Source organism: Mixta mediterraneensis, assembly GCF_014946725.1.
GTDB classification, from domain to species: Bacteria; Pseudomonadota; Gammaproteobacteria; order Enterobacterales; family Enterobacteriaceae; genus Pantoea; species Pantoea mediterraneensis.
Window position 1 is genome coordinate 574,595 of sequence record NZ_JACFXY010000001.1, and the last position, 115,343, is coordinate 689,937.

The 115,343-nt window shown below is 52.5% G+C and carries 98 protein-coding genes, 1 tRNA gene, 2 rRNA genes and 4 pseudogenes (2 of these 105 running past the window's edge); 48 read left to right on the forward strand and 57 right to left on the reverse strand.

Annotation, left to right across the window (positions count from 1 at the left end; genetic code table 11):
• The 4 genes from H2P46_RS02925 to gmhB all read right to left on the reverse strand — a co-directional run.
• Positions 1–2,307, reverse strand: a 23S ribosomal RNA gene (locus H2P46_RS02925) (it extends 596 nt beyond the left edge of the window).
• A gap of 220 nt (positions 2,308–2,527) precedes the next feature.
• A tRNA-Glu gene (locus H2P46_RS02930) sits at positions 2,528–2,602 on the reverse strand.
• A gap of 90 nt (positions 2,603–2,692) precedes the next feature.
• Positions 2,693–4,234, reverse strand: a 16S ribosomal RNA gene (locus H2P46_RS02935).
• The 16S and 23S rRNA genes sit together here with 1 tRNA gene alongside, the layout of an rRNA operon.
• Positions 4,235–4,653: 419 nt before the next feature.
• Positions 4,654–5,214 carry a D-glycero-beta-D-manno-heptose 1,7-bisphosphate 7-phosphatase gene (gene gmhB / locus H2P46_RS02940; RefSeq protein ID WP_193403710.1) on the reverse strand — a complete coding sequence of 187 codons (561 nt, stop codon included), beginning with the start codon at positions 5,212–5,214 and terminating at the stop codon, positions 4,654–4,656.
• A 188-nt stretch (positions 5,215–5,402) separates the two neighbouring features.
• Here gmhB and metN point away from each other — a divergent pair, with 188 nt between their 5' ends.
• From metN to H2P46_RS02955, 3 genes are read left to right on the forward strand one after another with little or no spacing between them, the layout of a single operon-like run.
• Positions 5,403–6,434, forward strand: a complete 1,032-nt coding sequence (gene metN, locus H2P46_RS02945) for a methionine ABC transporter ATP-binding protein MetN (RefSeq protein ID WP_193403711.1) — start codon at positions 5,403–5,405, stop codon at positions 6,432–6,434.
• Entirely contained in the window at positions 6,427–7,080 is a 654-nt protein-coding gene (locus tag H2P46_RS02950; RefSeq protein ID WP_193403712.1) for a methionine ABC transporter permease MetI, read from the forward strand. Before metN ends, H2P46_RS02950 begins: the two co-directional genes overlap by 8 nt.
• A 25-nt stretch (positions 7,081–7,105) precedes the next feature.
• On the forward strand, positions 7,106–7,921 hold the full coding sequence (locus tag H2P46_RS02955) for a MetQ/NlpA family lipoprotein (RefSeq protein WP_193403713.1): 816 nt from the start codon (positions 7,106–7,108) through the stop codon (positions 7,919–7,921).
• A 77-nt stretch (positions 7,922–7,998) separates the two neighbouring features.
• Here H2P46_RS02955 and H2P46_RS02960 read toward each other — a convergent pair.
• Positions 7,999–8,804: pseudogene (locus H2P46_RS02960) on the reverse strand (IS5 family transposase).
• A 113-nt stretch (positions 8,805–8,917) separates the two neighbouring features.
• Here H2P46_RS02960 and rcsF point away from each other — a divergent pair.
• From rcsF to proS, 3 genes are all read left to right on the forward strand, one after another.
• Entirely contained in the window at positions 8,918–9,316 is a 399-nt protein-coding gene (gene rcsF, locus H2P46_RS02965; RefSeq protein ID WP_193403714.1) for an Rcs stress response system protein RcsF, read from the forward strand.
• Positions 9,313–10,017 (forward strand): tRNA (N6-threonylcarbamoyladenosine(37)-N6)-methyltransferase TrmO, encoded by a 705-nt coding sequence (gene tsaA, locus H2P46_RS02970; protein WP_193403715.1) that lies wholly within the window; start codon positions 9,313–9,315, stop codon positions 10,015–10,017. Before rcsF ends, tsaA begins: the two co-directional genes overlap by 4 nt.
• Positions 10,018–10,106: 89 nt before the next feature.
• Complete coding sequence (proS, locus tag H2P46_RS02975; RefSeq protein WP_193403716.1) at positions 10,107–11,825, forward strand: proline--tRNA ligase; 1,719 nt, start codon at positions 10,107–10,109, stop codon at positions 11,823–11,825.
• A 59-nt stretch (positions 11,826–11,884) separates the two neighbouring features.
• Here the strand turns inward: proS and arfB are convergent, their stop codons facing one another.
• Complete coding sequence (arfB, locus tag H2P46_RS02980) at positions 11,885–12,295, reverse strand: alternative ribosome rescue aminoacyl-tRNA hydrolase ArfB (protein WP_193403717.1); 411 nt, start codon at positions 12,293–12,295, stop codon at positions 11,885–11,887.
• Between the two features lie 217 nt (positions 12,296–12,512).
• Between arfB and H2P46_RS02985 the strand changes: the two genes are divergently transcribed.
• Both H2P46_RS02985 and rof read left to right on the forward strand, forming a co-directional pair.
• Positions 12,513–12,722: a YaeP family protein gene (locus H2P46_RS02985; RefSeq protein ID WP_193403718.1), complete on the forward strand. Its 210-nt coding sequence runs from the start codon at positions 12,513–12,515 to the stop codon at positions 12,720–12,722.
• A complete protein-coding gene (gene rof, locus H2P46_RS02990) occupies positions 12,700–12,960 on the forward strand; it encodes a Rho-binding antiterminator (protein WP_193403719.1) in 261 nt (86 codons plus the stop codon). The genes H2P46_RS02985 and rof overlap by 23 nt, the downstream gene beginning before the upstream one ends.
• Positions 12,961–12,998: 38 nt before the next feature.
• Here rof and H2P46_RS02995 read toward each other — a convergent pair whose 3' ends face one another.
• The 21 genes from H2P46_RS02995 to rpsB all read right to left on the reverse strand — a co-directional run bounded on the left by H2P46_RS02995 (position 12,999) and on the right by rpsB (position 36,987).
• Positions 12,999–13,307, reverse strand: coding sequence for a c-type cytochrome (locus tag H2P46_RS02995; protein WP_193403720.1), 309 nt, complete (start codon positions 13,305–13,307; stop codon positions 12,999–13,001).
• A complete protein-coding gene (gene tilS / locus H2P46_RS03000) occupies positions 13,307–14,623 on the reverse strand; it encodes a tRNA lysidine(34) synthetase TilS (protein WP_193403721.1) in 1,317 nt (438 codons plus the stop codon). The genes H2P46_RS02995 and tilS overlap by 1 nt, the downstream gene beginning before the upstream one ends.
• Before the next feature lie 53 nt (positions 14,624–14,676).
• The gene (locus H2P46_RS03005; protein ID WP_193403722.1) at positions 14,677–15,066 is read right to left on the reverse strand and encodes a VOC family protein; all 390 of its coding nucleotides are present in this window, start codon (positions 15,064–15,066) and stop codon (positions 14,677–14,679) included.
• A gap of 75 nt (positions 15,067–15,141) precedes the next feature.
• Entirely contained in the window at positions 15,142–17,286 is a 2,145-nt protein-coding gene (locus H2P46_RS03010; protein WP_193403723.1) for a lysine decarboxylase LdcC, read from the reverse strand.
• Positions 17,287–17,408: 122 nt separating this feature from the next.
• Positions 17,409–18,365, reverse strand: coding sequence for an acetyl-CoA carboxylase carboxyl transferase subunit alpha (gene accA, locus H2P46_RS03015; protein ID WP_193403724.1), 957 nt, complete (start codon positions 18,363–18,365; stop codon positions 17,409–17,411).
• A gap of 12 nt (positions 18,366–18,377) precedes the next feature.
• The gene (gene dnaE, locus H2P46_RS03020) at positions 18,378–21,860 is read right to left on the reverse strand and encodes a DNA polymerase III subunit alpha (RefSeq protein WP_193403725.1); all 3,483 of its coding nucleotides are present in this window, start codon (positions 21,858–21,860) and stop codon (positions 18,378–18,380) included.
• Positions 21,861–21,890: 30 nt separating this feature from the next.
• The gene (rnhB, locus tag H2P46_RS03025) at positions 21,891–22,517 is read right to left on the reverse strand and encodes a ribonuclease HII (protein ID WP_193403726.1); all 627 of its coding nucleotides are present in this window, start codon (positions 22,515–22,517) and stop codon (positions 21,891–21,893) included.
• A complete protein-coding gene (lpxB, locus tag H2P46_RS03030) occupies positions 22,510–23,658 on the reverse strand; it encodes a lipid-A-disaccharide synthase (RefSeq protein WP_193403727.1) in 1,149 nt (382 codons plus the stop codon). Before lpxB ends, rnhB begins: the two co-directional genes overlap by 8 nt.
• A gap of 3 nt (positions 23,659–23,661) precedes the next feature.
• Positions 23,662–24,450: an acyl-ACP--UDP-N-acetylglucosamine O-acyltransferase gene (lpxA, locus tag H2P46_RS03035; RefSeq protein WP_193403728.1), complete on the reverse strand. Its 789-nt coding sequence runs from the start codon at positions 24,448–24,450 to the stop codon at positions 23,662–23,664.
• 3 nt (positions 24,451–24,453) lie between these two features.
• Positions 24,454–24,909, reverse strand: a complete 456-nt coding sequence (gene fabZ / locus H2P46_RS03040) for a 3-hydroxyacyl-ACP dehydratase FabZ (RefSeq protein WP_013507953.1) — start codon at positions 24,907–24,909, stop codon at positions 24,454–24,456.
• Between the two features lie 147 nt (positions 24,910–25,056).
• On the reverse strand, positions 25,057–26,082 hold the full coding sequence (gene lpxD / locus H2P46_RS03045) for a UDP-3-O-(3-hydroxymyristoyl)glucosamine N-acyltransferase (protein WP_193403729.1): 1,026 nt from the start codon (positions 26,080–26,082) through the stop codon (positions 25,057–25,059).
• Positions 26,083–26,085: 3 nt separating this feature from the next.
• A complete protein-coding gene (skp, locus tag H2P46_RS03050; protein WP_193403730.1) occupies positions 26,086–26,583 on the reverse strand; it encodes a molecular chaperone Skp in 498 nt (165 codons plus the stop codon).
• A 117-nt stretch (positions 26,584–26,700) separates the two neighbouring features.
• On the reverse strand, positions 26,701–29,112 hold the full coding sequence (bamA, locus tag H2P46_RS03055; RefSeq protein WP_193403731.1) for an outer membrane protein assembly factor BamA: 2,412 nt from the start codon (positions 29,110–29,112) through the stop codon (positions 26,701–26,703).
• A 51-nt stretch (positions 29,113–29,163) separates the two neighbouring features.
• Positions 29,164–30,513 carry a sigma E protease regulator RseP gene (gene rseP, locus H2P46_RS03060; RefSeq protein ID WP_193403732.1) on the reverse strand — a complete coding sequence of 450 codons (1,350 nt, stop codon included), beginning with the start codon at positions 30,511–30,513 and terminating at the stop codon, positions 29,164–29,166.
• 12 nt (positions 30,514–30,525) lie between these two features.
• Positions 30,526–31,383, reverse strand: a complete 858-nt coding sequence (cdsA, locus tag H2P46_RS03065; protein WP_193403733.1) for a phosphatidate cytidylyltransferase — start codon at positions 31,381–31,383, stop codon at positions 30,526–30,528.
• An 18-nt stretch (positions 31,384–31,401) separates the two neighbouring features.
• A complete protein-coding gene (gene ispU, locus H2P46_RS03070; protein ID WP_193403734.1) occupies positions 31,402–32,154 on the reverse strand; it encodes a (2E,6E)-farnesyl-diphosphate-specific ditrans,polycis-undecaprenyl-diphosphate synthase in 753 nt (250 codons plus the stop codon).
• 171 nt (positions 32,155–32,325) lie between these two features.
• On the reverse strand, positions 32,326–33,528 hold the full coding sequence (gene ispC, locus H2P46_RS03075) for a 1-deoxy-D-xylulose-5-phosphate reductoisomerase (RefSeq protein WP_193403735.1): 1,203 nt from the start codon (positions 33,526–33,528) through the stop codon (positions 32,326–32,328).
• A gap of 116 nt (positions 33,529–33,644) precedes the next feature.
• The gene (frr, locus tag H2P46_RS03080) at positions 33,645–34,202 is read right to left on the reverse strand and encodes a ribosome recycling factor (RefSeq protein ID WP_193403736.1); all 558 of its coding nucleotides are present in this window, start codon (positions 34,200–34,202) and stop codon (positions 33,645–33,647) included.
• Between the two features lie 143 nt (positions 34,203–34,345).
• Positions 34,346–35,071, reverse strand: coding sequence for a UMP kinase (gene pyrH / locus H2P46_RS03085; protein WP_193403737.1), 726 nt, complete (start codon positions 35,069–35,071; stop codon positions 34,346–34,348).
• A gap of 158 nt (positions 35,072–35,229) precedes the next feature.
• Entirely contained in the window at positions 35,230–36,081 is an 852-nt protein-coding gene (gene tsf / locus H2P46_RS03090) for a translation elongation factor Ts (protein WP_193403738.1), read from the reverse strand.
• A gap of 180 nt (positions 36,082–36,261) precedes the next feature.
• A complete protein-coding gene (gene rpsB, locus H2P46_RS03095) occupies positions 36,262–36,987 on the reverse strand; it encodes a 30S ribosomal protein S2 (RefSeq protein WP_193403739.1) in 726 nt (241 codons plus the stop codon).
• A 315-nt stretch (positions 36,988–37,302) separates the two neighbouring features.
• On the opposite strand from rpsB, the gene map reads away from it, so the two are divergent.
• The 4 genes from map to H2P46_RS03115 all read left to right on the forward strand — a co-directional run bounded on the left by map (position 37,303) and on the right by H2P46_RS03115 (position 42,336).
• Positions 37,303–38,097 carry a type I methionyl aminopeptidase gene (gene map / locus H2P46_RS03100; protein ID WP_193403740.1) on the forward strand — a complete coding sequence of 265 codons (795 nt, stop codon included), beginning with the start codon at positions 37,303–37,305 and terminating at the stop codon, positions 38,095–38,097.
• A 64-nt stretch (positions 38,098–38,161) separates the two neighbouring features.
• Positions 38,162–40,816: a bifunctional uridylyltransferase/uridylyl-removing protein GlnD gene (glnD, locus tag H2P46_RS03105; RefSeq protein WP_193403741.1), complete on the forward strand. Its 2,655-nt coding sequence runs from the start codon at positions 38,162–38,164 to the stop codon at positions 40,814–40,816.
• Positions 40,817–40,898: 82 nt separating this feature from the next.
• Positions 40,899–41,723, forward strand: a complete 825-nt coding sequence (dapD, locus tag H2P46_RS03110) for a 2,3,4,5-tetrahydropyridine-2,6-dicarboxylate N-succinyltransferase (protein ID WP_193403742.1) — start codon at positions 40,899–40,901, stop codon at positions 41,721–41,723.
• A 220-nt stretch (positions 41,724–41,943) separates the two neighbouring features.
• Positions 41,944–42,336, forward strand: coding sequence for a DUF3461 family protein (locus H2P46_RS03115; RefSeq protein ID WP_193403743.1), 393 nt, complete (start codon positions 41,944–41,946; stop codon positions 42,334–42,336).
• Between the two features lie 57 nt (positions 42,337–42,393).
• Here H2P46_RS03115 and H2P46_RS03120 read toward each other — a convergent pair whose 3' ends face one another.
• The 3 genes from H2P46_RS03120 to dgt all read right to left on the reverse strand — a co-directional run bounded on the left by H2P46_RS03120 (position 42,394) and on the right by dgt (position 46,795).
• A complete protein-coding gene (locus tag H2P46_RS03120; RefSeq protein WP_193403744.1) occupies positions 42,394–43,551 on the reverse strand; it encodes a CdaR family transcriptional regulator in 1,158 nt (385 codons plus the stop codon).
• Positions 43,552–43,736: 185 nt separating this feature from the next.
• Complete coding sequence (gene degP / locus H2P46_RS03125; RefSeq protein WP_193403745.1) at positions 43,737–45,170, reverse strand: serine endoprotease DegP; 1,434 nt, start codon at positions 45,168–45,170, stop codon at positions 43,737–43,739.
• A 134-nt stretch (positions 45,171–45,304) separates the two neighbouring features.
• Positions 45,305–46,795: a dGTPase gene (gene dgt, locus H2P46_RS03130; RefSeq protein ID WP_193403746.1), complete on the reverse strand. Its 1,491-nt coding sequence runs from the start codon at positions 46,793–46,795 to the stop codon at positions 45,305–45,307.
• Between the two features lie 96 nt (positions 46,796–46,891).
• Here dgt and mtnN point away from each other — a divergent pair, with 96 nt between their 5' ends.
• The 3 genes from mtnN to H2P46_RS03145 all read left to right on the forward strand — a co-directional run bounded on the left by mtnN (position 46,892) and on the right by H2P46_RS03145 (position 48,749).
• The gene (gene mtnN / locus H2P46_RS03135; protein ID WP_193403747.1) at positions 46,892–47,590 is read left to right on the forward strand and encodes a 5'-methylthioadenosine/S-adenosylhomocysteine nucleosidase; all 699 of its coding nucleotides are present in this window, start codon (positions 46,892–46,894) and stop codon (positions 47,588–47,590) included.
• A complete protein-coding gene (gene btuF / locus H2P46_RS03140) occupies positions 47,583–48,380 on the forward strand; it encodes a vitamin B12 ABC transporter substrate-binding protein BtuF (RefSeq protein WP_193403748.1) in 798 nt (265 codons plus the stop codon). The genes mtnN and btuF overlap by 8 nt, the downstream gene beginning before the upstream one ends.
• Positions 48,381–48,497: 117 nt before the next feature.
• Positions 48,498–48,749 carry a hypothetical protein gene (locus H2P46_RS03145; RefSeq protein ID WP_193403749.1) on the forward strand — a complete coding sequence of 84 codons (252 nt, stop codon included), beginning with the start codon at positions 48,498–48,500 and terminating at the stop codon, positions 48,747–48,749.
• 29 nt (positions 48,750–48,778) lie between these two features.
• On the opposite strand, the gene erpA is transcribed toward H2P46_RS03145, so the two are convergent.
• Positions 48,779–49,126, reverse strand: coding sequence for an iron-sulfur cluster insertion protein ErpA (erpA, locus tag H2P46_RS03150; RefSeq protein ID WP_193403750.1), 348 nt, complete (start codon positions 49,124–49,126; stop codon positions 48,779–48,781).
• Between the two features lie 204 nt (positions 49,127–49,330).
• Here erpA and hemL point away from each other — a divergent pair, with 204 nt between their 5' ends.
• Entirely contained in the window at positions 49,331–50,611 is a 1,281-nt protein-coding gene (gene hemL / locus H2P46_RS03155) for a glutamate-1-semialdehyde 2,1-aminomutase (protein WP_193403751.1), read from the forward strand.
• A gap of 45 nt (positions 50,612–50,656) precedes the next feature.
• Here the strand turns inward: hemL and fhuB are convergent, their stop codons facing one another.
• From fhuB to hrpB, 6 genes are all read right to left on the reverse strand, one after another.
• Entirely contained in the window at positions 50,657–52,636 is a 1,980-nt protein-coding gene (fhuB, locus tag H2P46_RS03160; protein WP_193403752.1) for a Fe(3+)-hydroxamate ABC transporter permease FhuB, read from the reverse strand.
• A complete protein-coding gene (fhuD, locus tag H2P46_RS03165) occupies positions 52,636–53,514 on the reverse strand; it encodes a Fe(3+)-hydroxamate ABC transporter substrate-binding protein FhuD (protein WP_193403939.1) in 879 nt (292 codons plus the stop codon). The genes fhuB and fhuD overlap by 1 nt, the downstream gene beginning before the upstream one ends.
• 10 nt (positions 53,515–53,524) lie before the next feature.
• Positions 53,525–54,319 (reverse strand): Fe3+-hydroxamate ABC transporter ATP-binding protein FhuC, encoded by a 795-nt coding sequence (gene fhuC, locus H2P46_RS03170; RefSeq protein WP_193403753.1) that lies wholly within the window; start codon positions 54,317–54,319, stop codon positions 53,525–53,527.
• 40 nt (positions 54,320–54,359) lie between these two features.
• Positions 54,360–56,567 carry a ferrichrome porin FhuA gene (gene fhuA, locus H2P46_RS03175; protein ID WP_193403754.1) on the reverse strand — a complete coding sequence of 736 codons (2,208 nt, stop codon included), beginning with the start codon at positions 56,565–56,567 and terminating at the stop codon, positions 54,360–54,362.
• A 201-nt stretch (positions 56,568–56,768) separates the two neighbouring features.
• On the reverse strand, positions 56,769–59,276 hold the full coding sequence (gene mrcB / locus H2P46_RS03180) for a bifunctional glycosyl transferase/transpeptidase (protein WP_193403755.1): 2,508 nt from the start codon (positions 59,274–59,276) through the stop codon (positions 56,769–56,771).
• 98 nt (positions 59,277–59,374) lie between these two features.
• Entirely contained in the window at positions 59,375–61,858 is a 2,484-nt protein-coding gene (gene hrpB, locus H2P46_RS03185; protein WP_193403940.1) for an ATP-dependent helicase HrpB, read from the reverse strand.
• Between the two features lie 36 nt (positions 61,859–61,894).
• On the opposite strand from hrpB, the gene thpR reads away from it, so the two are divergent.
• The 9 genes from thpR to panD all read left to right on the forward strand — a co-directional run bounded on the left by thpR (position 61,895) and on the right by panD (position 68,959).
• Entirely contained in the window at positions 61,895–62,422 is a 528-nt protein-coding gene (gene thpR / locus H2P46_RS03190) for an RNA 2',3'-cyclic phosphodiesterase (RefSeq protein WP_193403756.1), read from the forward strand.
• Positions 62,423–62,433: 11 nt separating this feature from the next.
• Positions 62,434–63,138 carry a DNA/RNA nuclease SfsA gene (sfsA, locus tag H2P46_RS03195; protein WP_193403757.1) on the forward strand — a complete coding sequence of 235 codons (705 nt, stop codon included), beginning with the start codon at positions 62,434–62,436 and terminating at the stop codon, positions 63,136–63,138.
• Positions 63,139–63,384: 246 nt separating this feature from the next.
• Complete coding sequence (gene dksA, locus H2P46_RS03200) at positions 63,385–63,840, forward strand: RNA polymerase-binding protein DksA (protein ID WP_031375735.1); 456 nt, start codon at positions 63,385–63,387, stop codon at positions 63,838–63,840.
• A gap of 73 nt (positions 63,841–63,913) precedes the next feature.
• Complete coding sequence (gene gluQRS, locus H2P46_RS03205) at positions 63,914–64,843, forward strand: tRNA glutamyl-Q(34) synthetase GluQRS (RefSeq protein WP_193403758.1); 930 nt, start codon at positions 63,914–63,916, stop codon at positions 64,841–64,843.
• 39 nt (positions 64,844–64,882) lie between these two features.
• Complete coding sequence (pcnB, locus tag H2P46_RS03210) at positions 64,883–66,301, forward strand: polynucleotide adenylyltransferase PcnB (RefSeq protein WP_289776556.1); 1,419 nt, start codon at positions 64,883–64,885, stop codon at positions 66,299–66,301.
• The gene (gene folK / locus H2P46_RS03215; RefSeq protein WP_193403760.1) at positions 66,298–66,783 is read left to right on the forward strand and encodes a 2-amino-4-hydroxy-6-hydroxymethyldihydropteridine diphosphokinase; all 486 of its coding nucleotides are present in this window, start codon (positions 66,298–66,300) and stop codon (positions 66,781–66,783) included. Before pcnB ends, folK begins: the two co-directional genes overlap by 4 nt.
• A gap of 85 nt (positions 66,784–66,868) precedes the next feature.
• A complete protein-coding gene (panB, locus tag H2P46_RS03220) occupies positions 66,869–67,663 on the forward strand; it encodes a 3-methyl-2-oxobutanoate hydroxymethyltransferase (RefSeq protein ID WP_193403761.1) in 795 nt (264 codons plus the stop codon).
• 15 nt (positions 67,664–67,678) lie between these two features.
• The gene (panC, locus tag H2P46_RS03225) at positions 67,679–68,539 is read left to right on the forward strand and encodes a pantoate--beta-alanine ligase (protein WP_193403762.1); all 861 of its coding nucleotides are present in this window, start codon (positions 67,679–67,681) and stop codon (positions 68,537–68,539) included.
• A 39-nt stretch (positions 68,540–68,578) separates the two neighbouring features.
• Positions 68,579–68,959, forward strand: a complete 381-nt coding sequence (panD, locus tag H2P46_RS03230; RefSeq protein WP_193403763.1) for an aspartate 1-decarboxylase — start codon at positions 68,579–68,581, stop codon at positions 68,957–68,959.
• Between the two features lie 54 nt (positions 68,960–69,013).
• Here panD and H2P46_RS03235 read toward each other — a convergent pair whose 3' ends face one another.
• On the reverse strand, positions 69,014–70,027 hold the full coding sequence (locus tag H2P46_RS03235) for an acyltransferase family protein (RefSeq protein ID WP_193403764.1): 1,014 nt from the start codon (positions 70,025–70,027) through the stop codon (positions 69,014–69,016).
• Positions 70,028–70,178: 151 nt separating this feature from the next.
• Positions 70,179–70,466 (reverse strand): annotated as a pseudogene (locus H2P46_RS03240) (IS1-like element IS1X2 family transposase); the annotation flags it as partial.
• Between the two features lie 86 nt (positions 70,467–70,552).
• On the opposite strand from H2P46_RS03240, the gene istA reads away from it, so the two are divergent.
• Positions 70,553–71,581 (forward strand): IS21 family transposase, encoded by a 1,029-nt coding sequence (istA, locus tag H2P46_RS03245; RefSeq protein WP_193403243.1) that lies wholly within the window; start codon positions 70,553–70,555, stop codon positions 71,579–71,581.
• The gene (gene istB / locus H2P46_RS03250) at positions 71,578–72,366 is read left to right on the forward strand and encodes an IS21-like element helper ATPase IstB (protein ID WP_193403211.1); all 789 of its coding nucleotides are present in this window, start codon (positions 71,578–71,580) and stop codon (positions 72,364–72,366) included. The genes istA and istB overlap by 4 nt, the downstream gene beginning before the upstream one ends.
• A gap of 37 nt (positions 72,367–72,403) precedes the next feature.
• Here istB and H2P46_RS03255 read toward each other — a convergent pair.
• The 3 genes and pseudogenes from H2P46_RS03255 to H2P46_RS03265 form a co-directional block, all read right to left on the reverse strand.
• A pseudogene (locus H2P46_RS03255) lies at positions 72,404–72,843 on the reverse strand (IS1 family transposase); the annotation flags it as partial.
• A 340-nt stretch (positions 72,844–73,183) separates the two neighbouring features.
• Complete coding sequence (locus H2P46_RS03260) at positions 73,184–73,954, reverse strand: ABC transporter permease (RefSeq protein ID WP_193403765.1); 771 nt, start codon at positions 73,952–73,954, stop codon at positions 73,184–73,186.
• Positions 73,951–74,877 carry an ABC transporter ATP-binding protein gene (locus H2P46_RS03265; RefSeq protein WP_193403766.1) on the reverse strand — a complete coding sequence of 309 codons (927 nt, stop codon included), beginning with the start codon at positions 74,875–74,877 and terminating at the stop codon, positions 73,951–73,953. The genes H2P46_RS03260 and H2P46_RS03265 overlap by 4 nt, the downstream gene beginning before the upstream one ends.
• A gap of 108 nt (positions 74,878–74,985) precedes the next feature.
• On the opposite strand from H2P46_RS03265, the gene can reads away from it, so the two are divergent.
• The gene (gene can / locus H2P46_RS03270; protein WP_193403767.1) at positions 74,986–75,648 is read left to right on the forward strand and encodes a carbonate dehydratase; all 663 of its coding nucleotides are present in this window, start codon (positions 74,986–74,988) and stop codon (positions 75,646–75,648) included.
• 58 nt (positions 75,649–75,706) lie between these two features.
• On the opposite strand, the gene hpt is transcribed toward can, so the two are convergent.
• Positions 75,707–76,243 (reverse strand): hypoxanthine phosphoribosyltransferase, encoded by a 537-nt coding sequence (gene hpt / locus H2P46_RS03275; RefSeq protein ID WP_193403768.1) that lies wholly within the window; start codon positions 76,241–76,243, stop codon positions 75,707–75,709.
• A gap of 165 nt (positions 76,244–76,408) precedes the next feature.
• On the opposite strand from hpt, the gene H2P46_RS03280 reads away from it, so the two are divergent.
• Positions 76,409–77,692, forward strand: coding sequence for a cystathionine gamma-synthase family protein (locus H2P46_RS03280; protein ID WP_193403769.1), 1,284 nt, complete (start codon positions 76,409–76,411; stop codon positions 77,690–77,692).
• 2 nt (positions 77,693–77,694) lie between these two features.
• On the opposite strand, the gene cueO is transcribed toward H2P46_RS03280, so the two are convergent.
• On the reverse strand, positions 77,695–79,290 hold the full coding sequence (gene cueO, locus H2P46_RS03285) for a multicopper oxidase CueO (RefSeq protein WP_193403770.1): 1,596 nt from the start codon (positions 79,288–79,290) through the stop codon (positions 77,695–77,697).
• Between the two features lie 179 nt (positions 79,291–79,469).
• Here cueO and H2P46_RS03290 point away from each other — a divergent pair, with 179 nt between their 5' ends.
• The 3 genes from H2P46_RS03290 (at position 79,470) to speD (ending at position 81,621) form a co-directional block, all read left to right on the forward strand.
• Positions 79,470–79,817 (forward strand): YacC family pilotin-like protein, encoded by a 348-nt coding sequence (locus H2P46_RS03290; RefSeq protein WP_193403771.1) that lies wholly within the window; start codon positions 79,470–79,472, stop codon positions 79,815–79,817.
• A 110-nt stretch (positions 79,818–79,927) separates the two neighbouring features.
• Complete coding sequence (gene speE, locus H2P46_RS03295) at positions 79,928–80,797, forward strand: polyamine aminopropyltransferase (protein WP_193403772.1); 870 nt, start codon at positions 79,928–79,930, stop codon at positions 80,795–80,797.
• Between the two features lie 14 nt (positions 80,798–80,811).
• The gene (gene speD, locus H2P46_RS03300) at positions 80,812–81,621 is read left to right on the forward strand and encodes an adenosylmethionine decarboxylase (protein WP_193403773.1); all 810 of its coding nucleotides are present in this window, start codon (positions 80,812–80,814) and stop codon (positions 81,619–81,621) included.
• A gap of 60 nt (positions 81,622–81,681) precedes the next feature.
• On the opposite strand, the gene H2P46_RS03305 is transcribed toward speD, so the two are convergent.
• Genes H2P46_RS03305 through dtnK form a run of 3 tightly spaced genes read right to left on the reverse strand, consistent with a single transcriptional unit; the run spans position 81,682 to position 84,676 of the window.
• Positions 81,682–82,443, reverse strand: a complete 762-nt coding sequence (locus H2P46_RS03305; RefSeq protein WP_193403774.1) for a DeoR/GlpR family DNA-binding transcription regulator — start codon at positions 82,441–82,443, stop codon at positions 81,682–81,684.
• A gap of 6 nt (positions 82,444–82,449) precedes the next feature.
• The gene (locus H2P46_RS03310) at positions 82,450–83,430 is read right to left on the reverse strand and encodes a D-threonate 4-phosphate dehydrogenase (RefSeq protein ID WP_193403775.1); all 981 of its coding nucleotides are present in this window, start codon (positions 83,428–83,430) and stop codon (positions 82,450–82,452) included.
• Positions 83,423–84,676, reverse strand: coding sequence for a D-threonate kinase (gene dtnK, locus H2P46_RS03315; RefSeq protein WP_193403776.1), 1,254 nt, complete (start codon positions 84,674–84,676; stop codon positions 83,423–83,425). Before dtnK ends, H2P46_RS03310 begins: the two co-directional genes overlap by 8 nt.
• Positions 84,677–84,865: 189 nt before the next feature.
• Between dtnK and H2P46_RS03320 the strand changes: the two genes are divergently transcribed.
• The 5 genes from H2P46_RS03320 to H2P46_RS03340 all read left to right on the forward strand — a co-directional run bounded on the left by H2P46_RS03320 (position 84,866) and on the right by H2P46_RS03340 (position 90,420).
• Positions 84,866–86,029, forward strand: a complete 1,164-nt coding sequence (locus tag H2P46_RS03320) for an iron-containing alcohol dehydrogenase (protein ID WP_193403777.1) — start codon at positions 84,866–84,868, stop codon at positions 86,027–86,029.
• Complete coding sequence (locus H2P46_RS03325) at positions 86,026–86,910, forward strand: dihydrodipicolinate synthase family protein (protein ID WP_193403778.1); 885 nt, start codon at positions 86,026–86,028, stop codon at positions 86,908–86,910. Before H2P46_RS03320 ends, H2P46_RS03325 begins: the two co-directional genes overlap by 4 nt.
• A 216-nt stretch (positions 86,911–87,126) precedes the next feature.
• Complete coding sequence (locus H2P46_RS03330) at positions 87,127–88,542, forward strand: sodium:solute symporter family protein (protein ID WP_193403941.1); 1,416 nt, start codon at positions 87,127–87,129, stop codon at positions 88,540–88,542.
• Between the two features lies 1 nt (position 88,543).
• Positions 88,544–89,740, forward strand: a complete 1,197-nt coding sequence (locus tag H2P46_RS03335) for a sialidase family protein (protein WP_193403779.1) — start codon at positions 88,544–88,546, stop codon at positions 89,738–89,740.
• Positions 89,740–90,420, forward strand: coding sequence for an SDR family NAD(P)-dependent oxidoreductase (locus H2P46_RS03340; protein ID WP_193403942.1), 681 nt, complete (start codon positions 89,740–89,742; stop codon positions 90,418–90,420). Before H2P46_RS03335 ends, H2P46_RS03340 begins: the two co-directional genes overlap by 1 nt.
• Before the next feature lie 22 nt (positions 90,421–90,442).
• On the opposite strand, the gene yacL is transcribed toward H2P46_RS03340, so the two are convergent.
• The 6 genes from yacL to pdhR form a co-directional block, all read right to left on the reverse strand.
• Positions 90,443–90,817, reverse strand: a complete 375-nt coding sequence (yacL, locus tag H2P46_RS03345; protein ID WP_193403780.1) for a protein YacL — start codon at positions 90,815–90,817, stop codon at positions 90,443–90,445.
• Between the two features lie 192 nt (positions 90,818–91,009).
• On the reverse strand, positions 91,010–93,607 hold the full coding sequence (acnB, locus tag H2P46_RS03350) for a bifunctional aconitate hydratase 2/2-methylisocitrate dehydratase (RefSeq protein WP_193403781.1): 2,598 nt from the start codon (positions 93,605–93,607) through the stop codon (positions 91,010–91,012).
• Between the two features lie 650 nt (positions 93,608–94,257).
• Positions 94,258–95,682: a dihydrolipoyl dehydrogenase gene (lpdA, locus tag H2P46_RS03355; RefSeq protein ID WP_193403943.1), complete on the reverse strand. Its 1,425-nt coding sequence runs from the start codon at positions 95,680–95,682 to the stop codon at positions 94,258–94,260.
• 303 nt (positions 95,683–95,985) lie between these two features.
• Entirely contained in the window at positions 95,986–97,866 is a 1,881-nt protein-coding gene (gene aceF / locus H2P46_RS03360; protein WP_193403782.1) for a pyruvate dehydrogenase complex dihydrolipoyllysine-residue acetyltransferase, read from the reverse strand.
• A gap of 14 nt (positions 97,867–97,880) precedes the next feature.
• Positions 97,881–100,547: a pyruvate dehydrogenase (acetyl-transferring), homodimeric type gene (aceE, locus tag H2P46_RS03365; RefSeq protein ID WP_193403783.1), complete on the reverse strand. Its 2,667-nt coding sequence runs from the start codon at positions 100,545–100,547 to the stop codon at positions 97,881–97,883.
• A gap of 102 nt (positions 100,548–100,649) precedes the next feature.
• Complete coding sequence (gene pdhR / locus H2P46_RS03370) at positions 100,650–101,414, reverse strand: pyruvate dehydrogenase complex transcriptional repressor PdhR (protein ID WP_193403784.1); 765 nt, start codon at positions 101,412–101,414, stop codon at positions 100,650–100,652.
• 517 nt (positions 101,415–101,931) lie between these two features.
• Here pdhR and aroP point away from each other — a divergent pair.
• The 3 genes from aroP (at position 101,932) to H2P46_RS03385 (ending at position 105,081) form a co-directional block, all read left to right on the forward strand.
• Positions 101,932–103,287, forward strand: a complete 1,356-nt coding sequence (aroP, locus tag H2P46_RS03375) for an aromatic amino acid transporter AroP (protein WP_193403785.1) — start codon at positions 101,932–101,934, stop codon at positions 103,285–103,287.
• Positions 103,288–103,697: 410 nt separating this feature from the next.
• Positions 103,698–104,777 carry a DNA adenine methylase gene (locus H2P46_RS03380; protein WP_193403786.1) on the forward strand — a complete coding sequence of 360 codons (1,080 nt, stop codon included), beginning with the start codon at positions 103,698–103,700 and terminating at the stop codon, positions 104,775–104,777.
• A 1-nt stretch (position 104,778) separates the two neighbouring features.
• Entirely contained in the window at positions 104,779–105,081 is a 303-nt protein-coding gene (locus H2P46_RS03385) for a type II restriction endonuclease (RefSeq protein ID WP_193403787.1), read from the forward strand.
• Positions 105,082–105,084: 3 nt separating this feature from the next.
• Here H2P46_RS03385 and H2P46_RS03390 read toward each other — a convergent pair.
• A pseudogene (locus H2P46_RS03390) lies at positions 105,085–105,890 on the reverse strand (IS5 family transposase).
• Here H2P46_RS03390 and H2P46_RS03395 point away from each other — a divergent pair.
• Positions 105,822–106,613: a type II restriction endonuclease gene (locus H2P46_RS03395; protein ID WP_275092412.1), complete on the forward strand. Its 792-nt coding sequence runs from the start codon at positions 105,822–105,824 to the stop codon at positions 106,611–106,613. The pseudogene H2P46_RS03390 and the gene H2P46_RS03395 overlap by 69 nt on opposite strands.
• 278 nt (positions 106,614–106,891) lie before the next feature.
• Here the strand turns inward: H2P46_RS03395 and ampE are convergent, their stop codons facing one another.
• Together ampE and ampD are read right to left on the reverse strand one after the other, a co-directional pair.
• Positions 106,892–107,746: a beta-lactamase regulator AmpE gene (gene ampE / locus H2P46_RS03400; protein ID WP_193403789.1), complete on the reverse strand. Its 855-nt coding sequence runs from the start codon at positions 107,744–107,746 to the stop codon at positions 106,892–106,894.
• A gap of 24 nt (positions 107,747–107,770) precedes the next feature.
• Positions 107,771–108,313: a 1,6-anhydro-N-acetylmuramyl-L-alanine amidase AmpD gene (gene ampD / locus H2P46_RS03405; RefSeq protein WP_193403790.1), complete on the reverse strand. Its 543-nt coding sequence runs from the start codon at positions 108,311–108,313 to the stop codon at positions 107,771–107,773.
• 198 nt (positions 108,314–108,511) lie between these two features.
• Here ampD and nadC point away from each other — a divergent pair, with 198 nt between their 5' ends.
• The 4 genes from nadC (at position 108,512) to hofC (ending at position 112,606) form a co-directional block, all read left to right on the forward strand.
• Positions 108,512–109,408, forward strand: coding sequence for a carboxylating nicotinate-nucleotide diphosphorylase (gene nadC, locus H2P46_RS03410; protein WP_193403791.1), 897 nt, complete (start codon positions 108,512–108,514; stop codon positions 109,406–109,408).
• A gap of 178 nt (positions 109,409–109,586) precedes the next feature.
• Positions 109,587–110,042, forward strand: coding sequence for a prepilin peptidase-dependent pilin (gene ppdD / locus H2P46_RS03415; protein WP_193403792.1), 456 nt, complete (start codon positions 109,587–109,589; stop codon positions 110,040–110,042).
• Positions 110,029–111,414, forward strand: coding sequence for a type II secretion system protein GspE (gene gspE / locus H2P46_RS03420; RefSeq protein WP_193403793.1), 1,386 nt, complete (start codon positions 110,029–110,031; stop codon positions 111,412–111,414). Before ppdD ends, gspE begins: the two co-directional genes overlap by 14 nt.
• Complete coding sequence (gene hofC, locus H2P46_RS03425; protein WP_193403794.1) at positions 111,407–112,606, forward strand: protein transport protein HofC; 1,200 nt, start codon at positions 111,407–111,409, stop codon at positions 112,604–112,606. Before gspE ends, hofC begins: the two co-directional genes overlap by 8 nt.
• 31 nt (positions 112,607–112,637) lie before the next feature.
• On the opposite strand, the gene H2P46_RS03430 is transcribed toward hofC, so the two are convergent.
• Positions 112,638–113,678, reverse strand: a complete 1,041-nt coding sequence (locus H2P46_RS03430; RefSeq protein ID WP_193403795.1) for a GMP reductase — start codon at positions 113,676–113,678, stop codon at positions 112,638–112,640.
• A gap of 234 nt (positions 113,679–113,912) precedes the next feature.
• Between H2P46_RS03430 and coaE the strand changes: the two genes are divergently transcribed.
• The 3 genes in view from coaE to yacG are tightly spaced (at most 8 nt apart) and all read left to right on the forward strand, a layout consistent with a single transcriptional unit that may run on beyond the window.
• A complete protein-coding gene (gene coaE, locus H2P46_RS03435) occupies positions 113,913–114,521 on the forward strand; it encodes a dephospho-CoA kinase (RefSeq protein WP_193403796.1) in 609 nt (202 codons plus the stop codon).
• 4 nt (positions 114,522–114,525) lie between these two features.
• Complete coding sequence (zapD, locus tag H2P46_RS03440) at positions 114,526–115,269, forward strand: cell division protein ZapD (protein WP_193403797.1); 744 nt, start codon at positions 114,526–114,528, stop codon at positions 115,267–115,269.
• Positions 115,270–115,277: 8 nt separating this feature from the next.
• Positions 115,278–115,343: the 5' portion of a DNA gyrase inhibitor YacG gene (gene yacG, locus H2P46_RS03445; RefSeq protein ID WP_193403944.1), read on the forward strand. The gene runs 132 nt beyond the window's last position; only the first 66 of its 198 coding nucleotides appear in the window; its start codon is at positions 115,278–115,280; the stop codon falls past the right edge of the window.

Sequence of the window (115,343 nt, forward strand, 5' to 3'; positions counted from 1 at the left end):
CCGACCGTGATTAGCTGACCTTCGTGCTCCTCCGTTACGCTTTAGGAGGAGACCGCCCCAGTCAAACTACCCACCAGACACTGTCCGCAGCCCGGATCACGGGCCTACGTTAGAACATCAAACATTAAAGGGTGGTATTTCAAGGATGGCTCCACGCAGACTGGCGTCCACGCTTCAAAGCCTCCCACCTATCCTACACATCAAGGCTCAAGGTTCAGTGTCAAGCTGTAGTAAAGGTTCACGGGGTCTTTCCGTCTTGCCGCGGGTACACTGCATCTTCACAGCGAGTTCAATTTCACTGAGTCCCGGGTGGAGACAGCCTGGCCATCATTACGCCATTCGTGCAGGTCGGAACTTACCCGACAAGGAATTTCGCTACCTTAGGACCGTTATAGTTACGGCCGCCGTTTACCGGGGCTTCAATCAGGAGCTTCTCTTGCGATAACCCCATCAGTTAACCTTCCGGCACCGGGCAGGCGTCACACCGTATACGTCCACTTTCGTGTTTGCACAGTGCTGTGTTTTTAATAAACAGTTGCAGCCAGCTGGTATCTTCGACTGGCTTCAGCTCCGGGAGCATGTCCCTTCACCTACGCGCCAGCGTGCCTTCTCCCGAAGTTACGGCACCATTTTGCCTAGTTCCTTCACCCGGGTTCTCTCAAGCGCCTGGGTATTCTCTACCTGACCACCTGTGTCGGTTTGGGGTACGATTTCGTGTTACCTGGAGCTTAGAGGCTTTTCCTGGAAGCAGGGCATCTGTCACTTCAGCACCGTAGTGCCTCGTCATCACGCCTCAGCGTAGAGTGTGCCGGATTTGCCTGGCACACACGCCTACACGCTTAAACCGGGACAACCGTCGCCCGGCTGACACAGCCTTCTCCGTCCCCCCTTCGCAGTAACACCAAGTACAGGAATATTAACCTGTTTCCCATCGACTACGCCTTTCGGCCTCGCCTTAGGGGTCGACTCACCCTGCTCCGATTAACGTTGAACAGGAACCCTTGGTCTTCCGGCGAGCGGGCTTTTCACCCGCTTTATCGTTACTTATGTCAGCATTCGCACTTCTGATACCTCCAGCAGACCTCACAGTCCGCCTTCGACGGCTTACAGAACGCTCCCCTACCCAGCGGCGCTTACGCGCCGCTGCCGCAGCTTCGGTGCATGGTTTAGCCCCGTTACATCTTCCGCGCAGGCCGACTCGACCAGTGAGCTATTACGCTTTCTTTAAATGATGGCTGCTTCTAAGCCAACATCCTGGCTGTCTGGGCCTTCCCACATCGTTTCCCACTTAACCATGACTTTGGGACCTTAGCTGGCGGTCTGGGTTGTTTCCCTCTTCACGACGGACGTTAGCACCCGCCGTGTGTCTCCCGTGATAACATTCTCCGGTATTCGTAGTTTGCATCGGGTTGGTAAGCCGGGATGGCCCCCTAGCCGAAACAGTGCTCTACCCCCGGAGATGAATTCACGAGGCGCTACCTAAATAGCTTTCGGGGAGAACCAGCTATCTCCCGGTTTGATTGGCCTTTCACCCCCAGCCACAGGTCATCCGCTAATTTTTCAACATTAGTCGGTTCGGTCCTCCAGTTAGTGTTACCCAACCTTCAACCTGCCCATGGCTAGATCACCGGGTTTCGGGTCTATACCCTGCAACTTGTCGCCCGGTTAAGACTCGGTTTCCCTGCGGCTCCCCTATACGGTTAACCTTGCTACAGAATATAAGTCGCTGACCCATTATACAAAAGGTACGCAGTCACACCACGAAGGTGCTCCCACTGCTTGTACGTACACGGTTTCAGGTTCTGTTTCACTCCCCTCGCCGGGGTTCTTTTCGCCTTTCCCTCACGGTACTGGTTCACTATCGGTCAGTCAGGAGTATTTAGCCTTGGAGGATGGTCCCCCCGTCTTCAGACAGGATATCACGTGTCCCGCCTTACTCATCGAGCTCACAGCCTGTGTGTCTTCGTGTACGGGACTGTCACCCTGTACCGTGCGCCTTTCCAGACGCTTCCACTGACACACACGCTGATTCAGACTCTGGGCTCCTCCCCGTTCGCTCGCCGCTACTGGGGGAATCTCGGTTGATTTCTTTTCCTCGGGGTACTTAGATGTTTCAGTTCCCCCGGTTCGCCTCGTAACACTATGTATTCATGTTACGATGATGCACAGAGTGCACCGGGTTTCCCCATTCGGACATCGCCGGCTGTAGCGGTTCATATCACCTTACCGGCGCTTTACGCAGATTAGCACGTCCTTCATCGCCTCTGACTGCCAGGGCATCCACCGTGTACGCTTGGTCGCTTAACCTTACAACCCACAGGCGTTTTACGCATGCAGACTGCAAAGCTGAGACCCGGACACACCGTTAATTTCACTCTTATTACGGAGAATGAACACGGCGTGTCGTTTCAATTTTCAGCTTGTTCCGGATTGTTAAAGAGCAAATATCTCAAACACGGCGCCGCTGTTTACCCGCGAAACCGGTTTTGAGATACTGGGGAGACACCTTTCACCTGTCACCAAGCAGTGGCGTCCCCTAGGGGATTCGAACCCCTGTTGCCGCCGTGAAAGGGCGGAGTCCTAACCGCTAGACGAAGGGGACACGAATGTGTCACGACTTCGCAGCCGTCCTGCTTCTTTACGTTTTCATCAGACAATCTGTGTGAGCACTTCGCAGGAAGGTATCTTCAGGTAAGGAGGTGATCCAACCGCAGGTTCCCCTACGGTTACCTTGTTACGACTTCACCCCAGTCATGAATCACAAAGTGGTAAGCGCCCTCCCGGAGGTTAAGCTACCTACTTCTTTTGCAACCCACTCCCATGGTGTGACGGGCGGTGTGTACAAGGCCCGGGAACGTATTCACCGTGGCATTCTGATCCACGATTACTAGCGATTCCGACTTCACGGAGTCGGGTTGCAGACTCCGATCCGGACTACGACGCACTTTATGAGGTCCGCTTGCTCTCGCGAGGTCGCTTCTCTTTGTATGCGCCATTGTAGCACGTGCGTAGCCCTGGTCGTAAGGGCCATGATGACTTGACGTCATCCCCACCTTCCTCCGGTTTATCACCGGCAGTCTCCTTTGAGTTCCCGGCCGAACCGCTGGCAACAAAGGATAAGGGTTGCGCTCGTTGCGGGACTTAACCCAACATTTCACAACACGAGCTGACGACAGCCATGCAGCACCTGTCTCACGGCTCCCGAAGGCACTCAGGCATCTCTGCCAGATTCCGTGGATGTCAAGACCAGGTAAGGTTCTTCGCGTTGCATCGAATTAAACCACATGCTCCACCGCTTGTGCGGGCCCCCGTCAATTCATTTGAGTTTTAACCTTGCGGCCGTACTCCCCAGGCGGTCGACTTAACGCGTTAGCTCCGGAAGCCACGCCTCAAGGGCACAGCCTCCAAGTCGACATCGTTTACGGCGTGGACTACCAGGGTATCTAATCCTGTTTGCTCCCCACGCTTTCGCACCTGAGCGTCAGTCTTCGTCCAGGGGGCCGCCTTCGCCACCGGTATTCCTCCAGATCTCTACGCATTTCACCGCTACACCTGGAATTCTACCCCCCTCTACGAGACTCAAGCCTGCCAGTTTCAAATGCAGTTCCCGGGTTGAGCCCGGGGATTTCACATCTGACTTAACAGACCGCCTGCGTGCGCTTTACGCCCAGTAATTCCGATTAACGCTTGCACCCTCCGTATTACCGCGGCTGCTGGCACGGAGTTAGCCGGTGCTTCTTCTGCGGGTAACGTCAATGACGAGGCGTATTAAACCTCATCCCTTCCTCCCCGCTGAAAGTACTTTACAACCCGAAGGCCTTCTTCATACACGCGGCATGGCTGCATCAGGCTTGCGCCCATTGTGCAATATTCCCCACTGCTGCCTCCCGTAGGAGTCTGGACCGTGTCTCAGTTCCAGTGTGGCTGGTCATCCTCTCAGACCAGCTAGGGATCGTCGCCTAGGTGAGCCTTTACCTCACCTACCAGCTAATCCCGTCTGGGCACATCCGATGGTGTGAGGCCCGGAGGTCCCCCACTTTGGTCCGAAGACATTATGCGGTATTAGCCACCGTTTCCAGTGGTTATCCCCCTCCATCGGGCAGTTTCCCAGACATTACTCACCCGTCCGCCACTCGTCGGCAAAGAAGCAAGCTTCTTCCCGTTACCGTCCGACTTGCATGTGTTAGGCCTGCCGCCAGCGTTCAATCTGAGCCATGATCAAACTCTTCAATTAAAATTCTGATTTGCTGACACCGTTCATTAAAGAACGGCGCAGCGATGCTCTGTGAATTTAACGTCGTAATGAATTACGTGTTCACTCAGCAGAGACTTGATATTTTTTACGTCCGGAGACGCTGATATCAATCCTGCGAGTGCCCACACAGATTGTCTGATAAATTGTTAAAGAGCAGTGCGTACAGCGGCTTAACCGGCTGTCGCGAGGTGGCGTATATTACGCTTTCCTCCTGCAGAGTCAACCTCTTTCTGAGAAGTTTTTCTCCGGCGGCTCAGTCTCCCGAACCTGCCAGCACGTCATACCGTAAGCCGGTGTGCCGTGTCAGTGGAGGCGCATTATAGGGAACGTTTCGGCGAGCGCAAGTGTAAAATCAAACTTTTTTGTTATCCGCCTGATTTTTGCACAAAAGCCGCGTTTTATCCCTTTTTAATGCGTGCCGGAAGGTCAGAAAGGCTATTAATTACCCAATCTGCTGCGGCTTCGCCTTCTGCGGTAACGGGTTTACCTGTGCGAACCAGTATTTTCGTGCCCACACCAGCCGCCTGCGCTGCCATCATATCTTCGATTTTGTCACCCACCATATAGGAAGAATGCATATCGATATTCAGTTCTGCTTGTGCCGATAACAGCATGCCCGGCTGTGGCTTACGGCAATCGCACTGCTGACGATATGCTTCAACTGTACCTTCTGGATGATGCGGACAGAAATAGATACCATCCAGATCCACATCCCGATCTGCAAGCGACCAGTCCATCCATTCGGTGAGTTGCATAAACTGATCTTCAGTAAAGATGCCGCGTGCAATGCCGGACTGATTTGTCACGACCACAAGGGCAAAGCCCATCTTTTTCAGTTCTTGCAGCGCCTCGATAGTGCCATCAATAAACTGGAAACTGTCGATTTCATGGACGTAGCCGTGATCAACATTTAAGGTGCCATCGCGATCAAGAAAAATGGCTGGAACTTTATTCGCCACGTAGAAACTCCTGCTATAAAAATTGCCGTTCAGTATCGCATGATTGCAATAAAAGGGAGAACGCCAGTTTGAATGACTTTGATTGATTTAGACGTCTGGATGCCTTAACATCCATCGAGCTTTCTTATGGCCAGGCTATATAAAGCATCCCACACCACGGACAACGTAATACGATAATAAATAACGTAATGATAAAACTCGAAAATATTACCAAAGTGTTCCAGCAAGGCACACGCGCTATTCAGGCGTTATCTGACGTCAGCTTACATGTGCCCGCGGGTCAGGTATATGGCGTTATCGGTGCTTCCGGTGCCGGTAAAAGTACCTTGATTCGTTGCGTAAATCTGCTGGAGCGCCCGACTTCGGGCCGCGTACTGGTTGACGGTGCTGATTTAACAGCGTTGAACGAACGTCAACTCACGCAGGCACGTCGCCAGATTGGCATGATCTTCCAGCATTTTAATCTGTTGAACTCACGCACTGTCGCTGGCAATGTGTCGCTTCCCCTTGAGCTAGGCAATTTGTCACGTGAGCAAATTAAAAAGCGCGTGAGTGAATTGCTGGAATTAGTCGGATTGTCTGACAAACACGACGCCTGGCCGGCCAACCTTTCGGGCGGGCAAAAGCAGCGTGTTGCCATTGCTCGTGCGCTAGCCAGCAGCCCCAAGGTCCTGCTGTGTGACGAAGCCACCAGTGCGCTCGATCCCGCCACAACCCGCTCTATTCTTGAACTGTTGAAAGATATTAATCGTCGTCTCGGCCTGACCATCTTGCTCATTACGCATGAAATGGATGTCGTAAAACGCATTTGCGATCAGGTCGCCGTCATCAGTAATGGCGAGCTGATCGAGAAAGACAGTGTGAGTGAAGTGTTTTCACATCCGAAAACGCCATTAGCACAGCAGTTTATTCAGTCCACGCTGCATCTGGACATTCCCGACGATTACCAGCAACGCATGTCGTCAGACGCAAAAGCCGACAGCGTGCCACTGTTACGTCTGGAATTTACGGGTAAATCAGTCGATGCACCGCTTTTGTCAGAAGCAGCACGCCGTTTCAACGTGAATAACAACATTATTAGTGCGCAGATGGATTACGCCGGTGGCGTTAAGTTCGGCATTATGCTGGCTGAAATGCACGGTACAGGAAGCGACACCAAAGCAGCTATCGCCTGGCTGCAAGAGAACCATGTAAAAGTAGAGGTATTAGGTTATGTCTGACGCGATGTTATGGTTGCTGGCGCGTGGCGTATGGGAAACGCTAATGATGACCTTTGTCTCCGGCTTTTTTGGTTTTGTTATCGGCTTGCCGGTTGGCGTATTACTCTATGTCACGCGTCCGGGTCAAATTCTTGAAAACCGTGGCTTATATCGCGTACTTTCAGCGGTAGTGAATATCTTTCGCTCTATCCCCTTCATTATTTTGCTGGTGTGGATGATTCCTTTCACCCGCGTAATTGTCGGCACTTCCATTGGTTTACAAGCTGCCATCGTGCCATTAACCGTAGCTGCCGCGCCTTTTATTGCCCGCATGGTTGAAAACGCCTTACTGGAATTGCCAACCGGGTTGATCGAAGCGTCACGTGCAATGGGCGCAACGCCAGTGCAGATCGTGCGCAAAGTGCTGCTGCCTGAAGCACTGCCAGGTTTGGTGAACGCCGCTACAATTACACTGATTACGCTGGTCGGCTATTCCGCCATGGGCGGCGCAGTTGGCGCAGGCGGATTGGGGCAGATTGGTTATCAGTACGGTTATATCGGATACAACGCTACCGTGATGAATACGGTATTAGTGTTACTGGTGGTTCTGGTGTATTTAATTCAGTTCTGTGGCGACCGCATCGTGCGTGCTGTGTCCCATAAATAAGCAATATCAATATTGAGGAAGGGATATGTCTTTCAAGTTTAAAAACATTGCCGCTGTGGGTGCATTGATTGGCGCGATTGCGCTGGCTGGATGCGATCAGAAAGAAAAAGATCCAAACCATATTAAAGTCGGTGTGATTGTCGGCGTTGAGCAGCAGGTTGCGGAAGTGGCGCAGAAAGTTGCCAAAGAGAAATACGGCCTTGAGGTTGAGCTGGTCACATTTAATGATTATGTGCTTCCTAACGAAGCGCTGAGCAAAGGTGACATTGATGCCAACGCATTCCAGCATAAGCCTTATCTGGATCAGCAGATTAAAGATCGCGGCTACAAACTGGTGCCGGTTGGTAATACCTTCGTTTACCCTATCGCAGGCTACTCGAAAAAAATCAAATCACTGGATGAGCTGCAGGATGGCGCACAGATCGCGATTCCTAATGATCCAACCAATCTGGGTCGCTCCTTACTGCTGCTGCAGCAGGTGGGCCTGATCAAATTAAAAGAAGATGTTGGCTTGCTGCCGACTTCGCTGGATATTACTGAAAACCCAAAACATCTGAAAATTGTTGAGCTGGAAGCGCCACAGCTACCACGTTCACTGGACGATGCACAGATTGCGCTGGCGGTGATCAACACCACTTACGCCAGCCAGATTGGCCTGTCGCCTGCGAAAGACGGTATCTTTGTAGAAGATAAAAACTCTCCTTACGTAAACCTTATCGTGGCACGTGAAGACAACAAAGATACAGAAAACGTGAAGAAATTTGTTCAGGCTTACCAGTCTGACGAAGTAAATGACGCCGCTAACAAAATTTTCAGTGGTGGCGTAGTAAAAGGCTGGTAATTCCGCCTCGTCTATTCTTTCAGGGCGGCGCTATGCCGCCCTTTCTTTTGCTTCGCGCCCGACTTGTTATTTAGAACCTATCCCAAAAGGATTTTATTCCAGACAATGATGCTGCAAGCAAAATGCAGCATCGCCTCGTAGTTTTCGACTTTCTTCTCCCATCGCGTCAGTATGCGGCGAAAGCGATTCATCCAGCTATGCGTTCTTTCCACAACCCAACGATGAGCCCTGAACTCGCTGTTTTTAATTGCCTCAGACTCCTCTTTCCCCGACTGGATATGAGGTTCATAACGACGAGCTTTCAAACAAATTTCCACCCATTCAGCCTCATAGCCTTTGTCCATACACAGATGCAGCCTGCGACCCGGCCTGCCGGTCTGTAGCGCGTCCAGCGTATCTTCAACCAGTTTTATGTCGTGGGTATTTGCCCCTGCGACAGCCAGCGAGAGCGGAAGCCCGTTCCCGTCGGTCATCAGGCTCCGCTTTACTCCCTGCTTCCCCCTGTCAGTCGGGTTGCGACCTGTTTTTTTGAGCCTGCAAGGGGCGATTTTGTCATGCAGCCATCCATCGACAACCATGACCAGTCAATGGCATCCCGCTTCTCGCAGGCAAGCAGCCCGTTTTGCCAGAAGCGTTCAAATACTCCAGCATCCCGCCATTCCTGAAAGCGGCGGTGGGCTGAGCTGGATGAGCAAATATCCGTGGCATTCAGGGCATTCCATTGGCAACCGGTTCTGAGCACAAAGAAAATGGCGTTCATTGCGGCACGATTATCAACACGTCTACGATGCGTGCCCAGCGGATGGTGGGTTTTATGTTCCGGGAGAAGTGGAGCCATTTTCTCCCAGAGTTCATCGCTGATCTGCCACTTGTTGCCCGCCATACTTCGCCCTCAAAAATTGCCATTATTTACGATCTGACAATTCCTTTTGGGATAGGTTCTTATTCTGGTCCTTGTTTCAATAACGCCACTTTTTACAACATGAGGATGTTGCTATGCGTTTTTTACCGCTCTGCTTGTTGGCATTGATGCTGACTGGGTGTGTTCGGGAATATCATCCTATAAGCAGTGCACCTTCTCGTTCGCAGCAATCCAGCGAGCCGACACATAAAGCCACTCCGCGACCAGCGCCGGTCAAAGTGTATACCGACGCTACCGATTTGGTCAGCAAACCGTTCCGCGATCTGGGTGAAGTATCAGGCGAAGATTGCCAGACCAGCACACAGGATTCACCACCGAATATCGCGACTGCACGCAAGCGTCTGCAAATAAAAACATCGCAGATGAAAGCCAATGCCGTTTTGCTACATAAGTGTGAAATCGTCAGCAGCACGCCAGGCTGTTATCGTCAGGCAGTTTGCCAGGGCTCTGCGTTGAAAGTCAGCAATCAATGAGCGAATTCGCCTTTGCGCAAATTGGTGTAATCCGTTCACCGTGGAAAGAGAAGTTTGCCGTGCCGCGCCAGCCGGGGCTGGTACAGGATGGGGGCGGTGAGCTACATCTGTTGGCACCCTATAATCAGCCTGAAGCAGTACGCGGCCTGGAAGAGTTCAGTCATCTTTGGCTGCTGTTTGTTTTTCATCAAACGATGGAAGGCGGATGGCGGCCTACGGTGCGGCCGCCGCGTCTCGGCGGCAATACGCGCATAGGCGTGTTCGCCACACGTTCCCCCTTTCGTCCGAATCCGATTGGTATGTCACTGGTTGAATTAAAGAGAATTACTTCCAAAAAACAATCGGTTATCCTGGAACTTGGTAGCCTTGATTTAGTCGATGGCACACCGATAGTTGATATAAAACCGTATCTGCCTTTTGCTGAAGCCTTACCCGAGGCGCATGCGGGTTTTGCGCAGTCAGCGCCAAAAGCGAATATGCCCGTGCGCTTTTCACCGCTGGCGCAACAGCAACTTCAGCAACAGGTTCGTTATCCCCACCTTGAGCGATTTATTCGCGAAGTGTTGGCACAAGATCCGCGACCAGCCTATCGCAAAGATGAGGCGCTGGATCGGGTATACGCTGCCTGGCTGCTGGATTTCAATGTGCGCTGGCGCATCGATGAAGCTGGCACAGAAGTGGTTGCTATCGACCTGCGTTAAAACCCGCTTTTGAGCCAGTGATCTCGCTGGTACACTAGCCGCCAGTAAAATTCTGTCTGTGGTTTTCCGATCAACTGGAATCATAATCAATGCGTACTACTCAATATCTGCTCTCTACTCAGAAAGAAACGCCTTCTGACGCCGAAGTGATCAGCCACCAGCTGATGCTGCGCGCCGGGATGATCCGTAAACTGGCTTCTGGCCTGTACACCTGGTTACCGACCGGGGTGCGCGTACTGAAAAAAGTCGAAAAAATCGTGCGCGAAGAGATGAACAACGCGGGCGCAATTGAGATTTCCATGCCGGTCGTCCAGCCTGCCGATTTGTGGCAGGAGAGCGGTCGCTGGGAGCAGTATGGCCCGGAACTGCTGCGTATTGCCGATCGTCATGAACGCCCGTTCGTGCTGGGTCCAACGCATGAGGAGGTGGTGACGGACTTAATTCGTAACGAGCTCAGCTCGTACAAGCAGCTGCCACTTAACCTGTTTCAGATTCAGACTAAATTTCGCGACGAAGTGCGCCCACGTTTTGGCGTAATGCGTTCACGCGAATTCATCATGAAAGATGCTTACTCCTTCCACGTTTCTCAGGAATCGTTGCAGGAGACCTACGATGCGATGTACCGCGCGTACAGTCAGATTTTCAGCCGCATGGGACTCGATTTCCGTGCGGTGCAGGCTGATACCGGCTCGATCGGCGGTAGCGCATCGCATGAATTCCAGGTACTGGCGCAGAGCGGCGAAGACGATGTTATCTTCTCCACCGAATCCGATTACGCTGCGAATATTGAGCTGGCAGAGGCCGTCGCGCCAGCAGGCGAACGCGCGCAGCCGACGCAGGAACTAAGCCTGATCGACACGCCCAACGCTAAAACTATTGCGGCGCTGGTTGAACAGTTTCAGTTACCCATTGAAAAGACCGTAAAAACGCTGCTGGTTAAAGGCCGTGAAGAAAGTGGCCATACGCTAATTGCGCTGCTGGTGCGTGGCGATCACGTGCTAAACGAAATCAAAGCCGAAAAATCTGAACTCGTCGCTTCACCTCTGACATTCGCCACTGAGGATGAAATCCGTGCGGCTATGGGAGCCGGCCCAGGTTCGCTCGGCCCGGTTGGGCTGACCATGCCGATCATTGCTGATCGCGCCGTTGTGAAAATGAGCGATTTCTGTGCGGGTGCCAATGTTGATGGCAAACATTACACCGGCATTAACTGGGAGCGCGATCTGCCCTTACCCATCGTTGCGGACATTCGCAACGTTGTTGAAGGCGATTTGAGCCCAGACGGCAAAGGCACGTTGCAGATCAAGCGCGGCATCGAAGTAGGCCATATTTTCCAGCTGGGCACCAAATACTCTGAAGCGATGAAAGCTGCCGTTCAGGGCGAAGATGGACGCAATCAGGTATTGTCGATGGGCTGCTACGGCATCGGCGTTACGCGCGTGGTCGCAGCCGCGATTGAGCAGAACCATGACGAACGTGGCATCATCTGGCCTGCTGCCCTGGCCCCGTTCGAAGTGGCAATTTTGCCCATGAACATGCAGAAATCATTCCGCGTGAAGGAAGTGGCAGAGGCGCTGTATAACACACTACGCGCCCAGGGCGTCGATGTGATCCTTGACGACCGGAAAGAGCGTCCGGGTGTGATGTTTGCCGATATGGAGCTGATTGGCGTACCGCATACCATTGTTATCGGCGACCGCAATCTCGACAATCAAGAGATTGAGTACAAAGCACGCCGCGACAGCGAAAAGCAGATGATTAAGCAGAACGACATCGTCGATTTCCTGCTGAAAGCACTGAATAAGTAACACGCTCAATCTGAACTGCACCCCAAAAGTTGAAGACCAACGGATTAAGGCGCAGTTTTTTATTGCACTTTTCCCCGCAACGCTTTGGTATTTCCGCGCCGCGTTTTGCTTTCCAGACGCCGGACTTTAGACGCACGCGTAGGCCGCGTCGCACGTCGCGCTTTCTCGACCGTGGTGAGTTCACCAATCAAATTAACTAACCGCTGCAATGCCGCTTCACGATTCATCTCCTGGCTGCGATATTCCTGCGCTTTAATCACAATAACGCCTTCAGCAGTAATCAAGTGATGATTAGCCGCCAGCAGCCGTTCTTTATAAAATGGCGGTAAGGACGAGGCCACAATATTGAAACGAAGATGGATTGCCGTGCTGGCCTTATTAACATGTTGTCCCCCTGCACCTTGTGCACGAATTGCCGTTAGCTCTATTTCGCTATCGGGAAGTTCAACATTACGTGACAGCATAATCATCTGTCACCTCGCAGAGAAAACTGGCCGTTTAAATGTTTTAACTTATTCATTGAGTTAACCTTTTGTGCGAGTATTTATCCCGTGCTAAGCAGCGGAATCTGTCACTTTAGCAGTGAATGGCGGGCCGATCCTGCTTTAGCCCGGCTGATTTCCTGGAAATGCCTGTGTTATAGTCGCTCATCAACCAGAGTATTTACGCTCTGCTGAGGAGGGGCTTGTGCAAAAATATTGTGAATTAATTCGCCAAAAATATGCCGGGATAGGCAGCGGGGATTTAGGATATATTCCCGATGCAATTGGCTGTGTATTAAAGGCGCTTGATGATATTGCCGCGAATCCTGCGCTAAACTCTTCTGTCAGGGAACAAGCGGCTTATGCCGCTGCAAACTTATTGGTGAGCGACTATGTTGATGAACGAAGCTTATAAACCCATCAATTGCGATGACTACGATAATCTGGAACTCGCCTGCCAAAAGAGCTGGATGCTGTCGCTGGAACTGAAAGATGGCGAACAGCTCAAGGCAAAAGCCAAAGATATGGTGTCGCGTAAAAATGTAGAGTACCTGGAAATTGATCTTTCAGGTGAGACGCGTGAGTTACGTCTCGATCATATCGCCAGGTTCAGCCACCCAGAACTGGGCACGGTTGTCGTTAGTGAAGAGTAACGCAATCCGCAGAGGCGGGATATTTCCCGCCTCCTTCGTTATGGTTTCAACGAATTATAATACGCGGCAATATCCGCCATATCCGTTTCACTTAACCCCGCCACAAATGCCTTCATGACTTCCGCTTGTCCACCGCTGCGTTCGCCCTTTTTGTACGCCTGTAAAGCATGATTAAGATAAGCCGCATTTTGACCGGCAAGGTTCGGGTACAGCGGCACCGCCGCTTTTCCTTCTGCGCCATGGCACGCTACACAACTTGCCGCCTTTTGCGCGCCAGCGTTGACATCGCCTTCGGCCAAAGCCGGTAGCGCCGTCGTCATTAATAAGGCGACGATCCAGTTTTTCATTATTGCTCTCCAGCTTTTTCGTTTTTGCGCCAGATCACCTGCCAGCCGGGCATATCTGTAGCCGCACCGTTTCGGGTAATAAACAGACCGGGTGCGCAAACAAGCGTCTGATTATAAAAAATTAACGGGGTACGTTCGCGCTGCCATGGCGGAATGTGCAGCTCTTGCCAAATTTTTTTCATTTCGCGACCGCCCGCGCGTCCAACCAGATGGACGTAGCCTTGCGCCTGAAAGCGCACACTGACCTGTTCGTCTGCTTGCGGCTGCCGTAACGCATCGGGGGATGGGCTGGCTTGCAGCGTGCCTAAATCTTGTGGCAGCCTCAGCGGCTGACTGAAATCGGGCCAGTTTAGTGCGCAATCACGTAACGAATTTTGCTTCGGTAGCCAGTAAAGTCGCTGACGAAAACGGCGCACTTCAAAGCGCCCCAGTTGCAGGCGCGGCTGCGCATCTTCCCGGCTTAACATGACTTCCTGACGAATACGACTTAACGCGTCACGTGAAGGCATCATTCCCCCCTGCCCGGCAATCCAGCGACGCAGCAACGCATTGACGCGAGCATCGTTTAAGGCAAGCAGAGCAGTGAAGTGCAGGCTGCCATCGGGTTGCACCAGCGTTTGTAACTGCTCAGCCAATAGCTCATCCAGCAACTGTTCCTGTTCTCCACATAAGGTCGCGCTGCGAGCGGTGGCCTCGGCAAAATGTGGCCAGCGCGTTAGCAACTCTGGCAATAAATGCTGACGCAGGAAATTACGGTCATAGCGTAGATTCTGATTGCTTTCATCTTCGATCCAGACAAGTTGATGCGTCTGTGCATAGCCTTCCAGCGCCTGACGGGAAATAGCCAGCAGCGGACGCAGCAAGCGATGCGTGCCCAGCCACATTTCAGCAGGCATTGCCGCTAAGCCTGCGGGACCACTGCCGCGTTTTAGCGCCAGCAAAAACGTTTCGCATTGATCGTCAAGGTGCTGTGCGGTTAACAGCGTTTCGCCAGACTGTAACTCGGCGCTTAACGCCTGATAACGCGCCTGGCGCGCTGCGGCTTCAACGCCCTGCTTACGACTGTCCACGCTGACATGCAACACATCACAACGCAATTGCCACTGTTCGCATATCGTCACACAGTGCGCTGCCCAACTGTCGGCATTTGGGCTTAACCCATGATGGACGTGTAAGGCACGCAGGCGTGACTGGGGATGACGCTGCTGCCATACCCATAACTGATGCAGCAGTACGGTTGAATCAAGGCCGCCACTGAACGCCACCACCAACGCGGCTTCGGTGTGCAGCAGTTTATCAAGATGAGGCAAAGACATGACGCAATCCATAGTTTCGGGCCGCCGGTTGCGGCCCATTGAAGTGCGCCATTTTACGCCTGATACAGCTCCAGCGGCAAACCATCTGGATCGGCAAAGAAAGTGCATTGCTTACCGGTCAGCTCATCAATGCGAATCGGTTCACAAATCACCCCTTTTTCAGCCAGCGCCTGCACAGCAGCCGCAACATCCGCCACGCTAAAGGCCAGATGACGTAAGCCGCAGGCTTCAGGACGGCTGACACGCGTCGGGGGCGTCGGGAAAGAAAACAGTTCAATAGTGTATTGTCCATTTAACCCCAGATCGCCTTTCCACGAATCGCGCGCTTCCCGATAATATTCACCTAACAAGCTGAATCCGAGCACATCGCAGTAGAAAGCTTTACTGCGCTGATAATCGGACGCAATGATTGCAATGTGATGGATCTGGATTAACTGCAACATATCGTCTCCTTAAGCCCGGTTAATCCGTTACTTTACGGGTGTGGTAGCGCGCTGACAACGCATAATTTGCTGAAATTATTCGCTTTTCAGCACCCGTACATGGTACTCACCTTCTTCCGTCAAGGTCGCGCCATGAATATCGGTTTCGAAGCCGGGATAATGACGACCAATACTGCACAGCATTAACAGGAAATCGAGCACCGCACGACTTTGTTCCGTGATCATTTCTCCTGGCATTACCAGCGGCACGCCCGGCGGATAAGGCAAAATCATATTGGCGGAAACGCGCCCGACCAGCTGGCTAATGTCCACGGTTTCGATATTCCCTTTTACCTGCTGCTGAAATGCCTGATGCGGCGTCATTTTCATCTCTGGCAAAACGTCGAAAGCTTTCAGCATCAGGCGCGGCAGATCGTGATGACGAATCATCTGATGGATTCCCTGAGCCAGCGTCTGTATGCGCATATTGCGGTAAAAGTCGGGATCTTCAGCGTAAAGATCCGGTAGCATATTTTTTACCCGCAAATTGAGGTCATAGGCGCGTTTAAATTCAGTCAAACCGCGCAGCACACTCATCGCCTTGGTTTTATCAATGCCGATACTGAACAGAAACAGCAAATTGTACGGGCCGGTTTTCTCCACCACAATGCCGCGTTCATCCAGAAATTTCGCCACCAGCGCGGCAGGAATTCCCTCTTCCGCCATCACACCCAGTTCGCTCATGCCCGGCGTCAGGATAGTAACTTTAATGGGATCGAGATACATATGGTCACGGTCAGCCTGCGTAAAGCCGTGCCAGTTCTCTTCACCCGGCTGGATTGGCCAACACTGTGCTTCATCAACATGTTCTGGCAGCCAGATGTCAAAGAACCAGCTGTCAGATTCTTCGCGTAAGCGCTGAATCTCACGGCGGAAATGTAGCGCGCGTTCGACCGAGCGATTAATCAGACGTTTGCCTGGATTACCACGTAGCATCGCTGCCGCCGTTTCGATCGAGGAAACAATGGCGTAGTTGGGCGAGGTGGTGGTATGCATCATGTAGGCTTCGTTAAACGTCTGCTCATCATAGTCACCCTTGATATGAATCATCGATGCCTGAGAAAACGCCGCCAGCAGCTTGTGGGTGGACTGCGTTTCATAAACCACTTTGCCCGGAATACGCTCGCCGCTCATACCACTTTTGCCGTCGTAAATCGGATGAAAATTGGTATAGGGCACCCATGCCGAATCAAAATGAATCGATGGCACATCAAGCGTTTGTTTGATGTATTGCGTGTTATACAACAAGCCATCATAAGTGGAATTAGTGATCACTGCATGTATCGGCCAGCTGGCACGTGGCGTAGCCGCAACCTTCTGTTCAATACTCGGGCGGGTAAATTCGCGTTTAGGGATACCGCCAAGAATGCCCAGCGCATTACGCGTAGGCTTCAGCCAAATCGGTATGAGATCGCTCATCATCAACAGATGCGTCAAAGATTTATGACAATTGCGATCGATCAACACTGTACTGCCCGCAGACGCGGCGTACATCCCGACAATTTTGTTTGAAGTGGAGGTACCGTTGGTCACCAGGTAGCTCTGTTCAGCGCCTAAAGTGCGCGCCACATACTCTTCTGCTTCCAGATGCGGACCCGTGTAATCCAGTAACGAACCCAGCTCGGTGACCGAAATCGAAATGTCTGATTTCAGCGTATTCGCGCCAAAAAAATCGTAAAACAGACAACCGACGGGACTTTTCTGAAACGCAGTACCTGCCATATGACCTGGCGTACAGAAAGTATATTTCCCCTCTTTCGCGTACGTAAACAGCGCTTTGGTTAGCGGCGGCGTGATGTGATCTAAATAGTCGTCAGTATACTGGCGAATATGCAGTGCAATATCATCGGCCGCGTTGAGCGCATATTCAAAAAAATGCAGCGGCATACGCATTTCATTAATGCTGACGTCCATTTGCGAATGGGTGTTGATGAAGGCATAGAGGGGTAGGTACTCGTTAAGCTGATTGATTTCACCACACAATGCCAGGCTGTTATGTGCGTCCCAGTCAAAAATGACGCCGCTAATGCGTGGATTGTGTTCAATGAGCTTGAGCAAATCGACGACATTTTTCGGATAAATGAGCTGGAAGCCTTGCTGGCTTAACGCCGCGTCCAGTTCGCGCAAGGGCTCGTCTTTGTAGAACACACCATGCCCGCCCATAATCGCCAAAATATTCAATGCGCACCTCCTCGGTTGTTGTGGCATGGGGTAAGCATAGCGAATTGTTGCTACACGCTGCAGTCAGAATGCAGGCATAAAAAAAGCGGACCGAAGTCCGCTTTCGCTTTTACCGGTTACTATCAGGCGTAGCCGTAGCTCATCAGGCGCTGATAGCGACGATCCAGCAGCTCTTCAGTGGTCAGGCCGTCAAGTTCAGCCAGGTCTGCCAGCAACTGTTGTTTCAGTGAAATGGCCATATCTACCGGACGACGATGCGCGCCCCCCAAAGGTTCCGGGATCACAGAGTCAATCAGTTTCAGCTCTTTCAGACGATCGGCGGTGATGCCCATCGCTTCGGCCGCCAGCGGGGCTTTATCTGCGCTTTTCCACAAAATAGATGCACAACCTTCCGGCGAAATCACTGAATAAGTGCTGTATTGCAGCATGTTCACTTTGTCACCTACGCCAATCGCTAACGCGCCACCTGAACCGCCTTCACCAATGACGGTACAAATTACAGGTACTTTCAGGCCCGACATTTCACGCAGATTGCGCGCAATCGCTTCAGATTGACCTCGCTCTTCCGCACCGACGCCTGGATAAGCACCAGGCGTATCGATAAAGGTGATGATCGGCATTTTGAATCGCTCGGCCATTTCCATCAGACGCAGCGCTTTACGGTAGCCTTCAGGCGCTGGCATACCAAAATTGCGGCGAATTTTTTCTCTGGTTTCCCGGCCTTTCTGGTGGCCAATGATCATCACCGGGCGTCCATCCAGACGTGCAATGCCGCCAACGATCGCTTTGTCGTCGGCATAAGCGCGGTCCCCTGCCAGCTCATCGAAATCGTCAAACGCGTTTCGCACGTAGTCAAAGGTATAAGGGCGCAAAGGATGGCGCGCCAGCTGAGCGATCTGCCATGCGCCTAAGTCGGCGAAGATTTTACGGGTCAGTTCTACGCTTTTTTCGCGCAGACGCTGCACTTCTTCATCCAGATTTACGTGTTTATCATCCTGACGGCCAATCGAAGTAAGCGAATCAATCTTCGCTTCCAGTTCTGCGATTGGCTGTTCAAAATCCAGGTAATTAAGACTCATAATGTTCCTGTTTTAGTCAAACTCCAGTTCCACCTGCTCCGATCCAATCAACGACCGCAGATCGTTAAGTAAACGATCGCTGGGCGAAATACGCCACGCTGCACCAAAGCGCAGCTTCGCGCGTGCTTCGGCACTCTGGTAATAGAGATGCACCGGGATCGTCCCTGAGCGATAAGGCTCCAGAGACTGGCGGAGTCGGTTTAATAGCTGGTCATCAATTTGCCTGTCCGTCAGCGAGATAGCAAGTCCACGCGCGTATTTTTCGCGCGCTTCGTCAATGTCCATGACTTCGCGAGCGGTCATTTTAAGGCCACCGCTAAAGTCATCAAAGCTGACCTGTCCGCTGACGATCAGGATACGGTCCTTCTCCAGCAACTGCTGGTATTTATCTAACGCATCGGTAAATAACATGACTTCCAGGCGACCAGAACGATCGTCCAGCGTACAAATACCAATTCGGTTGCCGCGCTTGGTTACCATCACGCGCGCCGCAATAACCAGGCCGGCTGCAACGGTGATTTTACCACGTTCGGTCGGGTGCATATCTTTCAGGCGCACACCACCAACGTAACGCTCAATTTCTTTCAGATACTGGTTGATGGGATGGCCGGTAAGGTATAACCCCAGCGTCTCGCGTTCACCATCCAACTGAACCTGCTCAGGCCACGGCGTGACGCTGGCATAAGATTTCTCTATCTGCTCTGGCTCTTCCGCCAACACCCCAAACATATCTGCCTGACCCGTAGCTTCGGCTTTTGCATGTTGGTCGGCCGCTTTCAACGCATCACTGAGCGAACTCATCAGCGCAGCGCGGTGCGGCCCAAGGCGATCGAACGCGCCGGACATGATCAGCTTTTCCATCACACGACGGTTTATTTTTTTCGTATCGGTACGTGCGCAGAGGTCGAAAAGCTCACGGAAATAGCCGTCTTCATTACGCGCCTCAAGGATCGCTTCGATCGGGCCTTCGCCAACACCTTTGATCGCGCCGATACCATAAACAATCTCACCTTCGGAATTGACGTGGAACTGATAAAACCCGGAATTAATGTCCGGTGGCAATACTTTCAGGCCCATGCGCCAGCACTCATCGACCAGCCCCACGACTTTCTCGGTGTTATCCATATCGGCAGTCATCACCGCCGCCATGAATTCGGCTGGATAATGCGCTTTCAGCCACAGCGTTTGATATGACACCAACGCGTAAGCGGCCGAGTGCGATTTGTTAAAACCGTAACCCGCAAATTTTTCCACCAGGTCGAAGATTTTCATCGACAGTTCGCCATCGACGCCCATGCTTTCAGCGCCGTCTTTGAATACTGATCGCTGCTTAGCCATTTCCTCTGGTTTCTTTTTACCCATCGCACGGCGCAACATATCCGCACCGCCCAGGGTATAGCCAGAAAGCACCTGTGCGATCTGCATAACCTGTTCCTGATACAGGATGATGCCGTAAGTGGGTTCCAGTACCGGCTTCAGGGTTTCGTGCTGCCACTGAATATCCGGGTACGAAATAGCTTCCCGCCCGTGTTTACGGTCAATGAAGTTATCTACCATGCCTGATTGCAACGGGCCTGGACGGAACAGCGCCACCAGGGCGATCATGTCTTCAAAACAGTCAGGTTTTAGCCGTTTAATCAGGTCTTTCATACCGCGCGATTCAAGCTGGAAAACCGCAGTGGTTTCCGCGCGCTGCAGCATGTCGAAACTTTTTTTATCTTCAAGCGGAATCGCAGCAATATCGACAGGCGGTTCGCCCTGCTTTTCGCGTCGGGCGTTAATCATTTCCAGCGCCCAGTTAATGATAGTAAGCGTGCGCAGACCGAGGAAGTCAAACTTCACCAGCCCGGCATATTCCACGTCATTTTTATCAAACTGAGTAACCGGAAACTGGCCATTCTCGTCGCAATAAAGCGGTGCGAAATCGGTAATTTTGGTCGGCGCAATCACCACCCCACCCGCATGCTTACCGGCATTTCGCGTAACGCCTTCCAGCTTACGCGCCATATCGATAAGGGCTTTGACCTCTTCGTCAGCCTCATAAATTTCCGGCAGTTGCGGCTCTGCGACAAAAGCCTTCTCCAGCGTCATGCCGGGATCGGGCGGGATCAATTTAGAGATACGATCGACGAAACCGTATGGATGCCCCAATACGCGGCCCACATCGCGGATAACCGCTTTTGCCGCCATCGTACCAAAGGTGATGATCTGCGATACCGCTTCACGCCCATACATATCGGCAACGTGCTCAATGACCTGATCGCGTTTCTCCATACAGAAATCGACGTCAAAGTCCGGCATTGATACACGTTCTGGATTCAGAAAACGTTCAAACAGCAGGTCAAATTCGAGCGGATCAAGATCGGTGATTTTTAATGCATACGCCACCAGCGAACCCGCACCCGATCCGCGTCCAGGTCCAACAGGTACGCCGTTATCCTTCGACCACTGGATAAATTCCATCACGATCAGGAAGTAGCCGGGAAAGCCCATCTGGTTGATAACGTTTAGCTCGACTTCAAGACGTTCGTCATAGGCCGGGCGTTTTTCAACGCGGACCACTTCATCAGGGAACAGGAATTCGAGACGTTCCTCTAACCCTTCACGCGATTTCATCACCAGGAAATCTTCGGTGGTCATGTTGCCGGTTGGAAATTGTGGCAGGAAGTACTCGCCCAGCCGCACCGTGACGTTACAACGCTTAGCAATCTCTACGCTGTTTTCCAGCGCTTCCGGGATGTCCGAAAACAGCTCGCACATCTCCTCTTCGCTGCGCATGTATTGCTGAGGACTGTAATTACGCGGACGTTTCGGATCATCCAGCGTATAGCCATCATGAATTGCCACGCGAATTTCATGCGCGTCAAAATCTTCCGCATTGATAAAGCACACTTCATTGGTTGCGACCACCGGCACGCCTTCCGCGATCGCCAGTTCCACTGCCGCGTGCAGGTGCCTCTCTTCATCCGGGCGACCGGTGCGCGTCAGTTCAAGATAGTAACGATCGGCGAAGTGCTGCTGATAAAAGCCGAGACATTGCGCGACCAGCTGCATGTTGCCACGCAGCAAACTGCGACCCACATCCCCGCGCCGTCCGCCAGACAGCAGAATTAAGCCTTCCTGTAGCTCGATCAACCAGTCGCGATCAATGACCGGACCGGCAATACCGTAGCCACGCTGATACGCACGCGAAATGAGTAACGTCAGGTTTTGATAGCCTGCGTTGTTGCTGGCTAAAACCGTTAGCTGGGTTAGCTCGTCGCCCATCAGGTCGCTGGCAACGCTGAAATCTGCGCCGATGACAGGCTTAATACCGGCACTGTGCGCGCTGCCGTAAAATTTTACTAGTCCGCAAAGATTGGTGTAATCGGTAATCGCTATGGCTGGCATACCAAGCGCAGCCGCTTGCTTGACTAACGGGCCGGTTTTCGCCAGACCATCAACCATTGAATAGTCGCTGTGGACACGCAGATGTATAAAACGAGGTTCAGCCATATCAATTTCCGGTTAAAAAAGCGGCAGGCATTAAAGCGTCGTTGGCTGACAGCTTGCCAGCACATCGGCGTCGATAAGCGCATTACGCACCGGCGCAAAGCTGCGGCGATGGTGTGGTGTCGCACCGTACTGCGTCAACTTTTCCCTGTGCAGTGCGGTGGGATAACCTTTGTGTTGGGCAAAGCCATATTGCGGAAACAGCAGATCTAACTCGCTCATTTCGCGATCGCGCGTGACTTTGGCGATAATTGAAGCGGCGCTAATTTCAGCCACCAGGCTATCACCTTTTACGACAGCCTGCGACGGCATTGGCAATGCCGGGCAACGATTACCATCAACCAGAACCCAGTCGGGCGTGATGGCTAAACCCGCCACCGCACGCTGCATCGCCAACATAGTTGCGTGCAGAATGTTAATCTGGTCAATCTCTTCTGGCTCGGCACGGCCTACGTTCCATGCCAGTGCTTTCGCTTTGATTTCGTCATACAACGCCAGACGGCGTTTCTCTGATAATTTTTTTGAGTCTGCTAAGCCAGTAATGGGGTTTGCCGGATCGAGGATCACGGCTGCAGTCACAACGGCGCCCACTAAGGGTCCGCGCCCAACTTCGTCTACGCCAGCGATAAGATGAGCAACAGGATAGATAAAATCAGACATTGGCTATCTCCAGTACTGCGTCTGCCGCTTGTTCGTCGGCATTCCAGCGAATCTGCTGGTGCATCTCATAGAATTCCTGCAGCAGCCTGTCTCGTTCAACGCCGGCGTGCAGCAGCGGTTCTAAAGCCGCCGCCAGCGCGGCTGGCTGACACTCATCCTGCAGGAGTTCTTTAACTAATTCGCGCCCGGCTAACAAGTTTGGCAACGACACATAGGGCGTTTTCACCAGTCGTTTCGCCAGCCAGAAGGTAAAAGGCTTCATACGATAGCCAACAACCATGGGGCATTTTGCCAGCATACATTCCAGCGCGGCAGTCCCTGATGCCAGCAATGCGGCATCGCTCGCAATCATCGCTTCACGCCCTTTGCCATCCAGCAAATGCATCGGCAATTCAGGCGCAACGCGGGCTTTAATCTGCTCAAATTGCTCACGGCGTTTAGCATTAACCAACGGCACGACAATTTCTAGCGCCGGATAATGCATGCGCAATAGCTGCGCCGTTTTAAGGAAATCTTCGCTGAGCATTTCGACTTCTGCGCCACGGCTGCCCGGCAAGAGCGCCAAACAGAGCGCGTTATCGGTAATACCCAGTTGGCGACGCGCTGCAAGCTTGTCCGGCTGCATTGGCATCGCATCAGCCATGGTATGGCCGATAAAGCGGCAAGGCACGCCGAAGCGATCGTAAAAGGCTTTCTCAAACGGCAAAAAAGCCAATACCAGATTGGTGTTGCGGCCAATTTTGAACACGCGCTTCTGTCGCCACGCCCACACCGACGGGCTAACATAGTGAATGGTGCGAATGCCCGCGCGCTTCAATCGTCCTTCTAAAGTGATATTGAAATCCGGCGCATCAATGCCAACAAACACATCCGGTTTGAGATCGATGAATCGTTGGGTGAGGTCGCGGCGAATCTTTAACAGGCGCGGTAAGCGACCCAGCACTTCTACGATCCCCATTACCGCTAACTCTTCCATTTCATACCAGGCTTCGCAACCTTCCGCTTGCATCAGCGGGCCGGCAACGCCGACAAAACGTGCGGTGGGATGACGCGCTTTAAGCGCACGAATCAGGCCTGCACCAAGAATATCGCCGGAGGTTTCTCCGGCGATGATGGCAATCGTTAAGGGACGCGGTGACATGAATTAGCGAATTAATCCCCGGGTTGAGCGGGCAAAGAAATCATAGAACGGCTGCACTTCGCTGTGCTGCTTCGCAATTTCTTCGATCTCCGGCTTCACTTCATCCAGCGTTCTGCCACTGCGATAAAGCAATTTGTATGCGTTACGAATGGCATGCAGCGACTCTTTACTGAAACCACGACGCTTCAGGCCTTCAATGTTGATACCAAACGGCGTCGCATGGTTACCCTGCGCGATGACGTAAGGAGGAACATCTTGCGCCACGCCTGAACAACCGCCCACCATCACATGTGCTCCGATAATGCACCATTGATGCACCGCCGTCATTCCGCCAATAATCGCAAAATCATCAACGGTAACGTGGCCGCCAAGCGTTGCGTTGTTAGCAAAAATGCAGCGATTGCCTACCACGCAGTCATGGGCGATATGCGCATTGATCATCAGCAGGTTGTCGTTACCAACAGTGGTGACATGGCCGCCCTGAATGGTGCCGCGATGGATAGTGACGCTTTCGCGGATGCGGTTGCGGTCGCCAATCTCAACGCGAGTCGGTTCGCCTGCGTATTTCAGATCCTGATTCACTTCACCAATTGAGGCGAATTGATAGATCTGGTTATCTTTACCGATACGCGTATGGCCATTTACTACCACATGCGATTTCAGTACCGTTCCTTCACCAATTTCCACATTTGCCCCAATAAAACAGAACGGGCCGATGTGGACGTTGGGACCAATAATGGCCCCCTCTTCAATGACAGAACTGGGATGGATGTTGGCAGTTGGATCAATCACGGATTACGCCTCCCGGCTGCGGGCACACATCATAGTTGCTTCACAAACGATTTTACCATCAACGGTCGCCACGCCTTTAAAGCGGGTCAGACCACGGCGGGTTTTCTCGAAAGTCACTTCCATGATCATTTGATCGCCCGGAACGACCGGACGTTTGAAACGCGCCTCGTCGATACCGGCGAAATAATACAGCTCGCCCGGCTCCAGTTTACCTACACTTTTAAACGCCAGGATACCGGTTGCCTGCGCCATCGCTTCCAGGATCAGAACGCCAGGAAAAATCGGTTTACCAGGGAAATGCCCCTGGAAAAACGGTTCATTTACAGAAACGTTCTTCACTGCACGCAGGTATTTATGCTCTTCAAATTCCAGCACGCGGTCAACCAGCAAAAATGGATAGCGGTGCGGCAGCAGCTCTAAAATCTCTTCAATTTTCAGAGTATGAGTTTCAGTAGTCAAAATACTCTTCCTGTCCTAAAAATCTGATGACATCAATAACACGGCCTGCACAGATCAACTCGATCTTCCGCAGGCCGCAAATAGGTTCCATGGCGCTTCCCTGCTTAACACTTTTATTATGAAAGCCGGTCAGGTTTGGGATGCCGCTTAGTCGTCTTTGCCGACTTTACGCTCGATGGCTTTTAAGCGCTTGCTCATATCATCGATGTTCATCACCAGCGCTGCAGTTTTACGCCAGGTTTTGTTAGGTTGTAGCGGAATGCCTGAAGAGTATACACCAGGCTCTGTGATAGGACGCATTACCATGCCCATACCGGTCACGGTCACCTTGTCACAAATTTCCATATGGCCGTTAATGACGCTGGCACCGCCAATCATACAATAACGTCCAATTTTCAAACTCCCTGCCATAATCACACCGCCTGCAACAGCGGTATTGTCACCAATAACCACGTTGTGCGCGATCTGACATTGGTTGTCTATGATAACACCATTGCCAATCAGAGTGTTATCCAGGGCACCGCGATCGATAGTGGTACAGGCACCAATTTCAACCCGATCGCCGATAATGACTGCACCTAACTGTGGGATTTTCACCCAGTTACCACGATCGTTCGCATATCCGAAACCATCGGAACCAATCACCGTACCCGATTGAATCAGACAATCCTGACCAATTTGAATCTCATGGTAGATGGAAACATTGGCCCATAAACGTGTGCCGTCACCAATGCGTGTTTTTTTACCCACGAAACAACCCGCGCCTATCACCACGTTATCACCTAACTCAACGTCTGATTCGATCACCGCATTGGCACCAACAGAGACGTTGTGACCTAATTTGGCGCTGGGATCGATGACGGCGCTGGGGGCAATATTGTGTGCGGGTTGCGGCGTGGTATCAAGCAGTTGTGCCATACGTGCATAGGTCAGGTAGGGATTTTTCACCACCAACGCTGCCGTTTTGCACCATTCCAGATCCGCTTCCGTCAGCACCACGGCTGAAGCCTTAATCAGAGCGAGTTGCTCGCGGTAACGGCTGTTTGCAAGAAAAGTAATTTGGCCAGTTGTGGCGGATTGCATAGAAGCAATGCCGGAGATGACGGTATCGCCATCTCCGTGCAATTCTGCATCCAACTGCTGGGCTAAATCAGCCAGTCGAATAGATGACATTGATTATTTAACCTGTTTCAGCACGTCTGCAGTAATGTCTTTCGCGTTTGACGCGTAAGCCACGGCATTAGCGTCGATGACTACATCGTAACCATCATCAGCAGCCACTTTCTTCACTGCGTCCTGAATACGGCTCAGCAATTTATTACGCTCTTCCGTCTGACGACGGCGATTGTCCTGCTCAAATGCCTGCGCTTTGGTCGAGAAGGCTTCACGCTGTGACATGACGTCTTTTTCCATGCGGCTGCGCTCGCTGGCCTTCATGGTAGAACCGTCACGCTGCAATCGCTGCATTTTGGTTTGCAGATCGCGTTCCTGACTCTGTAATTCGCTTGCACGGCCTTTGAACTCATTTTCCAGCTGTTTGGCAACAGTCGCACGTTGCGGTAACTGTTGGAAAATGCTGGACACGTTTACCACTGCAATTTTGTCAGCAGCCTGAACACCAGCGGAGACCGCTAAAGCAAGACCCAGACCTGCGGCACACAACAACTTTTTCACTATAAACTCCTTACCATCAACGTTTGTGTCAGCGACACAGTGTTTGCCCCGGCAGAGAGGTCAGTGACTCCCCTGCCTGGCGGCAATACTTCAGCTTATGCCTCCATGCTCAGAACATTACCAGGTTTTACCAATATTAAACTGGAACTGCTCTGCCTTATCTCCCTCGTATTTCTTGATCGGCTGGGCGTAAGAGAATACCAACGGACCCAGCGGTGACATCCATTGCAAGGCAATACCGCTTGATACACGGACATTGCTCGGATCGCTGTAATCGGGGATGCCTGCTGCACGCGTTTGAGCGGTATTTTCCCACTTGGTATCCCATGCTGTACCGGCATCTACAAAGAGTGAAGTACGAACGGAATTCGAATACTTCTCGCTCAGGAACGGCGTTGGCGTAATCAGCTCAAAGCTGGCTACCGCCATCGCGTTACCGCCGACAGCATCATCTGATCGACAAATGCCATTTGCATCAGCAAGCGAGCAGGTAGAAGAGTGATCGTTCAGATACGCCGCCTTTGGACCAATGGTGTTTGACTGGAACCCTCGTACGGTGCTTGAGCCGCCCGCATAGAAGTTCTCATAGAACGGCATTTCTTTACCGCCTAAACCGTCACCGTAACCCACACGACCGCGCCCCAACAGTACCCAGGTACGATCCTGATTGAGCGGCATATACTGTTGGCTGTCCAGCGTTACTTTATAGAAACTGTTATCTGAACCCGGAATGGTAATCTTACCGTTCAGGTTAGTGCGGTTACCGGCTGTTGGGAAGAAGCCACGGTCCAGCGTGTTGTACGTCCAACCGTAGTTAAAGGTGAAATCGTCAGCGGAAAAATCGCCTTCGTCATTCAACTGCTGCGGCTTACCAACCGAGTCAAGATAACGCCACATCGCAATCTGCGGCTGCATGTTCGACAGATCGTTATGCACATAGCCTAAGCCTACGCGCAGCGTGTTGTTCTCGTTAACAGGAAAGCCCAGCGTGCCGTCTAAACCATAACTTTTGTTGGTATAGTCGGACAAATCAGCATCGTCAGCTTTAAAGTCGTTATAGAACAGACGACCGCCCAAACTCACACCGTCAACGGTGAAATAAGGATCGGTAAGCGAGAACTCGGCATAAGTCTGGTAATCATTCTTAGTACCGCTGATGCCCACGGTATTACCGGTCCCTAGCCAGTTTTCCTGCGTCACGCCGACCTGGAAACTGACGCCACTTTCAGTGCCGTAACCGACGCCGAAGTTGAAGGTTCCCGTATTACGCTCTTTAACTTTGTAAACCACGTCCACCTGGTCAGGAGAACCTGGCACGCGCTGCGTATCAACATCAACCGTTTCAAAATAGCCGGTGCGGTTCAGGCGCTCTTTACCCTGCTCGACCAAATCGCTGCCCAGCCAGGCGCCTTCCATCTGACGCATTTCACGACGCAGTACGGAATCTTTCGACGTGTCGTTGCCTTCAAAGCGGACATTGCGTACGTAGTAGCGGTTACCTGCATCGACATTAATATGCAGTTTCACTGTCTTATCAGCGTCATTAATCTCCGGCTGTGTCACCACACGCGGATAGGCATAACCATAACGGCCCAGCAGCTTCTTAATATCATCTTCCATCTGCGTGACTTTAGTGCCGTTATACAGCTCGCCCGCTGGGATTTTCGTCAGATGTTCGATTTCCGCCGAATGGCCCGCCATGCTGCCATTTACAATCACGCCTGCAATCTTGTACTGATCGCCTTCCGTGATGTTTACGGTGATATAGATGCCTTTTTTGTCCGGCGTCAGGCTCACTTGCGTGGAATCGATATTAAAGCGTGCATAACCACGATCAAGGTAGAAACTGCGCAGCGTTTCAAGGTCCCCTGCCAGTTTCTGCTTCTGGTATTTACGATCGCCTACCAGGTTCCACCACGGCACTTCATCGCGTAACTGGAAGCGTGAGATAAGCTCATCAGAGCTGAACGCTTTGTTTCCAACGATATTAATCTGCTGAATTTTTGCAGAAACGCCTTCAGTAAACACCAGCTTAAGGTCAACACGGTTACGCGGCAGCGGCGTCACCACCGCTTTCACGCTGGCGGTGTATTTACCGACGCTGTAATAGAAGTCCTCAAGACCCTTCTCAATAGAAGAGAGCATGGTGCGGTCCAGCGCTTCGCCAACACGCACACCCGATGCTTCAAGATTCTGTTTGAGCTGATCTTCCTTCACCGCTTTGTTACCGGTGAAGGTAATGCTGGCAATGGTTGGACGTTCTTTGACCTGGACAATCAGTGTATTACCGTCTCGCAGGACCTGAACATCCTCAAAGTTGCCAGTAGCGAACAGCGAGCGAATGGTATTTCTGACGTCATCGTCAGACACCGTATCGCCTACTCGTACCGGCATGCTCAGCAGAGCCGCGCCGACGGCGACTCGCTGCAGCCCTTCGAAATGAATATCCTTCACTACGAAATCGTCTGCACCGTAAACGGTGGCGCTGCTAAACAGCAGCGACGCTATGAGCAACTTTTTCATCGCCATCGTTATTATGCGTTTTCCTAACACATCTCTCGTCGGTCCGCTATCCAGCGATTACAGACGTGAGAAATCATTGAAAAGTGCAAGCCCCATTAACAACACCAGCAGAATTGAGCCAATGCGATAACTAAAGTCCTGAACTCGTTCGGACACCGGTCCACCTTTGATCTTTTCGATCGCCAGAAAGAGCAAGTGCCCACCATCTAAAACCGGCAGTGGGAACAGGTTGATGATGCCAAGGTTGACGCTAATCAACGCCAGGAACATCAGGTAGTAAATCATCCCGTACTCTGCTGACAACCCCGCACCCTGCGCAATCGAAATCGGCCCGCTCAGGTTGTTCAACTTCACATCACCGGTTATTAACTTGCCCAGCATGGAAACAGTCAACTTCATCAATTGCCAGGTTTTTACACTGGCCTCACCGATAGCCGAGAATGCACCATACTGCCTTACCGTCTTAAACGCTTCCGGCAACGGAACAATGCGCGGAATAACGCCCGCAAATCCTTCCGTTTTTGCCCCCGGCTTCGCTTCTGGCGTCATGGCTAACTGTACCGTTTCACCGTTACGAACGATCTCAAGCGCCATGCTTTTTCCGGGGTTATCCCTTACCTGCGTGGCAAAAGCCTGCCACTGCGATAATGGCTGACCATCGACTTTAACGATCCTATCGCCAGCTTGCAAACCGGCTTCACTGGCGGGTGAATTCGCCTGCACTTCTGCCAGCGTGGTTTCAATTTGCGGACCACGCGGCCGAATGCCCAGCGCCACGACCGGATCCTGCTTGTCTGGCTCAAACTGCCAGTTGCGTAAATCAAGCTGCTTCTGCTGGGTTGCCTGTTCACCAAAACGCGCAACCGTTAAGGTGGTGCTGTTATCGCCAATTTTCCCTACCAGCGCCATGCGTACAGCATCCCAGTCAGGCGTTTCGATACCGTCAACGGCCTTAAGTTCCATGCCGGGTGCAATTTGCGCTTCAGCAGCAACCGATCCGCTCAAAATTCCACCAATCACCGGGCGCACGCCAGGGACGCCGTGAATGAACACAACCCAGTAAGCGAAAATGGCGAAGATGAAGTTAGCGACGGGACCTGCCGCAATAATCGAAGCGCGCTGCCAGACAGCTTTGTTGTTAAAAGCCTGATGGCGCAGCTCAGCAGGTACGCTTTCAACACGCTCATCAAGCATTTTGACGTAACCGCCAAGTGGTATCAGCGCAATAACGAATTCTGTGCCGTGGCGATCCTGACGGTGCCATAGCGTTTTACCGAAACCGACAGAAAAGCGTTCCACTTTGACACCGCAACGACGCGCTACCCAAAAATGGCCAAATTCATGGACAGTGATTAATACGCCAAGTGCGACGATAAAGGCGAAGAAACTCCAGAGTATGCTCAACATCTTTGCCTGTCCTCAGAGGGTGCGGAACACCAGTAACAATAAACAGGCAAACACCGGCACGGCTGCGGTCAGGCTATCAATGCGGTCAAGAATACCGCCGTGACCAGGAATCAAATTGCCACTGTCTTTGATACCCGCTTCACGTTTGAACATGCTCTCGGTAAGGTCGCCAAGCACCGAGGCTAACGTGGCGATAACCGCACAAATCACCAGTGTGCCGACGGAGACGCTGATAGGGGCCAGGCTGGCAAACAGCAAAGCAATAATGGCTGAAGAGAACAGGCCGCCAATGAAACCCTCCCAGGTTTTACCCGGTGACACTTTCGGCGCCAGTTTATGCTTACCAAAAAGCTTGCCGAACATATAGGCGCCTGAGTCCGCGCCCCATACCAGAAACATGACAAACAGCAGCCACCATGCGCCTGCGAAGTGATCGCTGTCATAATGATACTGGCGCAGCGCGAGCATGCCCCAGAAGAAAGGGATGATGGTCAGAATGCCAAATAGCAGCCGCAACGGACGAGAGTGGCGCCATAAGGCCGCGGAAGCCGGGTAGGAAAGCACAAGCAATAGCGCCACAATCCACCATACCAGCGACGCCCAAAGCGAAGTCGCCATCTGCGGCAGATGAACATCATGCTGATAAGGAGGAAGCGTAAACAGCATCAACGCCAGCAGCAGACCGCATAACACGGCCAGCCAGATACGTTGTTGACGGGACACCATACCTGCAAGTTGCCCCCATTCCCAGGCAGCAAGCATACAGATGATGATGGTTGTAATCGCAAAGCCAACAGGCGGTAACCAAAACAGTGCAGCAATTACCAGCGGTATTAAAATCAACGCGGTAATCAGACGAGACTTCAGCAAAGGTTACCCCCAGATTGCTCAGGCGCCGCCTGGTGCAGCGCCACCATAGCGACGCTCCCGCAGAGAGAATGCATTCAGTGCACCTTTAAAAACGTGTTCATCGAAATCAGGCCAAAGAACATCGGTAAAATAAAATTCAGCATAGGCGATTTGCCACAGCAGGAAGTTGCTAATCCGATGCTCTCCCCCGGTCCTTATCACTAAATCCACTGGCGCCTGATCCTGCATACACAGATGAGGCGTCAGGCTCTCTTCGGTTATTTGGTCAGGGCGTAACAGTCCTTCCTGAACCTGTACTGCCACTTTTTTCACGCTCTCGATAATATCCCAACGCCCGCCATAGTTAGCGGCAATGTTAAGAGTGAGACCATCATTATTTTCGGTCAGCGCTTCAGAACGACGAATACGCTCCTGAATGCGGGCGCTGAAACGACTGATGTCACCGATGATGCGTAAACGAACATTATGCTTGTGCAGGCTCTTTACTTCACTGTCGAGCGCCCAGACGAACAACTCCATAAGTGCCGTCACTTCTTGCGCTGGACGGCTCCAGTTTTCGCTACTGAACGCGTACAGCGTCAAAGACTCTAAATTATTGCTAACAGCAAAACTGACGGCGCGACGCACCGATTTAACGCCCGCTTTATGACCGGAAATACGCAATTTTCCCTGATTTTTAGCCCAGCGACCGTTGCCATCCATAATGATAGCCACGTGGCGTGGACCGGTTCCCTGCTGGTCATCGGTTTTGTTTTGATTGTTAGACGACATAACGCGTAATCAATTCCTTTCATCAGAAATGCTGTGGTTTCTGAATACATTGCGCCCGGTACAAATCCCGACACTGCATGTCGGGCTACACCGAATTCGGTGACAGACCGTGAAACGCGAGCCAGCGACTATATCATTTTCACCGGAAGTGAACAAACGACCTCGGCGCGATCAGCGTAATGACGTGACACGCGGCAACATTTCTGTCGCCACAGCGCGCGCCATGCGATCGATCTCAAGGACTGCCTCCACCGAATCAGGTTCCTGACACGCCTGTGCCGCCAGCACCGCACTGTTAAGCACCGCAATGTCGGTAAAACGAATCTGGTGATTCAGAAATGCCGCGACGGCAACCTCGTTGGCGGCATTAAGCGTGGTGGTCGCCGCTTGTCCAGCTTCACAGGCGTCGATAGCCAGTTTCAAACAGGGATAGCGATTAAAGTCGGGTTCTGCGAACGTCAGCGCCGACATGCGGGTGAAGTCCAGCGGCGTTACGCCAGCGTTAATGCGCGCCGGCCACGCCATGCTGTGAACAATCGGTGTACGCATATCAGGAGAACCCAACTGGGCCAACACGCTACCATCGCAGTAACGCACCATGGAATGAATGACCGATTGCGGATGCAAAATCACTTCCATCTGCGCTGCGCTGGCATTAAATAACCAACGGGCTTCAATGTATTCAAGACCTTTATTCATCATGGTGGCTGAATCGACAGAAATTTTTCGTCCCATCGACCAGTTCGGATGCGCACAAGCCTGATCAGGCGACATCGCAGCCAGATCGCTTAATACCGTGTCACGAAAAGGACCACCCGATCCCGTAAGGATAATCGTTTCAATGCCATTATCCTGTAGGTCAGCGTATCCTAACTGATGCTGGATGGAAGCCGGTAAACTCTGAAAAATGGCGTTATGCTCGCTGTCAACGGGCAACAATTGCGCGCGATGCTGACGTACCGCCTCCATAAACAAACGGCCGCAGGTGACAAGGGATTCTTTATTCGCTAACAGAACGGTTTTACTGGCGCGAATGGCTGCAAGCGTGGGCAGCAAGCCCGACGCGCCAACAATCGCCGCCATCACCTGGTCAACCTCATCCAGTGCTGCCAGTTCACAAGCCGCCTGAACGCCGGAGAGCACTTCAGTAGCTACCTTGAGTGCTCTCAGTCGTTCACGCAACGCCGTGGCAGCGTCTTCATCAGCCATCGCCGCGTAGTGGGGTTGAAATTCTGCGCACTGTTCAGCCATCAGCTCAACATTCTGACCGGCAACTAAGGCGGTTACTTCATACAATTCAGGGTTGGCGCGAACGACCGCCAGCGTGCTTGTGCCAATCGATCCGGTTGAACCCAGCAGAGTTAATCGCTTCATTTTACTGTCCATGTGAGGTCAAAGGTCGTGCTGATAAGCACAATGTAAAACGCCGCCAGATAACGCATTCCGAAAGAACGCTTCTCTGTACGGCGTTTTTTCCGGCAGCGATGGGATCAGAAATCCATCAGCTCCGTTTCTTTTTCTGACAGGGCGGCATCCACTTTCTTGATGTGCGCATCGGTCATTTTATGGATCTCATCTTGCGCACGACGTTCGTCATCTTCGCTGATCTCTTTATCTTTCAGCAACGCTTTGACTTTATCTTTGGCATCGCGGCGCACATTACGTACCGCCACGCGGCCCTGCTCGGCTTCACCGCGCACGACTTTGATCAAATCTTTACGACGCTCTTCGGTCAGTGCAGGCAGCGGCACACGGATGTCGCTACCCGCTGAACTTGGATTCAGGCCGAGATCGGACGTCATGATGGCTTTTTCAACGGCAGGGCCGAGCGAGCGATCAAATACGTTGATTTTCAGCGTACGCGAGTCTTCTACGGTAACCGAAGCCAGCTGACGCAGCGGCGTTGGCGTGCCGTAATATTCGACGACAATGCCGTCGAGTAGCGCAGGTGAAGCACGACCAGTGCGCACTTTACTGATGGTATTTTTGAATGCTTCGACGCATTTTTCCATGCGCGTATCAGCATCTTTTTTGATGTCGTTAATCACGTTAAAACCCTTGGATTCGGTTTGACCTGGCCAGTTCCGGTATAACCGGAAACGGGATCGATAATCATCGATAATCCTGACTGGTGCACGATGGATTGTCACCGCGCTGACAGAATATACCTTATTTTATCTCGCCTCGGGTATTAATGCGTAATCAGGGTGCCTTCTTTTTCACCCATCACTACGCGACGCAGTGCGCCAGGCTTATTCATGTTGAAGACGCGGATTGGCAATTTATGGTCGCGCGCCAGCGTAAAGGCAGCAAGATCCATCACTTTCAGCTCCTGATCCAGCACCTCAGAATAGGTTAATTGCTCATACAGCGTGGCATCAGGATTTTTCACCGGATCGGCTGAGTAGACGCCGTCGACCTTGGTCGCCTTCAATACCACGTCAGCTTCGATTTCAATACCGCGCAGGCACGCTGCCGAGTCAGTGGTAAAGAAAGGGTTGCCCGTACCGGCAGAGAAAATCACTACGCGATTGTTACGTAGCAGGCTGATTGCTTCGGCCCAGCTGTAATTATCGCACACGCCATTCAGTGGAATTGCAGACATCAGACGAGCATTGACATAGGCGCGGTGCAACGCATCACGCATTGCCAGGCCATTCATGACCGTCGCCAGCATACCCATATGGTCACCCACGACGCGGTTCATACCCGCCTGAGCCAGACCCGCGCCACGGAACAGGTTGCCACCGCCAATCACAACGCCAACCTGGATGCCCAGTTCGACCAGCTCTTTTACTTCTTGCGCCATACGGTCAAGCACACTCGCGTCAATACCAAAACCTTCGGCACCTTGCAGTGCTTCGCCACTCAGTTTTAGCAGGATACGTTGATAAACAGGTTTTGCGTTGGTCGCCATGGTCAATTCTTCCTGGAAGATAGGGTAAAAAAGAGAAGTAAAATCTGGTCAATCATCCGTTTACCATAATGAAAATGCTATTGGGATGAGACTGAAAAACATGTCTGTTGCAGATTGCAGACAAAAAAGAACCGCCTTCTGGCGGTTCTTTCAGAACATTAAGACTGTTTAGACATTGCCGCAACTTCTGCAGCGAAGTCAGCTTCAACTTTCTCAATGCCTTCACCCACTTCGAAGCGGATGAAATTGATAACGTCAGCGCCTTGCTCTTTCAGAGCCTGACCAACGGTTTTACCTGGATCGATAACGAAAGCCTGACCGGTCAGAGAGACTTCGCCGGTGAATTTCTTCATGCGGCCTTCAACCATTTTCTCTGCGATCTCTTTTGGCTTGCCAGACTGCATCGCGATGTCCAGCTGAACCTGGTACTCTTTTTCAACCACATCAGCAGATACGTCTTCTGGCTTAACAAACTCAGGCTTGCTCGCGGCAACGTGCATAGCGATCTGCTTGATCAGCTCTTCGTTAGCGCCTTTCGCTGAAACCAGCACGCCGATACGAGCGCCGTGCAGGTAGCTGCCCAGCTCTTCGCCTTCCAGCAAAGCAACGCGACGAATGTTGATGTTCTCACCAATTTTGGCAACCAGCGCCACGCGCTCTTCTTCGAATTGCGCTTTCAGCACTTCAACATCGGTAATGCGATCGGCAGCAGCAGCTTCCAGAACTTTGTCAGCAAATGCCTGGAAACCACCATCTTTAGCAACAAAGTCAGTCTGGCAGTTAACTTCCAAGATCACACCGTAGTCGCCAACGATTTTGGTTTTGATCACGCCGTCAGCAGCCACGTTGCCTGCTTTTTTCGCCGCTTTAATTGCGCCAGACTTACGCATGTTTTCAATTGCCAGCTCAATATCGCCGTGCGCTTCAGTCAGCGCTTTTTTGCAATCCATCATGCCCGCGCCAGTACGCTCACGCAGTTCTTTTACCAATGCAGCGGTAATTTCAGCCATTCCAGAATCCTCGGTTCGTACCTGGGTACATTTGCACTAGCAGGCACTTATTGCGGAAAGTTTACTCCGTCCCGCCTTCCTGATGGAGGCGTAACAGACTTAGATAAAATAAAGGGGCCAATTTTGGCCCCTTACAGATCACATCTGAATACTAAGGGCTCTTATGCAGAGCAGACCTTATTAAGCGTTTTCTAAAGACGCTTCTTCGGCTTGCTCAGCCAGGTCCTGAGAACGACCTTCGCGCACAGTGGTCGCAACGGCAGTCAGGTACAGGCTTACAGCACGGATCGCATCATCGTTACCAGGGATAACGAAATCAACACCATCTGGATCAGAGTTGGTATCAACGATAGCAAAAACTGGAATACCCAGGTTGTTTGCTTCTTTGATTGCGATGTGTTCATGGTCAGCATCAACAACGAACAGTGCATCCGGCAAACCGCCCATATCTTTGATACCGCCCAGGCTGTTTTCCAGCTTGGCCAGTTCACGAGCGCGCATCAGCGCTTCTTTTTTGGTCAGTTTGTCAAAAGTGCCGTCCTGAGACTGAGTCTCAAGATCTTTCAGACGTTTGATAGACTGACGAACGGTTTTCCAGTTAGTCAGCATGCCACCCAACCAGCGGTGGTTAACGAAGAACTGATCGCAGCTCAGAGCAGACTCTTTTACCGCTTCGGCAGCAGCGCGCTTAGTACCAACAAACAGGATTTTACCTTTACGGGAAGAGATCTTATTCAGCTCAGCCAACGCTTCGTTGAACATTGGTACTGTTTTTTCAAGGTTGATGATGTGAACTTTGTTACGAGCACCAAAGATGAATGGTTTCATTTTTGGGTTCCAGTAACGGGTCTGGTGACCGAAGTGAACACCAGCCTTGAGCATGTCGCGCATGGAAACAGTTGCCATGATTACCTCTATGATAGTTTGGGGTTGGGCCTCCATGTATCCCATACGACCGACCTCTTACGAGGCACCCCGGCGCATGTGTCGATACATGTGTGTTTTATTACACATAATGAGATTTATGCGTTTCCTGCCGACCAAACGGCCGTACAGAGAATCGTCGGCGCGCTTTATACCATAACCGCGCCCGGGACACCAATAATAGTTCAGCCAGCTGAGGTCAGCGTGTTCTCTATTTGGCAGCCCATTTGCTGACTGTTAACATGTCAGCACAACGTTCATTATTGTCGATAATGTCGGCAAATGCGGATTAATTTAATGGCAATTTCAATTAAGACCCCTGAAGAAATCGAAAAAATGCGCGTCGCCGGACGTCTGGCCGCCGAAGTGCTGGAGATGATTGAACAGCACGTTAAGCCGGGTATAACCACTGGTGAGCTGGATCGCATCTGTCATGATTACATCACTCATAAGCAACAGGCTATTTCGGCTTGCCTTGGCTATCACGGCTTTCCGAAATCAGTCTGTATCTCGATTAATGAGGTGGTATGTCACGGCATTCCCAGCGATGAACGCCAGCTGAAAGACGGCGATATTATTAATGTTGACGTTACGGTGATTAAAGATGAATACCACGGCGATACGTCGAAAATGTTTATCGTTGGCAAACCGACCATTCAAGGTGAGCGTCTGTGTCGCGTAACGCAGGAAAGCCTGTATCTGTCGCTGCGCCTGATTAAGCCCGGCATTCGCCTGCGTGAACTGGGCCGCGCCATCCAAAAATATGTCGAAGCGAATGACTTTTCGGTCGTCCGTGAATATTGTGGTCACGGTATCGGCAAAGGCTTCCACGAAGAGCCACAGGTGCTGCATTACGATGCCGATGACAGCGGTGTGGTATTGCAGGCAGGCATGACGTTTACCGTGGAGCCAATGGTAAACGCCGGTGATTACCGCATCCGCACCATGAAAGATGGCTGGACGGTGAAAACCAAAGATCGCAGCTTGTCCGCACAGTACGAGCATACTATTGTGGTGACAGATAACGGCTGTGAGATTTTAACCCTGCGCAAAGACGACACCATTCCCGCGGTCCTTGTCAACGAAGGGTGATCCTCCACAAACGAAAAAGCCGGCACCCTGCCGGTTTTTTTACGATTAAAAAGAGAAGAGTCGCATGAGCGTGAGCCTGCCGGATACAGTTAACGATGGCCTGAACGTTTCCCCCACCCATTGGGCTGATGACCAGCTAACGCGCGACTTGTTAAAACAACGTCTGGACGATTTTCAGCAGCACTTAGCAGCCGCCTTCGACGCGGGTGAAGCCGTGGAAACTCTGATCGATGCCCGCACGCTGTATATCGATCGTCTGCTGTGTCGTTTATGGCACTTTTTTGGTTTCGACCGTCTGGAATCCATCGCATTCGTTGCCGTGGGAGGATATGGACGCGCCGAACTGCACCCACTTTCTGATATTGATGTCCTGATCCTCAGCCGCCATCCGCTCGATGAGCAAGCCGCACAGCGTACCAGCGAACTGCTGACGCTGATGTGGGATTTAAAGCTTGAAGTCGGCCACAGCGTGCGCACGCTGGAAGAGTGTTTGCTGGAAGGATTGTCTGATTTGACTGTCGCCACCAATCTGATCGAGTCACGTATGCTGGTCGGTGATGTCGCGCTCTTCCTTGAACTGCAAAAAAATGTCTTTAGCGAGGGTTTCTGGCCCTCTTCACGTTTCTTCGCTGCAAAAATAGAAGAGCAGCTTGAACGACATCAACGCTATCACGGCACCAGCTACAATCTTGAACCAGATATTAAAAGCAGCCCCGGCGGCTTGCGCGATATTCATACCCTGCAATGGGTTGCCCGCCGCCATTTTGGCGCTACCACGCTGGATGAAATGGTTGGTTTCGGTTTTCTCACCAATATTGAGCGTAACGAGCTTAATGAATGTCAGGATTTTCTCTGGCGCATCCGTTTTGCCTTGCATCTTTCGCTGACGCGCTATGACAACCGTTTGTTGTTTGATCGCCAGCTCACAGTCGCACAACGCCTGAATTATCAGGGTGAAGGCAACGAGCCGGTTGAACGCATGATGAAGGATTTCTATCGTGTCACTCGCCGTATCAGCGAGCTGAATCAGATGCTGTTGCAGCTATTCGATGAAGCGATCCTGGCACTTGATACCAGCGAAAAACCTTGCCCAATAGATGATAATTTTCAGCTGCGCGGTAACTTAATCGATCTGCGTGACGAAACGCTGTTCGAGCGCGAACCGCAGGCTATTCTGCGTATGTTCTACGTCATGGTACGCAACGACACGATCAAAGGGATCTATTCCACCACGCTGCGCCATCTGCGCTATGCACGTCGTCATCTGAAGCAGCCTTTGTGTCAGATTCCGGAAGCGCGTCAGCTTTTCATGGCGATTCTGCGTCACCCCGGCGCGGTAAGTCGGGCACTGGTGCCGATGCATCGCCACAGCGTACTGTGGGCCTATACGCCGCTCTGGGGGCATATTGTCGGCCAAATGCAGTTTGATCTGTTTCATGCTTACACCGTCGATGAACATACCATTCGCGTGTTACAGAAGCTGGAGAGTTTTGCCCACGAAGCGACGCGCCCGCAGCATCCACTGTGTGTCGAGGTGTGGCCGCGCTTGCCACAGCAGGAACTGCTGCTGATGGCCGCGCTGCTGCACGACATTGCTAAAGGACGCGGCGGTGATCACTCCATTCTCGGAGCGAAAGACGCGCTTGAATTTGCGGAGTTGCACAGTCTCAACTCGCGGGAAATGCAACTGGTGGCCTGGCTGGTGCGTCATCACCTGTTAATGTCGGTTACCGCTCAGCGCCGCGATATTCAGGATCCTACCGTCATTCAGCAGTTTGCTGAAATCATGCAGAACGAAAATCGTCTGCGTTATCTGGTGTGCTTAACCGTTGCCGACATCTGCGCGACAAACGAAAGCCTGTGGAACAGCTGGAAGCAAAGCCTGTTGCGCGAGCTGTTTTTCGCCACCGAAAAACAGCTGCGACGCGGTATGGAAAACAGCCCGGACCTGCGTGAACGCGTGCGGCATCATCGTTTACAGGCGCTGGCGCTGCTGCGCATGGACAATATTGATGAAGAACGTCTACATCAGATCTGGAATCGCTGTCGCGCCGATTATTTTCTGCGCCATACACCGAACCAGATTGCCTGGCACGCACGTCATCTACTCGGGCACGATCTGACTAAACCGCTGGTATTGGTCAGCCCACAGGCCACACGTGGCGGCACGGAAATTTTTATCTGGAGTCCGGATCGCCCTCACCTGTTTGCGGCGGTCGCTGGCGAGTTAGATCGCCGCAACCTTAGCGTTCACGATGCGCAAATTTTTACCAGCCGTGATGGAATGGCAATGGATACCTTTATTGTGCTGGAGCCGGACGGCAGTCCGCTGGCACCGGATCGCCATCCGTTAATTATTCAGGCGCTGGAGCAGGCGATTACTCAATCTGATTGGGTGCCGCCGCGTACGCGTCGTCAGTCCGCCAGGCTGAAGCACTTTAGCGTAGAAACAGAAGTCAATTTTTTGCCAACCCATACCGACCGCCGCAGCTATCTCGAACTGGTGGCGCTGGATCAGCCGGGTTTACTGGCACGCGTCGGGGAAGTATTTGCCGATCTCGGCGTTTCACTGCACGGTGCACGCATCAGCACTATTGGCGAACGCGTCGAAGATTTATTTATTCTGGCTAACAGCGATCGCCTGGCGCTTGACGAGGAAATGCGCAATGCGTTGCAACAACGGTTGACAGAAGCCCTTAATCCAAACGATAAAGTGTGACCGCAATCGATTGTGTGCCTAAAATTTTTTACTTGTGTCGGGTTATTCCCCGGCATTGAACACGACAGATCAGGAAAAAAATATGCAACAGTTACAGAGCGTTATTGAATCCGCCTTCGAACGTCGCGCCAACATTACCCCAACCAGCGTCGACACCGAAACCCGTGATGCCATCAACCAGGTGATCTCGCTGCTGGACAGCGGTGCACTGCGTGTTTCTGAGAGAATCGATGGCGAATGGGTAACGCATCAGTGGCTGAAGAAGGCAGTGCTGCTGTCTTTCCGCATCAATGACAATCAGGTAATGGAAGGCGCAGAGACACGTTTTTACGACAAAGTTCCCATGAAATTCGCGGATTGGGATGATGCGCGCTTCAAAAAAGAGGGCTTCCGCGTGGTGCCGCCGGCCGCCGTTCGTCAGGGCGCTTATATTGCACGTAATACCGTGCTGATGCCCTCTTACGTTAACATTGGCGCATTCGTGGACGAAGGTAGCATGGTTGATACCTGGGCGACGGTAGGTTCATGCGCGCAGATTGGTAAAAATGTTCATCTGTCCGGCGGTGTCGGCATTGGTGGCGTACTGGAGCCGCTGCAGGCTAACCCAACTATCATCGAAGATAACTGTTTTATCGGCGCGCGTTCAGAAATTGTTGAAGGCGTCATCGTTGAAGAAGGTTCGGTGATTTCAATGGGCGTCTACATCGGCCAGAGCACCAAAATTTACGATCGCGAAACCGGTGAAGTGCATTACGGCCGTGTGCCAGCCGGTTCAGTGGTGGTTTCGGGTAATTTGCCGTCAAAAGATGGTAGCTACAGCCTGTATTGCGCGGTTATCGTTAAGAAAGTTGACGCTAAAACACGCGGCAAAGTAGGCATCAACGAACTACTGCGTACCATCGACTAAACGCCTGTAAGGGCTGGAAACCGGCCCGTCATTTTTTCTTTACACTTCCCGCCAGACATCCTGATTCGCGTTGCGAATTAACAGGTGCGTTTATTTTTCAATCAGGTGATAATCCGCGCCAGTTAAAAACCTGTCGCGCAATGTTCATCCTGCTATTAATGTCTACAGTTTTAAATCATGAACTCAACTGCGCGCTTCTCAATTTCATGGAAACTACGCTATGTACGACAACCTTAAAAGCTTAGGCATCAGTACCCCGGATGACATTGACCGTTACAGCCTGCGTCAGGAAGCGAACAATGACATCCTGAAAATTTACTTTCGCAAAGATAAAGGTGAATTCTTCGCGAAAAGCGTGAAGTTTAAATATCCGCGTCAGCGTAAAACCGTTGTCGCCGATCATGCGAGTCACGGCTACAAAGAAGTGCAGGAAATCAGTCCTAACCTGCGTTATGTGATTGATGAACTGGACCAGATTTGCCAGCGCGATCAGATTGAAGTCGATTTAAAACGCAAAATACTTGCTGACCTGCGCCATCTGGAAAGCGTAGTTACCAATAAAATCACTGAAATCCAATCTGATCTTGAGAAATTAACCCGCAACGGACGTTAATTTTCCATAAACCGCTTAAAGGCCAGCTTATTAATACTGGCCTTTTTTATGTCCTTCTTAGCCCTGCTCATCCAGCTGCAAGGCCACATACAGCAACAGCCGATCGTCAAAATGGCTCAGGTTAAGCCCGGTCAATTCTGAAATACGGTTCAGGCGATACTCTAGCGTGTTGCAGTGAATAAACAGCGCCCGCGCCGTAGCGCTCGGCTGGACGTTATTGGTAAACCAGGCGTTTAAAGTACGACGTAACAGTCCATTGTTATCCATACTCTTCAGTTTCGCTAACGGTCGCGCCAGCTCGTTGGCCTGCCAACCGCCGCGCAAACTATCCAGTAAAACCGGTAACACTAAATCTTGATAAAAATAACTTCTTACATCCGGCATACGCTGTTTACCGACCATCATGGTGGTGCGCGCGGTGCGATAAGAGCGGGCAATACTGCCTGGGCCGGTAAAAAAATTACCCAACGCAATGCGCATACGGAGATGACCACTCTCTTTCATTCGCTGTAACAGTTGCTCGACGCGCTTACGATGGTCGTCCCGATCATAACGGCTGTGGACGTTTAATGCCGGTTTCAATACCACCATTTCGGTCAGAGAAACAATGGCGATCAGATTATCGCGTTCTGGCGTAGTGAGTAGCGTCTGCAACTGTTGCAATTCAGACATCGCGCTGTCCACGCCCAGTTGCCCGCTGTCTACTTCCACCACCGCCGCCACGCGTGGCTGATTGAGATCGATCCCCAGCCGCTGCGCCCATTCGGTAAGCTGTGGCGACAGCGTATCGCTGCGAATCAGATTCAGCACCAGCTCTTCACGCAGGCGGCTGTCCTGCGCCAGCATGTGCAGTAAGCGTGCCTGTTCAAGCATCATTTCTGCCGTCATACACACCAGCTCACCGTAATGACGCAGCGCCAGCGGCTCGCCGGTCAGGCCAATCACACCGACAATTTCGCCATCAATGCGCAGCGGCAAATTAATGCCAGGCCGTACGCCGTGCAGATGTTTCGCCACTGCTTCATCAATGTCTACCACCCGTCCCTGAGACAGCACCAGCAACGCGCCTTCGTGCAATTCCCCAATACGTTCCCGATCGCCACTACCGATAATCCGTCCGCGCGCATCCATCACGTTGACATTACTGTCAATAATTTTCATCGTGCGCGCCACTATATCCTGCGCCAGCCGAGCGTCGAGGTGATAGGTCGCCATCCGTTACTCCTGATAAAAGTGACAAAGGACAGAATACGCATAGGTAACGCCCAGAACATTGTGCATATGCACAGAGCCAGAACGGCATTTACCGTATTTGCGGTAGGCATCACATTCTGACCAGCTTAAGCCGCAGACATAAAAAAAGCGGACCGAAGTCCGCCTGCGTAACTCATCAGATACTCTTACTGCATCAGCAAATACAAACTGCTGTCGCCGCGTTTCACGTTAAGCGCCAGTACAGACGGTTTGCTGTCGAGGATCTTACGTAGCTCGCCCAGGTTAGCGACCGCTTGTTGGTTTACGCCCTGAATCACATCGCCTTTTTTCAGGCCGATACGTGCTGCGGCACTGCCCGGTTTCACATTGTCAACGCGTACACCTTTGTTACTGGCATCACCGTTACTGAGGTCCGCGCCTTCAATGCCAGTATAAATGGTGGCTGATTGCACTTTATCCTGGCTGCTTTGTTGCAATTTCACTGTCACGTCTACCGGTTTGCCATCACGCAGCAGGCCCAGTTTCAGAGCAGTACCGACCGGTAATGTGCCGACTTCGGCACGCAGCGAGGCAAAGCTGGTCAGTGGTTTACCATTCATCGAAACCACTACATCACCGGCTTTGATACCGGCTTTCGCGGCGGCGGAATTTGGCAGAACCTGGCTCACAAAGGCGCCCCGCTGAGCATCAACCTTCATGGCTTTTGCCAGCTCAGAGTTAAGCTCTGTGCCCATAATGCCTAGCTCGCCACGTTTTACCTGACCATATTCCACCATTTGCGCAGTCAGGTTTTTCACCATATTACCCGGAATGGCGAAGCCGATACCGATATTGCCGCCGTCCGGTGCCAGAATGGCGGTATTAATGCCGATCAGCTCGCCGTTCAGGTTCACCAGCGCTCCACCAGAGTTACCCCGGTTAATTGCCGCATCGGTCTGGATAAAGTTTTCATAATTTTCAACGTTCAGGCCGCTACGACCCAGTGCGGAAACGATGCCCGACGTCACCGTTTCGCCCAGACCGTAAGGGTTACCAATCGCGACCGTGTAATCACCGACGCGCAGATTATCGGAGTCGGCGATCTTCACGGCAGTCAGGTTTTTAGCATCTTCCAGCTGGATTAATGCAATATCTGAGCGTGGATCTTTACCGATCACTTTAGCGTCGTAGCGCCGGCCATCGCTTAGCTGCACCTGTATTTTTGTTGCATTATTCACCACGTGATTATTGGTAACCACGTAGCCTTTTTCGGCGTTAATCACCACGCCTGAACCCAACGCCCGGAATTTTTCCTGTTGGGTATTGGGTGCGCTGCCATCATCAGCACCGCCGCCCTGACACATTGGCGAACTCTGGAAGGGCGAACCCTCCTGACAGAAGGGCGAATTGTCGCCAAAAAATTGCTGGAACTGCTGCGGCATACGCGGCGTTTTCACCGTGGTGCTGCCTTCAACGCTAATACTCACCACAGAAGGCATCACCTTCTCCAGCATCGGGGCCAGACTGGGCAATTGTTGACTGGTGGAAGAAGCAGTTTCTGCCGCGAAAACACTGACAGGCGTTAACGCCATGCCAAGACTAAGCACCAGCGCACTTAACATTAATGAGTTTTTTTTCATTTGTCGGAGTCTCTTAAAAATTAACGTCCAGACCATTGCTGTGGTCGTATGGTGAGATAAATGTTTTAGCGCGAAGTTCCTGATAAAGTTTTAGCCAAAGGTAAAAATTTATGCTTTCCCTTTACATTTGTGCATTATTCCACCGCCATTAAACGACGGTACTCATCCCAGGCATAAAGATCGGTCATGCCACTAATGTAATCCTGGATAAGGCGGAAGCGATAATAACGCTCCCATAACAGACGTTCATATTTGTGATTAACCGTCAGCGTGCGCATAGCGTGCTGATAGGCTTTGCGATGTTTACCTGAAAGCTTATGAAATAACCGGGTTTCAATGGGATGCTGACGTAAAAAGTCGTCATTAATCAGGGTGGTAAATGCCTCATAATTCAGTTGCATTAACGGCTGGTAAATCTCCAGTAATCCTTTAATTACCCGGTAGCCTTGTAATTCCAGCTGTTCAACTTCGGAATGATTAAATACCTGCTGACGAGCAACCGTTTTGAAAAGTTGTAATAGCCGCCCTTCTTCACCGTCATCTTCTAATAATGCATGATTGAAACTGCCATCAAATATTGCGGGAAGGTTGTCAATAAAGCGTTTTACCGCGTAGGTGACCAGAACGTTTTGCACGTTAACCCGTAGCGACATAAAGAACTGATCGCTGCGGCTGCGGCGTTTTTTGCTGCAGGCTTCACGCCACGCTTCACCGACTGTTCGGCTAAAGGCATCATTTGTTTTAATCGCTCCCCAGGCTTTGCTGAGAAATTCATACAAACTGTCTACATTAAATATCGCTTTTTCAACTGCATCATCCAGATCGGCGATGCAATAAGAGATATCATCTGCAGCTTCCATAATATAAGTCAGTGGATACCGATGATGTTCTGCCATATTCGTCGCCGCACGCAGCTCGGCAATATACGCCTTCTCAGATAAATAAAAGCCCGGCTTTTTCATCAGCACGCTATATTCCGCCGGTTTATCACCTTGCCACCATGCTGGCGCGGTATATTTTAAAATACAGGCAACCTGCGAATAGCTGAGATTCAGTTGCAGCAGCGTATGCACCATACGAATTGCCTGCGCGTTGCCTTCAAAATGACACAAATCCTGACGAATCATTGCATTCAGTTGATCAAATGCGCTGCGCTGCGCTTCGGTTTCCACGCCTGCAACGATAGGATCGACCAGGTTTGCGAGAAGATTATCTTCAAACCAGTCATTAATTGCCGCTTCACCAAAGTGACCAAACGGCGGATTGCCCACGTCATGCAGCAGACACGCCATCTCGACCAGGCTTTCGAACGCACCCTCTCGCTCATCCAGCCCGTATTGCGCTAATCCGCCCTGCATTTTGAGAGCCTGCAGGATCTCTTTGCTGATATAGCGCCCGGTTTGTTGTACTTCGAGCGAATGCGTCAGGCGTGAACGTACCGCAGCATTACGCTCTAAAGGAAAAACCTGGGTTTTCTGTTGCAGACGACGAATGGCCGCCGAATTAATTATTCGCCCGCGGTCGCTCTCAAAGTGGCGGCTAATATAATATTCGCCTTCGGGATCTTTCCGACTGGTATAAGGGCGAGTAAAGCTGATCTTCGTCCTGAAATTGATCGCTGCCATTGATTACCCCTTATTTTTTCGTGAATTAATCCCCTGCCAGCCATGATAGACTATGCCTCAATTTCGTCGAAAACATCTACCTTAGCGAGACTCTTTATGAAAGCAGGCATTATTGGCGCGATTGAGCAGGAAGTTGCTCTGCTGCGTGACAAAATCGAAAACCGCCAAACCTTATCGCTGGCTGGTTGTGAAATTTACACTGGCACGCTGAATAACGTTGAGGTTGCACTGCTGAAATCGGGCATCGGTAAAACTGCCGCCGCAATGGGCACTACGCTGCTGCTGCAGCTGTGCAAGCCGGATGTAATAATTAACACGGGTTCTGCGGGTGGATTAGTCCCAACGCTGAACGTGGGCGATATTGTGGTATCCGAAGAGGTGCGTTATCACGATGCTGACGTTACCGCTTTTGGCTATGAGCCAGGTCAAATGGCCGGCTGCCCGGCGGCGTTTGTTGCCGATGCCACCCTGATTGCGCAAGCGGAAGCCTGCATTCAGCAGCTAGAACTGAATGCGGTTCGCGGCCTGGTGGTCAGCGGTGATGCGTTTATCAACGGTGCTGAGCCGCTGGCACGCATCCGCAACACTTTCCCACAGGCCATTGCCGTTGAGATGGAAGCCAGCGCCATTGGTCACGTTTGCCATCAATTCCAGGTGCCTTTTGTGGTGGTGCGCGCCATTTCCGATGTCGCCGATCAGGAATCACACCTGAGCTTTGAGGAGTTTCTCAGCGTGGCGGCAAACCAGTCATCATTGATGGTTGAAAACCTGCTGGCGCGTCTGGCACGTGGCTAAACGTTTTCTGTTCTGCTGGCTGCTGCTGTTTAGCGGCAGTCTGTTTGCTTCCCCACCGCGCGTTATCACCCTTGCTCCCCATTTGACCGAGATGGCCTTTGCCGCAGGCATTACGCCAGTGGCGGTCAGTGCCTGGTCTGATTATCCGCCTGCGGCTAAAAAAATTGAGCAGGTCGCTAACTGGCAAGGCATTAAAGTTGAGCGTATTTTGCGGCTAAAACCGGATGTCGTGTTGGCGTGGCGGGGTGGCAATCCACAACGTCAGATTGATCAATTACAGCAGGCAGGCATAAAAGTTGTATGGATTGATCCCGCTAACCTGGCTGGCATGATCGATGCGCTGGCCTCGCTGGGCCAATGGAGTCCCCATCCAGACCAGGCGGCGAAAGCCGCACAGCAGCTACGCCAACAGGAAGCCGACCTTCGTCAGCGTTATCATACGCAAAAACCCATTCCGTTATTTTTGCAATTTGGTCAGCACCCGCTATTTACCTCTGCCAAAGCCACCCTGCAAAATGACATCGTCAGGCTGTGCGGCGGTGAAAATATCTTTGCCGATAGCCGTGTCAGCTGGCCGCAGGTCAGCCGGGAACAGGTGCTGATGCGTCACCCGCAGGCGATTGTCATTGGCGGCGATGCGCAGCAGGCCAAAAACGTGCAGCAATTCTGGCAGCCGCAGCTTTATGTCCCGGTGATTGCGATTAACGATAACTGGCTTAGCCGTCCCGGTCCACGACTGCTGTTAGCAGCAAAACAGCTGTGTAACGCGCTACATCCAGCACAAAAATAACTTCTTCGATTAAAGAAAATCCCATCATTGCCGTTGATCAATAAATGAGACGCGCAAGCCACGTATGCTCGTCGTCCTTTTGCGCTCAGGCGCTTTTGACTACACCAGGAACTAAACATGACCAGAATAGTGATTCTGGCCATAGGGCTGATGATGGCTGGCATTACAACTGCGGGGTCACTCACCGGCGCTATCGCCGTTAAGCTGAATATTTTCTCACGCTGTGAATTCACTCGCGTCAGGCCCCAGGCCGCACCTCAGATAAACTGCGGAGGTCATTTCAGCGCACAGCCGCGCATAACGTATAGCGTACTAAAACGCGACTCCCGGCAGGAAAAAACCGCCCGGTTAGTGACCATTGAGTGGTAAACGAGGCCGCCTGACAGCGGCCGGCGAAATCAGATACTGAAGGAAGAACCGCAGCCGCAGGTGGTTTTGGCATTGGGATTGGTCACGATAAAACGTGAACCTTCCAGTCCTTCGGTGTAATCCACCGAACCACCCACCAGATATTGCAGACTCATTGGATCGACAACCAGCGCTACGCCCTGCTTCTCAATCGTCATATCACCGTCATTTATTTGGTCATCAAACGTGAAACCATACTGAAATCCGCTGCATCCCCCACCGGTAATGTAAACGCGCAGCTTCAGCGCCGGGTTCTCTTCATCAGCAATCAGGTTCTTCACCTTGCTGGCTGCTGCATCGGTAAATTGCAACGGCAGTGCTGCTACTTCATCACTCATATTTGACTCCAGTAAACGTCCAGGTCAGAAAACGACCTTAATTTCGCTATTATCTGCCAGCACTCCTGTGCAATCAAGTTTTGAGCTTCGCACTCTGTGCCGCCTTCGCAAAGGTTAGCCAGGTTACGGGCTGTTCCACCCTTTCGCCCACCGCGCCTCTTCCGTAGAATGGCGCAATATTTTACTGAACTGCTGGAGCCGAAAATGAGTAAGTCTGAAAACCTGTTCGCCGAGGCGCAACGCCTGATTCCTGGCGGCGTTAACTCGCCGGTACGTGCGTTTACCGGTGTGGGCGGCGCACCGCTGTTCATTGAACACGCTGACGGCGCATATCTTTATGATGCTGATGGCAACGCCTATATCGACTATGTCGGTTCGTGGGGTCCGATGGTGCTGGGCCATAACAACGCTGAAATTCGTAATGCGGTGATTGAAGCGGCACAGCGCAGCCTGAGTTTTGGCGCGCCCACCGAAATGGAAGTCACTATGGCGCAGCTGGTCTGCGAGCTGATGCCCTCCATGGAAATGGTGCGTATGGTGAACTCCGGCACCGAAGCAACAATGAGCGCGATTCGCCTGGCGCGCGGTTTCACCGGACGCGATAAAATCATCAAATTTGAAGGCTGCTATCACGGTCACGCCGATCACCTGCTGGTGAAAGCCGGTTCCGGCGCATTGACGCTGGGCCAGCCAAATTCTCCGGGCGTGCCTGCTGACTTCGCAAAACATACGCTGACCTGTACGTATAATGACCTTGATTCGGTACGAGCGGCATTTGAACGCTATCCGAACGCGATCGCCTGTATCATCGTTGAACCCGTAGCAGGCAACATGAACTGTATTCCGCCACAGCCAGATTTCCTGCCCGGCCTGCGCGCGCTGTGTGATGAGTTTGGTGCCTTGCTGATTATTGATGAAGTGATGACCGGTTTCCGCGTCGCGCTGGGTGGCGCGCAGGCGTATTACAATGTGTTGCCTGATTTGACCTGCCTCGGCAAAATCATCGGCGGCGGTATGCCGGTGGGTGCGTTTGGCGGTCGTCGCGACGTGATGACCGCGCTGGCCCCAACCGGCCCGGTTTATCAGGCGGGAACCCTGTCCGGCAATCCCATTGCAATGGCGGCGGGTTATGCCTGTTTAAGCCAGATTGCTCAGCCGGGCATTCATCAAACGCTGACCGAACTGACCACCCGACTGGCTGAAGGTCTGCTGCATGCCGCACAACAGGAGAATATTCCGTTGGTAGTCAATCATGTCGGCGGTATGTTTGGCGTGTTCTTTACCGATGCGGAAAGGGTTACCTGTTACGCTGACGTCACAAAATGCGATATTGAACGCTTTAAGAAATTCTTCCACTTAATGCTGGAAGAAGGCGTTTATCTTGCGCCATCAGCGTTTGAGGCTGGCTTTATGTCACTGGCGCATAGCCCAGAGGACATCCAGCGTACCATCGATGCGGCGCGTCGCTGTTTCGCGAAACTGTAATAAAAAAGACCGGTGCGAGCCGGTCTTAACCGTTTCGATGAGGGCTTAACGCGATCGGCGCAATAGCCAAATGAAGTAAGGCGCGCCTAAAAACGTTGCCATCAAGCCTGCCGGTATCTGATCCGGAAATGCCAGCATCCGCCCACACCAGTCGGCACATACCATTAATCCCGCGCCCAGTAGGCCTGCCAGTAACACCTGCGGTAACGCACGGCGGAAGCCCAACATGCGTGCGATATGCGGTGCCATCAGACCAATGAAGCTCAGCGGGCCGATAGTGAGGGTGGCCGTGGCCGTCAGCGCAGCCGCCAGCAGCAACAGGCTGAGACGTGATGGCGTCAGCGCCATTCCCGCCGAACGCGCCGTGGCGCTGCCAAGGGGCAGCAGCGTCAACCAACGACTTGCCAGCGGTGCCAGCGACACCAATACCAGCGCGCAAACCGCACTCTGTATCGCCTGCTTGCCGCTGATATTGTAGGTTGAACCCGAAATCCAGCTAAGCAAACCGCCCATGCGTGGATCACCGCTCGCCAGCAAAAGCATCAATAACGTCACAAAAGCGCTATTCAGCGCCATGCCGGCCAATAGCATGCGCTCCGGTGAAAAACCGCCGCGGCTGGCAACCAACATAATGATCAGCAAAGTAACGCCTGCGCCAATGACACCAGCGGGTAGCAGAAACGCCAGCGCATCGCCCGGCACAAAAAACAGCATGATCACGACGCCAAAAGCGGCGCCTGAACTGATACCTAAGACTTCCGGGCTGGCCATTGGGTTACCGGTCAAGCGCTGAATCAAACTGCCCGCCACGCCCAGCATCAAACCCACTACCAGCGCCGCCAGCAAACGTGGCGTCCGCCACGGTATCAGCTGCTGAAACATCTCGCCGCTTGCCCAAATCCACCCTTGTCCATCCCGTCCAAACGCCAGACCAAACCACGCCAGCAGCGTTAACACCGCTAAAGCTATTAAACACCAGCGTCCGACTGCTTGCCGCTCGGCGGGTATCTTGTCGCCCTGATTCATCGCAGGCGGCACCGAACCGGTGCGCAGACGCGGCAGCAGCCACAGCAGAATCGGCACGCCCAGCAGTGCGGTAGCCGTGCCGGTTGAAACTTCGCGCCAGTGTGCGCTGAGCCACAATACGCAGGCGTCTGCCAGCCATAGCAGCAGCGCACCAATCAGCGGCGCGAGCAACATACGACTGAGTAAACGGCGCCCGCCCAGCAGTTTCGCCAGCAGCGGGGCAAACAGGCCGATAAAGCCAATAATGCCCGCAGCATTGACCAGCTGTGCGCTAAGCAAAATCGCCAGCGCCAGACCGCCCAACCTGGCCAGCGAAAGCGCAAGACCGAGGTTGCTGGCAACGCCATCATCCAGTCCCATCAACGTCAATGGCCGTAGCAGCGCCAGCGCCACCACAAAGGCCAGCAGCAGGCGCGGCCACAGTTGACTGACGTTTTCCCAGCCCATTTGATTCAGTGAGCCGGTGCTCCACAGGAACATATTTTGTAGCTGATCGTGGTTAAAAACGGCAAAGATCTGATTCACCGCGCCGCTATACAGGCTTAGCACTAAACCCGCCAGGATGAGCGTAACCGGCGACAGGCGCTTGCCCCACGCAACGCCAAATACAATCGCGCCCACCAGTGCTGCGCCCCCTAACGCGGCAAACTGCTGCGTTAGGGCGCCGCCCGGCAGCTGCCACAGCGTTGCAACCGTAATGCCAAGCTGTGCGCCCGATGACACACCCAGCGTAGTCGGTTCCGCCAGTGGGTTGCGCAATACCTGCTGGAATAGCAAACCGGCTAATCCCAGCCCTGCTCCCACTAACAATGCCAATACCAGCCGCGACAGCAAACTATGGTGAAACACCATCTGCTGCATATTATCCGCATCTGGCGACCACAGCGCCTGTAACCATTGCGCCAGTGGCAATGCCTGGCGCAAATTAACCAGCGTTAACTCAAGCGCCAGCAAAAACAGCCCGCTCAATAGCGCTGCGGGGAAAAGACGATGGCGCATCAGCGTGTCTCCAGCGCGCGTTCCAGCACGCGAACAAAATGCAGCGCCGACAGGGTCGCGCCGTAATACCACACCGCCGGAACGCGTTGAAAACGGCCCGCACGAATAAACAGCAGCGATTGCCACAGTGGACTGCGCATCAACTGCTGCATATCGGCTTCATTGTCATGGTCGAAGCAGATCACCTCCACATCGCTGAACCCGGCCAGCCGTTCAATCCCTACTACTGCGCTGCCCCAGAAATTGGTTTCGCCTTGCCAGGCGCTTTTCAGGCCGAGAATAGTCATCACTTCAAGAAACAGGCTGTTTTTGCCAAAGGTGATGGCATGGCGGCTGTCAAGCAATGACATCAGCAGAATGGGTCGCGCCGCGTAAGGTGCCAGACGCTGACGCGCCGCTGCGAGTTGGGAATCGACAAATTTCAAATGCTTTTCGGCCTGCGCCTCACATCCAAGGCGTTTGCCTAATTCCTGCAGCGAGGTTCGCGCAGTACTGAACGGTTTGCCATCACCGCTGTTGAGATCAAAACCCATAATCGGCGCGATGCGTGTCAGCTTCTCTTTCGGCGGACCATAGCCGTTGGAACACAGAATTAGCGAGGGTTGCATCTGCGTCATCAGTTCAAGATTGGGTTCGGTACGCAAACCAACGTCCACCACGCCCGCAGGCAGCGGCGGATCGCCGACCCAGACGTTGTAGTTATGCATATCAGCGACGCCGAGTGGCGTAACACCTAACGCCAACAGCAGTTCAGTAGGCAACCACTCCAGCGCAATAATACGCTGCGGATCCAAAGGTGCGGCAGGCAAAGGGAAGCTGCTGAGTAACGGCGACAACGCCATAGCCACCATCAAACGGCGGCGAAAAAGATCGGGCATCATCCTCTTCCTAATAAACAAAACTGACCGGTGCGCCGCCCTGCGGATGAGGCAAAATACCCATTGGAATCCCGTAAATCGCCGCCAGCACGTCGGCCTGCATGATAGTTTCCGGTCCACCTTCGGCAATCATCGAACCGTGACGTAACGCCACCAGATGATCGCAGTAACGCGCCGCCATATTAATGTCGTGTAATACCGCAATGACCGTTAAGCCACGATCGCGGCTGAGGTGCTGAATCAGCGCCAGCACGTCAACCTGATGTGCAATATCTAACGCTGAGGTCGGCTCGTCCAGCAATAAGCAGCGACTGTTTTGCGCCACCAGCATTGCCAGCCACGCACGCTGTCGCTCCCCACCGGACAGGCTGTCCACCAGTCGGCCAGCAAAGGGTTTGAGCCCAACCAGCGTAATCGCTTCATCAACGCGATGGCGATCTTCCTGGCCAAAACGGCCCAGCGCGCCATGCCACGGATAGCGGCCAATCGCCACCAATTCGCGTACCGTCATGCCTTCAGCGGCGGGGAGCTGCTGTGGCAGGTAAGCCACCTGACGCGCAAAGGCTTTACCGTTCCAGCTTTCTACCGGCCGATCGTTTAGTAAGACCTGACCATGGCTGGCGGCGTGATGGCGACCAAGCATCTTCAGCAGGGTCGATTTCCCCGATCCGTTATGCCCAATCAATGCGGTGACTTTGCCAGGCGGAAAAGTAAGCGTGAGCGGATGAAGCAGCGTGCGGCCAGGCACGTGAAAGCTGACATCTTGCAGTGTAAAAGTAGCTTCTTCGGCGTGCTGATGCTGCATGAGAATCCCTGTAAAACGGGCGCCGAAGCGCCCAGGTAAGTCAGAATCTGAAAGTCGCGGTGCCGACAATCTGGCGTTCAGCGCCCCAGTAACATGCGTATTCGCGATAGCAGCTGGCGACGTATTCGCGATCAAACAGGTTGTTGACGTTAACCCCTATCGACGACCCTGGCAAACCGAAGCGGCCTAAATCGTACTTCAGCGCAGCATCAACCGTGGTGTAGCCAGAAACATCAAAGTTCTGATTAACGTTATCACCAGTGCTATACAAGCCTTTGCTCTTACCAACATAACGCACACCTGCCCCGACGGTTACGCCAGAAAGTGCCGTTTCATGGAAGGTGTAATCACTCCAGAGTGATGCCATATGCTTCGGCACCTGAACCGGCGTTTTTCCTTTCAGCGCAGTATCTTTGGTATATTCCGCGTCAGTGTAGGAGTAAGAAGCGATCAGGTTGATATTGGCGTTTAGCGCTGCTTTGGCTTCCAGTTCAACACCGCGAGAACGGATTTCACCGCTCTGAACGCTGGCAAACGGATGGCTGGTATCCGGGTCAGCCGTCAGGTTTTTGGTTTTCGTCAGCTGATAAACCGCCGCGGTCATCACAACCGGACGATCTTTGGGAACGTATTTCACACCCGCTTCGTATTGCTTAGCGCGAGACGGATCAAATGCCTGACCACTCCAGGTCGAGCCTGCATTAGGAATGAAGGATTCGCTGTAGCTGAAATACGGGGCAATGCCGTTATCAAATACGTAGTTCAGACCGCCGCGCCAGGTAAAAGCCTGATCATTTTGACGATCAACCGAATCGGCTACGCGGTCATAAACCGAGGTCATGGCGTAATCGTAACGTCCACCCAGGGTTAATACCCAACGCTCCCACTCCATCTGATCCTGCGCGTACAAACCGGTTTGTCGCTGCTTATTGAGATGCTGATAAGGCTCATCAAACGGCACCGTGCTGTCGTCGCCATAGCGTGGATGAACAGCATTCAGGCTTGAGGCTGAGCCGAACTGGGCATCAATATCATTGCGGGTACGCTGGAAATCTACACCTAACAGCAGCGTATGATCGAGTTGACCGGTCGCGAACTTAGCCTGTGCCTGATTATCCACCGCAAACTGATTTAGTTTCTCATTAGAAATGGCCGAACCACGGGTAATCTCCTGGGTAGCCGGCAAGTAACCGTTGCCATAAATGCTGCGATAGTCAGTGCGCAAGTCGGCGTAGCGCAGATTCTGGCGCACCGTCCAGGTCTCGCTGAAACTATGCTCAACGTTGTAACCGACCATTTTGGTGTTGCGCGAGATTTTGTTGCTGTCCTCGCCTTCATCAAAATCCGTCGGTAATTTGTACTTGCTGCCGTCAGCGCGAATAATCGGCACAACCGTACCCTGGCGCGGTAACCAGCCGTAATAGCCGGTTTCCGGTTCGTTCTGAAAATAGGTCAGTAAATCGAAGCGGGTGTTCTCATCAGGACGCCAGCTGAACGACGGCGCAATGGTATAGCGCTTCTCTTTGTTCATGTCCTGCTGCGCATCCTGGCTGCGCGCCAGCCCGGTCAGACGATAGCTGTACACGCCGTCGTCATCCAGCGAGCCGCCAAAGTCGAAGCCGGTAGAAAACAGATTGTCGCTGCCCATCTGGAATTGCACTTCACGCAGCGTTTCCTGGGTAGGTCGCTTGCTTACTAACGAAACCACGCCGCCCGGATTGCTTTTGCCATACAGCACCGAAACCGGGCCGCGCAGCAGCTCCGCCCGTTCAAGGAAATAAGGATCGACAGCGAATTCCGAGTAGTTATCTCCCTGCAACTTCAGACCATCCAGATACTGGTTGGTATTGGTTTCGCTAAAACCACGAATGGACAGCGCATCGATCACATCCGAGCTACCGCGATTGCCGGTTAAGACGCCAGGCGTGTAGTTAAATGCCCCTTTAACGCTGGTGACGTTGCGCAACTCCATCTCTTCACGCGTAACCACGGAAACAGACTGCGGATTTTTTTCGATTGGCGTATCGGTCTTGGTGCCGGTAGCGCTGCGTTTCGCAGCAACCGTTGCAGCAGGCCCCCAGGCGCTTTCCTGTTCTACGCCCCCGCCGCCATCTGCTGACACAACCATTGTTTTATCGGCAAAAGCCGATGCATTCAGGCTACTGAGCGCGACGGCAAGCATCATGGCCAGAGGCCGACGCGGAAAAACACTGTTTTTGTAACAAGGAAAAGCCGTTCGCGCATGCATAAAAATGTCTCCCGGATAGAAGTAACTGGGCAGGCGAATCGAAACGATAATGATTATTATAACGGTCGGATAATATGCGAAACGCAACTGTCACTGCAAGCATAAATCCCAGTGCTGACGCCGTTTGCCGCGCATTTAACCCTTGTGGATTTGGCACAAAAAAGGGCGCTCCCGCGCCCTTTTTACTTACCGCTGAATTCTTTACTTGCCGAACATGTCTTTTATCCAGCCTGCAACACCATTGCTGTCCTTTTGCTCCTGCTGTTCCAGTTGCTGTTGCTGTTGCTGTTGCTGTTGCTGTTGTTGGACCTGCTGCTGCTGTTGCTGACAGAGCGCATTCGGGTCCAGCGCCCACACCGGCAGCGAGCGCCAGATGCTGCTGCCTGTACTACACACAAAGTTACCCGCCGAATCGATATTCATCATCGACACGTCCTCTGGCGGTGTCAGTTGCAACGGCATCGGCGCCTGGTTATCGAGATAGCGACGATAAAGCTGCATCGCACCGCTGGAACCGTACAGTCTGGTGGGCTGATTGTTATCGCGTCCAACCCAGGTAATGGCCACTTCTTTACCGTCAATACCGGCAAACCAGCTGTCGATCAGATCGTTGGTGGTACCGGTTTTACCGGCCAGATGCGCATTCGGGAAGCGTGCCCCTAAAGCATGTGCAGTACCGTGATCGGCAACCTGCTGCATGGTGTAAAGCGTCAGATAAGCCGCCTGTGCAGGCTCAACGCGCTGCGCCTGTGGGAAGCTTTGATACAGCACCGTACCGTCCTCTGCAATCACTGAACGTACCGCTGACAGGGGTGCACGATTGCCGCCGCTGGCGATTGACTGGAAAGCCTGCGCCACTTCAATCGGCGTCAGGTTCAGTGCGCCCAATAGCATTGACGGAACCGGATGGAGCTGATCTTTCGGCACGCCCAGTTTGACCCAGGTATCAATGACGGAGTCCAGCCCCAGCGTCATGCCGAGGTTAACGGTTGGCACGTTCATGGAATGGGTCAGCGCATCCACTAACATCACTTTACCGCTAAAACGGCGATCGTCGTTCATCGGTTTCCATACCGATCCGTTCGGTTGTTTTAGCGCAATCGGTTCATCCGCGATCCAGCTGTTCAGACGATAGGTATTTGGCTGGCTCAGCGCTGTCAGATAGGTCGCCGGTTTTGCCAGCGAGCCGATTGAGCGACGCGCCTGCAACGCACGGTTATAACCTGCAAACTGCGGATCGGCTCCTCCCACCATCGCTCGCACTTCGCCACTGAAACGGTCAACGACCACCATTGCGGTTTCCAGATCTTTCAGCCCGCGCTGTTTTTTCAGCGCTGGAATACCCTCAACCACCGCTTTTTCCGCCGCGTCTTGCGACACCGGATCAAGCGTGGTGAAGATTTTCACGCCGGACAGATCTTTCACTTTATCGCCCAGCCTGGCTTGCAGTTCATTACGCACCATCTGCATGAAGGCTGGCTGCGGCGTAATCACGCCTCCTTTTGGTTGCACGCCCAGCGGACGGGCCGACAGCATGTCGTACAGCTCCTGATCAATCACTTTCTGCTGCTGCAACAAACGCAACACCAGGTTACGACGCTCCAGCGCCAGTTTTGGATTACGCCACGGATTATACAGCGACGCCCCTTTGACCATGCCGACCAGCAGCGCCTGCTGATCAAGGCTCAGCTCATCAACTGGACGACCAAAATAATAAAGGCTGGCCAGCGGGAAGCCGCGAATCTGATCATTACCCGCCTGACCGAGGTAAACCTCGTTCAGATACAGTTCAAGAATGCGATCCTTGCTATAACGCGCATCCATAATAACTGCCATATAGGCTTCACGCGCTTTACGCCACAGTGAACGCTCGTTGGTCAGGAACAGGTTTTTCACCAACTGTTGAGTCAGTGTACTGCCGCCCTGCACTGCGCGCCCGGCAGTGATGTTCGCGAGGAAGGCGCGGCCAATGGAGTACGGGCTGATGCCATCGTGCTCGTAGAAATGCCTGTCCTCAGTGGCGATCAGCGTATCGACCAACAGATCCGGGAAGCCGGCGCGCGGCACAAACAGTCGCTGCTCGCCGTTTGGCGACTGCAACATGGTGATCAGGCGCGGATCCAGGCGGAAGAAGCCAAAGTCACGCCCGTTATCAAGGTTTTTGATCTCGCTCAGCTCACCCTTGCTAAAGGTCATGCGTGCATGGATCTGCCCTTCTTTACTGTCCGGAAAGTCAAACGGACGACGCAGCAGATCGATTGTATTCCCGTTGATCGAGAATTCACCAGGACGGGTAATACGCGAGACCTCGCGATATTGTGTGCCCTCCAGCAACGCCACCATTTCATTTTTGTTGTAAGCCATACCCGGCTCAAGGCTGACCATACGACCATACACGGTCGCGGGCAGTTGCCACACTTTGCCGTCGATGCGACTACGGATTTCCGAGTCGAGGTAGACACCCCATGCTGCCATAACGACGACAAACATCAAAAACAGCTTAATTAACCATCCCAGCCAACGGCGTTTGCCGCGCGGTTTTCCTTTTTTACCTTTAGGTGGCACGGGTGCCTTCTCCTCGTAATCATCAAAATCATCCTGAGAGATACCTTTATCAGTATCCCTGCGGCGACCCCGGCTCGCGCTGCGGCGCGGCGGTTTGGGCTGTTTTCCTTTGCGCCCAATAGGTTCGTGATCGTTCCCAGACATTGGTTTCATTCTCCAGGCATAGCTTATGGCTGCGCCTTTACTCTAACGATTTTATCGCATCCCGCCTGGCAGAACCCTCTGAATTCGGTCCAGCGTTCTCAACCTTGCGGGGAATATTTTTTCGTGCGCCGGGTGGGTAAAGCGCTTGTTGGATCATCAGGCCAGGGATGTCTGGGATAGCGCCCTTTCATCTCCTTTTGCACTTCCGGGTACGCACCACGCCAGAACGCAGCGAGGTCGCGGGTAATCTGTAGCGGACGCTGCGCCGGAGATAGCAGTTCCAGCACCAGCGGCACGCGTCCTTCTGCCACAGTGGGATTGGTCGCTTCGCCAAACATCTCCTGGATCCGCACCGCCAGCGACGGAGGCTTATCCGCATGATAGCGAACAGGCAGACGGCTTCCGGTTGGCACAGTGTAATGAGTTGGCAGCACAGTATCCAGCCGCTGACGTTGTGACCATGTGAGCAAATGTAATAGCGCGCTAACCAGATCCACCGACTGCAAGCCTTTCAGATCGCGCACCGCGCTCATTTGCGGTAAGAGCCAGCTTTCCAGCGAATCAAGCAGTGCGGCATCATTCATTGCTGGCCAGTTCTCCGCGGGCAACCATTCGGCTGCACAGTGTAAACGCAGACGTAGCTGTTCCGCCGCTGGCGACCAGCCCAGCACCGATAACCCTTTTTCAGCGACCCAGCGCAACATCGCCGCATGCAATACTTCAGGCTCAGGTCGCGCCAGCGGCTGCGTTTTCAATACCAGCGCGCCAATCTGCTCACGTTTAAAGGCACGCAACGTGCCTTTTTCATCATCCCATTCCACTTCGGTTCGCCATTCGATCAGCGCCGGGCGTTGCTGACACAGCGCCACAATATCGATCGGCAACGCCAGCAGTATGCGCGCGTCTGGCGCGGCGCTGCCTTGCAATAACGCGGGGGCAATCAGCCATTCGTTACGCGTCAGGCTATCTTGATCGTCCAGTTTCGCCCCTAACCCGTTGGCGAGCTGATAGCGTCCACTGCGATCGCGACGTCGTGCCAGACGATCGCTGAAGCCAGCGGCCAGTAAGGCAGCAAAGCGAGCTTCATCGACCCGTCCGCCACTGACTTTCAGCCGATGTTGCCACTGCCGGGCGCGACGTTGCCATTGCGGCTGCGGTCGATACAGCGCTTCTCTGAGATCGGCGCTGCCGCTGCGCGGCGGATCTTCCAGAACCGCCACCAGCAAGGCGGCACTGGCAACGGCATCGGCATCTTGTCCCGCTGCGATCAGGATGGCGCTCAACCGCGGATCGCTACCCAGCTGCGCCATGCGGCGCCCTTGCGCGTTGAGTAACCCGTTGTCATCCAGCGCGCCAAGCTGAGTGAGTTGCTGCTGCGCGGCACGCAGAGATTTGCCGGGCGGCGGATCAATCCATTGCAACTGCTCTGGCTGCGTGCAACCCCATTGCAGTAATTCCAGCCACAGCGACGATAAATCGCTGTGCAGGATTTCCGCTTCGCTATGCGCCGCCGCGCGTGCTGCCTGTTCTGACGAGATAAGATGTAAGCAGATACCTGGCATCAGGCGCCCGGCGCGTCCGGCGCGCTGGGTCATTGACGCCTGGCTGATACGTTGGGTTTGCAGCCGTGTGACACCCGTGCGAGCATCAAACAATGCGCGGCGCTCCAGCGCGCTATCGACCACCAGACGAATACCTTCAATGGTCAGGCTGGTTTCGGCGATATTAGTGGCAAGCACCACTTTGCGTCGCCCGGCTGGCGCAGGAAGAATCGCGCGCTGCTGAGCCGCTAACGACAACGCACCATATAAAGGTGCCAGATCGATGTCGTCGGCAACACGGGATTCAAGCTCACGCTTCACACGCTCAATTTCCGCTACGCTAGGTAAAAACAGCAGCAAAGAGCCGCTTTCATCGCGCAACAGTTGCAGGACTTCGCGCGCAACCGCCTCTTCAAAGCGAACAGAGGGATTGAGCGAAGCGTAACGTCGCTCAACCGGATAACTGCGTCCTGCAGAAATAATTAAAGTCGCATCCGGCAGCATTGCCGCCAGGCGGGCGTTGTCGAGGGTGGCCGACATCAGCAAAATTTTCAGGTCCTCGCGCAGACCTTGCTGTACATCCAGCAGCAGCGCCAGCGCCACATCGGCCTGCAGGCTACGTTCGTGAAATTCGTCAAGGATCACCAGCGACACGCCATCCAGCATGGGATCCTGCTGCAACATGCGGGTGAGAATACCCTCCGTGACCACTTCCAGCCGGGTCGTGGCGCTGACGCAGCTTTCCCCACGCATCCGATACCCGACCGTTTCGCCAGGCGGCTGATTGAGCTGTTCCGCCAGTCGCTGCGCCACGTTACGTGCAGCCAGGCGACGCGGCTCCAGCATAATGATGCGACCAGGCAGTATCGCCTGTTCCAGTAATTGCAGCGGCAGCCAGGTCGATTTGCCTGCGCCAGTAGGCGCGGCCAGCAAGATTTGTGAGGCGCTTTCAAGCGCCGCCAGGATGTCAGGCAGCACCGCGCTGACAGGTAAATCACTCACAGCAAACTCCTGTTCCGCCTGTGCTAAGATGGCGCGCATTGTAGCATTCATCCGTGAGGATTGCCGGAGACCGCCATGGTGACACAACGCTTATTCTTTGCCATCAGCCTGCCCTGCGAGCTTCAGCAACAGCTGGTGCGCTGGCGAGCGGAAAATTTTGCTGAAGATGCCGGGCGCCCCGTTGTGGCCGCCAGTCTGCATATCACCCTGGCGTTTTTAGGTGAGGTTTCCGCAGAAACTTCACAGCGTCTGCAAACGCTGGCAGCGCGTATTATCCAGCCTGGCTTTGATCTGGACCTTGATGATGCCGGACACTGGCCGCGTCCCGGCGTGGTATGGTTAGGCTGCCAGCGTCCGCCACGTGCTTTGCTGCAACTTGCCAGCCTGCTGCGCGCGCAGGCGGCGCGTCACGGCTGCGCGCAAAGTCCACAGCCGTTTCATCCACACATCACATTATTACGCCACGCCAGCCAACCCGTTGCGCTGCCACCGCGCGGCTTTCACTGGCGTTTTCGCGCCACGCAGTTTTCTCTTTATGCTTCAGCATTCGCTAAAGGCCGCACGCGTTATCGTGCGCTGGCAAGCTGGCCGCTGCAGCCCTGATCAGGAATCGTATGCATTTTTCTCCGCCGCTCAAACCTGCCCGTTTACTTGCCCGTTACAAACGGTTTCTTGCCGATGTGCTCACGCCGGAAGGTGAAACCCTGACGATTCATTGCGCAAACACCGGTGCGATGACCGGTTGCGCCACGCCAGGCGATACCGTGTGGTATTCCACATCGGACAGCCTGACGCGAAAATATCCGCACAGCTGGGAGATCACCGAAACACAAACCGGTCACTGGATCTGCGTTAACACGCTGCGCGCCAACCAGCTGGTACACGAAGCGCTGGAACAGCAGCGTATTCCAGAATTATCCGCTTACCCGCATTGCCAGGCTGAGGTGAAGTACGGCAGCGAAAATAGCCGAATTGATTTCCTGCTCAAGGCGAATGGCCTGCGCAACTGCTATATTGAGGTGAAATCCGTGACCCTTTTACATCAAGGAAAAGGCTACTTCCCGGATGCGGTGACGATTCGAGGCCAGAAGCATCTGCGTGAACTGAGCGCAGTTGCAGCAGAAGGTCATCGAGCCGTCTTGTTGTTTGCGGTTCTGCACTCGGGGATTGAGGACGTCTCCCCGGCGCGTCATATCGACGCCGCTTACGCAGAACAACTGGTCCAGGCGCAGCAGGAGGGCGTAGAAGTTTTGGCGTATCAGGCTGACTTATCGGTGACAGGAATGTGTCTGAAAACACCGCTTGCGGTAAGGTTGTAATATCTTTAGCAATTATTTGTGCTAATTATGTTCTGAACAAGGCGCCAATTACGCTGTTCCTCACAGGCTTGTCAAGATGCGATCACGAATAATTGCCAACCTTGACTGCTTCTGTTATTTATAGCGGCCTGTTTTTTTCCCCGTTGGGGGATCGATGTACCCGAGAGATGTCAAGAGCAGGCAAGCAGCAACGCACCTGCTGCAATAAGTTGAAGGGTATAGTGCGTGTTATCCAGGAGAAACAACATGCAAGAAGGGCAAAACCGTAAAACATCGTCCCTGAGTATTCTCGCCATCGCTGGGGTGGAGCCTTATCAGGAGAAACCGGGCGAAGAGTATATGAATGACGCCCAGCTGACCCATTTTCGTAAGATTCTGGAAGCCTGGCGTAATCAACTTCGGGACGAAGTTGATCGCACCGTATCGCACATGCAGGATGAAGCTGCTAACTTCCCGGACCCGGTTGACCGTGCCGCGCAGGAAGAGGAGTTCAGCCTGGAGCTGCGTAACCGCGATCGCGAACGTAAACTGATTAAAAAAATCGAGAAAACGCTGAAGAAAGTTGAAGACGACGACTTCGGCTATTGCGATTCCTGTGGCGTTGAGATCGGCATTCGCCGTCTCGAAGCCCGTCCTACCGCCGATTTATGCATCGACTGTAAGACGTTAGCAGAAATCCGCGAGAAACAAATGGCTGGCTAATGCCGCAGCCAATACATTGCCGCGCGGCGGGAGAACAACAGATTTTCTCGTTGCGCGGTAATTTCTAACGCACATGTTGACTTCATCTTGCATCGGGCGCTTCGCCCCCTCCCCTTCCGGTGAACTTCATTTTGGCTCGCTGATAGCAGCCTTAGGCAGTTACCTGAGCGCGCGTGCGCAAAACGGCCGCTGGCTGGTGCGCATTGAAGATATTGATCCACCGCGTGAAGTTCCGGGTGCCGCTACGCGTATTTTGCAGCAGCTTGAGCAATTTGGTTTGCATTGGGATGGCGAAGTCCTGTGGCAATCGCAACGCCATGACGCTTATCGTGAGGCACTGTCCTGGCTGCAACAGCATCGTCAGAGTTATTTTTGTACCTGTTCTCGCAGCCGTATTCAGCAGACAGGCGGCTTTTACGATGGTCATTGTCGCGATTTGCAGCAAGGCGCGGAAAATGCCGCATTACGCCTGCGTCAGCATACCCCGGTTTTCGCTTTCAACGACTGCCTCCGTGGCACCTTACAGGTCGATCCACGCCTGGCGCAGGAAGATTTTATTATTCATCGCCGCGATGGTTTGTTCGCCTATAACCTGGCGGTGGTGGTTGATGATCATTTTCAGGGTGTTACGGAGATCGTGCGCGGGGCCGATTTAATTGAGCCAACAGTGCGACAGATTGCGCTTTATCAACAGTTTGGATGGCCAGTGCCGGTCTATCTGCATCTGCCGCTGGCTATCAATCCTGATGGCAATAAGTTGTCGAAGCAAAATCATGCTCCCCCGCTGCCAGAAGGGGATGCGCGACCGTTGCTGGTACAGGCGTTACGCTTTCTTGGTCAGCAGGTTGATGAAAACTGGCAGGACGAAACGCAGGAGAAACTGCTGTCTCGCGCGGTGTCACAGTGGAATATCGCTTTGATCCCCCAGGACAACGCCCTGAAACCAGATGCCAGGACAACGGCATTCTCAAATGGTTCGCAACAGGCTATGATTAGCCGCTGATTTTACCACACCCTTTTTATGTCACTGTCGAGGTGTCCCATTTTTACCCGAGTAGCTAATTTTTGCAGGAAAGTCCTTAAGCGTGACGACGAGGAGGCGCCAGCAGAGGTTGAACCAGAGCGTCTTATGACTATCATCCCTCGTGAAAGCCATACCATCTCACGCAAAGACATCAGCGAAAATGCCCTCAAAGTGCTGTATCGCCTGAATAAAGCCGGTTATGAAGCCTATCTGGTAGGCGGCGGCGTGCGCGATTTGCTGCTGGGGCAAAAGCCGAAGGACTTCGACGTGACCACTAACGCCACGCCAGAGCAGATGCGTAAGTTGTTCCGCAACTGCCGTTTGGTAGGACGTCGCTTCCGTCTGGCCCATGTGATGTTTGGCCCGGAAGTGATCGAGGTGGCAACCTTCCGCGGTCACCATCAGGTTGCAGAGAACGCTGACGATCGCAATACTTCACAGCGTGCCCAGAGCGGTATGCTGCTGCGCGATAATATCTTTGGCACGATTGAAGATGATGCTCAACGCCGCGATCTCACCATCAACAGCCTGTATTACAGCGTGGCTGATTTTAGCGTGCGTGATTACGTTGGCGGCCTGCATGATTTGCAGGAAGGCATTATTCGTCTGATTGGCGATCCGGAAACGCGCTACCGCGAAGATCCGGTACGAATGCTGCGCGTGGCGCGTTTTGCCGCCAGATTGAATATGCGCATAGCTCCTGAAACCGCTGAGCCGATTCCGCGTCTGGCCACGCTGCTGCGGGATATTCCGCCAGCGCGCCTGTTTGAAGAGTCGCTTAAGCTATTGCAGACCGGTTATGGCTACAGCACCTGGCTTAAACTGTGTGAATATCAACTGTTCCAGCCGCTATTTCCAACCTTAGCGCGTAATTTCACCGAAAAGGGTGACAGCTCAATGGAGCGGATGCTGGCACAGGTGCTGAAAAATACGGATACCCGCATTCAGAATGATATGCGCGTTAACCCGGCGTTTCTGTTTGCCGCCATGTTCTGGTATCCACAGCTGGAAGCTGCAGAACAGATCGCGCAGGAAAGTGGCCTGACGTATTACGATGCCTTCGCGATGGCCATGAACGATACGCTGGACGAAGCCTGCCGCGCGTTGGCGATTCCAAAACGCATCACGTCGCTGATTCGCGATATTTGGCAGTTACAGCTGCGTATGTCACGCCGCCACGGTAAACGTGCCTGGAAGCTAATGGAACATCCGAAATTCCGTGCAGCCTATGACCTGCTGGCGCTACGCGCTGACGTCGAGAACAACCCGGAACTGCTTCGCCTGAGTAAATGGTGGGGCGAATTCCAGGCTGCTGCGCCGCCACAGCAGAAAACCATGCTCAACACGCTGGGGGACGATCCTGCGCCGCGGCATAAGTCACGCCGTCGTCCCCGTCGCTCGCCTGCTCCGCGTCGTGATAATCAAAACGCCTCATGACCCGCGTTTACCTTGCGTTAGGTAGCAACCTCGCCGATCCGCTGCATCAGGTGGATGCAGCTCTGGCGGCGCTGGATGCGTTGCCGGCTACGCAACGTATCGCCACCTCAGCCTTTTATCGCACCCCGCCTTATGGTCCGCCGGATCAGCCGGATTATCTGAATGCTGCCGTCGCGCTTGAAACGCAGCTCACGCCAGGAAGCCTGCTCGATCACACCCAGCGCATTGAGCTGGAACATGGCCGCGTGCGTAAAGCTGAGCGCTGGGGCCCGCGCACGCTGGATATTGATGTAATGCTGTTTGGGGCTGCGGTGATCAACACCGAGCGCCTTATCGTGCCCCATTACGATCTGCTCAACCGTGCATTTATGCTGCTGCCGTTACTCGACATTGCCCCCGAGGCAACCTTGCCGGATGGCCGCGCGCTCAGGTCGATTCTGGCAACGCTGGATACCAGCAGCATTCGTCTCTGGCATACCTGAGCCACACAATAGCACTTCTTTCATTGCGCTCCCTGCCGCTATCCAGTAAACTTCGCCCATCAGAAATCCCTGAGTTGAGAATGTTATGAAACCCACCACGATTTCCCATTTGCGTCAGTGGAAAGCGAGCGGTAAAAAATTCGCCACTCTGACCGCGTATGATTTCAGTTTTGCCCGCTTGTTTGCCAACGAAGGCATTCAGGTACTGTTAGTTGGTGACTCGCTTGGCATGACGGTTCAAGGCCACGATTCGACCTTGCCGGTCACCGTTAGCGATATTGCTTATCACACCGCTGCGGTGCGCCGTGGCGCGCCGCAATCGCTGCTGCTTGCCGACCTGCCTTTCATGAGCTATGCCACGCCAGAACAGACCTTCGATAACGCCGCACAGCTGATGCGCGCCGGCGCCAATATGATAAAAATTGAAGGCGGCGAATGGCTGGCGGACACCGTGTGTATGCTCGCGGATCGGGCGGTGCCGGTTTGTGGACACCTGGGACTAACGCCTCAATCGGTGAACATCTTTGGTGGTTACAAAGTCCAGGGGCGTGATGAAGCGGGTGCAGAACGCGTCCTGGCTGATGCGCTGGCGCTGGAAGCTGCCGGTGCACAGTTGATGGTGCTGGAGTGTGTGCCGGTGTCGCTGGCAAAGCGTATTACCGAAGCGTTGACCATTCCGGTCATCGGCATTGGCGCCGGTAATGCCACTGACGGTCAGATCCTGGTGATGCATGACGCCTTTGGGATTACCGGCGGCCATATCCCGAAATTCGCTAAAAACTTCCTCGCCGAGACCGGCGATATTCGTGCAGCGATTCGCCACTATATTGCCGAAGTGGAAGCTGGAACCTATCCAGCCGCTGAACACAGTTTCCAGTAACTCAGGAGAATTACTGTGCTGATCATTGAAACGCTGCCGCTGCTGCGTCGTGAAGTTCGTCGCTGGCGTCAGGAAGGCAAACGTATTGCACTAGTACCGACCATGGGCAATCTGCACGAAGGACATCTCAGACTGGTCGATGAAGCGCGCGAGCGTGGCGACATCGTGATTGTGTCGATCTTCGTTAACCCGATGCAGTTTGATCGTGCCGACGATTTAGCGCGTTATCCACGCACCCTGCAGGAAGATTGCGAGAAGCTGAACCGGCGTGGTGTTGACGTTGTATTCGCGCCTTCACCGGTAGAAGTGTACCCGCAGGGTTTGAAAAATCAGACCTTCGTTGAGGTGCCGGTACTCTCCTCTCTACTGGAAGGCGCCAGCCGCCCCGGCCATTTTCGCGGCGTCGCCACTATCGTGAGCAAACTGTTTAACCTGGTGCAGCCGGACATCGCGTGCTTTGGCGAGAAGGACTTTCAGCAATTAGCCGTTATCCGCAAAATGGTTACGGATATGGGCTTCGATATTGAAATTGTTGGCGTGCCCACCATGCGTGCCAAAGATGGCCTGGCGCTGAGCTCGCGCAACGGTTATCTCACCGCCGATGAACGCAAGCTAGCGCCTGCTGTCAGCCAGGTTATGAACGAGATGGCAAAGCGACTGGCAAATGGCGAGCGCCACGTTGATGAAATTATTGACGCCGCGAACCAGTCGCTGCTGGAAAAAGGTTTGCGCCCCGACGGGCTGGCCATTTGCGACGCCGACACATTGCAACCGCTTACCGTTGACAGCGACAGCCAGTGCGCGGTAGTATTAATGGCTGCGTGGCTTGGCAATGCGCGCTTAATCGATAACAAACAGGTTGATCTCACCCAGTAAACGGCTGTAGCGGGGAGACAGACATAAAAGGTTTTGGCTATGATTCGTACCGTTCTACAAGGTAAGCTACATCGCGTGAAAGTAACGCAAGCAGACCTGAATTATGAAGGTTCCTGCGCCATCGATCAGGATTTTCTTGATGCTTCGGGCATCCTGCAATACGAAGCCATTGATATTTACAACGTGACCAATGGCCAGCGTTTTTCCACCTACGCCATCGCCGCCGAGCGCGGCTCGAAAATTATTTCGGTAAATGGTGCCGCAGCGCGGTGTGCCTGCGAAGGTGATATTCTGATTATCTGTTCTTATGTACAGGTTGAAGATGCTGAAGCGCGCCAGTGGCAGCCTAAAGTGGCTTATTTTGACGATAATAATCACATGAAGCGTCTGGCAAAAGCGCTGCCGGTACAGGTAGCCTGATTCGCTTTACATAAAAAACATCCTGCATTAACGCTTGCAGGATGTTTTTCTTTTTTAAACCGCTTTTTCCTGAAGAGGCTTCGCGCTCTTTTTCAGCGTAAATAAGAAATTCAACCAGCCACGACTACGCATCAGACAAATCGTCCAGGGCAGTGCCAGCGCGGCTAAGAAGGCTGCGATGAATTTTATATCATTCATCCACGGGGAAGCGCTTTCAAATTTAACCAACTTACTAAATACCTGTATTGCCAGGTAATGTGACAGATAGAACACAATGGAATGCGTGCCAATATAATAGACAATACGGGATGACAGATGCGCAGCAATCCAGACAAAAAATGGCACGGATAATAACGCTAACGGAGAGAGGAATGCCTCCGGCGCCCCCTGCACGATAAAAAGATTAAGACATGACAGCAGAGCGAAACTGGCTAATGAAAGACCGATTACCGATGTTTTCTTAACCCGCTCAGCCAAATCAATCTGTTTCCTGACGACGTAATCTCCCAGATAGAAGAACACGAACAAATAGAAAGATTTATTAATATGACTGTTATCAAAGCTGGCAAATATGCTGTCTGGCTTAATGGCTGGCAGCGCCCAGCTGGCAAACATACAGACAAGGAAAACAACGTAAAAAGGTAACTTACGCGCCACTAAAATCATTAAAAAGAAGATAAAAAGTGAATGTAAGAACCAGGTCATATCGCCACCACCAGTAAGGTGGGAGAGAATGATGTTTAATGGCGACTGAGGCGTGTTAGCCATTGAGCTAAACACAATTTTTAGCCCACCATAAATAGCGACCCACACAATAAAGGGATAAAGGATACTTTTAATTTTATTATTAATGAACGGCCCTAATCCTTTCTTTAAGCCGACATCAACAAACAGCCCCGATACAAAGAACATAAGTCCTAAACGTACCGGCGCTAACATTTCATTCATCGTGTTACTTATCAGCGTGAAATGCCCAGCATTATTGTGTACTGCAATAGTGCTGTGTAAAAAAATGATCGCAAGGATACTTAATCCCCGCAGATTATCTACCCACGTAATACGATTCATGGTTTCCCCTGCTCTTGATTAAAGCTGACGCTATTAACTGCGCCGTCAATTTTTGTTCAGTTTGTAAGCCATCCTGTCTCGTCCATGCGGGATGGTAAAGCGTGCCTACGGGCTAGTTTGATAAGTTAAAAACGGTGGTAATGACTCCAACTTACTGATAGTGTTTTATGTTCAGATAATGTCCGATGACCTTGTCATGCAGCTCCACCGATTTTGAGAACGACAGTGACTTCCGTCCCAGCCTTGCCAGATGTTGTCTCAGATTCAGGTTATGTCGCTCAATGCGCTGAGTGTAACGCTTGCTGATAACGTGCAGCTTTCCCTTCAGGCGTGATTCATACAGCGGCCAGCCATCCGTCATCCATACCACGACCTCAAAGGCCGACAGCAGGCTCAGAAGACGCTCCAGTGTGGCCAGAGTGCGTTCACCGAAGACGTGTTGTCGCTACCGATGTAAAACTGGCCCACCTGCCGATGTAAATCTGACCCACCTAGGGTAAAAATGGCAGTTTTAAGGCACTGCCAATGATGACATTGGAGACCAGAGTGGAGATTAGTGTTTTACACCGTCAGGGCATGTCGATACGCGCCATCGCGCGCCAGCTTTCATGCTCTCGTGAGACCGTTCGCAGATATATTCGTAGCCCGCTGCCCGTAGCGGATATGCGCTACAAGCCTCGCGCACCCAGACCCTGCAAGCTTGACCCGTTCAAGACCTATATCCTTGAGCGCGTGGCCGCTGCCAGGCCCCTCTGGATACCCGCCAGTGTGCTGCTGCGCGAGATCCGTCAGCGTGGTTACGAGGGTGGTTACAGCATGCTGACCGCTTTCCTGCACCCCATTAAGCAGCCCGTCACTGAAGAGGTAACACGCTTCGAGACCGAGCCTGGCTTTCAGATGCAAGTTGATTTCACCATCATCAGACTCGGTCATAACCCATTGCTGGCCTTTGTCGCCACGCTGGGCTGGAGCCGCGCGACTTTCGTCAAGTTTTACAGCAACCAGGACTCCGCTGCCTGGTGTGACGGCATTGAGTCTGCGCTCAGGTTCTTCGGCGGGACGCCGCATCAGCTGCTGTTCGACAACGCCAAGGCCATCATCATTGAGCGCGATGTCTACGGCCCCGGTAAGCATCGCTGGAACCCGCAGTTGATGCACGTCGCCGAGAAGTATGCCTTTACTCCCAAGGTCTGCCGACCCTATCGCGCCAAGACCAAGGGTAAGGTTGAGCGGTTTAACCATTACCTCAAGAACAGCTTTATCGTGCCTCTTACCGCGACCTTCCGGCAGGCCGGGCTGGTACTGGATGTACCTGCTGCCAACACACGCATCGGCGAGTGGCTGGTCACCGTCGCGAACACACGAGTGCATGGCACCACAGGCGTACCGCCTGAGCAGCGCATGCCGCGCGAGCGTGCTGCGCTATTGCCGTTACCGAAGGTCACGTTGGCATTGCCTGCACCTGTCCCAGCGCTCAGCCAGCGTCCGGTGCCGACCGAGAGCCTGCAACATCCTCTGGCAACGTACCAGGCCTTGCTCGAGGTGCCAGCATGAACCTTCAACATGATCGTATTGCCGCGCTCTGCGAGCAACTCAAGCTCGACCGCCTGCCGGCAGAGTGGCCGGGTGTGGCACAGGCGACCATCGACAACAGCGGCACGCATGCCGACTTCCTGGAAGCCGTTTTGCAGCTCCAGCATGATGGCCAGAACGAACGGCGTCGCCAGACCATTTTGCGGTTATCAGGCCTGCCGGTGATAAAAACACTGGAGCAGTTCGATTACGCCTATGCCAGTGGCGTTCCACGAAGTCAGATCCAGGAGTTGGCGGGTCTGACATTTATCGAACGTCAGGAGAACGTTGTCCTGCTCGGGCCTTCTGGCGTCGGCAAAACGCACCTGGCGACCGCCATTGGCTATAAGGCCGCGATGGCGGGTTTAAGCATTCGGTTCATTACCGCCGCCGACATGATGCTGCAACTGATGGCGTCACATCGTCAGGGTGACCTGAAGGGCTACCTGAACCGCGTCGTAGGTAAACCTAAGCTGTTGATCATCGACGAAGTGGGATATCTGCCGTTCGGTAAAATGGAGGCGAACCTGTTCTTCCAGGTAGTCGCTAAACGGTATGAGTCAGGCAGCGTGATCCTGACCAGCAACCTGCCGTTTACGCAGTGGTCCGGAACGTTTGGTGATGACGAGACACTGACGGCAGCGATGCTGGATCGGCTGCTTCACCATGCGCATATCGCCCAAATCAGCGGCCAAAGCTATCGACTGAAAGATAAGCTGAAAAGCGGTCAACTCCAGAAGAAAACGAAAGCAACAACGCTCGAATGATTCAAAGGGGGTGGGTCAGTTTTACTTTGGCAGGGTGGGTCAGAATTCGATCGGTATTGACAACGTGTGCCACAACCGTCCTCCGTATCCTGTCATACGCGTAAAACAGCCAGCGCTGACGTGATTTAGCACCGACGTAGCCCCACTGTTCGTCCATTTCAGCGCAGACAATCACATCACTGCCCGGTTGTATGCGCGAGGTTACCGACTGCGGCCTGAGTTTTTTAAGTGACGTAAAACCGTGTTGAGGCCAATGCCCATAATGCGTGCACTGGCGCGACATCCGACGCCATTCATGGCCATATCAATGATTGTCTGGTGCGTACCGGGCTGAGAGGCGGTGTAAGTGAACTGTAGTTGCCATGTTTTACGGCAATGAGAGCAGAGATAGCGCTGATGTCCGGCAGTGCTTTTGCCGTTACGCACCACGCCTTCAGTAGCGGAGCAGGAAGGACATCTGATGGAAATGGAAGCCACGCAAGCACCTCAAAATCACCATCATACACTAAATCAGTAAGTTGGGAGCATTACCAAAAACGGTTAGACAATAAGATAACGGCTTATAAAAATCTTAAAATTAGCAAAAACAAGGTGATAGGGTGCAAATATAAATAAATTTAGGAGAAATGCCATATTGAGATAAATGGCGGGAAGAGATAGGGGCTGCTTTAAATAAGCCTGCAAAAAGGCAAAGGGTAATAATATTAAAAAATGGCCTGCCTGTTTCATTCAGCCAGCCTAAATAGGAATTATCTTGTTAATTAAAATAATAGTATTAAAAACGCAGCCGACGCTGCGTTTTTAATACACAGGACGGCTAAGTACGTAAGCCGCGTCCGCGCTGAATCAAGGTATATGCCAGCATATAAAACACCACGATAAACGCGATCAGTACCGACATGGTAAACACCAACGGTACGTCATTGATGCCGAGGAAACCGTAACGGAAACCGCTGATCATATAGACCACCGGATTCAGCTTTGACACCATTTGCCAAAACGGCGGCAGCAGCGTCAGCGAATAGAATACGCCGCCGAGGTAGGTCAACGGGGTGAGCACAAAGGTCGGGATCAGGCTGATGTCGTCAAAGGTGCGGGCAAAGACAGCATTCAGCAGGCCAGCCAGTGAGAACAGAATCGCTGTCAGTAAGAGCGTTACGGCCACCATCGTCCAGGAATGAACGTGAAACGGCACAAAAAATAACGAGATTGCCGTCACTAAAATGCCAACGCACACGCCACGCGCCACGCCGCCCCCAACGTATCCGGCAATAATAATGTGAGTGGGCACCGGCGCGACCAGCAACTCTTCTATGTTACGCTGAAACTTGGCGCTAAAGAAAGAGGAAGCCACGTTAGCATAAGCATTCGTGATCACGGCCATCATGATTAACCCCGGCACGATAAATTGCACATAGCTGAAGCCATGCATATCACCAATACGTGAGCCAATCAGGTTGCCGAAGATAATAAAGTAAAGCGTCATCGTGATCACTGGCGGTACCAGCGTCTGGATCCAGATACGGGCAAAACGGTTAATTTCCTTGCTCCAGATGCTTTTCAGCGCCACCCAGTACAAATGTGTCATGCTTTTGCTCCTGTTTTTCCCTGCACCAGGTCAACAAATAATTCTTCCAGACGGTTGGCTTTGTTACGCATACTCAGCACCTGCACACCCTGCGCGCTGAGCTGACTGAATACACTGTTTAAGCCCTGCTCACGCATCACTTCTACTTCCAGCGTTGAGGTATCGACCAGACGATACTGAAAACCCTCCAGCGCAGGCAGCGGACTCCGCGGCGCTAAATCGAGAATAAAGGTTTCAGATTTCAGTTTGGACAGCAGTCCTTTCATCGAGGTATTTTCCACCAGCTCACCGCTCTGAATAATACCGATGTTACGACACAACATTTCGGCTTCTTCCAGATAGTGCGTTGTCAGAATAATCGTCGTGCCTTTGGCGTTAAGATCTTTGAGAAATACCCACATCGAACGGCGTAATTCGATGTCCACACCGGCCGTGGGTTCGTCAAGGATCAGCAGTTTGGGTTCATGCATTAGCGCACGCGCAATCATCAAACGCCGCTTCATGCCGCCAGAAAGCATCCGCGCGCGTTCATTACGTTTTCCCCATAAATCGAGCTGTTGCAGATACTTTTTAGCGCGTTCATTCGCTTCCCGACGCTCGACGCCATAATAACCCGCCTGGTTCACCACAATCTGCATCACGGTTTCAAACGGATTAAAGTTGAACTCCTGCGGCACCAGTCCGAGCTGGCGTTTGGCATTGACCATATCTTTTTCCAGGTCGTAGCCAAATACCCGCACGCTGCCGTCGGATTTATTCACCAGCGAGCTGATAATGCCGATAGTAGTAGATTTACCGGCACCGTTCGGTCCCAGAAGCGCATAAAAATCGCCGGCCTCAACGTTAAGATCAATCCCCTTCAACGCCTGCACGCCGCCGGGATAGGTCTTGGTCAGCCGGGAAAGTTCCAGTGCATAAGTCATTACGAATCCATACCCTGTTTTGATGGCAATTTAATGCCGTTTGAAATAGCTAAGCCTTCGCCTATAGTACGTCCACGCACAATGCGCAGTAACAGGTCGCTCAACGTCATGACAGATATCGATACCCTGATCAGTAATAATCACCAATGGTCTGCATTACTGGTCAAAGAAGATCCCGGCTTTTTTGAGCGGCTCGCCCAGGCACAAAAACCCCGCTTCCTGTGGATTGGCTGTTCAGACAGCCGCGTCCCCGCTGAGCGCCTCACCGGGCTTGAACCTGGCGAGCTGTTTGTGCATCGCAACGTGGCAAACCTGGTGGTACACACCGATCTGAATTGCCTTTCCGTCGTGCAATATGCCGTCGAAGTGCTGGAAGTTGAGCACATCATCGTATGTGGCCATTACGGTTGCGGTGGCGTACAAGCGGCGATGGACAACCCGGAGTTGGGTTTGATCAACAACTGGCTGCTGCATATCCGCGATCTCTGGTACAAGCATAGCGTGTTGTTAGGGGAACTCCCGCCGGATAAGCGTCTCGATAAACTGTGCGAAATCAACGTTATTGAGCAAGTTTATAATCTCGGCCACTCTACCATTCTGCAATCAGCATGGAAACGCGGTAAAAATGTTTCGCTACACGGTTGGGTGTATGGTATTCAGGACGGCTGCCTGCGTAACCTCAACGTCACCGCCAACAGCCGGGAGATCCTGGAGCAGCGTTATCGCCACGGCATTGCCAGACTGCTGGTCAACACTGACAGTCCAGCTTAAAGCGCCAGACAGCCTACACTAAGCAAGCTGCCTCAGCCCTGGAAGAATGTGCGGTGGGTTATGCTTCGAGTGGAACCACTTTGCCAATGTAAGGCAGATGACGGTAGTGCTGCGCATAGTCAATGCCGAAGCCAACCACGAACTCATCCGGAATGGCAAAGCCAACATATTCGACATTCACTTCCACTTCACGGCGTTCTGGTTTATCCAGCAGGGTACAAATCGCCAGCGATTTAGGCTGGCGTAGTTGCAGGATCTCCCGCACTTTGCTCAGCGTGTTACCCGAGTCGATGATGTCTTCCACAATCAACACATCTTTACCGCGAATATCTTCATCCAGATCTTTAAGGATTTTTACGTCACGGGTGCTGGACATGCCGCTGCCATAACTGGACGCAGTCATAAAATCAACTTCGTGTGGCACATCGATTTCACGGCACAGATCGGCCATAAACATAAACGAGCCGCGCAGCAGCCCGACTAATACCATATCACTGCCGCTGTCGCGGTAATGTTCAGTAATTTCTTTGCCCAGTTCGGCGATGCGCGCGGCAATTGCCTGCTTAGGGATCATCACTTCAACAGTGTGTTTCATTGCGTTCAGCCTGGTTACGTCAGAAAGCCACGCAGTCTACCATAGTCGAAACGGCCACTGCTGCCGTGCGCTAAAGGCAAACGTTATCGTGGCGAAAAATGTCACCGTGGCGTTAACTGTATGTACAGCATGCTGCTCGTTAACCCACGGTTAGCCGGAGATTTCATGGCTTCTTCATCCAGTAAAAAAACGCATATCGGTGCGCGCCCACTCCACCCGGAAACGCAAATGCTTAATTACGGCTTTGATCCGCGTCTGCCGGAAGGAGCCGTCAAACCGCCCGTATTCCTGACGTCCACCTTTGTGTTTAACAGCGCGGAAGAGGGACGAGATTTTTTTGATTACGTCTCAGGGCGACGTGAACCCCCGACAGGCAAAAGCGGGGGACTGGTGTATTCCCGCTTCAATCATCCCAACAGTGAAATTGTTGAAGATCGACTGGCCATTTATGAACAGGCAGAAAGCTGCGCGTTGTTTGCTTCCGGCATGGCGGCAATTTCGACCACGCTGCTAACCTTCTCCCGCCCCGGCGACGTGATTTTGCATTCGCAACCGCTGTACAGCGGCACTGAAACTTTACTGAGTAAGACGCTGCATAATCTGGCTATTCAGGCCGTCGGTTTTAGCGATGGCAATGATGAAACTAAAGTACGTGATGCCGCGCAACGGGCGATGGCGCAAGGGCGAGTCGCGATAATCCTGGTTGAAACCCCGGCTAATCCTACGAACAGCCTGGTGAATATTGCGCTGATGGCACGTGTTGCCGATGAGATCGAGCAGCAGCAAGGCTCGCGTCCCCTTGTCGCCTGTGACAATACGCTGCTTGGCCCGCTGTTTCAGCATCCTTTAACGCTGGGCGCTGATTTGTCGCTTTATTCGCTGACTAAATACGTTGGTGGGCATTCAGACTTAATTGCCGGTGCGGTGATGGGCAACAAAACGTTAATGGCCAGCATTCGTGCGCTACGCAGCGCCATCGGTACCCAGCTCGATCCGCACTCCAGCTGGATGATCGGCCGCTCGCTGGAGACCTTGTCGCTGCGTATGGAGAAAGCCTGGCATAACGCTGAAAAGGTGGCGGCGTTTTTACGCGATCACCCGAAAGTGACAAAACTGTATTGGCTACCGTTTCTGGATGAAAAAAGTGCGGAGGGCAAAACTTATCGTGAACAATGTCGCGGCGCAGGTTCAACCTTCTCGTTTGATATTGCCGGGGGCCAACCCGTTGCGTTTCGTTTCCTTAACGGATTAGCGCTGTTTAAACAAGCCGTTAGCCTCGGCGGCACCGAATCGCTGGCCAGCCATCCCGGCAGCACCACCCATTCCGGGGTGCCGGAAGCGGTGCGTCAGCGCATTGGCATCACTGACGCGACGGTGCGCTTGTCGATCGGCATTGAAAATGCCGGTGATTTGATTGAGGACATCAGGCTGGCGCTTGAGAATGCCTGACGTCAGGTTACGGTAAAACCCAGCATCATGCCGGTATCTTCATGTTCCAGCAGATGACAGTGCGCCATGTAAGCCTGTTCAGCGTTAGCAACATAATTAAAACGCACCAGCACCTCACTGCGCCAGCCGTCGACATTTACCATATCTTTCCAGCCCTGACGATGCGGCGCAGGCGGCTTGCCGTTCTCAGACAGAATGCGAAACTGCGTACCGTGGATATGGAAAGGATGCAGCATACTGTCGCCTTCGCCAGAAATAGTCCACTTCTCTACTGCGCCCAGCGCCACGTTAAACATCGGCTTGTTCATGTTAAACGCTTCGCCGTTAATTTTATTGCCGTTATGGAAGTCATAACCGGCGGCCGGTTTTGCCATGTCGTGCGCGCTGTGATCCATGGCGTGCTCCCCTGCAGCCATCTTTATGTTGTGATCGCCGTGGGTCATGTTCATCCCATGCTGACCTTTGCCCATCGCTTTCTCGCCATAACGCTGCATCAGCGCCTGCATGCCTTGCTGATCGAGTTGCGGATCCATCATCAGTTGCAGCCAGCGCGTATTCAAATCCTGGGTGTTCGGTAGGGCTGGCAAGGAGGCCAACGCATCCGGCAGCGTGGCACTGGCCATCACCCGCAATGGCAGGATATGCACCAGCGGCAGCGGCTTCCCGAACGGTTCCAGCGTCATCCCTATTTGCTCAACAGGTAAAGTAACCATATCGAAAGGTTTACCGTCTGAAGTTTCAACCATCACTTCAAAACGCTCACCTGGCAATAAAAGTAATGAGTCGATTTTTACCGGTTCGGACAATAAACCGCCATCGCTGGCAATCACATAGAGCGGACGCTGGTCACTGGTGGCAATATGCAACGAGCGGGCGTTGCAGCCGTTCAGCAAGCGTAAGCGTATCCAGCCGCGCGGCACTGCGTGTTGCGGATATTGCACGCCATTGGTCAACATCATGTCACCAAACCAGCCTACGGCAGCACGCATGACATCGAGCTGGTAATCGATGCGATCGCCCTGCTTCGTCAGCAATTTATCCTGAAAAATCAGTGGAACATCATCGGCTCCCCATTGCGTGGGCAGACGCAGCTTGCCGGACTCCGCATCGTCTAACAGCACCAGTCCCGCCAGCCCCTGCGCGACCTGATGGCCGGTTTTGCCATGCAGATGCGGATGATACCAGCAGGTCGCTGCCGGTTGATCCGGGGTAAAGGTGACCTGACGTGTCGCACCAGGTGCGATGCTGGCCTGCGGCCCGCCGTCCACCGCGCCTGGAATTTCCAGGCCATGCCAGTGCAGCGTTGTCGCTTCCCTGAGTCGGTTATGCAGGTTGACCGTTGCCGTCTTGCCACGTTGTAACATCAGTGCCGGCCCCAGCAGATTGCCGTTGTAGCCCCAGGTTGGTACCGCTTTGCCATTCCATTGTGTGCTTCCCTGCATTGCGGTGAGGTTATAATGCCCTCTGGCATCGGGTTCTAACAGAGAAGGAACCGGTAACAGCGGACGTTCAGCCGCCATCAACGAACGGCTCCAGAGCGGCAGCGCACCGGCCGCAGTGAGCGCAGCGGTAAGTTTGAGGAAGTGGCGACGTTGCATGGTAATCATCCTTGTGACAAGAGAGTGCACAGCCTAAACCTTTACCTGATGGGAAGGTCAAGCTTTCGTACCAGAATCCCCTGAAAAAATGCAGCCATTCGTGGCGGCGGGTAAATTAATCGAAAACCTGCTGGCAACTGTGCTAAAGTCAACAAGATTATCCCCTGAAGAGAATGACTATGAAGAAAAGCATCAAGATCCTGCTGTTGTCAGGACTCCTTGGCTTCTCCTCCACCAGCTTTGCCTTAAGTGAATCCGAAGCCGAAGATCTGGCCGATCTGACGGCGGTGTTCGTTTATCTAAAGAATGACTGCGGCTATCAGGATCTGCCGGATGCGCAAATTCGTAAAGCGCTGGTGTTTTTTGCTCAGCAAAACCGCTGGGATTTAAGCAACTACAGCAGCTACAACATGAAAGCGCTTGGCGAAGACAGCTATCGTGACTTAAGCGGTATTGCTATCACCAACGATAAAAAATGTAAGTCTCTGGCTCGTGACTCATTGAGCCTGCTTGCCTACGTTAAATAACCCGCCGCATACCGCTCTCCTGCTGAACATTTGACCGTGCAACCACGGTCAGAGTTAGCTATGATGTGCCGCCCATTTTCATGGCGATGTCATTAAAGGAGAGCCCCACCATGGCCCAAAATGAAATGTGGTATGAAACCCTTCATGCCGGTTTTGGACAATATTTCACGGTTGATAAACAGCTCTATCGGGAAAAAACAGCGCATCAGGACTTAATCATCTTCGAAAATGCGGAGATGGGTCGCGTGATGGCGTTGGATGGTGTGGTACAAACCACCGAACGTGATGAATTTATCTATCATGAGATGATGACGCATGTGCCAATTCTGGCGCACGGTGCGGCCAAAAGCGTGTTGATTATCGGCGGTGGGGATGGTGCGATGCTGCGTGAAGTGTCGCGTCATTCGCAGATTGAAAAGATCACCATGGGAGAAATTGATGCGGGGGTCGTGACGTTCTGCCGTCAATACTTGCCGAATCACAGCGCCGGTGCGCATGACGATCCGCGCTTTACCCTGGTGATTGATGACGGCGTAAACTTCGTTAACCAGACTAATGAAAAGTTCGATGTGATCATTTCCGACTGTACCGATCCCATCGGTCCGGGCGAAAGTCTGTTCACTTCAGAATTTTATGCTGGCTGTAAGCAAGCCCTTCATGAAAACGGCATCTTCGTCGCGCAAAATGGCGTTTGCTTTCTGCAACAAGACGAAGCGATTAACAGCCATCGCAAACTCAGCCACTATTTTGCTGATGTCAGCTTTTACCAGGCAGCGATTCCAACCTATTACGGCGGCATCATGACATTTGCCTGGGCAAGCGACAATCCGGCTCTGCGCCAGCTCGACGCGGCAACCCTACAGGCGCGTTATGAGGCCGCAGGCCTGAACTGCCGCTATTACAACGCGGCGATCCATACTGGCAGCTTTGCCCTGCCGCAATATCTGTTGAATGCTTTGTCACACACACAGCATTTATAAGGGGGTGAACAAAATTGCAAAAGCTAAAACTACATGGCTTCAACAACCTGACTAAAAGCCTGAGTTTTTGTATTTACGATATTTGCTATGCAAATACGGAAGCTGAACGCGATGGCTACATCGCTTATATCGATGAGCAATATAACGCGAACCGTCTGACTGAAATCCTGACGGAGACCTGTTCGATCATCGGGGCCAATGTGCTGAACATTGCGCGCCAGGATTATGAACCGCAGGGCGCGAGCGTGACTATTTTGGTCAGTGAAGAGCCGATTGATCCGAAAGATATTGATAATTCGGAGCACCCAGGCCCGCTGCCAAACTCGGTGGTTGCCCATCTCGATAAAAGCCATATCTGCGTGCATACCTACCCGGAGAGCCACCCGGAAGGCGGACTTTGCACTTTCCGCGCCGATATTGAAGTATCAACCTGTGGCGTAATTTCGCCGTTAAAAGCCCTGAATTACCTGATTCATCAACTCGAATCAGACATTGTCACCGTGGATTATCGCGTGCGGGGTTTCACCCGTGACGTGAACGGCGTAAAACATTTTATCGATCACGAAATCAACTCAATTCAGAACTTTATGTCAGATGACATGAAAGCGATGTATGACATGGTGGATGTTAACGTCTATCAGGAGAACATCTTCCATACCAAGATGTTGCTGAAAGAGTTCGAACTTAAGCATTACCTGTTTAATACCCGACCAGAAGATCTCAGCCCGCAAGAGCACAAACGCATTACTGACCTGCTGTGGAAAGAGATGCGTGAGATTTACTACGGAAGGAATATCCCTTCGGTGGGTTTAAAAACGCTGTAAGTTGCCATCCTGTCAAAGAAAGGGGCATCTCGCGGGATGCCCTTTTTGATCTGCTAAGCGCTAATTTGTCAGCTGTAGCGCAATACCTCGTTCGCGTAATTCCCATTTGACCCCGTCATCCAGCCGGTTATCCGTTACCACATCAGTCAGGGTTTCCAGCGGTGCGGCGCAAAACAGCGACCAGGAGCCGTATTTACTGCTGTCAGCCAGCAAAACACGTCGACCGGCATTAGCCAGCAAATCATGCTTCAGTCCGGCTTTTTCTTCGGTAGGCGTGGTGATGCCACGCGCCAGGCTCCACGAGTTACAGCTAACAAAAGCAATATCAGGGTTAATGCTGCGCAGCAGGCGACGGCCATGCTCGCCAATGCAGGACTGGCTGGAATCATCGATACGTCCACCAATAATGGTCACTTCAATCTGTTTGAATTCAGAAAGAAACAGCGCGATATGTAAATCGGCGGTAATCACCCGCAGCGGCAGATGCGTCAACTGTCGAGCCAGCTCCAGCATGGTGGTGCCTGCATCCAGTACCACTGCATCGCCCGAGCGCACAAAGCTGGCAGCCTGCTCGGCAATCGCCTGCTTTTCAGCTAAATTACGCTGCATTTTTTCCAGCGTCGTCGGCTGGCTTGGAATAAATCGATTTAAGGTCACACCACCGTGGCTACGGCTGATCACGCCCTCTTTGTCCAGCTTGATTAAATCACGCCGGATGGTGGCCGGTGAGGCAGAAATCGCGCTCACTAACTGCTCTACAGTCACCAGATTATGGCTTTTCAGATAATCCATAATCTGATCAAGACGACTTTGTCCCTTCATATTTCCCTATGCGAGCTGCATCGCGAGTTTGATGGAGATCGTCATGCTCTCAGACTTCGCTTTACCTGTCCAGGCGATATCAAATGCCGTGCCGTGGTCTGCCGAAGTGCGAATAAACGGCAGCCCAGCAGTGATATTCACCCCATCATAAAAGCCCAGCAGTTTTAACGGAATATGTCCCTGATCGTGGTACATCGCTACCACCATATCGTATTGCCCTTCCTGACATTGCAGAAACACGGTATCCGGTGGGCAAGGGCCATATACGTCAATACCCTGCTCTTTCATCGCGTTGATTGCTGGCGCGACGGTCGTGATCTCTTCGTCGCCAAACAGCCCGTTTTCACCCGCGTGGGGATTAACGCCTGCCACTGCGATACGCGGCTTTTCAAACCCGACGCGGCGCAGAAAGGTATCCGCCATGCCAATCACCGTTTCAATGCGGGTACGGTTCAATGTATCGAGAAATTTACGCAGCGCAATGTGCGTGGTGACATGGATCACCTTCAGCTTATCGGTGTACAGCACCATTGCGTAATCTTTGGTATGGGTCAGGTGCGCCAGCAGTTCGGTGTGACCGGGGTAGATATGACCCGCTGAGTGCAGCGCCTCTTTATTCAGCGGCGCCGTCGCGATGGCCTGCACCTCTCCCGCTAACGCCAGCCCGGTGGCGCGTTTAATACAGCGCCAGGCCAGGTCACCCGCTTCTTTCTGCACCACGCCAGGCTTCAACGTTTCAGGATTGGCTAGCGGTTCATCAATCACATTAATGATGCCTGGCGCAAAATATGCGTCCTTTATGCTGTCGAGCACGCGCAGTTCAGCTTGAGGGGTGATATTCATAGCCAGGATACGGCGCAGGGTGCTGGCGCATCCCACCACGACCGCTGGCGCGCCATTCAGATCCCCTTCGGACAGTGACTTGATGATGATTTCCGGGCTAATGCCCGCCGGATCGCCCATCGTTACCGCAATAACCTTATTCACTCAACGTCTCCTCAATAAAACGAATGGCTGCTACCAGGGTGTTTTCGTCGCCAAAGCCACCCGCTTTGGTCATCACCGGCAAGTTAAATTCACTGTTAAGCAGAACCCCGTGCGGCACACAGCCTGCTACCAGGCCCTGAATTTGAAATCCGCTGGCTCCAAGCGCCTGAGCGACGGCAATCGCCACATCGCCGCCAGAGAGATAAAGCGCATCTGGCTGGTATTGGTGCAATAACCGACGGGTTAATTCACCTAAAAACTGGCAGATCGCCTCACCCAGTTGCTGACGCGTCAGGTTTTGCTGCTGACAAAGTTGATCAATTTCGTGCCGCTGCTGTGCGTGCTGACAGGTGCGAATGACGGTGTGCTGACCGGCACGCAACGCCGTCACGCTTTGCGCAATCCAGCCTGACGCTGAGGGCCAGACGGGTGACTGAAACAGCTGACGAACATCGATGTCGATCAGCGCTATGTCGCGCTGTTGCGCCAGCGTGCTGATTTGCTGCTGCGCACTGTTGCTCATCGATCCCACCACCGCTAATACCGCTTTGGCCGGTCGGGTAGAAAGGTGCGCAGCGAGCGCGTCACTCAAGCCTGCCGCGCCGACTAACAACGGCTTTTCCGCTAAACGCGCCGCCGCCTGCATCAGACGGGCAATGTCGGCGTCCTGTTCGGCATCCACCACCACCACCCCGCCTAATTCAGCCAGCACGGCATCCAGGTGCTCGCTGCGCAGCGTGGCGAGATCAATCTGTGTGCCCGGCAGCTGGAGCTGCTGTAAAACATGGGCGCTGAGGATAGGCGTTTTGGGATCGCTGGCAAATTCGGTATCGGTTAACAACACATCGTTAAGATAAACCGCGCCGTTGCGCGTAGTGCGCCCCAGTCGCGGTACAGCGGGCACCACCAGTGCCAGTTGTCTGCCGCTGGCCGTCAGCACCGCCATGATTTCGGCCCCGACATTGCCGCGCAGCGTTGAATCGATCTTTTTATATAACCAGCCCTGAAGCGGTTGATATTGCTTCACCACCTGGGTGATGCGCTCTGCCGCCTGCCCGGCGCTGATAGCCCGGCTGTCTGTGCTGATTACCCATACGTCTGCCGCTTCACTGTCATGCAGCGTATCGTTGCTGAACAGCACATGGACGCGAGCACCCGCCTGGGCAAATCCACTGCCCGCATCGTTTGCGCCAGTGAAGTCATCGGCAATCACTAGTACCGGCGTTTTCCATGACGATTGCGTCATTGTCTCTCCTGTCTCGGTTGTTTGCCGCTGAGGATGATTATATTCAATCACTATTGATTATATGTGAGCAAGATCAAATTAATCGAAATCAATATGCCCTATAAATTGAGCCACAGTAAGTGACTGCACTCGCACTGACATGAGCAAAAGCAATCATTCAGGTCAGAGACACAGTAATAAGGGTATGAAATGAATATCAACAGCACGGTTATTAGCAGTTACCAGGCGCTAAACGACATAAGGTATCTGCTGAACGGTAAGACGAAAGCATTGTTGGTTACCGATAAGAATATTGAGAGTATTCCGGCCGTTAAGACGCTCATCGCGCAACTGAAGCAGCAGATTGCTACCGTCAGCGTGGTAAACAACGTGCCGCCAGAGCCGAGCCAGCACGATGTGGCTGCCATTCTTAGCGCATTGCCTGCGCGTGACGTCGAGCTGGTGATTGGCGTTGGCGGCGGCAGCGTGCTAGACGTTGCTAAACTGCTGTCGGTGCTGTGTGTGGAGAACGCGCCTTCGCTGGACGCGCTGCTGGCGGGCGAAAAGCCGCTGCATCGCACCACGTCGCTGCTGATTCCTACCACCGCCGGAACCGGCTCCGAAGCGACGCCAAACGCCATTCTGGCGATCCCGGAAAATGCCACTAAAGTTGGCATCATTTCGCCCGTCATGCTGCCCGACGTTGTGGCGCTGGTGCCTGAACTCACTACCAGCATGCCTGCGCACATCGCTTCGTCTACCGGCATTGATGCGCTGTGCCACCTGATCGAATGTTTCACCGCTACCGTGTCGAATCCGGTGAGCGATAACTATGCACTGACTGGCATGAAGAAGCTGTTCGCAAACCTTGAAACCACCCTTAGCGAGCCGGGAAATTTGCAGGCGCGCCTCGAAATGTTGTGGGCGTCTTATTATGGCGGTGCGGCCATTGCCCACGCCGGGACGCATCTGGTGCACGCTATGTCTTATCCGCTGGGCGGTAAATATCACCTGCCGCATGGCGTTGCTAACGCCATTTTGCTGGCGCCGTGCATGCGTTTTGTCCGCCCTGCCGCAGTGAAAAAATTTGCTCAGGTTTACGATTTGTTGCCTGACGCGGATACGACGCTTGATCACGACGCGAAATCGCACGCGTTAGTGGATTACTTCACCGCCCTGGTGAAACGCCTGCAATTACCCGCCAGCCTGGAAGAGCTGGGCATTAGCCCGGATCACTTGCCTTATTTAGTAGAAGCCGCGCTGGATGTGCAACGCCTGATGAAAAATGTCCCGATGGCCGTTTCTGCCAACGATGTGCGTGACGTTTATCTGACGCTGTTTCCTTCACACCAGGAACAACGAGGAGTCGTATGAGCAAGAAAATAGCTGGCGTATTAACCGCCATCGTCACCACTTTTGATCGCGATGGCGCATTTAATCCTGTCACCCAACGCGAACAGATAAAACGCCAGCTCAGCGCGGGCAACGGCATCTTCTGCGGTGGTACTAACGGCGAGTTTTTTGTACTGAACGAGCAGGAAAAAATCGCCGTTACGGAAACCTGTGTGGATGAAGTGAATGGCAGCGCGCCGGTTGTCGCGCACATTGGTGAAATTTCTACCCGCGAAACTATCCGTCTCGGCAAGCAAATCGCCAGGCTGGGCGTTGATGCGGTATCGGTAATTACGCCTTATTTCGTGCCGCTGAAGCAGGAAGAACTGATTTATCACTACCAAACGGTGGCCGACGCGCTCGATGTGCCGCTGTTTCTTTACAACATTCCGGCGCGTACCGGTAACACCCTGCAGCCCGATACGGTGCGTAAGCTGGCGTCGCATCCGAACATCATCGGTATTAAAGACTCGGCAGGCAGCGATGAAAGCCTGAGCGGTTTCCTGAAAGCGGTACAGGATATTGAGAATTTCGATGTACTGAACGGCCCGGACTCGCTGATTCATCAGGGTTTCGTTGACGGTTGCTCTGCCTGCATCTCCGGGCTCGCCAACGTTGCGCCGAAAGAGATTAACGCTATCTGGGCCCGCTTTCATGCGGGTGATGTGGAAGGTTCACGTCTGGCGCAAGAAAGCGTAACTGGCCTGCGTACCGATCTGTACAGCGTGGGTTTCTCACCGGCTGCAGTGAAAAAAGCCGTCACGCTGCTCGGCTACGATGTGGGCGAAAGCCGCTATGCGGTGCACTTCAGCCCCGACGACGTGCAAAAGATTCGCCAGATTGTGAATCAGTACCTGCAGTAATGGCCGTCAGGGCAGCTTTTGCCCTGGTCCCAACGGGGCGCGTGATGACGCCCTGACCTGACACCGCATACTCCCGCGTGTGGCATTGATCGTTCATCACCTGAATTACGCATTGTTCGCCTGTCCAGACAAGGCATCGAATATCACCTTTGAATCCTACCGGCTGGATGAGAACGAACCCGATGGTCGCCATCCACCCGAATTATCGAGGTCATGATGAATGCATTTTCAACGGAGAGTACCCTGCTGATCGTCGGCATGGTTGTCGCTTACATTCTGTTTACCACCTGGCTTACATGGCGGCTGCGTAGCAAAAGCAGCGGTGACTTTATGGAAGGATCGCGCGCCATGCCAGCGTTTATCGTTGGTATTATGCTGATGTCGGAATACATCGGCGCCAAATCAACCATCGGCACGGCGCAAGCGGCGTTTGAAGATGGTTTCGCCGCCTCCTGGTCAGTGATTGGCGCGGCGATTGGCTTCCCGCTATTTGGTCTGATTCTGGTGAAGCGCATCTACAATACCGGCAAAATCACCATTTCTGGCGCAATTGCCGAGAAGTACGGTAATTCAACCAAAAACATCATTTCGCTCATCATGATTTATGCGCTGCTGCTGGTAAACGTAGGCAATTACATCAGCGGTGCAGCGGCCATTTCAACCGTGTTGAAAATCGATCTGACGCAAGCCGCTTTTATCACCGCAGTGGTCAGTACCTTTTACTTTGCCTTTGGCGGTATGAAGGGTGTCGCCTGGGTTACCTTACTGCACAGCGCCCTGAAGTATGCCGGCATTCTGATTATCCTTTACGTGGCGCTACACATGACCGGCGGTATTGCGCCGATGATGCAAAAAATGCCTGATTTTTACTGGACGTGGGACGGTCACGTGGGTGCCAGCACCATTGTGGCGTGGTTGATTGGTACTATCGGCTCGCTCTTCTGTACCCAGTTTGTTATTCAGGCCATCTCGTCAACCAAAGATGTGAAATCGGCGAAGCGTGCGACCTGGGTGGCCTTCTTCTTCTGTCTGCCGATTGGTCTGGCGATGGCATTGATTGGCGTGGCGGCGAAGTTTGCCCACCCTGACATTAAGAGCCTGTATGCGCTGCCGGTGTTTCTGCAGGACATGTCGCCATGGCTGGCGGTCATTGTGACCACATCGCTGGTGGCGTCGATCTTTGTCAGCGTCGGCACCGTGGCGCTGGCGGTTGCCTCGCTGGTGGTAAAAGATTTTTATGTGCCGTACCGCAATCCCACGCCAGAACGTGAATTCAAAATGACGCGCTGGATCTCTATCGCCATCGGCTTTTTCCCGCTGCTGTTTGTGCTGTTCTTCCCGGAAGTGCTGAAGCTGTCGTTTTTCACCCGCGCGATTCGTCTGTCGATTACCGTGGTGGCAATCATGGCGTTCTATCTGCCGTGGTTTAAGAGTACGCGTGGTGCAAATGCCGGTCTGATTGGTGCCTGCGTGGTGACGTCTGTGTGGTTCATCCTCGGTAACCCGTTTGGCATCAACAATATGTACGTCGCGCTGACTACGCCGGCGATCATCATGGTGATCGATCGCTGCATCCCGTCACGTCAGTCGCAGCACAACACGCAACATAATGCACAAAAAAGTGGAGCTTAAAATGACTCAGGAAACCGTCACCGTAGAGCGCACCGGCCAGGTCGCACCCCATCCGCAGGATGCCGCGCAGCAGGTCGCGATGCTGCCTTCACACTGCGTACAAAATCATGCTGCAAATTTGTTGCCACTGCCGAATGGCGATCTGCTTTGCGTCTGGTTTGGTGGCACTCAGGAAGGGATTGCGGATATTTCAGTGTGGTGTTCGCGGTTGGTCAATGGCAGCAAACAGTGGAGTGATGCTGAAAAGCTGTCGGACGATCCCAGCCGATCAGAGCAAAATCCCGTACTGTTCCTCGATCCTGATCAGGTGTTGTGGCTAATGTGGACGGCACAAAAATCGGGCAATCAGGACACCGCGATCGTGCGTTATCGCCAGTCACGTGACTTTGGTCGCAGCTGGGGCGCCATTGACACGCTGCTGAATAAACCCGGCACCTTTATCCGTCAGCCAATGATCGTGCTGCCTAATGGCAACTGGCTGCTGCCAGTGTTTTACTGCCTGACACAGCCGGGCGAAAAATGGGTGGGCAGTTATGACGTCAGCGCCGTGAAGATTTCTGAGGATAAAGGCCAGACCTGGCGTGATGTTGCCGTACCTGACAGTATCGGCTGCGTGCACATGAACGTTACATTACTGGATGACGGTTCGCTGCTGGCGCTGTATCGCAGCCGCTGGGCCGATCATATTTATCAAAGCCGTTCTGTCGATCATGGCGAAAGCTGGAGCGCGCCACAGCCGCTGTCATTGCCCAACAACAACTCATCGATTCAGGTTACCACCCTGCGCAACGGCCATCTGGCGCTGGTATTCAACGCCATGAGCGCCGAAGGAGCCAGCGAGCGTCGCCTGTCGCTGTATGACGAGATCGAAGATGATGACGATGATGTTGCCGTAGCGGTGGCCGTTGAACCGGTGGTGCGTTCCGGTCGCAGCGCGTTCTGGGGAGCGCCGCGTGCGCCAATGACGCTGGCGATCTCTCGCGATGGCGGTAAAAGCTGGCCGTTGCAGCGCAATCTGGATGAGGGCGATGGCTATTGCATGACTAACAATTCGCAGCAGAAGTTAAACCGTGAGTTCTCATACCCCAGTATCAAACAGGGCGCAGACGGCGAGTTGCATATCGCTTACACCTATTTCCGCCAGGCGATTAAATATGTGCGTGTGAAGGAGTCCTGGGTACAAGGCGGTGACGCGTGATGGCTAAAACGGCGCTGGTCACCGGCGCCAGCTCGGGCATCGGTCAGGCAATTGCTAGCACGTTGCTGGCACAGGGCTGGCAAGTGATCGGCCTGAGCCGTTCGGCGATTCAGCACGAGCATCCGGCGCTACGCACTTATCAGGTAGATATTAGTGACGCCACAGCGCTGCAGACGTTACTGGCACAGCTGCCTGTACCGCAAGCCGTGGTTCATGCTGCTGGAATGATGCAGGCCGCACCGCTGGGCGAACTGGATTTGAACGCCAGCGCGCGATTGTGGCAGTTACATATCGCGGCGGCGGAACAGCTGGCGAACCATTACGCTCCGCAAATGCAGCCAGGCGGCAGGATGGTACTGCTCGGCAGCCGCACCTCACGTGGTGCGGCCGGTCGAAGCCAGTATGTTGCCACCAAGTCGGCGATGGTGGGCATGGTACGGAGCTGGGCGGCAGAACTGGCGCCGCGCGGCGTTACGGCAAATATTGTGGCGCCGGGCGCAACGGAAACGTCGATGCTAAAACAGCCGGGACGAGAGAGCTCGCCGCCCAAATTGCCGCCGATTGGTCGCTATATCCAGCCGCAGGAAGTGGCTGAAGTGGTGAGTTTTTTATTGTCGCCCGCTGCGGCAGCGATTACCGGTCAGGAGCTGGTGATATGCGGCGGCGCATCGCTCCTCTGAATGCAGGGGCGGTGCAAGCCGCTCAGTTTTTGCTGCCGTATTGCTGCAAAAACTGACGATAAGCGGCGATCACCGCCAGAAAATCTTCGACGCCACAGAATGACAGGCTCTCTTCGTCGTAATAATTCATGCCCTCTTCCATGCCGTCATCTTCCAGCGCCAGCAGGTTGGCACGAATCATCACCTCTTCTTCATCCAGCAAAAGCGTGTATTCGCTGCCGATGCGCTGCCATTGCCGCACGCTTCCCTTTACATCCTCAGCGGCGGCCTCGACTTCATCCAGTAAGCCGGGATCATTTCGGACCTCTTCATTGAACCAGTGACCGACCGCTTCGTGATCCATCGACATGCGCACCTTTATCTGGCCCGTCACATCGCGTAAGAACTCATATTCCATCGCCTTTTCCTCTCAACGTTGTTGCGTCACGTTGCTTTCTCTGAGTGTTAACGCTGACTCAGCAACAAAGTGTGACAAGGCGCGCATTATTACAGGCTATGCGGCGAAATCCAGTTTTTCCTGGCGATACCCCGCCTGCTCTGGACGAAAAAAAGGGGCGAATCGTCGCCCCTTTTTGCTTCCTGTGAGGGATCAAACCGCAGTCTGGAAAATCACACCGTCGGCTTTTTCAGTGTACTGATTTAACTGGTCGAAGTTGAGGTAGCGGTATGTGTCGCTGGCAGTTTTATCCACCTGCGCCATGAACTGCTGATATTCGTCCGGGGTAGGCAATTTACCTAACAGTGACGATACCGCAGCCAGCTCTGCTGACGCCAGGAAGACGTTCGCGCCGGTGCCCAGACGGTTCGGGAAGTTACGGGTGGAAGTCGATACCACCGTTGCGCCATCCGCTACACGCGCCTGGTTACCCATGCACAGTGAACAGCCGGGGATCTCGATACGCGCGCCGCTCTTACCAAACACGCTGTAATAGCCCTCTTCTGTCAGCTGAGCCGCATCCATTTTAGTTGGCGGAGCCACCCAAAGACGCGTCGGCAACTGACCTTTATGGCTGTCGAGCAATTTACCCGCCGCACGGAAGTGACCAATGTTGGTCATACACGAACCGATGAACACTTCGTCAATTTTCTCGCCCTGTACGTCGGACAACCAACGCGCGTCGTCAGGATCGTTTGGTGCACACAGAATCGGCTCTTTGATCTCAGCCAGATCGATGTCGATAATGGCGGCGTATTCGGCATCCGCATCGGCTTCGAGCAGCTGTGGTTCGTCCAGCCATTTCTGCATACCTTCGATACGACGCTCCAGCGTGCGACGATCGCCGTAGCCTTCTGCAATCATCCACTTCAACAGCACGATATTAGAGCTCAGATATTCCTTGATCGGTGCCTGATCCAGCTTGATGGTACAGCCAGCGGCAGAACGTTCGGCTGACGCATCGGTCAGTTCAAACGCCTGCTCAACTTTCAGGTCCGGTAAACCTTCGATTTCGAGGATGCGACCAGAGAAGATGTTTTTCTTACCTTTCTTCTCAACGGTCAGCAAACCTTGCTTGATCGCGTACAGCGGGATCGCATGTACCAGATCGCGCAGAGTAATACCCGGTTCCATTTTACCTTTGAAACGCACCAGCACTGATTCCGGCATATCGAGCGGCATTACGCCAGTCGCAGCCGCAAATGCTACCAGGCCAGAACCCGCCGGGAACGAAATACCAATGGGGAAACGCGTATGGGAATCACCACCTGTGCCGACGGTATCAGGCAGCAGCATACGGTTCAGCCATGAGTGGATCACGCCGTCGCCAGGACGCAGCGAAACGCCGCCACGGTTCATAATGAAGTCTGGCAGCGTATGGTGAGTATTGACGTCAACCGGTTTCGGGTAAGCAGCGGTGTGGCAGAACGACTGCATCACCAAATCGGCAGAGAAGCCAAGGCACGCCAGATCCTTCAGTTCATCACGGGTCATTGGCCCGGTGGTGTCCTGCGAACCCACTGACGTCATTTTTGGTTCACAATAGGCACCAGGACGGACGCCTTCAGTACCACAAGCACGGCCTACCATTTTTTGCGCCAGCGAGTAACCGCGAGTGCTTTTCACCACGTCCTTCGCCTGACGGAACAGAGTGCTGTGTGGCAAACCAAGCGACTCACGCGCTTTGCTGGTCAGGCCGCGACCGATAATCAGCGGAATACGGCCACCAGCGCGTACTTCATCAATCAGCACGTCCGTTTTCAGCTCGAAGCTGGCCAGCAGGTCGCCGGTTTCGTGGTTACGCACTTCGCCTTTGTATGGATAGATGTCGATAACATCACCCATATTCATTTCGTTAACATCGACTTCAATTGGCAGCGCACCCGCATCTTCCATGGTGTTGAAGAAGATAGGTGCGATTTTGCCGCCCAGCACCACGCCGCCGCCTTTTTTATTTGGCACGTTCGGGATGTCGTCACCCATAAACCACAGCACCGAGTTGGTGGCGGATTTACGCGATGAACCGGTACCGACAACGTCACCAACATAAGCCAGCGGGAAACCTTTGGCCTGCAGCGCTTCAATCTGTTTGATGGGGCCGATATTGCCTGCTTCATCCGGCTCAATGCCTTCACGGGCATTTTTCAGCATCGCTAATGCGTGCAGGGGAATGTCTGGACGTGACCAGGCATCCGGGGCCGGAGACAGATCATCCGTGTTGGTTTCACCCGTCACTTTGAAAACCGTCACGGTGATTTTTTCTGCCAGTTCCGGGCGAGACAGATACCATTCAGCATCAGCCCAGGATTGCATCACCTGCTTAGCATATTCGTTGCCCGCTTTAGCTTTCTCTTCAACATCGTAGAAGCTGTCGAACATTAGCAGCGTGTGCGAAAGTTCTTTCGCGGCGACAGGGGCCAGTTTGGCATCATCAAGGGCTTCAATCAGCGGATGGATGTTGTAACCGCCTTGCATGGTGCCAAGCAGTTCAACCGCTTTTTCAGGGGATACCAGAGGAGAGGTTGCTTCACCCTTAGCGACAGCCGCCAGGAATCCAGCCTTAACATACGCCGCTTCATCGACGCCGGGTGGGACACGGTTGACCAACAGATCGATCAAAAATTCTTCTTCACCCGCAGGTGGGGTTTTTAGCAGTTCAACCAGCGCGGCCATTTGGGAAGCATCTAAAGGCTTAGGTACGATCCCCTGGGCTGCACGCTCAGCAACGTGCTTACGGTATTCTTCTAGCACGACGTTCTCCTCGCTCTCATTGTATGGGTTTCCGGTGCACCCTAATGACAAAGCATTCCGTGAGTAGGGTAAGGTGCCCGGTTCCGCGTGGGGCAGCATAGCAGGATTTCGCTCGATTGTTAATCTGTTTACAAAAAAGCAACATTGCTAGCTTCTGCAGCAGAATGAACTGGAAAACGCGGCTGAAACAAAAAAAAGCAAGGCAGGACATTTCCGCGTTTTTCGCTGTCACTGACGAAATTAGAGATGAATGGCTTCCCCGACTGTCGCAAGGAGATGGCGTGCAGCCTGACGCTTTTCTCGTCAGGCTGAGCAGCATTCATCGGATGCAGCATAACATCGGTTGCCGCGCGGTGAGCTTTCAGAGGATAAAGCTGGCTGGCAACTGAGCGGTTAAGCGACCACCGCCCTGGGCTAAAACCGGCACCCATGCCCTGTCTGCTGTGGGAGTATCATAACTTCGCGCCATCCCAGTCCGTTTATTCACTAACTTCTGGTTATGCTCTGCGGGCTGGGACCGGAAATGCCGGGAAGACCAGCAAACGCTTAAGCCAAGACTGAGGCCGCTCAGGCACACTTTTATTTATTCTGTGAAAAGTTATATAAAAAACGGCCCCTTACGGAGCCGTTAATTTACAGGCTAAAAGCGCTTATTTCTTTTTCGCTTTTGCATTTGGCAAGTCGGTGATGCTGCCTTCAAACATTTCTGCCGCCAGACCGACAGATTCATGCAGCGTTGGGTGAGCATGGATGGTCAGAGCAATATCTTCTGCATCGCAGCCCATCTCAATCGCCAGACCGATTTCGCCTAACAGCTCGCCGCCGTTCGTCCCGACAATCGCGCCACCAATCACGCGGTGCGTTTCTTTGTCGAAAATCAGCTTGGTGATACCGTCTGCACAATCAGAAGCGATAGCGCGGCCAGAAGCAGCCCACGGGAACGTGGCGGTTTCATAGCTGATGCCTTTCTCTTTCGCTTCTTTCTCGGTCAGGCCAACCCAGGCAACTTCCGGCTCGGTGTAGGCAATAGACGGGATCACTTTCGGATCGAAGTAATGCTTCAGACCTGAAATCACTTCTGCCGCCACATGACCTTCATGGACGCCTTTATGCGCCAGCATCGGTTGACCCACAATATCGCCGATAGCGTAGATATGCGGCACGTTAGTACGCATTTGCTTATCAACGCGGATAAAGCCACGGTCATCGACTTCCACGCCCGCTTTACCAGCATCAAGGCCTTTACCGTTCGGTACGCGACCAATCGCCACCAGCACGGCGTCGTAACGCTGGGCATCAGCCGGTGCTTTTTTCCCTTCCATAGAAACGTAAACGCCGTCGTCTTTTGCTTCGACAGCCGTCACTTTGGTTTCCAGCATCAGGTTAAACTGTTTGCTAATACGTTTGGTAAAGACTTTTACCACGTCTTTATCAGCGGCAGGAATAACCTGATCGAACATCTCGACCACGTCAATTTTTGAACCCAGTGCGTGATAAACGGTGGCCATTTCCAGACCGATGATACCGCCGCCCATTACCAGCAGACGCTTAGGCACCTCTTTCAATGCCAGCGCATCGGTTGAATCCCACACGCGTGGATCGTCATGAGGAATAAATGGCAGTTCGATTGGACGTGAACCCGCAGCAATAATGGCGTTATCAAAGTTAATGGTGGTTGCGCCACCCTCACCTTCTACTACCAGCGTGTTGGCACCGGTGAATTTACCCAGGCCATTTACCACTTTGACTTTACGCCCCTTCGCCATGCCCGCGAGGCCGCCAGTCAACTGGTTGATAACTTTATCTTTCCAGCTGCGAATTTTGTTAATATCAGTAGATGGCTGACCAAACACGATGCCGTGTTCTTCGAGCGCTTTCGCCTCTTCGATCACTTTCGCGACGTGCAGCAGCGCTTTAGACGGGATACAGCCTACGTTCAGACAAACACCGCCGAGGGTGTTGTAACGTTCGACCAGTACGGTTTCCAGACCTAAATCAGCGCAACGGAAGGCTGCAGAGTAACCTGCAGGACCAGCCCCAAGTACCACGACTTGAGTTTTAATCTCTGTACTCATCATGACCTCTTATTAGATTTCCGGCGGGTCAGACGTTGAGCCTATCCCATTAGGCGAGTTCACTGGCCATTTTGCGAACGGGCAGTACTCAAACACCTCACGTACATCCAGTACGGTGCGGAGCCTGAGCGCAGGCCTGCCACAAACTGACTGCGCCAGTTACGCCTAATGGAATAGGCTCAGAATGCCCTTCTTCCACCGGGACACTTTCACCGCAAGAGTTTACAGAATTGTTAACAAACTGCCAACCGCGGTGCCACGAATGCCTACAAGAAGGCCGGCATCAGCCGGCCTTTTTTATCTTTACATTACCAGACGACGAATGTCTGACAGCATATTGCCGATAATGGTGATGAAACGCGCACCATCAGCACCGTCAATCACGCGGTGATCAAAGGAAAGAGAGATTGGCATCATCAGACGAGGCATAAACTCTTTACCATTCCACACCGGCTCCATCGCAGATTTGGAAACGCCAAGGATAGCCACTTCCGGCGCATTAACAATCGGCGCAAAGTGCGTCGTTCCCAGGCCGCCCAGGCTGGAAATAGTGAAGCATCCGCCCTGCATATCCCCCGCCGTCAGCTTGCCGTCACGCGCTTTTTTCGAGGTTGCCATCAGCTCACGCGACAGCTCGGTGATGCCTTTTTTGTTCACATCTTTAAAGACGGGAACAACCAGTCCATTTGGCGTATCAACCGCCACCCCGATATTGATGTATTTTTTCAGCGTCAGTTTCTGCGCATCTTCCGACAGTGAACTATTGAAGCGTGGCATCTGCTCAAGAGCAGCCGCAACCGCTTTCATGATAAACACCACAGGGGTGTATTTCACATCCAGCTTACGCTTCTCAGCTTCGGCGTTCTGTTGCTTACGGAAAGCTTCCAGATCGGTAATATCGGTTTTGTCGAAATGCGTAACGTGCGGAATGACCACCCAGTTACGGCTCAGATTCGCTCCCGAAATTTTCTGGATACGACCCAGTTCCACTTCTTCGATTTCGCCAAACTTGCTGAAGTCTACCTTCGGCCATGGCAGCATACCGGGCAATCCGCCACCGCTGGTCGCGGTCGGTGCGGCTTCGGCGCGTTTCACCGCATCTTTAACGTAAGACTGCACGTCCTCTTTCAGGATGCGGCCTTTGCGGCCCGTGCCTTTGACTTTTGCCAGGTTAACGCCGAACTCACGTGCCAGACGGCGGATAACCGGCGTGGCATGGACGTAAGCATCGTTCTCAGCGAATTCGCCTTTGGCTTCTGTTGGCGCTGGTGCCGCTGCTGCCGGTTTAGCTTCCGTTTTCGCAGGGGCTGCGGCTTCCTGTTTCGCTGCCGCAGGGGCTGCGCCTTCCACTTCAAACACCATGATAAGTGAGCCGGTGCTGACTTTATCGCCCGTCGCCACTTTCAGTTCTTTCACTGTGCCGGCGAACGGAGCAGGGACCTCCATCGACGCCTTGTCGCCTTCAACCACAATCAGTGATTGCTCAGCTTCAATTTTGTCGCCAACTTTTACCAGCACTTCGGTCACTTCAACTTCATCGCCGCCAATATCTGGCACGTTAACGTCTTTTGCGCCCGCTGCGGCGGCGGGTGCCGTCGCGGCTTCCTCTGTCACTTCTGGCCTGGCCGCCGCGGCTGGTGCTGCGCCTTCAGCTTCAAATACCATAATGTGAGAGCCGGTATTCACTTTGTCGCCGGTAGCGATTTTAATCTCTTTTACCACCCCGGCGAACGGAGCCGGAACTTCCATTGACGCTTTGTCACCTTCAACGACGATCAGCGATTGTTCGGCTTCAACTTTGTCCCCGACCTTCACCAGAATCTCGGTGACTTCAACTTCATCACCGCCAATATCAGGCACATTGACGTCTTTGCTGGCAGTTGAAGCAGCAGGTGCCGGTGCGGCTTCGGCTTTTTTCTCTTCTGCTGGCGCCGGTGCCGCTTCCGCTGCACCTTCGGCATCAAACATCATGATCAGCGAGCCGGTTTCGACTTTATCGCCGGTAGCGATTTTAATCTCTTTTACCACGCCAGCCTGCGGTGAAGGCACTTCCATCGAAGCTTTGTCGCCTTCCACAGTAATCAGTGACTGCTCGGCTTCTACCTTATCGCCAATTTTGACCAGAATCTCGGTGACTTCAACTTCATCAGACCCGATGTCCGGTACCTTAATTTCTATAGCCATTACTCTTTTACCTCTTAAGCCAGACGCGGGTTAACTTTATCGGCATCGATATTGAACTTAACGATGGCTTCCGCTACTGCTTTTTTATCAACTTCGCCACGTTTAGCCAGTTCACCCAGTGCCGCAACCACCACGTAAGAAGCATCCACTTCGAAGTGATGACGCAGGTTCTCACGGCTGTCCGAACGGCCAAAGCCGTCGGTGCCCAGCACGCGATAATCGCTGGCTGGTATATAGCTGCGAACCTGCTCAGCAAACAGCTTCATATAGTCGGTAGACGCAACCGCTGGCGCATCGTTCATGACCTGTGCGATATAAGGCACACGTGCCTCTTCAGTCGGATGCAGCATATTCCAGCGTTCACAATCCTGGCCATCACGCGCCAGTTCGGTGAATGAGGTTACGCTGTAGACGTCAGAACAGATGCCATAGTCTTTCGCCAGGATCTGCGCCGCCTCACGTACATGACGCAGGATTGAACCTGAACCCAGCAGCTGAACTTTACCTTTGCTGCCTTCCACTGTCTCCAGCTTGTAGATACCTTTGCGGATGCCCTCTTCAGCACCTTTCGGCATCGCCGGCATATGGTAGTTTTCGTTCAGCGTGGTGATGTAGTAGTAAATATTTTCCTGCGCTTCGCCATACATGCGAGTCAGGCCGTCTTGCATGATAACTGCCACTTCGTAGGCGTAAGACGGATCGTAAGAAATACAGTTCGGGATAGTCAGCGACTGAATGTGGCTGTGACCATCTTCGTGCTGCAAACCTTCACCATTCAGCGTAGTACGTCCAGACGTGCCACCAACCAGGAAACCGCGTGCCTGTTGGTCGCCCGCCAGCCACATCAAATCACCAATACGCTGGAAACCAAACATTGAGTAATAGATGTAGAACGGGATCATCGGCAGGTTATTCGTGCTGTAAGAGGTCGCCGCCGCCAGCCAGGATGAACCTGCACCCAGCTCGTTGATGCCTTCCTGCAGAATCTGACCTTTCTCGTCTTCTTTATAATAAGCAACCTGCTCGCGGTCCTGCGGCGTATACTGCTGACCGTTCGGGCTATAAATACCAATCTGACGGAACAGACCTTCCATACCAAAGGTACGCGCTTCGTCCGCCAGGATCGGAACCAGACGATCTTTGATCGATTTGTGCTTCAGCATCACGTTCAGCGCACGCACGAAAGCAATCGTGGTAGAAATTTCTTTGTTCTGCTCTTCCAGCAGCGCACCGAAATCTTCCAGCGTCGGCATTTCCAGCTTCTCTGTAAATTTCGCCTGGCGTGTAGGCAGATAACCACCCAGTTTTTCACGCTGGCCATGGAGATAGCTGTACTCTTCGGAGCCTTTTTCAAATGTCACATAAGGCAGATTTTCAATCTTGTCATCGGCCACCGGTACATTGAAGCGATCGCGGATGTAACGCACACCGTCCATATTCATCTTTTTCACCTGGTGGGCAATGTTTTTGCCTTCCGCGGTGTCGCCCATACCATAACCTTTGATGGTGTGCGCCAGAATCAGAACCGGTTTACCTTTGGTTTCCTGCGCCTTTTTCAGCGCCGCGTAGATTTTCTTCGGATCGTGACCGCCACGGTTCAGTGCCCAGATTTCATCATCGGACATGTCTTTAACCAGCTCGGCAGTTTCGGGATATTTACCGAAGAAGTGCTCACGCACATAGGCACCGTCGCGTGACTTGAAGGTCTGATAGTCGCCGTCAACGGTTTCATTCATCAGCTGGATCAGTTTACCGCTGGTGTCTTTACGCAGCAGCTCATCCCAGCGGCCCCCCCAAATAACCTTGATAACTTCCCAGCCAGCACCAGCAAAGATGCCTTCCAGTTCATTGATAATTTTGCCATTACCAGTAACCGGACCATCCAGACGCTGCAGGTTGCAGTTGATGATGAACACCAGGTTATCCAGTTTTTCACGGGTAGCAATGGTAATTGCACCTTTAGATTCTGGCTCATCCATCTCACCATCACCCAAGAAGGCGTAAACGGTTTGCGCTGAGGTGTCTTTCAGGCCGCGATGTTCCAGATATTTCAGGAATTTCGCCTGATAGATTGCCGACAGTGGGCCAAGGCCCATGGAAACGGTTGGGAACTGCCAGAATTCCGGCATCAGTTTCGGATGCGGATAGGATGACAGGCCATTGCCATGTACTTCCTGGCGGAAGTTGTTCATCTGCTCTTCGGTCAAACGCCCTTCGAGGAACGCACGCGCATAGATGCCCGGTGAAATATGGCCCTGGAAGTAAACCAGGTCACCGCCGTCTTTGTCATTGCGCGCGCGGAAGAAGTGGTTAAAACACACTTCAAAGATAGTGGCAGAAGACTGAAAAGAAGAGAGATGGCCGCCCAGCTCCAGATCTTTTTTCGATGCGCGCAGCACCGACATGATGGCGTTCCAGCGGATTGCGGAACGGATACGACGCTCAAGAGAGGTATTGCCCGGATAATCCGGTTCATCTTCAACGGCAATAGAGTTGATGTAGTTGCTGATTGCAGATGAACCGGCAGCAACTTTCACGCCGCCTTTGCGGGCTGCACCCAGTACCTGATCAATCAGGTACTGCGCACGTTCTACACCTTCTTCACGGATGACCGATTCGATCGCCTGTAGCCAGTCACGAGTTTCAATCGGATCCACGTCATTGTGTAAACGTTCTGACATGGGTGTGTTCCTTATCTGTGTCTAATACGTTGAATAATCGGGAGCCTGTGAAGCAAAAAGAGACAGGCTCGTCGCACATGTCCGCACGATCTTTGTCGCACGTTATTCCTTACGTTGCTGTAAACGACGTAGGGAGCGTTCTCGACGGCTCTGCTCCCGACTTCTGTCCAGCAAGATTTCCTCAATGAACGCCAGGTGACGGTGTGAAGCCTCGCGTGCTTGTTCCGGCTCACGAGCCACAATCGCCTCAAATATTCTGGCGCGGTGACCACTCACTTTCGCCAGCATTTCCCGACGCGAGTAGAGTAATTCAAAATTCTGGCGGACGTTTTTTTCCAGCATAGGACCCATGGAGCGTAGCAAATGCAAAAGCACGACATTATGGGCCGCTTCTGTGACAGCGATCTGATACTGCATTACTGCGTCCGCTTCGGCGTCTAAATCGCCGCTTTCTTGCGCCTGCTGAATCTGAATATGACAGACACGAATACGCTGTATATCTTCTTCCGTGCCACGTAGCGCCGCGTAATAAGCAGCAATACCTTCAAGCGCGTGACGCGTTTCCAGCAGGTCAAACTGTGATTCCGGATGGTCGGCGAGAAGCTCAACGAGCGGATCGCTCATGCTTTGCCAGAGATGTTCCTGTACAAACGTCCCGCCGCCCTGACGACGCAGCAACAATCCTTTCGCTTCTAAACGCTGGATAGCTTCGCGGAGCGATGGACGTGAGACATCGAATTGTTTGGCGAGTTCGCGCTCGGGGAGCAGCTTCTCCCCCGGATGCAGGGTCCCTTCCATAATCAGGGATTCAAGCTGTTGCTCAATTGCATCGGAGAGCTTGGGTTGGCGAATCTTACTGTAAGCCATCTTCCCTTCTTATCTATGCCAATCGTCCGGAGTAAATTGGTAATACCAATTTCAAAATGGAGTGCGTAAAGTAACAAAGTATTCACCTTGTGTCTATATGGGAACGGGCGCCAAAAATCCCGCGAGTGCGCGCTCTGACGCTAACTTAGCGTTAAAAATATGAAAAATTGCTGTCGCGGGAAATGTTAAATTTTTTCGCTTTTATCACATTTTACGCGCGATTAGCGGTTCCAGATACGGTTTACCATAAGGCAATCGTATGCGTATGAAATGTTTTCTCGTGGCAAAAAATTTGCCCGCTTTGATCGCAGCGCTACGGTGTTTTTTCAGTCAACTCTCAGCACGCAAAGCGAAAGCAGGTGCAAAGCGATGCGCTTATCACTATTCTTGTCGCCAGGGTAGCAATGGGCAACATACAGCACGCCTGATACCGTAAAAAAATCAATACGTTAATGTAACCACTTCCTTACAGCGAATTTGCGCTGCAAACGAAGAATAAAAACATCATGAGGTTTGTATGGAACAACAGCACGGCGACACGCTGAAGCGCGGGCTTAAGAACCGCCATATTCAGCTGATCGCGCTGGGTGGCGCGGTAGGAACCGGCCTGTTTCTGGGCAGCGCATCAGTCATTAAGTCCGCCGGACCGGCCGTTATTCTGGGTTATGCCATTGCCGGCTTTATCGCTTTTCTTATCATGCGTCAGTTAGGAGAAATGGCGGTTGAAGAGCCGGTCGCCGGTAGCTTTAGCCATTTTGCCTATAAGTACTGGGGTAACTTCGCCGGTTTCGCTTCAGGCTGGAATTACTGGGTTCTGTATGTGCTGGTTGCGATGGCCGAGCTCACCGCAGTCGGCAAATACATTCAGTTCTGGTGGCCTGATTTTCCCACCTGGGCTTCTGCGGCCATCTTCTTCGTGATGATTAATGCCATCAACCTGACTAACGTCAAAGTATTTGGCGAGATGGAGTTCTGGTTTGCCATCATTAAAGTTATCGCGGTGATTGGCATGATCCTGTTTGGGGGCTGGCTGTTGTTTAGCGGCCACGGCGGTCCACAAGCCACAGTCAGGAACCTGTGGGAGCAAGGCGGATTCTTCCCGAACGGTCTGAGTGGATTGGTGATGGTGATAGCGATCATCATGTTCTCGTTTGGTGGGCTGGAGTTGGTTGGCATAACGGCAGCAGAAGCCGACAACCCGGAAACCAGCATTCCGAAAGCAACTAACCAGGTCTTGTGGCGTATTCTGATTTTTTATATCGGTTCGCTGGCAGTATTGCTGTCGCTGATGCCGTGGACCCGTGTTACCGCTGAAACCAGCCCGTTCGTTTTTATCTTCCATGAGCTGGGCGATGCAACGGTGGCTAATGCTCTGAACGTGGTGATCCTGACGGCGGCGTTATCGGTCTATAACAGCTGCGTTTACTGCAACAGCCGTATGCTGTTTGGTCTGGCACAGCAAGGCAATGCGCCGAAAGCGCTGCTTAACGTTAACCGTCAAGGCGTGCCGGTGATGACGATTCTGGTGTCTGCGGTTGCCACCGCGCTGTGTGTATTAATCAACTATCTGATGCCGGGAGAAGCTTTTGGCTTGCTGATGTCGCTGGTAGTCTCAGCGCTGGTAATTAACTGGGCAATGATCAGTCTGGCGCACCTGAAATTCCGTAAAAAGAAAGATCAGCAAGGCGTAACGACGCGCTTCAGGGCGCTGTTTTATCCGGTGGGAAACTGGGTTTGCCTGGTATTCCTGGCGGGTATTTTAGCCCTGATGGCCATCACGCCAGGTATGGCTATTTCTGTCTGGTTGATTCCGGTCTGGCTGGTCATTCTGGGTATAGGTTATATGGTTAAGAAACAAACACAGAAAGCCTGACCCCTTACCCGCCGCTGGCGTTTAGCCGGCGGCGGGTGCTCTTTCAGCGACCTCAGCTACACGTCTCTCCACACATACCCAGCCCAGTTTCCTGACAAATTAATCCTCTTCATCTTTGCCGTTCTGACAGACAAGGCGGAACGTTTAAGTCCCTTCTGCATTCAGTTTATAAGCTGCCCATAGCCCCGATGGAACGCCTATTCCTGACAGGGAGATTGCCTAAAGATGAGGATATGACGGGTAAAAGACCGTTCGCTGCTTTGATGTCATGATAAATATATGCGAAGGCTTTTTAAATATAATTTAAAGCCGAAGGATATGGCACTCGCTTTTTAGTATACTGCACACATGTTTTTGACAACGAATTAGTTTAAAATGAAAAATGTAATTGGGTATTCTATGGTGGCAGCATGAGCTTGGATTTGATGGATTTATTCTCGGGGGAGCCGTTTCAGTCAGGAATTTTTCCTAAAACACGCTATCAAGGTAGCAAATATAAACTAACAAAATGGATTGCGGATTGCTTAGGGCATCTGGATTTTGAGACTGTACTTGATGCTTTTTCTGGCACCTCCTCTATAGCATATATGTTTAAGGCCATGGGTAAAACTGTCATTGCTAATGACAAAATGCACTTCAATTATCAAATAGCAAAAGCTTTCATTGAAAATAACGCCATTACAATTAATGAGGAAGATATAAATTTTGTCTTGCGCAAAGATCCTTCTTATTTATATAAGAATATTATAAGTGATCACTTCGAAGGGATATATTATCTTCATGATGAAGATATATGGCTAGACATGGTAACGCAAAACATACATCGGATGCATAATGAATATAAAAGAGCCATCATGTTTTGGGCCTTATTCCAGTCATGCCTTTCTAAAAGGCCTTATAATCTATTTCACAGAAATAACCTTAACGTCAGAACGGCAGATGTAAAAAGAAGTTTTGGTAATAAAGCAACCTGGGATAAGCCATTCGAGCAGCATTTTTTAAAATTTATCAAAGAGGCGAACCTCGCTATATTTGATAACAAAAAGCCCAATAAAGCCATTAACAGTGATATTGCACATATCGCTTATGATGAAGTCAATGCCGATTTGGTATATTTCGATCCGCCTTATGTTCCTGTAAAAGGCAGCTTAACAATGTACATGGATTTCTATCATTTCCTGGAAGGCCTGGCGAATTATGATAACTGGGAGTCTAAAATAGATTTCAATAGCAAAAATAAGGCGATGTTAAAAACTAAATCTCCATGGGAAGACAGGAAGTTTATATCACAGGAATTTTTTAAATGTATATCCGCCTTTAAGAACAGCAAGATTGCTATCTCTTATAGAGAAGACGGCATTCCCAGCATTGATGAAATCACCGCTTTTTTACAGTTAATAGGTAAGCGTGTTGAAGTTAATTATGTTAATTATAAGTACGCACTATCTAAAAAAACAAAAGTCAGAGAAGTTCTGATTACAGGGGTGTAAAATGGATTTTCATCAAAAGCTTATAAATTTCTTACCACACTTAAAAAATGCTTTAACAGTCCCAGGGAGTAAAGACTGGTCTGTGAAAGGATTTATTGATACTTACAGAAATATTTACTCTATTACCACTGACACCAAGGTCATATCGAAAGTTTTAGAAATTATGATATTTCCTCACCTGCTGGAGTTTGCCAGGAAAAATAACTTAACGATCAGGCTCCCTCCCCATCAAAACTATTATCCTGATGTGACCTTTATAGATTCAGAAGGCAAAAAGTATGCGATTGATTTAAAGACAACTTAGAACCTATCCCAAAAGGATTTTATTCCAGACAATGATGCTGCAAGCAAAATGCAGCATCGCCTCGTAGTTTTCGACTTTCTTCTCCCATCGCGTCAGTATGCGGCGAAAGCGATTCATCCAGCTATGCGTTCTTTCCACAACCCAACGATGAGCCCTGAACTCGCTGTTTTTAATTGCCTCAGACTCCTCTTTCCCCGACTGGATATGAGGTTCATAACGACGAGCTTTCAAACAAATTTCCACCCATTCAGCCTCATAGCCTTTGTCCATACACAGATGCAGCCTGCGACCCGGCCTGCCGGTCTGTAGCGCGTCCAGCGTATCTTCAACCAGTTTTATGTCGTGGGTATTTGCCCCTGCGACAGCCAGCGAGAGCGGAAGCCCGTTCCCGTCGGTCATCAGGCTCCGCTTTACTCCCTGCTTCCCCCTGTCAGTCGGGTTGCGACCTGTTTTTTTGAGCCTGCAAGGGGCGATTTTGTCATGCAGCCATCCATCGACAACCATGACCAGTCAATGGCATCCCGCTTCTCGCAGGCAAGCAGCCCGTTTTGCCAGAAGCGTTCAAATACTCCAGCATCCCGCCATTCCTGAAAGCGGCGGTGGGCTGAGCTGGATGAGCAAATATCCGTGGCATTCAGGGCATTCCATTGGCAACCGGTTCTGAGCACAAAGAAAATGGCGTTCATTGCGGCACGATTATCAACACGTCTACGATGCGTGCCCAGCGGATGGTGGGTTTTATGTTCCGGGAGAAGTGGAGCCATTTTCTCCCAGAGTTCATCGCTGATCTGCCACTTGTTGCCCGCCATACTTCGCCCTCAAAAATTGCCATTATTTACGATCTGACAATTCCTTTTGGGATAGGTTCTTACAGAATCACTGAGAATTCCGTTAATGGTATGACTTTAGGCGCTTTTACGGGCTATTTTAGAAACCGCTCATCTTATAAAAATGCGCTCTTTCCCTACGAACATTATGAAAAACACTATGTTTTAGGCGTTATTTATTCACGTAGTGATATTGACAGCATAACCCAGTTACTCACGGCGCAGGGCTTTAAGCTAACCGCAGCCAAACGTAAACTTCTGATAACATACATGAATAATGCAAGCGATGAAAACTGGGAATTGCTGACTGGTGCTTACCATGAAGATGTAGCCGATTATCGACTGGAAATAGATTCGTATTTAGTTGATGAGCTAGAGTCATACAATTTAGATAATTTTGAAAGCATCGTTTCTGTTGCGCGGAATTTTGAATTCTTTGTCCAGGAAAAATGGCGACTGGCTGTGGACAGGCCCGGAAGTGGCAATACCAAAAATATTGGCTCTGAAACCCTTGTTCGACGACTGTTAAATGAAGAGGGCCTGTTTTTTAGAGAGTACGGAGCCAATGGCGAAGCTGAGTTCGATAAATACTGGATGCAGTATCAAACAAAAGATATGGCCAGAGCACTGGAGCAAGACGAACCTATCTACCGGAACTTACATACCTTCAGGCAGTGGCTGGCGTCCCTACAAAATAATAAATAATTTGTCGGTTTCTGACTCAGGAAGATGAACCGTCAGTTCAGAATAAACGGGAATGGCACGCTTCCCGTTTAAATTTTTTGTGCGTCTGTTGTCGATACGTATGGGCGGAAATGGCTGAATTTAGCGTTGAGGAAGCATGCGACGGGCTGGCGTGCCGTGTCCGAAATCATACTAAACGTGAAGGCGATCCGTTATGGATCGCCAGACGCCATGCAAGCCTGAGATTAGCCGAATGGCGTAAAAGACTGTGCGCCTGATTCTGACGTACCGCCTGCCGATTACACTAACGTGCCATAAATCGTTAACAGCGCGACCACCACAACCAACACCAGCGAAATACGCTTCGCTAACGCGACCGCAATGCGTGGCGTTTCAACTTTATCGGTATGCGGATCGCGTTCCAGTGAGAACTGCGCCAGGCTGGTCAGCACCTGATATTGTGAGCGATGGCGATCGGTGAGCGAGGCAAACCAGGCTGGCAATGCTTTTTCCCCATGACCCAACAGCGCATAGGCCACACCCGCCAGCCGGACCGGAACCCAGTCCACCACGTGCAAAATGCCATCTACACCTGATTGTGCTCGCGCTATTGGCGTTTGATGCTTCGCCAGCCAGCTTTGCCAGGCCCGTAGAAACGCGTAACCCACCAGCAAAACGGGTCCCCACGGCCCCCCGATCACGAACCAAAACAGCGGCGCAAGGTAAAAACGAAAGTTAATCCAGATCAGCGCGTTTTGCAGTTCACGGAGATATTCGCGCTCACTGCATTCAACCGGCACGCCGTGGATCAGGGTTAATTCAGCCGCCATCGCCTGATGCGCCGCAGCATCATCATGGCTGGCCGCTTTCAGATAGCTGTGATAATGCAATCGCACTGAGCCTGCACCAATACATAGCAATCCCGTCATGATCCAAAACAGCAACTGCACCACGCCAAACAGCACCCCTTTCAGGCTCCATATCACCAGCGTAGTAATTGCCATCGCCAGTACCATCATCAATAGCGTACGTATCATTGAGAAATGCCGACGATGAAGGAAAACGGATTCAAGCCGGTGATCGAGCTGCCAGTGCTCGCCCAGTTTAAACAGGCGTTCCCAGCCTAAAACTAATAACAAGGTAAATAACGTCATACAGACTCCGAATCATTCAGAATTTTATCGCGTTAACAGCTGCTTATAATAATGCCAGTCAAAGGCCGGACCGGGATCGGTTTTCCGTTCCGGAGCAATATCGCTGTGTCCGGTTATACGCGATAGTGTAAGCGGATAACTCTGCATCAATAACTGCGTAATCCGTTGTAATGACTGATATTGCGCCTCGGTGTACGGCTCAACATCGGTCCCCTCAAGCTCAATGCCAATCGAATAATCGTTGCAGTTATCACGTCCTTCAAACTGTGAGACACCCGCATGCCAGGCTCGTTTATCAAACGGCACATATTGAACGATTTCGCCATCACGACGAATTAAACAATGCGCCGCCACACGTAAGTGCGCAATATCGGCAAAATAGGGATGCGCATCAGCAGGCAAGGCCCCCGTAAAAAGCTGATCAATCCACGGTCCACCAAATTCGCCCGGCGGTAAGCTGATATTGTGGATAATCAGTAGCGAAGGTACTTCCTCATCAGGCCGATCGTTGCAGTGCGGAGAAGGCACCTGACGCACGCCGCTTAGCCAACCTTGTTCAATTTTCATGCCGACTCCCTTATCCAGACCTGGCTGAGAATAGCATGAATTTAAAGGGCTTCTTGCGCCTTAATGCGTCACGGTAAAGGTGAATAATCGGTGTAAGTTAAGGATACTAAACAAAGCTGCGCATCTGACTGGCGTGAGATAATCTTTCGGGCTATTGTGGACGCTACATTCATTTGGCCTTTTTGGAGCAGAACGCTTATGTCCATGCGTCGTTATGATCCAGACAGCCGCCGCCAGGCGCTGATTGAACGCATCGAAAACGATATACCTGAAGCCGTCGCACGCGCTCTACAGGAAGATCTGGGCGGCGATATTGATAGCGATCGCGATATTACCGCGCAGTTGCTGCCTGCTGAAAGCCTGACCCATGCGCAGGTTATTACCCGTGAAGCCGGTGTTTTCTGTGGTAAACGTTGGGTTGAAGAAGTGTTTATCCAGCTGGGTTCGCACGCGTCGCTGACCTGGCATGTAGAAGATGGTCAAACTGTCATGCCTGATCAACTGCTGTTTGAAATTGACGGGCCCGCTCGCCTGCTGCTTACCGCCGAACGCACCGCGCTGAATTTTGTGCAGACACTGTCAGGCGTAGCCAGCGAAGTCAGCCGTTACGTGAAGTTGCTAAAAGGTAGCCAGACGCAGCTGCTGGATACGCGTAAAACCTTGCCTGGCCTGCGTACTGCGCTGAAATATGCAGTATTGTGCGGTGGCGGCAGCAATCATCGTCTCGGGCTGTCAGATGCGTTTTTAATTAAAGAAAACCATATCATCGCCAGCGGGTCGATACGCCAGGCAGTTGAAAAAGCCTTTTGGCTACATCCTGACGTACCGGTTGAAGTCGAAGTGGAGACACTAGACGAGTTAAGCCAGGCGCTGGATGCCTCTGCCGATATTGTCATGCTGGATAATTTTAGCCTTGATGGCATGCGTGAAGCCGTCAGGCTTACCGATGGTCGTGCGCTGCTTGAAGTTTCTGGCAATGTTACCGAAACCACGCTGCCGCAAATCGCGCAAACTGGTGTTGATTATGTCTCGGTGGGCGCATTGACTAAACATGTCCGTGCGCTCGATCTGTCGATGCGTTTCCAGCAAAAATAAATGTCGGTGCCGGGGTTCTGGACCGGCACATTTTGCGAGCTGCGTTCCATCACGTTGCGCTCTGATCTGCAATAGCTCTCCTTGTCCGCGTAACATCTTCCATCCGCTGAATCGGCTGCTGTCGCTTAGCCGGTAAAATTTTTAGGCTGTGGCCTTCTTATTATTCAGGAGGCATGGAATGAATGATCAACGTGGATTTACTTTGATCGAATTGATGATTGTGGTCGGCATTGTCGCCATTCTCAGCGCCATCGGTCTGCCCGCCTATCAAAGTTATCTTCAGCGCGCCGCACTTACCGACATGCTACAAACGATGATCCCCTATAAGACTGCGGTAGAGCTCTGCGCCATTGAGCGCGGTGGCCCAGGCCAATGTCAGGCCGGACAGCATGGTATCCCTTTAGCAAAAGGCTCGCGCTATGTTTCATCCGTAAGCGTGACTAACGGTAATATCACGTTAACGGGGCAGGAAAGCCTGAACGGCCTGAGTGTGGAAATGCTGCCGGTTTGGGACAGCACCGAAGGCGGCATCAGCTGGCAGCGCAGTTGTATCAGCAACAATAGCAGCCTGCAAAATAACTGTCTGGAACAGTTCCGCTTCGCTGATAAGGGAGCCAGCGATGAAAAAGCCTGAGGATGCAATAGCTTTACTGTGCCAGCGTTATCAGGCCATCGTTTTGCATCACGATGCCACACAACTACGCATCGCCGTTGCTGACCCTATTCCTGCTGGCCTTGCTGAAGCGCTGCACTTTGCCAGTCAATGCCAGATTGAAATCGAAAGCTGGCCACAGGCACGGATGGATCACTTCCGGCATGGTGGGCAACCCTCAGTGGCCCAGGAAACCGCCCCCACTGAATCCGCTATTGAAGCAACCCAGCAGATTTTGTGCCAGGCGCTGCAACGTCGTGCCTCAGACATCCATATCGAACCGTTACAACACGGCTTACGGATAAGATTACGCATTGATGGTGTGCTGCAGCCGCTCTCCTCACTGCCAGACGCACAACCTGCCGCGCTATTAGCCAGGCTGAAAATTCTGGGTGGGCTGGATACCGCTGAGCGCCGCTTACCACAAGACGGACAATTTAGTCTGGAACTTAAAGGTAAACCTGCGTCATTCCGCCTGTCTACGTTGCCGATCCAGCATGGGGAAAAGGCGGTCATTCGTCTGCTGCAAAGCGAAGGCGCTGCTTTATCTCTGGAAAAACTGGGGTTACCGGCCAACCAGCTGCGGCTTTTGTCCGCTGCACTGGCGCAGCCGCAGGGTTTGATTCTGGTGACTGGCCCAACCGGTAGCGGCAAAACCTTTACGCTTTACAGCGGATTAAGTGCGCTCAATAAGCCAGAAAGAAATCTGTGTAGCGTGGAAGATCCGATTGAAATTCCACTGCCCGGCATTAACCAAACGCAGATCAATCCAAAGTGTGGCCTCGATTTTAATCGCGTGCTGCGTGCCTTGTTGCGTCAGGATCCCGATGTAATCATGGTGGGCGAAATTCGTGATGCGGAAACGGCAGAAATCGCTGTGAAGGCAGCACAAACCGGGCATCTGGTTTTATCGACGCTGCATACGAATTCTACGGCAGAAACACTGACGCGGTTACATCAGATGGGCATTCCCGGTTACCTGCTGGGACCTGCCTTGCGTTTGATTATTGCACAGCGTTTAGTCAGACGTTTGTGTCCACACTGTCGCCAGCCGGCACAAGCCGTCGCTCACTATCCGGCTGAGCTTTGGCCTGGAACCCTACAAACCTGGCGAGCCCCTGGCTGCGATCACTGCTTTTCCGGCTATTTTGGTCGGCTGGCGCTGTTTGAACTGTTACCGGTCACCGCGAAATTACAAAATGCTATTGCTGCGGAAATGCCGCTCGACAGCCTGCTCGCTCTGGCAAAACAGCAGGGAATGCGAACGCTGCTGGCTGCCGGCCTGGAAGCTGTCAGCCGGGGTGATACTTCGCTGGAGGAAATGCAGCGCGTGATAGGACTGGACGATGGCTAATCTGTGTTTATTCAGCTGGCAAGCGGTAGACAGCAAAGGCGAATTGCAAAGCGGCAAAAGTCTGGCGTTAAATAGCGATCGGCTGGTTGTGAGCCTGGCTGAATGCGGCCTGCTGCCAGTCAACTGGAAACGGGATAAGGTCTGGCGCCAGCGTGACTGGAAATGGCAGCAGAAAATTGATCTGATACGGCAACTTGCGACTTTGCTGAAAGCGGGACTGCCCCTTTCGGAAGGGTTATCGCTGCTCGCTGAAGGTCATCCGCATAAGGGCTGGCAGGCTCTGTTATCGGCGCTGCAACAGCACGTACTATCAGGCGAACCCTTTTCGCAGGCATTGCGGCAATGGCCACAAATTTTTCCACCTCTTTATTCTGCGCTTATGGAGGTGGGGGAATTAACCGGTCAGCTGGATGTCTGTTGCGAGCAGCTGGCGCAACAACAGGCACGGCAGCAACACCTGTGGAATAAGGTAATAAAAGCGCTACGTTACCCTCTGTTTATCTTACTGGTGGCTATCGCTGTTTCCTGCGGTATGTTGCTTTTTGTGTTACCGGAATTCGTTTCCGTTTATGCAGCCTTTGACGCTCCCCTTCCTGTGTTTACCGCCGCTGTAATGCAACTTTCTGCGGGGCTACAGACATGGGGCTTGCAGCTGGCTTTTTTGATGGTGCTGATGTTTTTGGGCGGGCAACAGTTGCATTGTCGGTCAACCGACTGGCAACGTTATGAACAGCGACTGTTATTACGCATTCCCTTACTTGCTGGCTTATGGCGCGGTAGCCAGCTTACGCAGATCTACACTATTCTACAGCTAACGCAGCAAGCCGGGCTGACATTACTGCAAGGATTAGAAGCGGTGCAGATGACGCTTTCTTCAATAATATGGCGCGAGGCCATTACCGAATTGCAATATCACATCGCGCAAGGAAAACCGCTGCATCAGGCACTGAACACGCATCCACTTTTTACTGCATTGTGTTGTCAACTGGTGCGAGTCGGTGAAGAAGCTGGCGCATTAGACGTGATGCTGGCGCGTCTCGCTGAGTGGCATGAAGGACAAACCCTGTCTCGCGCCGACAGTCTGTCTGCGTCACTGGAGCCGATGATGATGGTAATTATTGGCGGAATCGTTGGCACGCTGGTCATTGCCATGTATTTGCCGGTATTTGGTTTAGGAGATGCCATGCATTAAGGGCGCGCTGGCGATACCGCGCCCTGTTGCATCAGCGGTTGAATACCCGATTTTCTTGCTCGGCAACGCGAATGAAGGTGGTGCGCTTAGTCAGCTCTTTCAAACGCTCAGCCCCGACATACGTACAGGCAGAACGGAGACCACCAAGAATATCGCGTGCCGTTTCTTCAACCGGCCCGCGCAACGGCAATTTCACTGTTTTACCTTCAGCTGCACGATAACCGGCCACGCCGCCAACATGACGCTTCATGGCGGATTCAGAACTCATACCATAAAACAGCATGAATTTTTCACCGTTCTCTTCCACTACGCTACCTTCACATTCGTCGTGTGCGGCGAGCATACCCCCTAGCATGACGAAATCTGCGCCTCCGCCAAAGGCTTTAGCAATGTCGCCCGGCACCGCGCAGCCGCCATCACTGACAATTTGCCCACTCAGGCCATGCGCGGCGTCAGCGCATTCAATCACCGCAGAGAGCTGCGGATAGCCCACGCCCGTTTTCACGCGCGTGGTGCAAACGGAGCCGGGGCCAATGCCAACTTTGACAATATCCGCACCAGAAAGGATAAGCTCTTCGACCATTTCGCCTGTTACCACATTACCTGCGCAAATCGTTTTGCCGGGAAAGGCTTCACGCGCACGTTGTAAAAATTCGACAAAGTGTTCGGAATAACCATTGGCAACATCAATGCAGATAAATTGCAGATCATCAGAGAGAGCCATGATGGCGATGAGCTTGTTAAGATCAGCGTCAGAAGTGCCGGTTGAAACCATGACGGACTTCAGCACAGAAACGGGAACGCGCTGAATAAACGCACGCCAGTCATCCACGCTGTAATGTTTGTGAACCGCAGTCAGGATACTGAAGCTGGCCAGCGCTTCTGCCATCAGAAAAGTACCCACAGTATCCATGTTGGCAGCGATAACCGGCACACCGCTCCAGTTCAGACCAGAATGTTTGAAGGTAAAGCTGCGCTCCAGCTCAACCTGGGAGCGACTCTTCAGGGTAGAACGCTTAGGGCGGATTAATACATCTTTAAAGCCCAGTTTTAAATCTTCTTCGATACGCATAAATAGTGTCCTGGTTAGTGGCAACGAACCGCAGTTCGTGAAGCAAGCACGGCTCCAGTGGTGTGATGATACGCGCTAATCATCCTGCCGCAAGACTGCGAATTTCACTTTATTTAAGCTACAATCCGATAAATTTAGCTGAAAAACACGAAAGTGATCTGACGCGCACTTTTGCGTTTTAATATCAGAACTTAACGATTATTCAGCCGCTTAAAGCGTGATTGAGAGAACCTTATGCCTTATACCGTAGCGCTGACCGGTGGTATCGGCAGCGGGAAAAGTACGATTGCCCATGGTTTTGCGGCGCTGGGCGTGACAATTATTGATGCTGATGTCATTGCGCGCGAAGTCGTTGAACCTGGTTCGTCCGCTTTGCAGGCCATTGTGGAACGTCACGGTAAGTGGATGCTCACGGAGCAAGGCTCGCTTTTTCGCGCCCGTTTACGCGAAATTATTTTTCAGTCGCCAGAAGAGAAGGCCTGGTTAAACCATCTGCTACATCCATTGATTAATGCCCGCACGCAGCAGCTTAAAGCTGAAGCCAGCTCGCCTTACGTTTTATGGGTAGTGCCGCTGCTGGTGGAAAATCAGCTACAGCATCAAGCCGATCGCATATTAGTGGTTGATGTTGACGAAGCGACACAGCTGGAACGCACCCAACTGCGAGATAACATCTCGCTAACGCAGGCCCAACTTATTCTTTCAGCGCAGGCCACGCGCCAACAGCGCCTCGCCTGCGCTGATGACATCATTGATAATAGTGGCGCGCCTAAAGATACGCTGCCGCAGATTGCCGAACTCCATCAACGCTATCTGGCGTTAGCGGCAACGCAACAGGATTAACAATATGAGTACAATCGTTCTTTTTGAATATCCCCTGAATGAAAAAATGCGTACCTGGTTACGTGTTGAATTTCTGATGAATCAGTTGCAGGAAATTGTACCGCTCAGTAATACCGCAAATGCACTAAATTTCTTTCGCCTGATTAGTGAATTGCTCGATATTTTTGAGCGCGGCGATATACGTACTGAATTGCTGAAAGAGCTGGAGCGGCAACAGCAAAAATTGCGCGCCTGGGCTGATGTGCCGGGCGTCGACATGACGCTGGTAGAAGTATTGCGCGACAAATTAAAAGCGCAATCAAGCCAGCTAATGAACGCGCCACGCATGGGGCAACAGCTGCGCGAAGATCGTCTGATCGGTTTGGTCCGTCAGCGTTTAAGTATTCCCGGCGGCTGTTGCAGCTTTGACTTACCCAGTCTGTACATCTGGCTCCATCAGCCGCAGGAAATACGTGATAAGCAGGTGAGCGCCTGGCTTGATACACTGGCGCCATTGTATAGCTCGCTGGCAATTATTCTGGATTTGATTCGCCAGTCAGGTGCGTTTCGCAATCAAACCAGCCTGAACGGTTTTTATCAGGATAATGCCGAAGGCGCGGACTTACTGCGTTTGCAGCTACAGCTGAACGATTCGCTTTATCCGCAAGTTTCTGGTCATAAAAACCGTTATGCCATCCGTTTTATGCCGTTCGACAGCGATCGCGGCGAAGTGCCAGCAAGACTTAATTTTCAACTGGCCTGTTGTTAGAGGTGAAAATGCAGCAAGAAATCCTTACCGTTAAATGCCCACAATGCGGCAAAGATGTCATCTGGGATGAACTG

Bases quoted from the DNA above. Each gene is read 5' to 3' on its own strand.
- panB (WP_193403761.1), top strand. From the start codon at position 66,869: ATGAAACCCACCACGATTTCCCATTTGCGTCAGTGGAAAGCGAGCGGT.
- panD (WP_193403763.1), top strand. From the start codon at position 68,579: ATGATTCGTACCGTTCTACAAGGTAAGCTACATCGCGTGAAAGTAACG.
- mtnN (WP_193403747.1), top strand. From the start codon at position 46,892: ATGAAAGCAGGCATTATTGGCGCGATTGAGCAGGAAGTTGCTCTGCTG.
- glnD (WP_193403741.1), top strand. From the start codon at position 38,162: ATGAGCGTGAGCCTGCCGGATACAGTTAACGATGGCCTGAACGTTTCC.
- dgt (WP_193403746.1), bottom strand. From the start codon at position 46,795: ATGGCAGCGATCAATTTCAGGACGAAGATCAGCTTTACTCGCCCTTAT.
- H2P46_RS02955 (WP_193403713.1), top strand. From the start codon at position 7,106: ATGTCTTTCAAGTTTAAAAACATTGCCGCTGTGGGTGCATTGATTGGC.
- fhuB (WP_193403752.1), bottom strand. From the start codon at position 52,636: ATGCGCCATCGTCTTTTCCCCGCAGCGCTATTGAGCGGGCTGTTTTTG.
- H2P46_RS03265 (WP_193403766.1), bottom strand. From the start codon at position 74,877: ATGACTTATGCACTGGAACTTTCCCGGCTGACCAAGACCTATCCCGGC.
- gspE (WP_193403793.1), top strand. From the start codon at position 110,029: ATGAAAAAGCCTGAGGATGCAATAGCTTTACTGTGCCAGCGTTATCAG.
- folK (WP_193403760.1), top strand. From the start codon at position 66,298: ATGACCCGCGTTTACCTTGCGTTAGGTAGCAACCTCGCCGATCCGCTG.
- rseP (WP_193403732.1), bottom strand. From the start codon at position 30,513: ATGTTGAGCATACTCTGGAGTTTCTTCGCCTTTATCGTCGCACTTGGC.
- H2P46_RS03005 (WP_193403722.1), bottom strand. From the start codon at position 15,066: ATGTTGCAGTTAATCCAGATCCATCACATTGCAATCATTGCGTCCGAT.
- H2P46_RS03380 (WP_193403786.1), top strand. From the start codon at position 103,698: ATGAGCTTGGATTTGATGGATTTATTCTCGGGGGAGCCGTTTCAGTCA.
- map (WP_193403740.1), top strand. From the start codon at position 37,303: ATGGCAATTTCAATTAAGACCCCTGAAGAAATCGAAAAAATGCGCGTC.
- H2P46_RS03145 (WP_193403749.1), top strand. From the start codon at position 48,498: ATGACCAGAATAGTGATTCTGGCCATAGGGCTGATGATGGCTGGCATT.
- mrcB (WP_193403755.1), bottom strand. From the start codon at position 59,276: ATGTCTGGGAACGATCACGAACCTATTGGGCGCAAAGGAAAACAGCCC.
- tsaA (WP_193403715.1), top strand. From the start codon at position 9,313: ATGAGCGAATTCGCCTTTGCGCAAATTGGTGTAATCCGTTCACCGTGG.
- cueO (WP_193403770.1), bottom strand. From the start codon at position 79,290: ATGCAACGTCGCCACTTCCTCAAACTTACCGCTGCGCTCACTGCGGCC.
- H2P46_RS02950 (WP_193403712.1), top strand. From the start codon at position 6,427: ATGTCTGACGCGATGTTATGGTTGCTGGCGCGTGGCGTATGGGAAACG.
- fhuD (WP_193403939.1), bottom strand. From the start codon at position 53,514: ATGCCCGATCTTTTTCGCCGCCGTTTGATGGTGGCTATGGCGTTGTCG.
- H2P46_RS03335 (WP_193403779.1), top strand. From the start codon at position 88,544: ATGACTCAGGAAACCGTCACCGTAGAGCGCACCGGCCAGGTCGCACCC.
- rpsB (WP_193403739.1), bottom strand. From the start codon at position 36,987: ATGGCAACTGTTTCCATGCGCGACATGCTCAAGGCTGGTGTTCACTTC.
- H2P46_RS03260 (WP_193403765.1), bottom strand. From the start codon at position 73,954: ATGACACATTTGTACTGGGTGGCGCTGAAAAGCATCTGGAGCAAGGAA.
- dtnK (WP_193403776.1), bottom strand. From the start codon at position 84,676: ATGACGCAATCGTCATGGAAAACGCCGGTACTAGTGATTGCCGATGAC.
- H2P46_RS03395 (WP_275092412.1), top strand. From the start codon at position 105,822: ATGTTCCGGGAGAAGTGGAGCCATTTTCTCCCAGAGTTCATCGCTGAT.
- H2P46_RS03235 (WP_193403764.1), bottom strand. From the start codon at position 70,027: ATGAATCGTATTACGTGGGTAGATAATCTGCGGGGATTAAGTATCCTT.
- H2P46_RS03320 (WP_193403777.1), top strand. From the start codon at position 84,866: ATGAATATCAACAGCACGGTTATTAGCAGTTACCAGGCGCTAAACGAC.
- dksA (WP_031375735.1), top strand. From the start codon at position 63,385: ATGCAAGAAGGGCAAAACCGTAAAACATCGTCCCTGAGTATTCTCGCC.
- lpdA (WP_193403943.1), bottom strand. From the start codon at position 95,682: ATGAGTACAGAGATTAAAACTCAAGTCGTGGTACTTGGGGCTGGTCCT.
- istB (WP_193403211.1), top strand. From the start codon at position 71,578: ATGAACCTTCAACATGATCGTATTGCCGCGCTCTGCGAGCAACTCAAG.
- yacL (WP_193403780.1), bottom strand. From the start codon at position 90,817: ATGGAATATGAGTTCTTACGCGATGTGACGGGCCAGATAAAGGTGCGC.
- tsf (WP_193403738.1), bottom strand. From the start codon at position 36,081: ATGGCTGAAATTACCGCTGCATTGGTAAAAGAACTGCGTGAGCGTACT.
- H2P46_RS02995 (WP_193403720.1), bottom strand. From the start codon at position 13,307: ATGAAAAACTGGATCGTCGCCTTATTAATGACGACGGCGCTACCGGCT.
- H2P46_RS03280 (WP_193403769.1), top strand. From the start codon at position 76,409: ATGGCTTCTTCATCCAGTAAAAAAACGCATATCGGTGCGCGCCCACTC.
- H2P46_RS03325 (WP_193403778.1), top strand. From the start codon at position 86,026: ATGAGCAAGAAAATAGCTGGCGTATTAACCGCCATCGTCACCACTTTT.
- arfB (WP_193403717.1), bottom strand. From the start codon at position 12,295: ATGATTATGCTGTCACGTAATGTTGAACTTCCCGATAGCGAAATAGAG.
- rnhB (WP_193403726.1), bottom strand. From the start codon at position 22,517: ATGTCTGATTTTATCTATCCTGTTGCTCATCTTATCGCTGGCGTAGAC.
- metN (WP_193403711.1), top strand. From the start codon at position 5,403: ATGATAAAACTCGAAAATATTACCAAAGTGTTCCAGCAAGGCACACGC.
- thpR (WP_193403756.1), top strand. From the start codon at position 61,895: ATGGTGACACAACGCTTATTCTTTGCCATCAGCCTGCCCTGCGAGCTT.
- H2P46_RS03430 (WP_193403795.1), bottom strand. From the start codon at position 113,678: ATGCGTATCGAAGAAGATTTAAAACTGGGCTTTAAAGATGTATTAATC.
- rof (WP_193403719.1), top strand. From the start codon at position 12,700: ATGTTGATGAACGAAGCTTATAAACCCATCAATTGCGATGACTACGAT.
- hpt (WP_193403768.1), bottom strand. From the start codon at position 76,243: ATGAAACACACTGTTGAAGTGATGATCCCTAAGCAGGCAATTGCCGCG.
- proS (WP_193403716.1), top strand. From the start codon at position 10,107: ATGCGTACTACTCAATATCTGCTCTCTACTCAGAAAGAAACGCCTTCT.
- nadC (WP_193403791.1), top strand. From the start codon at position 108,512: ATGTCCATGCGTCGTTATGATCCAGACAGCCGCCGCCAGGCGCTGATT.
- coaE (WP_193403796.1), top strand. From the start codon at position 113,913: ATGCCTTATACCGTAGCGCTGACCGGTGGTATCGGCAGCGGGAAAAGT.
- fhuC (WP_193403753.1), bottom strand. From the start codon at position 54,319: ATGCAGCATCAGCACGCCGAAGAAGCTACTTTTACACTGCAAGATGTC.
- pdhR (WP_193403784.1), bottom strand. From the start codon at position 101,414: ATGGCTTACAGTAAGATTCGCCAACCCAAGCTCTCCGATGCAATTGAG.
- hemL (WP_193403751.1), top strand. From the start codon at position 49,331: ATGAGTAAGTCTGAAAACCTGTTCGCCGAGGCGCAACGCCTGATTCCT.
- ispU (WP_193403734.1), bottom strand. From the start codon at position 32,154: ATGTCGTCTAACAATCAAAACAAAACCGATGACCAGCAGGGAACCGGT.
- can (WP_193403767.1), top strand. From the start codon at position 74,986: ATGACAGATATCGATACCCTGATCAGTAATAATCACCAATGGTCTGCA.
- H2P46_RS03290 (WP_193403771.1), top strand. From the start codon at position 79,470: ATGAAGAAAAGCATCAAGATCCTGCTGTTGTCAGGACTCCTTGGCTTC.
- accA (WP_193403724.1), bottom strand. From the start codon at position 18,365: ATGAGTCTTAATTACCTGGATTTTGAACAGCCAATCGCAGAACTGGAA.
- ppdD (WP_193403792.1), top strand. From the start codon at position 109,587: ATGAATGATCAACGTGGATTTACTTTGATCGAATTGATGATTGTGGTC.
- sfsA (WP_193403757.1), top strand. From the start codon at position 62,434: ATGCATTTTTCTCCGCCGCTCAAACCTGCCCGTTTACTTGCCCGTTAC.
- hofC (WP_193403794.1), top strand. From the start codon at position 111,407: ATGGCTAATCTGTGTTTATTCAGCTGGCAAGCGGTAGACAGCAAAGGC.
- erpA (WP_193403750.1), bottom strand. From the start codon at position 49,126: ATGAGTGATGAAGTAGCAGCACTGCCGTTGCAATTTACCGATGCAGCA.
- tilS (WP_193403721.1), bottom strand. From the start codon at position 14,623: ATGTCTTTGCCTCATCTTGATAAACTGCTGCACACCGAAGCCGCGTTG.
- pyrH (WP_193403737.1), bottom strand. From the start codon at position 35,071: ATGGCGACCAACGCAAAACCTGTTTATCAACGTATCCTGCTAAAACTG.
- hrpB (WP_193403940.1), bottom strand. From the start codon at position 61,858: ATGCGCGCCATCTTAGCACAGGCGGAACAGGAGTTTGCTGTGAGTGAT.
- ampD (WP_193403790.1), bottom strand. From the start codon at position 108,313: ATGAAAATTGAACAAGGTTGGCTAAGCGGCGTGCGTCAGGTGCCTTCT.
- dnaE (WP_193403725.1), bottom strand. From the start codon at position 21,860: ATGGCTGAACCTCGTTTTATACATCTGCGTGTCCACAGCGACTATTCA.
- ampE (WP_193403789.1), bottom strand. From the start codon at position 107,746: ATGACGTTATTTACCTTGTTATTAGTTTTAGGCTGGGAACGCCTGTTT.
- zapD (WP_193403797.1), top strand. From the start codon at position 114,526: ATGAGTACAATCGTTCTTTTTGAATATCCCCTGAATGAAAAAATGCGT.
- H2P46_RS03305 (WP_193403774.1), bottom strand. From the start codon at position 82,443: ATGAAGGGACAAAGTCGTCTTGATCAGATTATGGATTATCTGAAAAGC.
- aceF (WP_193403782.1), bottom strand. From the start codon at position 97,866: ATGGCTATAGAAATTAAGGTACCGGACATCGGGTCTGATGAAGTTGAA.
- gluQRS (WP_193403758.1), top strand. From the start codon at position 63,914: ATGTTGACTTCATCTTGCATCGGGCGCTTCGCCCCCTCCCCTTCCGGT.
- H2P46_RS03330 (WP_193403941.1), top strand. From the start codon at position 87,127: ATGAATGCATTTTCAACGGAGAGTACCCTGCTGATCGTCGGCATGGTT.
- H2P46_RS03385 (WP_193403787.1), top strand. From the start codon at position 104,779: ATGGATTTTCATCAAAAGCTTATAAATTTCTTACCACACTTAAAAAAT.
- H2P46_RS03340 (WP_193403942.1), top strand. From the start codon at position 89,740: ATGGCTAAAACGGCGCTGGTCACCGGCGCCAGCTCGGGCATCGGTCAG.
- bamA (WP_193403731.1), bottom strand. From the start codon at position 29,112: ATGGCGATGAAAAAGTTGCTCATAGCGTCGCTGCTGTTTAGCAGCGCC.
- H2P46_RS03120 (WP_193403744.1), bottom strand. From the start codon at position 43,551: ATGGCGACCTATCACCTCGACGCTCGGCTGGCGCAGGATATAGTGGCG.
- H2P46_RS03115 (WP_193403743.1), top strand. From the start codon at position 41,944: ATGTACGACAACCTTAAAAGCTTAGGCATCAGTACCCCGGATGACATT.
- degP (WP_193403745.1), bottom strand. From the start codon at position 45,170: ATGAAAAAAAACTCATTAATGTTAAGTGCGCTGGTGCTTAGTCTTGGC.
- istA (WP_193403243.1), top strand. From the start codon at position 70,553: ATGATGACATTGGAGACCAGAGTGGAGATTAGTGTTTTACACCGTCAG.
- fhuA (WP_193403754.1), bottom strand. From the start codon at position 56,567: ATGCATGCGCGAACGGCTTTTCCTTGTTACAAAAACAGTGTTTTTCCG.
- lpxD (WP_193403729.1), bottom strand. From the start codon at position 26,082: ATGTCATCTATTCGACTGGCTGATTTAGCCCAGCAGTTGGATGCAGAA.
- aceE (WP_193403783.1), bottom strand. From the start codon at position 100,547: ATGTCAGAACGTTTACACAATGACGTGGATCCGATTGAAACTCGTGAC.
- rcsF (WP_193403714.1), top strand. From the start codon at position 8,918: ATGCGTTTTTTACCGCTCTGCTTGTTGGCATTGATGCTGACTGGGTGT.
- ispC (WP_193403735.1), bottom strand. From the start codon at position 33,528: ATGAAGCGATTAACTCTGCTGGGTTCAACCGGATCGATTGGCACAAGC.
- lpxB (WP_193403727.1), bottom strand. From the start codon at position 23,658: ATGTCACCGCGTCCCTTAACGATTGCCATCATCGCCGGAGAAACCTCC.
- aroP (WP_193403785.1), top strand. From the start codon at position 101,932: ATGGAACAACAGCACGGCGACACGCTGAAGCGCGGGCTTAAGAACCGC.
- speE (WP_193403772.1), top strand. From the start codon at position 79,928: ATGGCCCAAAATGAAATGTGGTATGAAACCCTTCATGCCGGTTTTGGA.
- dapD (WP_193403742.1), top strand. From the start codon at position 40,899: ATGCAACAGTTACAGAGCGTTATTGAATCCGCCTTCGAACGTCGCGCC.